General features: G+C 58.2%; 103 protein-coding genes, 1 tRNA gene and 1 pseudogene (1 of these 105 only partly in view). 37 read left to right on the top strand and 68 right to left on the bottom strand.

What is annotated here, in order from left to right; translation table 11 throughout:
* Window positions 1–81: 81 nt before the first annotated feature.
* Together G5221_RS06120 and G5221_RS06115 are read right to left on the bottom strand one after the other, a co-directional pair.
* Window positions 82–525 (bottom strand): hypothetical protein, encoded by a 444-nt coding sequence (locus G5221_RS06120; RefSeq protein WP_227341015.1) that lies wholly within the window; start codon window positions 523–525, stop codon window positions 82–84.
* Window positions 509–1,099 (bottom strand): class I SAM-dependent methyltransferase, encoded by a 591-nt coding sequence (locus G5221_RS06115; protein ID WP_227341016.1) that lies wholly within the window; start codon window positions 1,097–1,099, stop codon window positions 509–511. The genes G5221_RS06120 and G5221_RS06115 overlap by 17 nt, the downstream gene beginning before the upstream one ends.
* A gap of 361 nt (window positions 1,100–1,460) precedes the next feature.
* Here G5221_RS06115 and G5221_RS06110 point away from each other — a divergent pair, with 361 nt between their 5' ends.
* Complete coding sequence (locus tag G5221_RS06110; protein WP_421262966.1) at window positions 1,461–1,895, top strand: hypothetical protein; 435 nt, start codon at window positions 1,461–1,463, stop codon at window positions 1,893–1,895.
* Between the two features lie 481 nt (window positions 1,896–2,376).
* Complete coding sequence (gene fdhF, locus G5221_RS06105; RefSeq protein WP_421262965.1) at window positions 2,377–6,543, top strand: formate dehydrogenase subunit alpha; 4,167 nt, start codon at window positions 2,377–2,379, stop codon at window positions 6,541–6,543.
* 95 nt (window positions 6,544–6,638) lie between these two features.
* Here the strand turns inward: fdhF and G5221_RS06100 are convergent, their stop codons facing one another.
* The 3 genes from G5221_RS06100 to G5221_RS06090 all read right to left on the bottom strand — a co-directional run bounded on the left by G5221_RS06100 (window position 6,639) and on the right by G5221_RS06090 (window position 12,304).
* A complete protein-coding gene (locus G5221_RS06100) occupies window positions 6,639–7,496 on the bottom strand; it encodes an aldose 1-epimerase (RefSeq protein WP_227341019.1) in 858 nt (285 codons plus the stop codon).
* Entirely contained in the window at window positions 7,493–8,944 is a 1,452-nt protein-coding gene (locus tag G5221_RS06095) for a sugar porter family MFS transporter (RefSeq protein WP_421262964.1), read from the bottom strand. The genes G5221_RS06100 and G5221_RS06095 overlap by 4 nt, the downstream gene beginning before the upstream one ends.
* Before the next feature lie 81 nt (window positions 8,945–9,025).
* Window positions 9,026–12,304: a DUF5107 domain-containing protein gene (locus G5221_RS06090; RefSeq protein WP_227341021.1), complete on the bottom strand. Its 3,279-nt coding sequence runs from the start codon at window positions 12,302–12,304 to the stop codon at window positions 9,026–9,028.
* Window positions 12,305–12,423: 119 nt separating this feature from the next.
* Between G5221_RS06090 and G5221_RS06085 the strand changes: the two genes are divergently transcribed.
* Window positions 12,424–13,620, top strand: a complete 1,197-nt coding sequence (locus G5221_RS06085; protein ID WP_227341022.1) for an ROK family transcriptional regulator — start codon at window positions 12,424–12,426, stop codon at window positions 13,618–13,620.
* Window positions 13,621–13,660: 40 nt separating this feature from the next.
* Here the strand turns inward: G5221_RS06085 and G5221_RS06080 are convergent.
* Both G5221_RS06080 and G5221_RS06075 read right to left on the bottom strand, forming a co-directional pair.
* Window positions 13,661–13,736: transfer RNA gene (locus G5221_RS06080), tRNA-Thr, on the bottom strand.
* A gap of 89 nt (window positions 13,737–13,825) precedes the next feature.
* Window positions 13,826–14,566: a phosphatase gene (locus G5221_RS06075; protein ID WP_103422319.1), complete on the bottom strand. Its 741-nt coding sequence runs from the start codon at window positions 14,564–14,566 to the stop codon at window positions 13,826–13,828.
* A gap of 471 nt (window positions 14,567–15,037) precedes the next feature.
* On the opposite strand from G5221_RS06075, the gene G5221_RS06070 reads away from it, so the two are divergent.
* The 5 genes from G5221_RS06070 to ruvC all read left to right on the top strand — a co-directional run bounded on the left by G5221_RS06070 (window position 15,038) and on the right by ruvC (window position 23,010).
* The gene (locus G5221_RS06070) at window positions 15,038–15,691 is read left to right on the top strand and encodes a TetR/AcrR family transcriptional regulator (protein WP_005334507.1); all 654 of its coding nucleotides are present in this window, start codon (window positions 15,038–15,040) and stop codon (window positions 15,689–15,691) included.
* A gap of 48 nt (window positions 15,692–15,739) precedes the next feature.
* Complete coding sequence (locus G5221_RS06065) at window positions 15,740–18,079, top strand: acyl-CoA dehydrogenase (RefSeq protein ID WP_421262963.1); 2,340 nt, start codon at window positions 15,740–15,742, stop codon at window positions 18,077–18,079.
* Window positions 18,080–18,245: 166 nt separating this feature from the next.
* A complete protein-coding gene (locus G5221_RS06060) occupies window positions 18,246–21,308 on the top strand; it encodes an efflux RND transporter permease subunit (protein WP_421262962.1) in 3,063 nt (1,020 codons plus the stop codon).
* 15 nt (window positions 21,309–21,323) lie between these two features.
* On the top strand, window positions 21,324–22,373 hold the full coding sequence (locus G5221_RS06055; RefSeq protein ID WP_266134033.1) for an efflux RND transporter periplasmic adaptor subunit: 1,050 nt from the start codon (window positions 21,324–21,326) through the stop codon (window positions 22,371–22,373).
* Window positions 22,374–22,488: 115 nt separating this feature from the next.
* Window positions 22,489–23,010: a crossover junction endodeoxyribonuclease RuvC gene (gene ruvC, locus G5221_RS06050; RefSeq protein ID WP_005334512.1), complete on the top strand. Its 522-nt coding sequence runs from the start codon at window positions 22,489–22,491 to the stop codon at window positions 23,008–23,010.
* A 142-nt stretch (window positions 23,011–23,152) separates the two neighbouring features.
* Here the strand turns inward: ruvC and G5221_RS06045 are convergent, their stop codons facing one another.
* A complete protein-coding gene (locus tag G5221_RS06045) occupies window positions 23,153–24,343 on the bottom strand; it encodes a MalY/PatB family protein (protein ID WP_323910586.1) in 1,191 nt (396 codons plus the stop codon).
* Window positions 24,344–24,430: 87 nt separating this feature from the next.
* On the bottom strand, window positions 24,431–26,002 hold the full coding sequence (malX, locus tag G5221_RS06040; RefSeq protein ID WP_075114891.1) for a maltose/glucose-specific PTS transporter subunit IIBC: 1,572 nt from the start codon (window positions 26,000–26,002) through the stop codon (window positions 24,431–24,433).
* 281 nt (window positions 26,003–26,283) lie between these two features.
* Between malX and G5221_RS06035 the strand changes: the two genes are divergently transcribed.
* Entirely contained in the window at window positions 26,284–27,321 is a 1,038-nt protein-coding gene (locus tag G5221_RS06035) for a Mal regulon transcriptional regulator MalI (RefSeq protein ID WP_005344074.1), read from the top strand.
* Between the two features lie 166 nt (window positions 27,322–27,487).
* Here the strand turns inward: G5221_RS06035 and G5221_RS06030 are convergent, their stop codons facing one another.
* Window positions 27,488–27,829: a DUF805 domain-containing protein gene (locus tag G5221_RS06030; RefSeq protein ID WP_041234118.1), complete on the bottom strand. Its 342-nt coding sequence runs from the start codon at window positions 27,827–27,829 to the stop codon at window positions 27,488–27,490.
* Window positions 27,830–28,270: 441 nt separating this feature from the next.
* On the opposite strand from G5221_RS06030, the gene G5221_RS06025 reads away from it, so the two are divergent.
* From G5221_RS06025 to G5221_RS05930, 20 genes and pseudogenes are all read left to right on the top strand, one after another.
* Entirely contained in the window at window positions 28,271–28,663 is a 393-nt protein-coding gene (locus G5221_RS06025; protein ID WP_337072593.1) for a hypothetical protein, read from the top strand.
* 31 nt (window positions 28,664–28,694) lie between these two features.
* Window positions 28,695–29,222, top strand: a complete 528-nt coding sequence (locus G5221_RS06020) for a hypothetical protein (protein WP_005344063.1) — start codon at window positions 28,695–28,697, stop codon at window positions 29,220–29,222.
* Between the two features lie 354 nt (window positions 29,223–29,576).
* A complete protein-coding gene (locus tag G5221_RS06015; RefSeq protein WP_337072592.1) occupies window positions 29,577–29,789 on the top strand; it encodes a hypothetical protein in 213 nt (70 codons plus the stop codon).
* Between the two features lie 351 nt (window positions 29,790–30,140).
* Window positions 30,141–30,854, top strand: a complete 714-nt coding sequence (locus G5221_RS06010; protein ID WP_337072591.1) for a winged helix-turn-helix domain-containing protein — start codon at window positions 30,141–30,143, stop codon at window positions 30,852–30,854.
* Window positions 30,851–31,330, top strand: coding sequence for a hypothetical protein (locus G5221_RS06005; protein ID WP_076491456.1), 480 nt, complete (start codon window positions 30,851–30,853; stop codon window positions 31,328–31,330). Before G5221_RS06010 ends, G5221_RS06005 begins: the two co-directional genes overlap by 4 nt.
* A gap of 124 nt (window positions 31,331–31,454) precedes the next feature.
* Window positions 31,455–31,718: a hypothetical protein gene (locus G5221_RS06000; protein ID WP_216951772.1), complete on the top strand. Its 264-nt coding sequence runs from the start codon at window positions 31,455–31,457 to the stop codon at window positions 31,716–31,718.
* 65 nt (window positions 31,719–31,783) lie between these two features.
* Window positions 31,784–31,882 (top strand): annotated as a pseudogene (locus tag G5221_RS05995) (GNAT family N-acetyltransferase); the annotation flags it as partial.
* A 31-nt stretch (window positions 31,883–31,913) separates the two neighbouring features.
* The gene (locus G5221_RS05990; protein WP_319919186.1) at window positions 31,914–32,429 is read left to right on the top strand and encodes an AAA family ATPase; all 516 of its coding nucleotides are present in this window, start codon (window positions 31,914–31,916) and stop codon (window positions 32,427–32,429) included.
* A gap of 11 nt (window positions 32,430–32,440) precedes the next feature.
* The gene (locus G5221_RS05985) at window positions 32,441–33,217 is read left to right on the top strand and encodes a phosphotransferase family protein (protein WP_234922378.1); all 777 of its coding nucleotides are present in this window, start codon (window positions 32,441–32,443) and stop codon (window positions 33,215–33,217) included.
* Between the two features lie 535 nt (window positions 33,218–33,752).
* Window positions 33,753–35,660 carry a PTS fructose transporter subunit IIABC gene (locus tag G5221_RS05980; protein WP_227341056.1) on the top strand — a complete coding sequence of 636 codons (1,908 nt, stop codon included), beginning with the start codon at window positions 33,753–33,755 and terminating at the stop codon, window positions 35,658–35,660.
* 587 nt (window positions 35,661–36,247) lie between these two features.
* A complete protein-coding gene (gene uhpT, locus G5221_RS05975; RefSeq protein ID WP_005353611.1) occupies window positions 36,248–37,654 on the top strand; it encodes a hexose-6-phosphate:phosphate antiporter in 1,407 nt (468 codons plus the stop codon).
* Between the two features lie 219 nt (window positions 37,655–37,873).
* Window positions 37,874–38,179 (top strand): PTS fructose transporter subunit IIB, encoded by a 306-nt coding sequence (locus G5221_RS05970; protein ID WP_005334611.1) that lies wholly within the window; start codon window positions 37,874–37,876, stop codon window positions 38,177–38,179.
* Window positions 38,179–38,946 (top strand): PTS sugar transporter subunit IIA, encoded by a 768-nt coding sequence (locus G5221_RS05965; protein ID WP_227341057.1) that lies wholly within the window; start codon window positions 38,179–38,181, stop codon window positions 38,944–38,946. Before G5221_RS05970 ends, G5221_RS05965 begins: the two co-directional genes overlap by 1 nt.
* Window positions 38,947–39,050: 104 nt before the next feature.
* Window positions 39,051–39,959, top strand: a complete 909-nt coding sequence (locus G5221_RS05960) for a pseudouridine synthase (protein WP_421262961.1) — start codon at window positions 39,051–39,053, stop codon at window positions 39,957–39,959.
* Window positions 39,959–40,456 (top strand): NUDIX hydrolase, encoded by a 498-nt coding sequence (locus G5221_RS05955; protein ID WP_227343090.1) that lies wholly within the window; start codon window positions 39,959–39,961, stop codon window positions 40,454–40,456. Before G5221_RS05960 ends, G5221_RS05955 begins: the two co-directional genes overlap by 1 nt.
* Window positions 40,457–40,606: 150 nt before the next feature.
* Window positions 40,607–41,713: a tRNA 2-thiouridine(34) synthase MnmA gene (gene mnmA / locus G5221_RS05950; protein ID WP_005353619.1), complete on the top strand. Its 1,107-nt coding sequence runs from the start codon at window positions 40,607–40,609 to the stop codon at window positions 41,711–41,713.
* Window positions 41,714–41,736: 23 nt separating this feature from the next.
* Complete coding sequence (hflD, locus tag G5221_RS05945; RefSeq protein WP_227341060.1) at window positions 41,737–42,351, top strand: high frequency lysogenization protein HflD; 615 nt, start codon at window positions 41,737–41,739, stop codon at window positions 42,349–42,351.
* Between the two features lie 122 nt (window positions 42,352–42,473).
* Window positions 42,474–43,844 (top strand): adenylosuccinate lyase, encoded by a 1,371-nt coding sequence (gene purB / locus G5221_RS05940; RefSeq protein ID WP_227341061.1) that lies wholly within the window; start codon window positions 42,474–42,476, stop codon window positions 43,842–43,844.
* A 139-nt stretch (window positions 43,845–43,983) separates the two neighbouring features.
* Window positions 43,984–45,114 carry a cupin domain-containing protein gene (locus tag G5221_RS05935; RefSeq protein ID WP_227341062.1) on the top strand — a complete coding sequence of 377 codons (1,131 nt, stop codon included), beginning with the start codon at window positions 43,984–43,986 and terminating at the stop codon, window positions 45,112–45,114.
* Window positions 45,115–45,297: 183 nt separating this feature from the next.
* Window positions 45,298–45,711: a hypothetical protein gene (locus tag G5221_RS05930; RefSeq protein WP_227341063.1), complete on the top strand. Its 414-nt coding sequence runs from the start codon at window positions 45,298–45,300 to the stop codon at window positions 45,709–45,711.
* A 96-nt stretch (window positions 45,712–45,807) separates the two neighbouring features.
* Here the strand turns inward: G5221_RS05930 and G5221_RS05925 are convergent, their stop codons facing one another.
* The 8 genes from G5221_RS05925 to G5221_RS05890 all read right to left on the bottom strand — a co-directional run bounded on the left by G5221_RS05925 (window position 45,808) and on the right by G5221_RS05890 (window position 54,287).
* A complete protein-coding gene (locus G5221_RS05925) occupies window positions 45,808–46,347 on the bottom strand; it encodes a GNAT family N-acetyltransferase (protein WP_194496021.1) in 540 nt (179 codons plus the stop codon).
* Between the two features lie 6 nt (window positions 46,348–46,353).
* Complete coding sequence (locus tag G5221_RS05920; protein WP_421262960.1) at window positions 46,354–47,994, bottom strand: GNAT family N-acetyltransferase; 1,641 nt, start codon at window positions 47,992–47,994, stop codon at window positions 46,354–46,356.
* Entirely contained in the window at window positions 47,994–48,608 is a 615-nt protein-coding gene (locus G5221_RS05915) for a glutathione S-transferase family protein (protein WP_227341065.1), read from the bottom strand. The genes G5221_RS05920 and G5221_RS05915 overlap by 1 nt, the downstream gene beginning before the upstream one ends.
* Before the next feature lie 36 nt (window positions 48,609–48,644).
* Window positions 48,645–49,283 carry a pyridoxamine 5'-phosphate oxidase gene (gene pdxH, locus G5221_RS05910; protein WP_005353629.1) on the bottom strand — a complete coding sequence of 213 codons (639 nt, stop codon included), beginning with the start codon at window positions 49,281–49,283 and terminating at the stop codon, window positions 48,645–48,647.
* 140 nt (window positions 49,284–49,423) lie between these two features.
* The gene (locus G5221_RS05905; protein ID WP_421262959.1) at window positions 49,424–49,759 is read right to left on the bottom strand and encodes a hypothetical protein; all 336 of its coding nucleotides are present in this window, start codon (window positions 49,757–49,759) and stop codon (window positions 49,424–49,426) included.
* Entirely contained in the window at window positions 49,738–51,702 is a 1,965-nt protein-coding gene (locus tag G5221_RS05900) for a reprolysin-like metallopeptidase (RefSeq protein WP_421262958.1), read from the bottom strand. The genes G5221_RS05905 and G5221_RS05900 overlap by 22 nt, the downstream gene beginning before the upstream one ends.
* Window positions 51,703–51,954: 252 nt before the next feature.
* The gene (locus G5221_RS05895) at window positions 51,955–52,284 is read right to left on the bottom strand and encodes a hypothetical protein (RefSeq protein WP_227341068.1); all 330 of its coding nucleotides are present in this window, start codon (window positions 52,282–52,284) and stop codon (window positions 51,955–51,957) included.
* Window positions 52,281–54,287 carry a reprolysin-like metallopeptidase gene (locus G5221_RS05890; RefSeq protein WP_421206228.1) on the bottom strand — a complete coding sequence of 669 codons (2,007 nt, stop codon included), beginning with the start codon at window positions 54,285–54,287 and terminating at the stop codon, window positions 52,281–52,283. Before G5221_RS05890 ends, G5221_RS05895 begins: the two co-directional genes overlap by 4 nt.
* Before the next feature lie 222 nt (window positions 54,288–54,509).
* Between G5221_RS05890 and G5221_RS05885 the strand changes: the two genes are divergently transcribed.
* Window positions 54,510–55,721 carry an RsmB/NOP family class I SAM-dependent RNA methyltransferase gene (locus G5221_RS05885; protein ID WP_368195224.1) on the top strand — a complete coding sequence of 404 codons (1,212 nt, stop codon included), beginning with the start codon at window positions 54,510–54,512 and terminating at the stop codon, window positions 55,719–55,721.
* 106 nt (window positions 55,722–55,827) lie between these two features.
* Here the strand turns inward: G5221_RS05885 and G5221_RS05880 are convergent, their stop codons facing one another.
* The 6 genes from G5221_RS05880 to G5221_RS05855 form a co-directional block, all read right to left on the bottom strand.
* Window positions 55,828–56,217: a RidA family protein gene (locus G5221_RS05880; RefSeq protein WP_227341070.1), complete on the bottom strand. Its 390-nt coding sequence runs from the start codon at window positions 56,215–56,217 to the stop codon at window positions 55,828–55,830.
* A 69-nt stretch (window positions 56,218–56,286) separates the two neighbouring features.
* The gene (gene pflB / locus G5221_RS05875; protein WP_227341071.1) at window positions 56,287–58,581 is read right to left on the bottom strand and encodes a formate C-acetyltransferase; all 2,295 of its coding nucleotides are present in this window, start codon (window positions 58,579–58,581) and stop codon (window positions 56,287–56,289) included.
* A gap of 44 nt (window positions 58,582–58,625) precedes the next feature.
* Window positions 58,626–59,834 (bottom strand): propionate kinase, encoded by a 1,209-nt coding sequence (gene tdcD / locus G5221_RS05870; RefSeq protein WP_227341072.1) that lies wholly within the window; start codon window positions 59,832–59,834, stop codon window positions 58,626–58,628.
* Between the two features lie 201 nt (window positions 59,835–60,035).
* Window positions 60,036–61,367, bottom strand: coding sequence for a threonine/serine transporter TdcC (gene tdcC, locus G5221_RS05865; protein ID WP_227341073.1), 1,332 nt, complete (start codon window positions 61,365–61,367; stop codon window positions 60,036–60,038).
* Between the two features lie 11 nt (window positions 61,368–61,378).
* Window positions 61,379–62,383 carry a bifunctional threonine ammonia-lyase/L-serine ammonia-lyase TdcB gene (gene tdcB / locus G5221_RS05860; protein WP_227341074.1) on the bottom strand — a complete coding sequence of 335 codons (1,005 nt, stop codon included), beginning with the start codon at window positions 62,381–62,383 and terminating at the stop codon, window positions 61,379–61,381.
* A gap of 359 nt (window positions 62,384–62,742) precedes the next feature.
* A complete protein-coding gene (locus tag G5221_RS05855) occupies window positions 62,743–63,087 on the bottom strand; it encodes a Grx4 family monothiol glutaredoxin (RefSeq protein ID WP_005353650.1) in 345 nt (114 codons plus the stop codon).
* Between the two features lie 288 nt (window positions 63,088–63,375).
* Here G5221_RS05855 and sodB point away from each other — a divergent pair, with 288 nt between their 5' ends.
* Window positions 63,376–63,960 carry a superoxide dismutase [Fe] gene (gene sodB / locus G5221_RS05850; RefSeq protein ID WP_005334664.1) on the top strand — a complete coding sequence of 195 codons (585 nt, stop codon included), beginning with the start codon at window positions 63,376–63,378 and terminating at the stop codon, window positions 63,958–63,960.
* Window positions 63,961–64,072: 112 nt separating this feature from the next.
* Here the strand turns inward: sodB and G5221_RS05845 are convergent, their stop codons facing one another.
* The 41 genes from G5221_RS05845 to G5221_RS05645 all read right to left on the bottom strand — a co-directional run bounded on the left by G5221_RS05845 (window position 64,073) and on the right by G5221_RS05645 (window position 104,381).
* The gene (locus G5221_RS05845; RefSeq protein WP_021229893.1) at window positions 64,073–64,885 is read right to left on the bottom strand and encodes an MlaA family lipoprotein; all 813 of its coding nucleotides are present in this window, start codon (window positions 64,883–64,885) and stop codon (window positions 64,073–64,075) included.
* An 85-nt stretch (window positions 64,886–64,970) separates the two neighbouring features.
* Window positions 64,971–66,239 (bottom strand): c-type cytochrome biogenesis protein CcmI, encoded by a 1,269-nt coding sequence (ccmI, locus tag G5221_RS05840; protein WP_227341075.1) that lies wholly within the window; start codon window positions 66,237–66,239, stop codon window positions 64,971–64,973.
* Entirely contained in the window at window positions 66,236–66,715 is a 480-nt protein-coding gene (locus G5221_RS05835; RefSeq protein WP_227341076.1) for a cytochrome c-type biogenesis protein, read from the bottom strand. The genes ccmI and G5221_RS05835 overlap by 4 nt, the downstream gene beginning before the upstream one ends.
* Window positions 66,716–66,726: 11 nt before the next feature.
* A complete protein-coding gene (locus G5221_RS05830; RefSeq protein ID WP_227341077.1) occupies window positions 66,727–67,257 on the bottom strand; it encodes a DsbE family thiol:disulfide interchange protein in 531 nt (176 codons plus the stop codon).
* Window positions 67,254–69,209 carry a heme lyase CcmF/NrfE family subunit gene (locus tag G5221_RS05825; RefSeq protein WP_227341078.1) on the bottom strand — a complete coding sequence of 652 codons (1,956 nt, stop codon included), beginning with the start codon at window positions 69,207–69,209 and terminating at the stop codon, window positions 67,254–67,256. Before G5221_RS05825 ends, G5221_RS05830 begins: the two co-directional genes overlap by 4 nt.
* Entirely contained in the window at window positions 69,206–69,697 is a 492-nt protein-coding gene (ccmE, locus tag G5221_RS05820; RefSeq protein ID WP_005344003.1) for a cytochrome c maturation protein CcmE, read from the bottom strand. Before ccmE ends, G5221_RS05825 begins: the two co-directional genes overlap by 4 nt.
* A complete protein-coding gene (ccmD, locus tag G5221_RS05815; protein WP_216951795.1) occupies window positions 69,694–69,900 on the bottom strand; it encodes a heme exporter protein CcmD in 207 nt (68 codons plus the stop codon). The genes ccmE and ccmD overlap by 4 nt, the downstream gene beginning before the upstream one ends.
* 2 nt (window positions 69,901–69,902) lie before the next feature.
* Window positions 69,903–70,643 (bottom strand): heme ABC transporter permease, encoded by a 741-nt coding sequence (locus tag G5221_RS05810; RefSeq protein ID WP_216951796.1) that lies wholly within the window; start codon window positions 70,641–70,643, stop codon window positions 69,903–69,905.
* A gap of 171 nt (window positions 70,644–70,814) precedes the next feature.
* Window positions 70,815–71,483: a heme exporter protein CcmB gene (ccmB, locus tag G5221_RS05805; protein ID WP_216951797.1), complete on the bottom strand. Its 669-nt coding sequence runs from the start codon at window positions 71,481–71,483 to the stop codon at window positions 70,815–70,817.
* Between the two features lie 5 nt (window positions 71,484–71,488).
* Window positions 71,489–72,124, bottom strand: coding sequence for a cytochrome c biogenesis heme-transporting ATPase CcmA (gene ccmA / locus G5221_RS05800; protein ID WP_216951798.1), 636 nt, complete (start codon window positions 72,122–72,124; stop codon window positions 71,489–71,491).
* A 293-nt stretch (window positions 72,125–72,417) separates the two neighbouring features.
* The gene (locus G5221_RS05795) at window positions 72,418–72,795 is read right to left on the bottom strand and encodes a DUF2802 domain-containing protein (protein WP_168769852.1); all 378 of its coding nucleotides are present in this window, start codon (window positions 72,793–72,795) and stop codon (window positions 72,418–72,420) included.
* Between the two features lie 28 nt (window positions 72,796–72,823).
* The gene (locus G5221_RS05790) at window positions 72,824–73,312 is read right to left on the bottom strand and encodes a chemotaxis protein CheW (protein WP_005343991.1); all 489 of its coding nucleotides are present in this window, start codon (window positions 73,310–73,312) and stop codon (window positions 72,824–72,826) included.
* A 69-nt stretch (window positions 73,313–73,381) separates the two neighbouring features.
* Entirely contained in the window at window positions 73,382–74,254 is an 873-nt protein-coding gene (locus G5221_RS05785; RefSeq protein WP_421262957.1) for a chemotaxis protein CheW, read from the bottom strand.
* Window positions 74,251–75,045 (bottom strand): ParA family protein, encoded by a 795-nt coding sequence (locus G5221_RS05780; protein WP_005334696.1) that lies wholly within the window; start codon window positions 75,043–75,045, stop codon window positions 74,251–74,253. The genes G5221_RS05785 and G5221_RS05780 overlap by 4 nt, the downstream gene beginning before the upstream one ends.
* Before the next feature lie 4 nt (window positions 75,046–75,049).
* Complete coding sequence (locus G5221_RS05775; RefSeq protein ID WP_216951800.1) at window positions 75,050–75,970, bottom strand: flagellar motor protein MotB; 921 nt, start codon at window positions 75,968–75,970, stop codon at window positions 75,050–75,052.
* A gap of 2 nt (window positions 75,971–75,972) precedes the next feature.
* Entirely contained in the window at window positions 75,973–76,710 is a 738-nt protein-coding gene (locus G5221_RS05770) for a flagellar motor protein (RefSeq protein WP_227341082.1), read from the bottom strand.
* Window positions 76,711–76,712: 2 nt separating this feature from the next.
* The gene (locus tag G5221_RS05765; RefSeq protein ID WP_227341083.1) at window positions 76,713–77,828 is read right to left on the bottom strand and encodes a protein-glutamate methylesterase/protein-glutamine glutaminase; all 1,116 of its coding nucleotides are present in this window, start codon (window positions 77,826–77,828) and stop codon (window positions 76,713–76,715) included.
* 32 nt (window positions 77,829–77,860) lie between these two features.
* The gene (locus G5221_RS05760) at window positions 77,861–80,071 is read right to left on the bottom strand and encodes a chemotaxis protein CheA (protein ID WP_421262956.1); all 2,211 of its coding nucleotides are present in this window, start codon (window positions 80,069–80,071) and stop codon (window positions 77,861–77,863) included.
* Between the two features lie 11 nt (window positions 80,072–80,082).
* Window positions 80,083–80,823: a protein phosphatase CheZ gene (locus G5221_RS05755; RefSeq protein ID WP_216951803.1), complete on the bottom strand. Its 741-nt coding sequence runs from the start codon at window positions 80,821–80,823 to the stop codon at window positions 80,083–80,085.
* A 12-nt stretch (window positions 80,824–80,835) separates the two neighbouring features.
* Window positions 80,836–81,219 (bottom strand): chemotaxis response regulator CheY, encoded by a 384-nt coding sequence (cheY, locus tag G5221_RS05750; protein WP_041234108.1) that lies wholly within the window; start codon window positions 81,217–81,219, stop codon window positions 80,836–80,838.
* A 111-nt stretch (window positions 81,220–81,330) separates the two neighbouring features.
* Window positions 81,331–82,050 carry an RNA polymerase sigma factor FliA gene (locus tag G5221_RS05745; RefSeq protein ID WP_216951804.1) on the bottom strand — a complete coding sequence of 240 codons (720 nt, stop codon included), beginning with the start codon at window positions 82,048–82,050 and terminating at the stop codon, window positions 81,331–81,333.
* Window positions 82,043–82,885: a MinD/ParA family protein gene (locus tag G5221_RS05740; protein WP_408082997.1), complete on the bottom strand. Its 843-nt coding sequence runs from the start codon at window positions 82,883–82,885 to the stop codon at window positions 82,043–82,045. Before G5221_RS05740 ends, G5221_RS05745 begins: the two co-directional genes overlap by 8 nt.
* A 34-nt stretch (window positions 82,886–82,919) precedes the next feature.
* The gene (gene flhF, locus G5221_RS05735) at window positions 82,920–84,344 is read right to left on the bottom strand and encodes a flagellar biosynthesis protein FlhF (RefSeq protein WP_421262955.1); all 1,425 of its coding nucleotides are present in this window, start codon (window positions 84,342–84,344) and stop codon (window positions 82,920–82,922) included.
* A gap of 16 nt (window positions 84,345–84,360) precedes the next feature.
* Window positions 84,361–86,466: a flagellar biosynthesis protein FlhA gene (gene flhA, locus G5221_RS05730; RefSeq protein ID WP_216951806.1), complete on the bottom strand. Its 2,106-nt coding sequence runs from the start codon at window positions 86,464–86,466 to the stop codon at window positions 84,361–84,363.
* Between the two features lie 107 nt (window positions 86,467–86,573).
* On the bottom strand, window positions 86,574–87,704 hold the full coding sequence (flhB, locus tag G5221_RS05725; protein WP_421262954.1) for a flagellar biosynthesis protein FlhB: 1,131 nt from the start codon (window positions 87,702–87,704) through the stop codon (window positions 86,574–86,576).
* Entirely contained in the window at window positions 87,697–88,494 is a 798-nt protein-coding gene (fliR, locus tag G5221_RS05720) for a flagellar biosynthetic protein FliR (protein ID WP_216951808.1), read from the bottom strand. The genes flhB and fliR overlap by 8 nt, the downstream gene beginning before the upstream one ends.
* Window positions 88,491–88,760, bottom strand: a complete 270-nt coding sequence (fliQ, locus tag G5221_RS05715) for a flagellar biosynthesis protein FliQ (RefSeq protein ID WP_005334727.1) — start codon at window positions 88,758–88,760, stop codon at window positions 88,491–88,493. The genes fliR and fliQ overlap by 4 nt, the downstream gene beginning before the upstream one ends.
* 25 nt (window positions 88,761–88,785) lie before the next feature.
* Entirely contained in the window at window positions 88,786–89,559 is a 774-nt protein-coding gene (gene fliP, locus G5221_RS05710; protein ID WP_216951809.1) for a flagellar type III secretion system pore protein FliP, read from the bottom strand.
* Window positions 89,546–89,926: a flagellar biosynthetic protein FliO gene (gene fliO, locus G5221_RS05705; protein WP_216951810.1), complete on the bottom strand. Its 381-nt coding sequence runs from the start codon at window positions 89,924–89,926 to the stop codon at window positions 89,546–89,548. The genes fliP and fliO overlap by 14 nt, the downstream gene beginning before the upstream one ends.
* A complete protein-coding gene (gene fliN / locus G5221_RS05700) occupies window positions 89,923–90,315 on the bottom strand; it encodes a flagellar motor switch protein FliN (protein WP_005343964.1) in 393 nt (130 codons plus the stop codon). The genes fliO and fliN overlap by 4 nt, the downstream gene beginning before the upstream one ends.
* Before the next feature lie 49 nt (window positions 90,316–90,364).
* The gene (fliM, locus tag G5221_RS05695; protein WP_005343961.1) at window positions 90,365–91,435 is read right to left on the bottom strand and encodes a flagellar motor switch protein FliM; all 1,071 of its coding nucleotides are present in this window, start codon (window positions 91,433–91,435) and stop codon (window positions 90,365–90,367) included.
* Between the two features lie 7 nt (window positions 91,436–91,442).
* Window positions 91,443–91,958: a flagellar basal body-associated protein FliL gene (gene fliL / locus G5221_RS05690; RefSeq protein WP_227341088.1), complete on the bottom strand. Its 516-nt coding sequence runs from the start codon at window positions 91,956–91,958 to the stop codon at window positions 91,443–91,445.
* A gap of 57 nt (window positions 91,959–92,015) precedes the next feature.
* The gene (locus tag G5221_RS05685; protein ID WP_227341090.1) at window positions 92,016–93,950 is read right to left on the bottom strand and encodes a flagellar hook-length control protein FliK; all 1,935 of its coding nucleotides are present in this window, start codon (window positions 93,948–93,950) and stop codon (window positions 92,016–92,018) included.
* Window positions 93,951–94,017: 67 nt separating this feature from the next.
* A complete protein-coding gene (fliJ, locus tag G5221_RS05680) occupies window positions 94,018–94,458 on the bottom strand; it encodes a flagellar export protein FliJ (RefSeq protein WP_227341091.1) in 441 nt (146 codons plus the stop codon).
* Between the two features lie 27 nt (window positions 94,459–94,485).
* On the bottom strand, window positions 94,486–95,817 hold the full coding sequence (fliI, locus tag G5221_RS05675) for a flagellar protein export ATPase FliI (RefSeq protein ID WP_227341092.1): 1,332 nt from the start codon (window positions 95,815–95,817) through the stop codon (window positions 94,486–94,488).
* A gap of 52 nt (window positions 95,818–95,869) precedes the next feature.
* Complete coding sequence (gene fliH, locus G5221_RS05670; protein WP_216951815.1) at window positions 95,870–96,688, bottom strand: flagellar assembly protein FliH; 819 nt, start codon at window positions 96,686–96,688, stop codon at window positions 95,870–95,872.
* Between the two features lie 68 nt (window positions 96,689–96,756).
* On the bottom strand, window positions 96,757–97,818 hold the full coding sequence (gene fliG, locus G5221_RS05665; protein ID WP_216951816.1) for a flagellar motor switch protein FliG: 1,062 nt from the start codon (window positions 97,816–97,818) through the stop codon (window positions 96,757–96,759).
* Window positions 97,811–99,517 (bottom strand): flagellar basal-body MS-ring/collar protein FliF, encoded by a 1,707-nt coding sequence (gene fliF, locus G5221_RS05660; RefSeq protein ID WP_216979265.1) that lies wholly within the window; start codon window positions 99,515–99,517, stop codon window positions 97,811–97,813. Before fliF ends, fliG begins: the two co-directional genes overlap by 8 nt.
* Window positions 99,518–99,562: 45 nt before the next feature.
* Window positions 99,563–99,880 carry a flagellar hook-basal body complex protein FliE gene (gene fliE / locus G5221_RS05655; RefSeq protein ID WP_042011636.1) on the bottom strand — a complete coding sequence of 106 codons (318 nt, stop codon included), beginning with the start codon at window positions 99,878–99,880 and terminating at the stop codon, window positions 99,563–99,565.
* Window positions 99,881–100,227: 347 nt separating this feature from the next.
* Complete coding sequence (locus G5221_RS05650; protein WP_421262953.1) at window positions 100,228–103,332, bottom strand: efflux RND transporter permease subunit; 3,105 nt, start codon at window positions 103,330–103,332, stop codon at window positions 100,228–100,230.
* Window positions 103,332–104,381, bottom strand: a complete 1,050-nt coding sequence (locus tag G5221_RS05645) for an efflux RND transporter periplasmic adaptor subunit (RefSeq protein WP_216951819.1) — start codon at window positions 104,379–104,381, stop codon at window positions 103,332–103,334. Before G5221_RS05645 ends, G5221_RS05650 begins: the two co-directional genes overlap by 1 nt.
* Window positions 104,382–104,580: 199 nt before the next feature.
* Between G5221_RS05645 and G5221_RS05640 the strand changes: the two genes are divergently transcribed.
* Together G5221_RS05640 and G5221_RS05635 are read left to right on the top strand one after the other, a co-directional pair.
* On the top strand, window positions 104,581–106,119 hold the full coding sequence (locus G5221_RS05640; protein ID WP_421262952.1) for a sensor domain-containing diguanylate cyclase: 1,539 nt from the start codon (window positions 104,581–104,583) through the stop codon (window positions 106,117–106,119).
* 45 nt (window positions 106,120–106,164) lie between these two features.
* A complete protein-coding gene (locus G5221_RS05635; protein WP_005338362.1) occupies window positions 106,165–107,040 on the top strand; it encodes a patatin-like phospholipase family protein in 876 nt (291 codons plus the stop codon).
* A 71-nt stretch (window positions 107,041–107,111) separates the two neighbouring features.
* On the opposite strand, the gene G5221_RS05630 is transcribed toward G5221_RS05635, so the two are convergent.
* Both G5221_RS05630 and G5221_RS05625 read right to left on the bottom strand, forming a co-directional pair.
* Entirely contained in the window at window positions 107,112–108,452 is a 1,341-nt protein-coding gene (locus G5221_RS05630) for an APC family permease (RefSeq protein ID WP_005338365.1), read from the bottom strand.
* 198 nt (window positions 108,453–108,650) lie between these two features.
* A complete protein-coding gene (locus G5221_RS05625; protein ID WP_005338367.1) occupies window positions 108,651–108,917 on the bottom strand; it encodes a helix-turn-helix domain-containing protein in 267 nt (88 codons plus the stop codon).
* Window positions 108,918–109,175: 258 nt separating this feature from the next.
* Here G5221_RS05625 and G5221_RS05620 point away from each other — a divergent pair, with 258 nt between their 5' ends.
* The 4 genes from G5221_RS05620 (at window position 109,176) to G5221_RS05605 (ending at window position 113,676) form a co-directional block, all read left to right on the top strand.
* The gene (locus G5221_RS05620) at window positions 109,176–109,772 is read left to right on the top strand and encodes a hypothetical protein (RefSeq protein ID WP_181269067.1); all 597 of its coding nucleotides are present in this window, start codon (window positions 109,176–109,178) and stop codon (window positions 109,770–109,772) included.
* A 308-nt stretch (window positions 109,773–110,080) separates the two neighbouring features.
* Window positions 110,081–111,100 carry a porin OmpA gene (gene ompA / locus G5221_RS05615; RefSeq protein WP_013723997.1) on the top strand — a complete coding sequence of 340 codons (1,020 nt, stop codon included), beginning with the start codon at window positions 110,081–110,083 and terminating at the stop codon, window positions 111,098–111,100.
* A 307-nt stretch (window positions 111,101–111,407) separates the two neighbouring features.
* Window positions 111,408–112,409, top strand: a complete 1,002-nt coding sequence (ompA, locus tag G5221_RS05610; protein WP_113738922.1) for a porin OmpA — start codon at window positions 111,408–111,410, stop codon at window positions 112,407–112,409.
* Window positions 112,410–112,638: 229 nt separating this feature from the next.
* Window positions 112,639–113,676, top strand: a complete 1,038-nt coding sequence (locus tag G5221_RS05605; RefSeq protein WP_227341100.1) for an OmpA family protein — start codon at window positions 112,639–112,641, stop codon at window positions 113,674–113,676.
* A gap of 92 nt (window positions 113,677–113,768) precedes the next feature.
* Here the strand turns inward: G5221_RS05605 and G5221_RS05600 are convergent, their stop codons facing one another.
* A protein-coding gene (locus G5221_RS05600) for an NAD-dependent malic enzyme (RefSeq protein ID WP_421262951.1) crosses the window boundary here: on the bottom strand, window positions 113,769–115,343 show its 3' portion. It continues 120 nt past the right edge of the window; only the last 1,575 of its 1,695 coding nucleotides appear in the window; the start codon falls outside the window, past its right edge; it ends in the stop codon at window positions 113,769–113,771.

Raw genomic sequence — 115,343 nt, 5'->3', positions numbered from 1 at the left:
ATCGTAAAAGCGGTGGAGACAGTAGATAATGCCGGGGTTCAGGCAGATATGATCCGCGCCCCTTTGATGAGGATAGAGGTGTCACTCCTCTCGCCCACCCAATATCTGCAGACGCCACAAGGGCCCCTCAACAAGGATGCGCCGAACTCGGGCAAGAAGAGGCCGCCAGGCGTCGTGACGACGCAGTGCAGTTACCGAGCGGACCCCCTCTGCACGCAGCCGGGACAACTCCGTCAGCATGATGGCCTGACGACCGCTGCTCTGTTTGAGCAAGGTAGCCGTTTCTCCCGTCGCCGAGTAGGGCAGACGGTGCTGCCAATAAAGCTCCACAAACTTGGTGGCCAGTTCGTCCAGCGTAATAGTGCGCGCCGCGGTCAGATCATGGGTCTCGGTACTGCGTTCAATCGCGATATCTGCAATCCCGTGAAGCAAGGCGCACTTGTAAGTGGCCACAAAATCGCCTTCGGTAAAGATGCGTTGCAGATAGGCAATAAAAGCGAGTTGTTGCTCAGGAGAGGCGTGCATGTTCACCCCCAAGGCTCAGACTCTGCCAACTCAAGCCGCTACGCGCCAAGGCATCCTCCTGTGGTTCTGACACATGGAGCAGTGTCATCCCCTCCTCCAATGCAAGCCGCTCCACCTCATCGACAGCTACCGGATACATGGCTCGCTCCCGCATATCCTGCTCCGAGATAACCAAACGAAGACTCAATACCAGATAACCATCTGGTGAGAGCAGCTCATGAAGACGTGCCAGCGCCAAGGGACGAAACTCCGGGGGGAGATGCATCCAGACAGCACTGAGCAAAATCAGATCAAAAGTACCGGTCACGCGAGAGAGAGCCGGCATAGCGTCATTGACCCACGCAACTGCAGCCTCACAGGTATGACATTGACCTTGTAGAGCGAGTGCCTGACAGGGCTCGGCAGCGACCACAGTGTTGCCCTGATGGAGCCCCGCTAAAAACGCGGCATCCCGACCACTGCCAGCCCCCACATCAAACACCCTGCGCGGTGCAGCCAAAAGCCAAGGCTCCAGCAGAGTGAGCCAGTCGCAATGAACAGTGCGCGCAGATACCTGCTGGTAACGGGTCGCCAATTCGGTGGCGTGGCGCTGCTAGTAATCGAGGGACACTATGCGTTCCGATCGGAGAAGTAAGAGAAATAGTCCAACAAGATCAGTGGGTTGACCATGACAAGGACGACACTTTCCACACATGAACGATTAAGGGGGCAGAGGCATTTACAAAAACGGGATGCCAGCCAAAAGAAGCTCGGCCAGAGGGCTCTGAATGATGCCACCGCTCAACATTTCGGGTAATATTTGTCCAACTCACTGATCTCTTGGCACTTATTATCGCCATGAGAGGTCAACGCCAGATGGAGATGGCTATTAATGAACTCGACTGATGTCGTGGCCCTGTTTGGGGATGACTCGTGCTATCGAAAGGCTGATTCTCATGGCTCTCCACGATCAACGTAACCCCCATATTCCACTGATCGCCTCCCACTGCTACGTGCAGAGACCTAACGCAACCCGACCGGACAGACTACGCCGCTTCGCCATGATGGGTATGTCGCAACTGGTGTTGGGCTATGCCGGACGCAGTAGCGAGACTCATCGTATCCACCGCCTGCTCAGTCAGATAAAGGTTGGCGATGCCGTGCGTATCGCTCCCGATAAAAACAACAAGCTTCATGTGTATCACCAGAATCACGAAATAGCTCGCCTCTCCCTGCTCGGCGAAGAGACCTGGAAATTCGACATGAATAGCATCCGTGAAGCCCGAGTGATTGCTCTGGTGGAACGACGTAAAGAACAGGAGAAAGAAGAGTATCAACCCCAGATATGCATCGAGCGCTGGGAGATCCCAATCATTGAGTTGGAGTTGTAACATCAGGTCTCAGTACAGCAAAACGGTGACCAGCGGCAATTTTCATCAGATGGCCCATCCAGAGCCATATCTGTATTCATTTTTCCGATCGCAAGGTGCAGCCAGTTCGGCTATTTCCAATGTCGCTTGCCCTGCGCCACAAACCGAAACAAAAGTTGCATATTTTAGGATATCCCTCATCGTGCCATCATGAGTAATCTCCATATCACATACAGCTTACGGTTGCTTTAATGGCCATAAAAGTGCAGGAAATGCGATGTTTTAACTCAACATAGGTAGTCAAAGTCCAGAGCGTCCTCCACGGATATCACCACCATTGAAATCGTTTTCTTTTTAGGCAAAGAACCTGAGTTAAATCAAATAAAGTTGCATACTGTCTTTGGTATGGTGAGAAGATACCAAGCGATCCTCCCTGTCGCTTCCCCTGCTGGCTCCGCCAGATGCAGCATTTTCTGCGCCTTGAAAGCGAGTTTATGACGCCATGATCACCATCACCCTCGATGGGGCTCAGTTGACGGTTGACCCGACCAGAACCCTGCTCCAGATAGCCAAACAGCACCAGATCGACATCCCCTCCCTGTGCGGTGACAACACCAGCGGCCCCAAGACCCCCTGCGACCTCTGCGTGGTCGAGATTGCCGGTCTCGGCATCCGCCGCGCCTGCGAGACGCGCCCCGAGGCAGGGATGGTGATCACCAGCCAAAGCGATACCCTGCGCGCCCACCGCCAGCAGGCGCTCGGCCGCATCCTTTCGGATCACTACGCCGATTGCGAAGCCCCCTGCCAGCGCGCCTGTCCGGCCGGGGTGGACATTCAATCCTATCTGCACCACATCGCCATGGGGGATCACCAGGCGGCAATGGCAGTCATCAAGCAGACCCTGCCGATGCCCCTTTCCATCGGCCGGGTTTGCCCCGCTTTTTGTGAGGCACAGTGCCGCCGCGCGTTGGTGGATGAGCCACTGGCCATTCGCCATCTCAAGCGCCACGCCGCCGATCTCGATCTGGCCGAGATTGCCCCCTATCAACCAGCCAAGAAGCCCGCCAAGGGCAAGAGGGTGGCCATTATCGGCAGCGGCCCGGGCGGTCTCACCTGCGGTTATTATCTGGGTTACGAAGGGTTCGAGGTCGATCTGTTCGAGGCGATGCCCGAAGCGGGTGGCTGGCTGCGCTACGGTATCCCCGAATACCGGCTGCCCAAGGCGATCCTCGATCAGGAGATCGGCCTGATGTGCCAAAGTGGCATGCGGATCCACACCCAACAGCGACTGGGCAACCAGATCACCCTCTCGGCACTGTGCCGCGACTACGATGCGGTCTGTCTGGCCGTCGGCGCATCCAAGGCGGTGCCGATGGATTACCCGGGCAGCACCCTGGCCGGTTGCTATCTCGGGGTCGATTACCTCAAGGATCGGATGCTGGCCAAGCGGCTCACCACCGGCAAGAAGGTTGCGGTGATCGGCGGCGGCAACACGGCCATCGACTGCGCCCGTACGGCTGTCAGGCTGGGAGCAGAAACCACCCTTATCTATCGCCGCACCCGCGCCGAGATGCCCGCCGAAGCCTACGAGATCGACGAGGCGGAGCACGAAGGGGTGCGCTTCATGATGCTCACCAATCCGGTGGAGAATCTGGCCGATGAGGGTGGTCGCGTCTGTCAGGTGCGTCTCGAGAAGATGGCCCTCGGCGAGCCGGACGCCTCCGGTCGCCGCCGCCCCGAGCCCACCGGCGAATTCCTCATCGAAGAGTTCGATACCGTGATTGCGGCAGTGTCGCAGCAGCCGGATCTGAGCTTTATGGAAGGGGAGCCCCTCACCCTCCCCTTCACTCGCTGGCAGACGCTGGAGTCCCACCCCGAGACCATGCACAGCGGCCACGGCAACCTGTTCGCCATCGGCGATCTGCGCCGCGGGCCCGCCACCGCCATCGAGGCGGTCGCCGATGGCCGCAAGGCCGCGCTGGCCATCGATCAGTTCCTCCACGGTGACATGATCGACCCGGTGCGGCCCTTCAACGCCTGCAAGGCTCCCACACTCAAGCAGGTCGATCCCGCCCAGTTTGCTCACCTGAAAAAAGTCGCCCGCACCATCATGCCCCATCTGGCAGAGAAGGATCGCGAGGGCAGCTTTGCCGAGGTGGAGCGCGGCCTCAGTGACCAGCATGCCCGCAGCGAGGCCAGCCGCTGCCTCGAGTGTGGCTGTCAGGCCAACACCAAGTGTGCACTGCGCGACTACGCCACCGAATACAAGGTCGATCAGAGCGCTCTCGATACCAGTCAATGCCAGAAGTTTGCAGTGGATAACAGCAGCGAATTTATCGTCTTTGATGCCAACCGCTGCATCGGCTGCGGCCAGTGCGTGCAGACCTGTGGTGAGCAGGCGGTACAGGGTGTGCTGCGCTTTGCCAAGAACAGCGATGGTACCCTCTCGAACCGGCCGCAGTTCGACACGGGACTCTCGATGGGCGACTCCCACTGCGTGCAGTGCGGCGCCTGCGTACAGGTCTGCCCCACCGGCGCCCTGGTGGATGCCCGCGACAAATCACAGGGGCGCACCGAACTGCTCACGCCGGTCAATACCATCTGCACCTACTGCGGGGTCGGCTGCGGCGTCACCCTCTATGTCGATGAGGCGCGCAACCGCATCCGCTATGTGGAGGGAAATCGCAACTCGCCGGTCAACCAGGGGCTGCTCTGCGTCAAGGGACGCTTCGGCTTTGACTTTATCCAGAGCGAGGAGCGCCTCACCACACCGCTTGTCCGCAAGGATGGCAAGCTGGTGCCCGCCAGCTGGCAGGAGGCCATCGCTCTGGTGGCCGAGCGCTTCACAGCCCTGCGCAAACGCTATGGCAGCGATGCACTGGCGGGTTTTTCGTCGGCCAAAACCACCAACGAAGAGAACTACCTGTTCCAGAAGTTCATGCGCCGGGAGCTGGGCACCAACAACGTGGATCACTGCGCGCGGCTCTGCCACGCCTCCACCGTCACCGGGCTGGAGGCGTCACTCGGCAGCGGCGCCATGACCAACGACATCCCGAGCATTGATCACTCGGATCTCATCTTCATCATCGGCTCCGACACCTCGGCGGCCCACCCCATCATCGGCTCCCATATCAAGCGGGCAGTCACCACGGGCAAGGCGCGGCTAGTGGTGGCCGATCCCAAGCGGATCGAGATGGCGGACCATGCCAGCCTCTATCTGGCTCACCGACCCGGCACCGACGTGATGCTGCTCAACGGCCTGATGCAGCAGATCATCCAGCACGACTGGCACGACAAGGCCTATATCGCCGCACGAGTAGAAGGGTTCGAAGCGCTGCAAGCGGAGGTGCTCTCCCCCGCCTATGCACCGGACAAGGTCGCCCTCGTCACCGGCGTACCGGCCGAGCAGGTGATCGAGCTCGCGCGCCTTATCGGCACCGCCGAACGCACCGCCATCTACTACTCGATGGGGATCACCCAGCACACTACCGGCCACGACAACGTGCGGGCCATCGCCAACCTGCAACTGCTGTGCGGCAACATCGGCATCGAAGGGGGTGGCATCAACCCGCTGCGGGGCCAATCCAACGTGCAGGGCGCCTGTGACATGGGGGCGCTGCCCAACTGCCTGCCCGGCTATCAGAAGGTGGCCAGCCCCGAGGTGCATGCCCGCTTCGTGGCAGCCTGGCAGCAGCCAGACTTGCCGCGCACGCCCGGCCTTACCCTCACCGAGACCATCGATGCCGCCTGCGCGGGCAGCATCAAGGGGCTCTATGTGATGGGTGAAAACCCGGTGCTGAGCGATCCGGATCAGCATCACGTCATCGAGGGGCTCAAGCAGCTGGAGTTTCTGGTGGTGCAGGATATCTTCCTCTCGGAAACTGCCCAGCTAGCCGATGTGGTGCTCCCCTCCTGCTCCTTTGCCGAGAAGAGCGGCCACTTCACCAATACCGAGCGGCGGGTACAGCGCATCTCCCCCGCCCTCAAGGCGCCGGGGGAAGCACGGGAGGATTGGTGGATCATCCAGCAGATTGCCAATGCAATGGGCGGCGACTGGCGCTATCAACACCCGCAGGAGATCACCGCCGAGATCTGCCAAGTCACCCCGCAATACGCCGGCATCCAGTGGGACAAGGTGGGAGCACAAGGGCTACAGTGGCCCTGCAACGACGCGGCGCCCGAAGGCACTAGCCTGCTCCACGGCAAGCAGTTCACCCGTGGCAAGGGGGAGATGGTCGCGACCCCGTTCCGCTATGCCGCCGAACTGCCCGATGAGACCTATCCCATCGTGCTCACCACCGGCCGCCTGCTGGAGCAGTTCCACACCGGCACCATGACCCGCAAGACCAAGGGGCTCGACAAGCTGGCTGGGCCACGGGTGATGATGAGCGTGGTGGATGCGCAGCGGTTGGGGATCAATAACAGCGAACAGGTGAAAGTCACCAGCCGCCGCGGCCATATCGAACTGCCCGCCTTCGTCACCAAGCGGATGCAACCGGGTGTAGTCTTTATCCCGTTCCACTTCGCCGAAGCCCCGGCCAACCGGCTCACCATCAATGCCACCGACCCCCACGCCAAGATCCCCGAGTTCAAGGTAGCTGCGGTGCGCATCGACAAGCTGACCAGCCAACACACCTCGACACCACAGCCAGAGATGGAGATAGCCTGACCGGAGATCAGGTAACAGGCAGGATAATCCGCAATAAAAAGAGCCACCCGACGGGTGGCTCTTTGCGTTCACCAATACCACAAGCCAGATCATTATCAGCCCCCGGACGCCACTGTCAGGGTCATCCCGATACTCATGCGGTCACCTCTGGCGAGTAGCCGCAAACCGGGGTGACCGGCCAGGTGGTGGGCATTGGCGGCATGACTCTGGGGCTCCAGACAAACGAAGCCACTCCCCTCATCGGTCTGGTAGAGCATCAGGAAGGCACACTCGCTTGAAACCAGCAGCCGCTGCTGGCGGGCAGGATGGTCAAGCTCGGCCTGACCACGCCAGCCGCCGTAACAGTGGTTGAGCCACCCTTGCGGGCGCTGCCACTGGCGAAAATCGTGATGGGGCGCCAGCCTGCTCGACCAGTCGATCGGCAGATGATCTGCTCCCTCTTGCCAGACGCCGCTCGCCAGAAAACGGATGCGGGTCTGCTCGTCGCGCCAGAAGAAGGGGTGAAAACCCGCGCCGTAGAGACAGGGGCTCTCCCCGAGATGGGTCAGGCTGATCCGCGCCACCAGGCTCGCACCATGCAGCCGATAGTCTATCTCCGCAAGATAGTGAAAAGGGCCGCATTGGCTGGTCAACTGCAACGTCACCGAACTGGTAGAACCCGCCACCCACTGCCATGACTGCAACCAGCCATCGCCATGCAGGAAGAAGTCGGGATCGACGGGACTTTCTGGCAAGCGATGCTCCTCCCCCCACAACTCAAAACGGTTGCCTGCGACCCGGTTGGCCAGCGGCAACATGGGAAACAGCGCGCTCTGGCCGGGATGCCAGGGCTGCGCCGGGTCAGTGCCGCGCAACAGCGGGCGCCCCTGCTCATCCTCCAGACCCAGCAGGCAGGCCCCTTGTGCAGAGACCCGCATCCGAAGATGCGGGTTGCCCAATGTGTAAACCGTCATGCCGAGGCGCTCGCCTTGGTTGGCGTCAGTTCGACCTTGCCCTGGGCCAGTTGGGCTTCCAGTGCCTCCAGCGTCACCCCTTTGGTCTCAGGCACCTTGCGATAAATAAAGATGAGACCGGCAAAACAGATAAGGCCATAGAGCAGGAAGCTGCCCGCAGCCCCCAACCCGGCGTTGAGCAGCGGGAAGGTGTAGGTCAGCACGAAGCAGGCGATCCAGAGCGCCAGCGTACCGGCCGACATCGCCAGCCCACGCACCCGATTCGGGAAGATCTCCGAGAGCAGCACCCAGGTGACCGGCGCCAGCGTCAAGGCATAGATGGCGATGGCCGCCAATACCAGCAGCAACACTGGCAGCCCCAGTACGCCTGTGGCGTAGGCCGCCGCCATCATGCCGTAGATAATGGTCAGTCCCGCCGAGCCAATCAGCATCAGCTTGCGGCGGCCAATCTTGTCCACCATGGGCAGCGCGATCAGGGTAAACAGCAAGTTGATAAGACCGGTGGCGACGATGGACTTGAGGGTGCTGTTGATGTCAAACCCGGCGGAGGCAAAGATCTCCTGCGCATAGTTGAAGATCACGTTGATGCCGCACCACTGCTGGAAGACTGCCAGTACAATCCCGATGATGAGGATCGGCCGCACCGAGGGTTTGCCCAGCTCCGCCAGCGAGACCTTGTGGGTCTCGCCCACCAGAGTCTGGCGGATATCGGCCAGGGTCTGCTTGGCATAGGCATCCCCGCCAATCTTGCCGAGCATGCGGGAGGCTTTCTCATACTGACCATCTTTGGCCAACCAGCGCGGCGACTCCGGCACGAAGAACATCAACACCAGAAACGCCAACGCAGGTACCAGTTCGGCACCGAACATCCAGCGCCAGCCGGACTGACCATTCCAGGTCGCCAGAATATCGGCCTGAGTCGCATTGCTTGCCACCGGATCGGCGATCATCAGATTCACCAGCTGAGCCGCCAGCACACCGATGACTATGGTGAGCTGGTTGATGGCCACGAACTTGCCGCGCTTGTTGGCCGGGCTGATCTCGGCGATGTACATGGGCGAGAGCGCAGAGGCCAGGCCGATGCCGATCCCGCCGATGATGCGATAAACCACAAAGAGATCGAAGTTGCTCGCCACAGCCGTGCCCCACGCCGAGATGGTGAAGAGGATGGCGGCCAGGAGCAGCGGCTTCTTGCGACCAAAGCGGTCGGCTGACCAGCCGGAGATGGCGGCCCCCAGCACGCAGCCCACCAGCGCCGAGCTCATGGCCCAGCCGGACTGGGCCGGATCCGTGATGGCAAAATAGGCCTCATAGAAGGGCTTGGCCCCGCCAATCACGACCCAGTCATAACCAAACAGCAGGCCACCGCAGGCGGCCACCAAACAGATCATCCAGATGTAGCTCATATTGAGCCCATTCGTATCCAATTGATTTTTCGTGCGTTCCATGACTCATCCTTTCTATCTTGTCGATTGTAGGGTGCAGTGGCGCCCCTCACCGTGGCGGGGCGCCGGTTTTTGTTATGAGAGTTATGAGTGGAGTGACAGCTCGCGGCAGATCAGGGCAAAGAGGTGTCCCTTGTCGTGAGCCGGGTTAAGGGTGAGCAGCTCTCGCAAGGTCTGTTCACAACCATCCCGCTGACCCAGCCCCAACAGACCGAGTGCTCTGACCAGCAGACAGTGCTGGCGATGTTTGTGCTGCGGGTCGTCATCCAGCACGATGAGATCCGGCAGTGAGACGGCGAAGAAGTCCGCCTCGATCGACTCGCCCATCGCCTGCTCGGCCCAGCCGACCATTCCTTCAAAGAGACGCTGCGCCTCCGCAACCCGACCAAGACGTGCCAGCGCCATACCCTGATAGAAGAGATAATCCACCGGCTGATCGTTGTAGTAGCGGCTGGCCCCCAGCGACCCCTGACCCAGACAGGCCAGTTGCAGGCACTGGGCCGCCAGACTCTGGTTATCACAGGCCAGATGGCAGAGCGCCAACAGGTAATGGATATCGTTGTCGGTCTGCCCAACCAGACGTCCCTCTCCCAGATTGAGGGGGTAGTGCAACGCCTGTTGCAGCAACGGAATAGCCTGCTCGTGGCGTCCCTGAATCATCAACGCCAACGCCCGGCGTTGCTGATTGATGAGGTACTGACCGGTCACCTTACCCTCGCCCCCCTCCCAGGGGTGGAATTCGCGCAGCCGCAAGATCTCTGCCGCCGCCTCCAGCTGGCCGGTGATGTGATAGAGACTGAGCAGTTCAGCGGTCAGGTCGTCGCGCTTGAGGACCACCTCACGATGCGCCTCCAGCAGCGCCAACCGCTCGCTTGGCGCCATGGCGCAGCGCTTGTGCAGTTGATCCAGTTCAAACAGCAAACGGGCATCATCCGGCTTGAGGGAAAAGGCCCGGCTCAGACACTGCTCGGCCGCCACCGGATCGCCGCTCTTGTTGAAGTGATAGATGCCAAGGTTGCGCCATGCTGGGGCAAACCCGGGCGCCAGCTCGCACACCTGCTGCCACAGGGCAATGGCTTGCGGGTAGCTGCGCTTGCTGTAGTGGAAGCAGCCCAGCAGGTAGCTGGCAAACCAGCTGTGTGGCAGTTGCGCCAGCATGGCCACCTCGCCAAGGGTATTGGGGAAGCGCACCTTGCGGCTAAAGGCCTGCTCGGCTCGCGCCAGCAGGGCATCCTGCGCCTCACCTTCCGGCAACAATGCAGCCTGGAACAGCAGCGGCAGGGTCTCCTCCACCGGCAGTGTTGAGAGCAGTTGCTGCGCCAGCTCGGGACGTCCCAATGCCAGCAGATCGCTTGCCAGGAAGCAGAGATTCACTCCGCGCCCGTTGCACAGGGTGCGCAGCGCCTCGAGATCGGTCGGCTGCTCGCTTGCCAGCCAGCGCAGGAAGGCCAGCTGATAGTGAAGTGGATAACGAACGCGCTGCTCGTCGATATAGGCGATGGCCGCCTCCTGCTCACCAGACTCCAGCAGCGCCAACCCTTTGAGGGCGATAGCGCCGTAGTGGGTGCCGTTGACGGCGAGGCTGCGCTCGACAAATTGCAGCGCTTGCGCGGGATCCCGGCGCACCATGGCGATACGGGCCAGCCCGAAGAAGCCACTGTCGCGGCAGTTACCGCTCCAGGTCGCCTTGTAGAAGTCATCGAAGGCGGCATCGAACTGCTCCAAACGTTCCTCGATATGGCCACGCAGCAAGCTCGCCTTGCCACACTGGGGGTTCTTGTTGAGGCGATGGGCACGGACCAGCGCCTGATTGACGTAGGTCAGCGCCTGCTCATAGTTGGCGCGGTTGTACTCCAGCGTTGCCAGCGCCAGGTTGCAGCGATAGTCGCCGCCATCCAGCTCCAGTGCCCGCAGGTAGTAATCAAAGGGCGAACGGCTGGCGTGCAGATACTGCTCAAGATGCTGGCCGATGAAGTAGAGCTCGTCGACCGAGTCGAGATTGATGGCGGGCTCCGGCGCGGTGGCAGGATCAGGCAGGGCTTCGCCCGCGGGCTGATGCTCGAGATAGCTCAGGATCGGCTGGCCCTGCTCATCCAGCAGGCGTACCTGCAAACGTCCCTCGCTGGTGATGGCCTGCGGCTCAAGCCAGGCCTGACCCGGTTGCAGATCCAGCATCTGGGTGAACAGCACGCCACTCTCGTCACTTACCTCGAACTGGGCCCCGCAAAGCGGCGCCACCGCATAGACTCCGCAGACGAGGCCGTCATCGCTACGCTCCAGCTTGATGGCGGCGCGGGTGTTGGCGTTTTGCAGGGTACCGAGGGTGTTGTAGGGCAGGAAGTTCTGCACAAACACCTTCTCCTCCCCCGCATCCAGCCAGGTAAAGTCAGGCTGGTTGTCGGTATAGACCCCGGTCATCAGCTCGATGTAGGGGCCGCTGTCATCGGTCAGGTTGCGATCCCAGGCCAGACCGAAGTCACAGTTGCCCCAGCTCCACTGCTTCTTGCCCGGCGAAACGTGGTGATCCGCCACGTGTAACAGGCCGCCCTGTTCGTCATGGCAGTAGGCGCCGACGAAGTCATAGTCAGACTTGTCCGCCATATAGGAGGTGGGCACCGGAATATTGCGGTAACGGGAGATATCGACCCCGGCGGAGTAGTCCACCTTGTAGTAGGTGCCGCGGGCGATGGGGAAGGCGCTGACGTCGCGCTTGCCGTGATCGTAGACGGCGGTCACATCGGGCGGAAAGACGCTCTGGTGGGCATCGCCCCCTTTCACCGCCGGGTTGGACCACCAGAGGAAGTGGCGCGGCGTGTCGTTGCCGTTGAACACCTTGCCAGTGATCTCGATGAGCGCCTTGTCGGGATAGAGGGTAAAGCCCGCCATCACCTGCAGACCACGCATCGGCTCCACCTCGCCGAGCCAGACGGTCTTGGCGCCGCCCTCCCGTTCCGTAATGGTGAAGTCCACCGGCATGAAAGTGGTGGGTCTGTGGTGCTGCGGCCAGTTGAACTCGATACCGCCGGAAATCCAGGGTCCCACCAACCCCACCAGCGCCGGTTTGATCACCTCGTTGTAATAGACGAAGTCGCGATTCATCACCTTGTCGTAGGCACGGTGGATACGCCCCCCCAACTCCGGCAGCAGCATCACCTTGATAAAGTCGTTCTCCAGCCAGACCGCCTGATAGGACTTCATCTGCTTCTGGCCGGTGAGGGTGTCGATCACCCCATAGGGATAGACAGCCCCCGAGGAGCCCTGATAGACCCGCTTCTCGAGAAACATGGGGTTGGGATCTTCGGCGCCTACCTCGTAGGTCGGCAGTGAGATGGTCTCTACCCAGACCTTGACATCAGCTCTCATTAATCTCGCCTCACTCAACATTTGTTAGTAAAGTTTTCAGTAAGACCAGATTAGAATGGTTAAACCTGCATTAATTGCTGAAAGATCACGCAATATAGTAAACAGAGTTTAGTGAAGCGATGAGCATAGGGTTGAACAACCAGAAGGTCCGCCACCACAACAAGCAGGTGCTGCTTGCCCTGCTCTATCAGCTAAAAGAGGCGAGCAAGTCCACCCTGGCGCGCCACTGCGAACTCTCCATTCCTGCGGTCAGCAAGATCCTTGACGAGTTGGTGGCCGATGGCGCCATCAGCCACAGCGATCAGAACCTCTCCCAGCGCGGCATCAATGGCGGCAGCTACCGCATTGCCAGCGGCCAGGGGGCCATTCTTTGCCTCAATATCAGCCCCACCCATCTGGAGAGCATCCTGGTGGATAACCTGATCACCCCACTGGGTGAGTTCTGCGGCCAGAAGATTGCCCCGCAAACCCCCGATGAGCTGCTGCACCTGATTGAAGCGCACTACTACCAGCACAAGCGCCGCCACAAGGGACTGGCGATCCGGCTGGCCTTGGCGGTACACGGTCAGGTCAACCCGGCGACCGGGGTATCACAAACCATGCCGCAAGCACCCTGGCACGCACCGGTCGAGCTCAAGTACCTGCTGGAGGAGCGGCTGGGTTGCGAGGTGATGGTGGATAACGACTGCATCATGCTGGCGCTGGCTCAGAAGTGGCAGGACCGGGAAGGGAACGGGGATTTTTGCGTCATCAACGTCGATTACGGTATCGGCTCGGCCTTTATCATCAACGACCAGATCTACCGGGGCGCCCTGTTTGGCAGCGGCCAGATAGGGCACACCATCATCAATCCGGACGGCAGCGCCTGTGCCTGCGGCCGCTATGGTTGCCTGGAGACAGTCGCCTCGCTGTTTGCCATCAAGAAACGGGCCCGGGTCTTTCTCAAACAACAAGCCTGTGCCGACAACCCGGCGCAGACTGGTGTAGAGCTGGATACCGCCCAACTGCTCACGCTCTACCATCAGGGGGATGCCATGATCCGCGCTCTGGTGGACGAAGGGGCCCGCGCCATTGGCCTGAGCCTCTACAACTTCCTCAATATCCTCAACATCAACCGCATCTGGCTTTATGGCCGCAGCTGCCACTTCGGTGAAACCTGGCTGCAAACGATCGTCAGTCAGACCGGCGCCAACCCGTTCGACTGCAGCGATGCGGTCAACGCCACCCATATCCGTTTCGGCCAGCTCAGCCGCGCCCAGCAGGTGATGGGGATTGGCTATCTCTATGTGGAGCGAGCCTTGGCAAAAGCCATGTAAAAAAGGGCAGGTTTCACAAATGAAACCTGCCCTCACGATCTGGTGCCGATAAGGGGAATCGAACTCCTGACCTTCGCATTACGAATGCGCTGCTCTACCAACTGAGCTATACCGGCTTGTTGCTCTCCACATTCATAAAAAATGACCGGCAAGTCAATTGAGCCAGCTCGATTTTATGAGTTGGCTCATGGTGTTAGCGCCCGATTTACAGATCGACAAACTCGGGGATATGGGCACGGCCGCGGCTTTCGAGAAATTCGAGCAGGGCGCGGGGGGAGCGCACCAGGAGCCGCTCTTGCGGGAAGCCCGCTTCGGTTACCAGACGGTGGCAGTGGCCAAAATCGCCAAGAGTAAATGCCACGTGGGAATCGGAGCCGAAAGTGAGATAGGCCCCCAGATCTCGCGCGGCTTCGACTATGGCACGGCAGTTGCCTTCGCTCCCCGGACGGGAATGAATGAAGGAGGAGTTGTTGATCTCCAGCGCTACCCGATAGTCAGCTGCCGCCTTGACCACCGCCTGAATGTCGATGGGAAATGAAGGGTTGCCCGGGTGGCTGATCATGTCGACCCGACCGCTCTTGATGGCGTTGATCATCGCCTGGGTGTGGGTAGCCTGATCGCAGGGAGGGAATACCTGCTCATGAAAACCCGCCATGATCATGTCGAGGCGCGACTCATAGCGCTCGGGAAAATCGATCTCCCCCTCCAGGTTTTTGATGTTGGCCTCGATACCCCGCAGGATCCCTACCCCATCCACCACTCTTGGCAATATCGGCAAGTTGGCAAAGTGCCAGACATGAGGGGCATCGGCCATCTCGGGGCCATGATCCGTGGTGGCGAACAGCTTGATCCCCTTGGCCCTGGCTATCGGCAGATAGTCGTGGATGGTACTGTAGGCATGGGTGCTGGCAATGGTGTGAGTGTGGGTATCGACCGGGTACTTCATCTTCTCTCCCCTCATATTTTGAAGGGGCAGCATAACAAAGTAGGGGGAATTGGGCCACGCCAGTGCTTGCCACACTTTGTCACAAAATACCGCGAAGCTGACATAGTCTGAGGGGCTCTGGCTGGCATACTGCCTCCGTCGATACATGCCTGAACTCGCATCGACAGTTTGCCGTCAGGATGACGCGAACTCACTTTCCCCACCGTCGCGCCCTGCGGCGGTTTTTTTTTGCCTGCAAACCGCAAACCGGTAACAAACGCGCAAAAAAAAAAGCCCAACTAGCATGGAGCAGGTTGGGCGAGACTTAATGTTTAATTGCAGTGGCATAGATATAGAGTCCTGCTTTTTGACTAAGTTCCGCCCACTTTGCTTTTTTCATCGAAAAACATTCCGCTAACACCCATTCACATTCTCTTGACACTTCACGTTATGAAACGTACTTTTTAAACATTCGTTTAAGTGAGGTGTCCAGTGAGTAAAATCGATACCAAAAACCGTATTCTCGACGCCGCTGAAGTGCTGTTTGCCGAGCGGGGATTCGCCGATACCTCTTTGCGTCTGATCACCAGCGAGGCCGACGTTAATCTGGCGTCGGTGAACTATCACTTCGGCTCCAAGAAGGAGCTGATCCAGGCGGTGCTCGACCGCTATCTGAGCCTGTTTATGCCCGATCTTGATGCTCGCCTGCGGGTACTGATGGAGCAAGAGCAGCTGACCCTGCTGCAACTGTTTGAAAGTTTTGTAGAGCCACTGATGAAACTCTCGGCGGTGCGAGCCAACGGCCCGGCCATCTTTATGCAGCTGCTGGGGCGCGGCTATATCGACAGCCAGGGCCACCTGCGCCGCTTTATCACCGCCCACTATGGCCCCATTTTGCAGCGGATCACCCAGGCCATCTCCAAGGCCAATCCGGCCCTGTCGCCCGCGGATCTCTTCTGGCGCCTGCACTTCACCCTGGGCACCGTCGTATTCACCATGGCCTCTGCCGATGCCCTGCGCGACATCGCCCTGGCCGACTTTGGCCAGCAGCTCGATGTGGAAGGGCTGGTGCGCAACGTTATTCCTTATCTGGCGTCCGGAGTCGGGGCGCCCGTGGAGTCGACCAGGCTCTCCCTGGCCGTGTAACAACCAACTATAAATCAACGGAAACAGTGAAATAGAAGGAACTTCGGTATGATCACATTGCTTGTCCTGCTGGTGCTGGCGATAGCCGTTGTGCTCGGCGTACCCTCCATCCGTAAAAAGGTGGTAACCCGTCCGGTGTTCGGCATCTTCAAAAAGATACTGCCGCCCTTGTCAGCTACCGAGCGGGAGGCCATGGAAGCCGGCTCCGTCTGGTGGGATGGCGAGTTGTTTCGCGGCAACCCCGACTGGAAAAAACTGCACGGCTACGGCAAGGCCGAGCTGACCGCAGAGGAGCAGGCCTTTATCGACAATCAGGTCGAAACCCTGCTCGCCATGGTTGATGACTTCAAGATCGTCAACGAAACCAAAGACCTGCCGGAGCCGGTGTGGGACTATCTGAAGAAGGAAGGCTTCTTCTCCCTGATCATCCCGAAATCCTATGGCGGCCGCGAGTTCTCGGCGATTGCCAACTCCACCATCGTTACCCGCATCGCCACCAAGAGCCTGAGCGTGGCGGTTACCGTCATGGTGCCGAACTCCCTCGGCCCGGGCGAGCTGTTGATGCACTACGGCACCCAGGCCCAGAAAGATTTCTGGCTGCCGGGGCTGGCCAATGGCAAGGAAGTGCCCTGCTTCGCCCTGACCGGGCCGGAAGCGGGCTCCGATGCGGGCGCCATTCCTGACAAGGGGATCGTCTGCAAGGGGATGCACAAGGGTGAAGAGGTGCTGGGTATTCGCCTCAACTGGAACAAGCGCTACATCACCCTGGCGCCGCGCGCTACCGTGCTGGGGCTGGCGTTCAAACTCTATGACCCGGAAAAGCTGCTGGGTGACAAGGAAGAGCTCGGCATCACCTGCGCGCTTATCCCAACCAGCCACCCCGGTGTGCGCGTTGGCGATCGTCACTACCCCATGGGTCTGGCGTTCCTGAACGGCCCGACTTTCGGCAAGGATGTGTTCATTCCGCTCGACTGGATCATCGGCGGCCCGGATTACGCCGGTCGTGGCTGGCGCATGCTGGTGGAGTGCCTCTCCGCCGGTCGCGGCATCTCGCTGCCTGCCCTTGGCACCGCTTGCGGTCATATGGCGAGCCGCACCGTGGGTGCCTACTCCTATGTACGCAAGCAGTTCGGCATGTCCATCGGCAAGTTTGAAGGGGTGCAAGAGGCGCTGGCTCGCATCGGCGGCCTCACCTATCAGCTGGAAGGGGCCCGTCGCATGACCGCCGGTTCGCTGGACTTGGGTCAGGCACCGGCCATCGTCACCGCGATTTCCAAGTACCACATGACCGAAATGGCACGCCAGATCATGGATGACTCCATGGACATCCACGCCGGTCGCGCCATCCAGCTGGGCCCGAAAAACTACACCGGCTACGCCTACATGGGTATTCCGGTCGCCATCACGGTGGAAGGGGCCAACATCCTGACCCGCAACCTGATGATCTTCGGGCAAGGGGCTACCCGCTGCCACCCGTATGTCTTTGCCGAGCTGGAAGCGGCGGCCGATACCGACGTGGAACGCGGTCTTGAGAAGTTTGACGCCCTGCTGATGAAACACATCGCCTTTGGCGCCGGCAACTTCTTCGGTTCCCTGTTCCAGGGGCTGACTCTGGGCCAGTTCAACAGCGCACCGGTAGCTGGCGAAACCGCCCGCTACTACAAGCAACTCTCCCGCATGAGTAAAGGGCTGGCCCTGTGCGCCGACGTCTCCATGCTGATGCTGGGTGGCGATCTCAAGCGCAAGGAGATGATCTCCGCCCGTCTGGGTGACGTGCTGAGCCACCTCTATCTGGCCTCCGCCACCCTCAAGCATTACGAGGATCAGGGTCGCATGGTCTCCGATCTGCCGTTCGTGCAGTACGCGGTAGAGCGCAACCTCTACCTGATTGGCAAGGCGTTCGAGGGCTTCTTCCAGAACTTCCCGAACAAGGTGGTGGGTGCCGTACTCAAGCGCGTGGTGTTCCCGTTTGGCGTCGGTTACAAGATGCCGGCCGACGATCGCTGCCACGCCATTTGTCTGGCCATGATGAAGCCGGGCGAGTTCCGCGACCGTCTGACGGCGCTGTGCTACGTCGGCAAGGACGATGCGGATCCGGTCGGTCTGATGGAGCGCGCCTTCCAGGCCATGGTCTCCGTGCAGCCCTACGAGAAGAAGCTGGTGCAGGCCCAGAAAGAGGGCAAACTGCCCCGCAAACTGGCGCTGCCGGAGCTGGTTGCCGCCGCACTGGCCGGTTCCATCCTGAGCAAGGACGAAGCGGACAAGCTGCTGGCCGCCGATGCCCTGCGCTACGAAGCGATTCAGGTAGACAACTTCGCCCCGGGCGAGCTGGAAGGCTTCTCCCAGCAAGCAAACAAGCAGCCAAACCAGGTCGGGCACGCAGCCTGATCCCCTGGCAAACCAGTACCAAACCGGCCCTCGTGGCCGGTTTTTTGTTTGTTAACCATGCATTTACAAGCCGGGAGAATTCCAGTTAAATGCTTGAGTCCCTGTTGCAGGGGCTTTGGAAGCAAGGCCAGCGGAATGGCCGATAACAACAACTCAGGAAGAGTGAATGAACCTCGCCAAAACGGCGATCGAACGCCCCATCTGGGTGGCGGTCTCGATCGTGCTGATTTTCCTGCTGGGCCTGCTCAGCATCCGGGGACTGCCGATCCAGCTGTTCCCCGACATCGACCGTCCACACCTCAACATCTCAGTGAGCTGGCGTTCAGCCTCGCCCCAGGAGATGGAGTCGGAGATCACCGACCCCATCGAACAGGAGATGCAGGGGGTGCAAGGGCTCAAGAGCCTTGTCAGCAACAGCTATCCCGGCTTTACCGAAATCGACATGGAGTTTGCCCTCGGCACAGACATGCAACGGGCCCAACTCGACGTGATTTCGCGACTGAACCGGGTCTCGGGATTGCCGGACAAGATCGGCGGCCCCTACGTCAACAACTATAGCAGCAACGATACCCTCACCTTCTTCTTCATCCAGCAACTGCCCGGCGCCAAAGGGGTGATCGATGATCATCAGGCGTTGATCGAGGCGCGGGTCAAACCCGAGCTGGAACGCATCGAAGGGGTCTCGACGGTCGCAGTCGAGGGGATCAATGAGCGTCAGATCCAGATCCGCTTCGACCCCTATCGCGCCGCCGAGCTGGGGGTGGAGATCCCGGTGCTGGCCAGCCGCGCCACCACCGGCTGGGACGTGTCGGCCGGTACCCTCGACATCGGTCGCTGGGAGTACAAGCTGCGCTTCGCCGGTCGTTACGATGTCGAGACGCTGGGGGACAAGGTGGTGGACTGGCGCAATGGCCTGCCCATCTATCTGCGGGATGTGGCGGAGGTAAGGGTGGCCAGGGAAGAGAACCCGGTGCTGCGGATCCAGAACGGCAATACCGCCATCGCCGCCCAGATCTTCAAGGAGAGCGGCGCCAATGCCCTGGCCTCCCTTGAGGCGATCAAGGCCCGGGTGAACGAGCTCAACCGCGAGGTGCTGGAGCCGGTCGGGCTGCACATGGAGCAGTCATTCGATGCCTCCCTCTACATTAATCGCGCCGTCAGCATGGTCACTGCCAACCTGGGGCTCGGGGTGCTGCTCTCCTGCACCATCCTCTGGCTCTTCCTGCGCCAGCTCAAGGCGACCCTGATGATTGCCCTCGCCATCCCCATCAGCATCATGCTCACCTTCTGCCTGCTCAAGGTGATGGATCGCACCCTCAACATCATCTCGCTGGCAGGCATCGCCTTTGCCGTCGGCATGGTGCTCGACGCCGCCATCGTGGTGCTGGAGAGTATCTACCGGCGCCACGAGCGGGGGGATTTGAGCAAGGCGGAGGCGGCGCTCGAAGGTACCCGTCAGGTGTGGACGGCGCTGGTGGCATCCACCCTCACCACGGTCGCCATCTTCCTGCCGGTGCTGCTGCTCAACGATGTGGAGGGCCAACTGTTTGCCGATCTGGCGCTGACCATCGCCTGCGCCGTAACGGTCTCCATGCTGGTCGCCGTCATCGTGCTGCCTGCGGTGGCGGCGCGCTGGATGGGACATGAAACACTGACCGACCCCTATGCGTCGCTGTGGCAGCGCACCACCCGTCATGTGATCCGCTGGACCTCGACCTCACGCCAACGCTGGACGGTCATCACCCTGATGATGAGTCTGCCGGCACTGGCCACCTGGGCGCTGCTGCCCAAGATGGACTATCTGCCGGACGTGAAACGGGACGCGGTGGATGTCTGGATGAACTTCACCCCCGGGGTCAACCTCAAGGCCCAGCGCGAAGAGGTGATCGATACCCTGATCGCCCGCCTCGCCCCCTACATGAAGGGGGAGAAAGAGCCTGCCCTCAAGAACTACTACATCTTGCGCTACCCGGGGGGCGCCCAGATTGGCGTGCGCCCCAAAGACGAAAACCGCATCAAGGAGCTGGAGAGCCTGTTGATGAAACAGCTGCTGGTGGGTATTCCCGACACACGGGTGTTCGGCGGTCAGGGGTCGCTGTTTGGCGGCTTTGACAGCGAGAACGGCGTCTCCCTGCTGCTGCAGGGGGGTAACCTGCCCGAGCTCTATCAGGCGGCCCGTGCCAGCATGGGGATCCTCAGCAAGGACCTGCCGGGAGCACAGATCCGGCCCGAACCGAGTCTCGACTTCACCGCCCCCGAGCTCAAACTGGTGCCGCAAGATCGGCGCCTCGCCGAAGTGGGCTGGGATCGCACACCCCTGCCCACCATCATCCAGACCTTTGGCGACGGCTTGCGGGTCGGCGAGTATTTCGATGGCGAGGATCGGCTCGACATCATGCTGATGGGGCAGAGCTCCGCCAATCCGGACGAGCTGAAGGCAGTGCCGCTGGCCACCCCCTCCGGGCGCATCGTTCCCCTTGGCGAGCTGTTGCGGGTGGAGCACGACATGGGCCCGGCCAGCATCTTCCGGGCCGATGGGCGGCGCAGCATCAGCCTGCAGATAGCGCCCCCGGCGGGCATGACCATGGAGCAGGTGATCGACACCCTGAAAAACCGCAGTTTTGCCGCCATCCGTCCCCTGCTGCCCGCCGGTGGCGAGCTGCGCATTGCCGGCAATGCCGACAGCCTGCAACAGGCGCTCGACAATCTGGGGACCATCTTCCTGTTTGCCGTGGTGATCCTGCTGGTGCTGCTGTGGGGAGTGTTTGCCTCCCTCAAGGATGCCCTGCTGGTGCTGCTCACCCTGCCCCTTGCCTCAGTTGGCGGCGTGCTGGCACTGCAACTGAGCGGGCTGCTGGTGCCGCTGCCGATGGATCTGCTCACCATCATCGGCTTTGTCATCCTGCTGGGACTGGTGGTCAACAACGCCATCCTGCTGGTGCATCAGACCCGCACCGCCGAGCGGGACGGCATGAGCCGCCAGCTGGCGGTGGCCGATGCCCTGCAAAGCCGGATGCGTCCCATCGCCATGACCAGTCTCACCAGCATCTTCGGCATGCTGCCGCTGATGCTGAGCCCGAGCGAGGGGAGCGAAATTTACCGCGGGCTCGCCACCGTCATTGTCGGCGGCATGAGCTGCAGCACCCTGTTTACCCTGATCCTGTTGCCTGCCTTCCTGCGTCTCGGGGAGCAGGTGGCGATCCCACAACCCCTGCGCCAGCGGGCCTGAGCAAGGAGCTCATCGATGACACATATGATTACCCGAATGTTGGCTGGCGCTGTGCTGATAGCAGGCAGCACGCTACCGGTATTGGCCGATCAGGGCAAGATGGTGACCCTGGCGGATGTGACCCAAGGGGATGCGGCCGCCAATATCTGGGTCAGCGGCACGGTGGCGAGTCGCCAGCAAGCGGCGCTCAGCGCCGAAGTGAGCGGCCGGGTGGAGTGGATCGCCGAATTTGGCAGCCGGGTCAAAAAAGGGGACGAGCTGCTGCGCCTCGACAGCACGGCGCTGCGCCTCTCGCTGGAGCAGGCTCGCGCCGAGCAGGCGAAATGGCAGAGCAACCTGCGCTTCGCCCGCGCCGAATCCCAGCGGATCACCCGGCTGCACCAGCAAAAGAGCGCCTCCCAGAGCCAGTACGACAAGGCCAGTTACGATGTGGAGCAGGCCGCGCTGGCCGAGCGACTGGCCGCCATACAGGTAAACCAGATTGAAGAACAGCTGCGCCGCAGCCACATCTATGCCCCGTTCGACGGGGTGGTGAACAACCACTTCATCCAGCCCGGCGAGCATGTGGACGCGGGCGAGCAGGCGCTGGAGCTGGTCAACCCGGATCAGCCGGATATCCGCCTGCAGGCCCCCATTCTCTGGGCCCAGCAGCTGGCGCCGCAAACCCGGCTGCGGGTGGAGGGGGAGCAGTTGAGCGGTCACGGCGTCTATTACCAGCGGGCCGCCAGCGCCGATCCCAAATCGCGCCTCATCGAGCTGCGCCTCAAACCGGAAGCGGGCAACTTCATCATCGGTTCGCCGGTACGGGTTGCCCTGCCACTGGGGGATCAGCAGAGCATGCTGCTGCCCCGGGACGCTCTGGTGCTCGGCACCGATGGCAGCGTGGTCTATCAGGTGGCGAGAAGCGGCAAATCGCTCAAAGTGAATCGGGTGCCGGTCACCGTGCTGTTTGGCGACAGCCAGCAGGTGGCGGTGAGCGGCGCCCTCAAGCAGGGGGATCGGGTGGTGGTGCGCGGCGCGGGCAGCCTGCAGGATGGCGACACCATAGCGCTGTTCAAGGGCTAACCACGCTCGACGCAGGCTGGCCAATCTTTGCCCGCTTGACCCGGGACATACAGCCAAACGGGCCACAGTTTGCTATCTTGGCGGCCATCACTCGCGTTTAGAGCAATCAACACCCATGAGCATTATTTTGGGCATCGATCCGGGATCGCGGATCACCGGATACGGGGTTATCCGGGTCGTGGGCGGCAAGGCCGAATACCTGGGCTCTGGCTGCATCCGCACCGATTGCGGCGAGCTGCCGGAGCGCCTCAAGCAGGTCTATGACGGGGTATGCGAGATCATCACCCAGTTCAAACCCACCGAGTTTGCCATCGAGCGGGTCTTTATGGCCCGCAACGCCGACTCGGCCCTGAAACTGGGGCAGGCCCGGGGCAGCGCCATCGTCGCCGCGGTCAACGCCTATCTGCCGGTGAGCGAATACTCTGCTACCCAGATCAAGCAGGCAGTGGTGGGCACTGGCGGTGCCGCCAAGGAGCAGGTGCAGCATATGGTGACCCATCTGCTGAAACTCTCCGCCACCCCGCAGGCGGATGCGGCGGATGCCCTCGGCGTCGCGCTCTGCCACCTGCACACCCGCCAGAGCCTGATCAAGATGGCCGGCCGTGCCAGCAGCTCGGTACGTGGCCGCTATCGCTGAGCCCTTGTGTCGTCCACGACTCATCTCGGTATCGCAAAATAAAAAACCGCCCCGTAAATCCGGGGCGGTTTTTTATATTTCCCCACATAACGGGGCCATCACTGATGGCCCCGTTATGTTTCTCATGTTGAATGGATTTGCTCTACCCCACCTCCCCCAGCGCGCCGATCAGGGCGTCGAGCCCCTGGTCAACCTTCGAGCGCGGGCAGCCGACGTTGAGGCGGATATAGCCTGTGCCTTCGGGGCCGTAGGTGTCGCCGCGCATGATGGCGACCCGGTATTTCTCCACCAGCAAGGTTTGCAATTCATTCATCCGTTCGGTGGTGTCGATGCCAAGACCGTTCAAGTCAATCCAGGCGAGATAGGTTCCCTCGGGCACCCGATAGTCGATGGCGGGGAAGGCTGCGTTGAGGCGCGCCGCTACGTGGGCGAGATTGCCGTGCAGGTAGGATTTGAGCGCATCGAGCCAGGCAGCCCCGTCCCGATAGGCGCTGATATGGGCCAGCACCCCGAGAATGGGCGGCGATGATAGGCCATGGGCCGCCTTGAGCCGCTGCAGATAGGAGGCCCGCGCCGCGGCGTTGGCGATAAAGGCGTAGGCGCCGCCAAGGGCGGGAATATTGAAGGATTTGGAGCCCGAGCTCACCAGCGCCCAGTGATCGTCCGGTGCCACCTCGCTCCACGGCAGGTAGCGGGCAAAGCTCACATCCATATGGATGTCGTCCGAGATCACCTTGACCCCGTGGCGCTGACAGATGGCGGCCATCCGGCCCAGTTCATCCCGCGTCCAGACCCGGCCGGTGGGGTTGTGGGGGCTGCAGAGCAGCAAAATCCGGCAATCGGGACGAGCGGCTTGCTGCTCGAAGCAGGCCCAGTCGATCTGGTAGCTCCCCTCTGTTTTTTTGAGCGGACAGGGCAGCAGCACCCTGTCGTTGGCAGTCAGCATATTGCCGAAGGCGTCGTAGGCGGGGGTATGCACCAGCACCCCCTCACCCGGCGCCGACCAGAGGCTCACCAGCTGGGCAATCACATAGATGACCGAGGGGCCGTAGACCAGCGTCTCGGGGTCGAGGCTCGCCCCGTGGCGGTGGGCAAACCAGTCGCTCACCGCCCCTTTGAAGTCGTCGTGATTCCAGCGGCTGTAGCCAAATACCCCGTGCTCCAGGCGAGTTGCCAAGGTCTGGCGAATGCAGGGGGCGGTCTCGAAATCCATGTCGGAGATGGTAAAGGGGAGCAGATCGGCATGGCCAAAACGGTCGGCTACATAGTCCCACTGAGTGCAGTAGGTGCCGTGGCGGTCGACCACATGGTCGAAGTCATAAATATCGTGCATGAAGTTTCTCCCTCCATAAACAGGAGACATATTGAGAGAGGCAAACAAGGGGGGCTTGCGCCCCCCGTTCGGATCTTATTGGCCGGTTCAGGCCCCCATCAGACTCTGCAGCTGGTTTTTCACCAGATGCACCTGCGGGCCGATCACCACCTGCAGGTTGTGCTCGTCGAGCTTGATCACCCCGATGGCGCCGTTTGCCTTCAATACCTTGTCATCAACCCGGCTCATGTCTTGCACCGACATCCGCAGGCGGGTGATGCAGTTATCGAGCGCCAGAATGTTATCGGCACCGCCCAGGGCGTTGAGGATGATTTCACCGTTGTAACCGCTGTTGCCGGCCTTCTTGCCTGCGGGCTGGGCAGTCTCGCTGGTTTCAATCTCGCGGCCCGGGGTTTTCAGGTTAAAGCGCACGATGGCGAAGCGGAACACGCTGTAGTAGATGGCAAACCAGATGGCGGCCGCGACCGGCACCAGATACCACTTGGTGGCGGTGCCTTGCAGCACGCCGAACACCAGAAAATCGATCAGGTTGCCGTCGGTGTTGCCGATGGTGACGCCGAGCAGCCCCATGGTCATAAAGCCCAGACCGGTCAGGATAGCGTGAATGACGTAGAGCACCGGTGCCACGAACAGGAACAGGAACTCCAGCGGCTCTGTGATGCCGCCGATGACGCAGGCCACCACGCCGGAGACCAGCAGCGCCTTGATCTTGCCGCGATTTTCCGGGCGGGCGCAGTGATACATGGCGAGCGCCGCGCCCGGCAAGCCGCCGAGGAAGGCAGGCATCTTGCCCTGCGAGAGGAAGGAGGTGGCAGAGACAGAGAATCCACTGGTATCGGCGCAGGAGAGCTCGGCGTAGAAGATATTGAGGGCACCGCTCACCTCGTGACCACATACCAGCTGGGTGCCGCCCGCTTCGGTAAAGCGAATAAGCGCCACCAGAATGTGGTGCAGGCCGAGCGGCAGCAGCAGACGTTCACCGGTACCAAACAGGAAGGGGCCGAAGGGACCGGCGTGGGAGATGAGCGCCCCGATGCCATTGATGCCGGCAGCAAACCAGGGCCAGACGAACGGCACGACCAAGCCGACCACACCCAGCACCAGCGCGGTGATGATGGGCACGAAGCGGGCACCGCCGAAGAAGGCGAGCGCATCGGGCATCTTGTAGGTGTAGAAACGGGCGTGGAGCTTCGCGACGATCACCCCGACAATGATGGCCCCCAGAATCCCGGTGTCGATGGAGCTGATACCGAGGATCGATTTCACCCCGTAGGCCTTCTCCGCCGCCCCGTCACCGATGACGTTGGCCACGGTGAGGTAGAAGTTGATGGAGAGGTTGAGCGCCGCATAGCCGACGAAACCGGCAAAGGCCGCGACCCCCTTCTCTTCTCGCGCCAGCCCGAGCGGAATGGCCACCGCAAACATCACCGGCAGGTAGATAAAGGCCACCAGCCCCACCTTGGTCATCCAGAGGAACAGCAGTTGCAGCACGGTATTGTCGAGGAAGGGCATGCTCTGCTTGACCGCATCGCTGGTGAGCGAGCTGCCGACACCGAGCAGGATGCCCGAGAAGGCCAGCAGGGCGACCGGCAACATAAAGGTCTTGCCGAGGCTCTGCAGGAACTCCCATATGGTGGATTTGGCTTGAGGCTTGGCCATGAAACGGCTCCTTGTGAATAGACAGCAATATCTGCGGCTTTCCCCGTGGCTGCTCGTGGCAATTTCGACGCAGAGGCGCGGGTCAGCATCAGGTTTTGCTGGATGATAAAACGTTTTATCAATTTACAAGTGCCGACAGGATCACAGAATAAGGGGGCTGGCTGGCAGCAGGATCCAAATTTGTGAGCCGGATCGGCCAGATGGTGATGTAACGTTTCACTTGGGCATATGAGCAGGTATGCTTGAGCCTCGCTCTCAACTGTCCGTCATCCGTTCGCCCTATGTCGCCCAAATCCCTCTCTGCCAAAGCCACCAAGATCACCGATGTCGCCCAGCGGGCGGGAGTGTCGGTCACCACCGTCTCCATGGTGCTCAACGGCAAGGGGCGCATCTCGCCGGCCACCGCCGAGCGGGTGCAGCAGGCGATAAAAGAGCTCGACTATGTGCCCAACAGTGCCGCCGCCAACCTGCGCAGCCAGCAGTCCAATCTGGTGGGGCTGATCCTGCGCGACATCACCGACCCCTTCTATACCGAGGTGACCGCCGGGGTGAGCGAGGTGCTTGAGCAGCAGGGCTATCTGCTGTTTCTGACCCAGTGCGGCCACAGCCCGGAACGGCTGCAGCAGAGCATCCACTCCCTGTCACGGCAGGGGGTGGCGGGCATCATCTTCAATCCGGTGCGCGGCGCGGCGGCCAAAACCCTGGAGACCCTGCTCGATTCCGAGCTGCCGGTGGTGTGCGCCGCCCGCTCCTACTATCGGGATGACGTGGACTTTATCGGCCCCGACAATACCCACGCCGCCAAGCAGGCCACCACTTACCTGATCGAGCAGGGGCACCGCCATATCGCCTACGTCGGCGGGCGGGCCGACTCCCTCACCCGCGCCGAGCGGATCGGCGGCTACTGCGCCAGCCTGCTGCAATATGGCCTCCCCTTCAAACCGGAATGGGTACTGGAGTGCGAGCGCACCCAACGCAGCGCCGCCGACACCATCGCCCAGCTGCTGCACCAGCACCCCAAGGTGACCGCCGTGCTCTGCCACTACCCCGAGGTGGCGCTCGGCGCCATCTATGGCGTCGAGGCGAGCGGCCGCACCGTGGGCAAGGACAACTACATCGGCCAGCAGGTGGCCCTGCTCGGTTTTGACGATGTGGCGGAGGCAGAACTCACCTCCCCCGCCCTCACCTTCGTCAGCTCACCGGCCCGCGAAATCGGCCGTCAGGCGGCAAGGCGGCTGCTGACCCGGATGCAGCAGCCCGAGCTCGCCCCCAACCGCCATATCATCACCCCCAACTTGCAGAAGCGTGAGTCAGCCTGAGCGAGGAGGCTTGCAGAGTAGTAAAGGGGGCCTGAACCACAAGCTGGATGAGTAAAGCGGCCTTATCTGCCGATGCCCACCCCATCACTCATGGCATCCCCATATATGACAAAACACCGCCAATTGGCGGTGTTTTGTCATTGCTATAAAAAGCCGTGCCATCTATTTACAGCAACGCCTCACCATAGCGGTTGGCTTCATCAGAACCTTTTTGCAATTTAATCAGTAGCAATAGCACAAATCCGATAATGGGGACAGCACCGAGCAGCAAATACCAACCAGTACGATTGGTATCATGTATCCGACGCACCGCCAGCGCTGCACAAGGAATAATGGTCAGCAAGCCATACACGCCAAGCTCATAATTTATATGATCCGGGGAGTTGAATAACTGCGTTAAAATCACAGCAATCACGGTATGGAACAGCAAGAACATAAAGTATTCCTGACGTGATGCACGCCCGTGGAAATTAAAGTAGTTTTTGAATGCTTTAAAATAAAAGTTCATCACACACCTCGGCATAAGTACCTGAACAAAAATGTTGTTGTGCCAATTTTAATGCGCTATGTCGCAATTGGCCGGAGCAGTTCAACAATAACCAATAGCGTTAGCCGTACCAACACAATAAACATTATTAAAAGATATTAACGCGAAAATATAAAAAACGAGGATGGCGGAGCTTGTCCTGGCAGATGGCTCACTTGCTGCCTGCCTCCCCTTTCGCACTGGATGGGAGCCTCGCAGTTTGAGAGAGGTAGCTTGCTCACCGCATCAGCGAACGTGCTTGAAAATGGGCGTTTGGCCGCCCACATCACTCACTAACCTCATGATTTAATTTATTTTAATAGTTTTTAATAATTATTTTTAGTTGGCATCTCACTGGACTGGCCAGTTAGGCTTCAGGTCAGAAAGCAACGTTCCACATCACAAATGCCAAACAGGTGAGATATGAAAAAAAGTTTAGCCATCCTTGTTACCATGACCTTGCTGACCACAGGCTGCTCGAATATCAGTACCCGTGATGCCTTGATTGGTGCAACAGCATTGGGTGCAGCCGGTGCGATTGGCTATTATGCCGGGCATCATAAAAAGTCAGGAAAAGAGAGCGGCTCAGCACAATTCGAGCAGCAAGATTTGACCGGCATGCGTGAAAGCCAGGCCAGTGATCAATTGCAGCAACATGGATTTCATATGGTCGATGGCTGGCAAAATGATCACGGTAACCATGCCTCCTTTGCCATCTGGTATAACGACAACTCTCATCAATGTTTGCAGTTGAAAAGTGTTCATGGTGACGTAAAAAATGCCTCTGACACACGCAATGAAAATTGCCACGCCTAATTTAATTATCATGATTAACAGGAACATCCCCATGAAAATGAAATCTTCTAAATATATTGCTATCGCTGTTTTGCTGAGCACCTCTGGTTGTGCATTGCCGATAATGGCGGCCGACACGGCCGATCTTAATTATCAGGATATTGGTTGGGTCAAACAGGAACTGAGTGACCGCGGTTTTGTAAAAGGTTCTGCCCCCAGCAGTACCGTCGAATATTGGTGGAACCAACAAGATCAGCAGTGCATCCGCCTGGCCGTCAAACATGGCAAGGTCAATGACATCAGTGACGAGCAACGTGATGAGTGTGGCGCTGTCGTACAACGCTCTCACTCTTCAACCCCGAGTCATGACCACAAACAGCGACTTGCCGTCAACCAGATGCCCAACTACTGCCTGAATTTTGCTGCCGAAGATCTGGGAAGATACAAGGATGATGTCAGCACCCTGCCCGCCGAAAAAAGCCATGGCAAATACGTGGTGCCGGGGCAGAGTGACGAGATTTTCTTCGAGTGTACCTTTAGCAAAGATGGCTCATTCCTCGGCATGAACCTCAAACGCTAACCACCCTCTTCCTCTGCTCAGGGCGGGAGTCTGTTGTGACGGCTCCTGCCTTTACATTAATCAGGAGCCAACAATGCAAGTACAGCGCACTGACGTCTAGCAGTTTAGTTTCTGGATTTTCGACAACGAAAAAGTGGCGTCATTCTATCTATCAGGCTGGCTAGACACTAAAGGGCTTGCTTGACGGATGCCCGTGAACGCCTAGCTGCGTGCGAAAAAGAACTTGTTCACATTTCTATCCATTAAGTGAGAGACAACACCGTGAAAAACACTCGTAAAGCAGTAATCTGTTGTTCCTTGATTGCGCTTACCTTGACTGGGTGCAGCACCCCCTCCTCACGTTTCGCTGAGTGCATGTCAACCTACCACGACAGCAACGCCTGCATATCACTTGAGCAGGCAAACCAAGCACGCTGGCAAGCACTTATCGACAGCGGCAATCAGTTGTCGGCTACAGGCGCCGAGATGGGGCGCCAGCAACAACAGGTATTGCAGAACACCAGACCAAGACAAACCATCTGCCGCCAAGGCCCATTCAATAACACCATGAACTGCACCACCTATTAAGCCCCCGATAAGCCCCCGAATTGCTATATAAAGTGAGGCTAAACATCACCTTGAACATCAAGAAGGTGAGTGAGACTTTGATAATCAAGGAGTTGTTGTATTTAGGCCAGTTGGTGATGGGGTGGAGCAGCGTGCACATGATGCAGACTTGAAGGAGAATGGTGGTGATCAGCCCGCTGCGCCCTACGTTCTTCCCATTCAAGCTGCATCGATTTGAGCAGCAACGACACGATCAGCAACAACAGAAGCCTGTCAGGCACATATGTCCCTTGACAAAAAAGAGCCTCCCCCGTCAGAGTTCACTATCAAGTTGACCTTCAGCATCATGACTCTCGAGACGCTCACCACGCCATGCTTCCGGATCAGGATTCCCATTTGCACTCTTTCGGCCGATTCGTGCTGGACACCAAACAACTTACGTTGACCCGACGCCAGGATGGCGAGCCATCGGTCATGCGTGTCTCTGCCGCTGAAGCGCGTCTCCTGCATTATTTTCTCACGCATGCTGGCACCTTGCTCAGCAAAGAAACGCTGCTGCAAACCGGCTGGCTGGGTCGACCGGTCAGCGCCAGTTCACTGCCAGTCGCCATCGCCAACCTGCGCCGCTATCTCGATACCCCGGAACAAGAGGCGGTGATCAGAACCTTGCCGCGGCAAGGCTATCTGTTCATGCTTGCCCCCGGCGCTGTCGCTATGCAAGAGGCCGAGCTGGCCCAACCGCAAGCAGCCCGTGAAGAAGAGGCTGCTGCCACGCCTGTCATGTCAACCGCGGATGACCCAACCCATCCGGTATCTGCAACGACAAGCAAAGAGCCAAAGCCGCTCCCGCTGTCCAGCTGGCAGCAAAATCTGATGCTGATCATGATGGGGGGATTTGTGCTCCTGCTACTGCTGACAGGCATTTACTTGAGTACTACCTGGGTCACCGTCAAATGCGAACCGGCCGGAGAAGGGATCCTTTGCCATACCCAGAAGCCAGCCAGCCAACTGCCGACCCCAAAACAGGGGGAGATCTGGTTGATGGTGGGTGACGAGCAGGCAAAATTTCAGGAGAAACAGCGATGAAACGTAGTTTATTGACTCGGCTGCTCTATGTGTCGAGTTCGCTGGGGATGCTGCTGGTCTCGCTGATACTGCTAAATAGTCTGGGTTGTGACTATGAAATGCGTCTGTCATCCAAAGAGGCTGATTATTATGCCGTTTGCCGAGCTGGCAAATTTACCGTCATCGAACGTGAACACGGCTCCAAAGCGACCTGGATGGTCACGGCATATCAGGCTGTGCTGGGTAGCCAGCTCATTTTCTTCGTCACTGAACGTTCTCAGGTTGAAGCCCCCCAGACCAAATCACCTTTGAGTGACCTTAACAAGATGCATGGCAGCTTCACCATGCCCCTTAACTATGGCTGGAAGAAGCTGACCCCCGACCATATCGCCATTTTTCAACAGTCGCCTCACCCGGAAATACTGCAGGGCCATTTTGAGGGTTCACTGGATTTCTACCACAGGTTCTGGCCTTCGGTACCGGTGAAAGCACAGTAAATTCCCACTCCAGACCCAGCCCCCCAAGATAGAAGGTGAGCCTGATCACCTCTTTGCAGCGAGGGAATTGAGAGTCAAGTGGAGAGGCATATGATGGGAGCCCCTTCTCTTCACGAGCCCCTTTATGAGCAACCCGCACGACCAGAACCCACCGAGTGAAATCCATCGCTGTGACAAATGTGGCGAGCGTACCCGCCATATCGTGGTGCTGGTCGCCCGCGATCATAGCCAGGACATCATGCCCAAGGATCCGCGCAAAGCCTTCTGGCAAGCCTTTACTTCCAGCAGCATTACCAACTGGGCGTTTGGCGAAACGCTGGCTTACCAGGCCACCCATGTAAAGCACCTGATCTGCGAGCGCTGCGGCGAGAAGTTTCTGGAATATTGAGTGACCATCAGGCCCAGAGGACGGCGCACCACGGACCGTCAGAGCGGGATAAAAGAGAAATAAAGATGACGTTTGTCGAGACGAACCCCGACCAACTGCCGCTAGCGCTGCTGCTGGAGGCCGATCCCGCAGAGCTGCGCATTGCCCCCTACTTTCCAGCCTCCAGATATCTGTTCCAGAAAAGAGCACTCATAGATGAAACGTATTCTGATTATTGGCAACTCGGGATCGGGCAAGAGCTGGTTGGCAGCTCGATTGGCTGAGGGGTTAACTATCCGCGAGGTCAATCTGGACACCATTGTCTGGCAGCCGGGCGGCTTTAACCAAAAACGGCCCCAGCATGAGATTGATCATGCCATTCAAACACTTGCTCAAGAGCCATCATGGGTGGTCGAAGGGGTATTTGGTGCCCTGGCCGAGCAACTGCTTGATGCCGCTGATACCCTTCTCTTTCTGGATCTCGACTGGTCAGTATGCCGTGATTCACTGCTATCGCGTGGATCACAAAGTGCCAGGCAACGGGATGCAGTGGCAGCCGAAAAGAGCTTTCAACAACTGCTGGTGTGGGCATCGGAATATGGGCAGCGAGCCGGTAAAAGCTCCCGCCAATTCCATCGCGAGCTGTTTGATCGATTCCCAAACGACAAGCACCGTTTCACGACTCGGGCAGAAGTAAATAGCTATCTCACGCACCTGACAACTCATAGCTAACGGGGTAGAGGATGACGCAACAGGAGTTGGCGAAAATGGGGGGCGCTTCGGTCAATATCCAGCTGCTGGATGGCAAGCCCTGTATCAGAAAAAGCTGCGCATCGCCTGTCGAGCGCCATTTCTACCAACGCGCCGCACTGCATTTGAGCGGGCTCAACACTCCTTCCCTGCTCAAGGTCGAAGGGGAGACCCTGTTCCTTGAGCAGATCCCTCATCCGGTCACGCTCACGCAGCTGCACCACAACGAACAGACCTTTGCTCAGCTGGCCTGCCTGCATAACGCCAACTATCAGCCCGACTTTGCGGTGAAAACTCACGGCTGGTCGCTCGCCGACACCAACGAGGCGCTCTCTGTACTCTGCCTGCCGGAAGCGGTAAACGAGAAGATCCGCCATATCCAGCAAGTCGGCCACGAACTATTCGAGGAGTCATACCTGATTTCGGGAGATAGCAACGAGGGAAACTGGGGCACCCGCGACAATGGTGAGCTGGTGTTGTTTGACTGGGAGCGATTTGGTTATGGTAGTCCGGCCATCGATCTGGCCCCGCTGGTGCCGCGGATGGGTTCGCTGGCTGAATATGAAACCATCATTGAACGCTATCTGCGCCACAGTTCGCTGCTCTCTGGCGACCGGTTGCTCCGCCATCTCGTCATGGCCAAGTGCTGGCTGATTATTGAGGTCACCAATCTGCTGACCAGAAGAGAGAAGCCGCAGGCACAGCAATATCTGGAGTGGTATCGGCAACAAGTTCCCAACTGGCTGGGGTCGGTGGCGCATATGGTGTAATCCGCAGGTTCGAATAGCGCAGCGTATTCGAACGTTCGTGTTATCACCTCTCTCTTTTCGGCCATCCCTCTCTTGCCACCACACTTTCTTCCCAAACAACGCCCCTCTGCGCTCGCCCAGCCAATCCAATTGGCCTCCGCCATCAGGCGCATAAAAATCCTAATCCGCCCGACGAAATGGCGACTTTTTGTGAGAAGGGTCACATCTGATAACGCCTTAAAACCACATATAAATCCAGACCCTGCTGGTGATTAATTTATTGACATGACGCATTACAAACCTGATTTCGAGGCCAACCATAATCCATTTATCTGTTTTTAAAGAAAAAATCAGCAATGACCTGAAAATGGCGAGTCCCGCCTGAAAACGGGATCTTCATCACATCGCGTTTTACTGCGCACAAAAATCCAGTGATTAGCACATTTGTCCGATAGGGAGGGGACGAGCGAGCCACGATAATGAACAGGTCATTTTTATCCAGTACGTCGATACGTACTCACGCATAGCTTCCGTCACCGGAAGCGGGGAGAGCGCCATGATCACCACCTTGATCAATGAACATCTGATCAACCTCGATTTGAAAGCGACGCGTAAGGAAGAGGTCTTCACCGAGATGGCCCGCCTGCTGGCGTCGCAAGGCAAGGTCAGCAACGAGCTGGCCTTTATCAAGGATCTGTGGGCCCGCGAAGAGCTGGGTAATACCGGCTTTGAAGAGGGCGTGGCCCTGCCCCACGCCAAGAGTGCGGCGGTGTGCAATCCGGCGGTCGCCATCGGCATCAGCCGCAACGGCATCGAGTACGGCGCCGAAGATGGCAAGCCGTCCCACATTTTCTTTATGATCGCCTCCCCCGATGGCGGCGCCAACCACCATATCGAAGTGCTGGCCGAGCTCTCCGGCAAGCTGATCGAAGAGGGCTTTATCGCCAAACTGCTAGCGGCCAACACCCCGGCCGATGCGCTGGCGCTGCTGCTGACCAAGAAAGAGGAGCAGAGCGCGGCCCCGACCACCAGCAAGGGCTTTATCATCGGTGTCACAGGCTGCCCGGCTGGTATCGCCCACACCTATCTGGCGGCCGAGTCGCTGGAGCGCGCCGCCAAGGAGCTGGGTTATGAGGTGAAGGTGGAGACCAACGGCTCCATCGGCGTCAAGAACAGCCCGACCGCAGACGAGATTGCCCGCGCCACCGCCATCGTGGTGGCCTGTGACAAGCAGGTGGACATGGCCCGCTTCGCTGGCAAGCCGCTCATCAAGACCGGCGTGAAAGCCCCCATCAAGGATGGCAAGGGTCTGATCGAGCAAGCCCTGAAAGCCCCCGCCTATGTGGCTGGCAAAGAAGATAAAAAAGGTGAAGAGAAGAGCGCGGGTGGCAGTTCCGATCTCTATCGCTACCTGATGAACGGCGTATCGCACATGATCCCGTTCGTGGTGACCGGCGGTCTGTTGATTGCGCTGGCACTGGCCATCGGCGGCAACCCGACCCCGAGCGGCATGCAGATCCCGGAAGGGAGCATGTGGAACCAGATCCTCAACGTGGGCGTGGCCGCCTTCACCCTGATGATCCCCATTCTGGCGGGCTATATCGCCTACGCCATCGGTGATCGTCCGGCACTGGCACCGGGCTTTATCGGCGGCTGGATCGCCAACAACGGCAGCTTCTACGGCGCTGACGCCGGTACCGGCTTTATCGGTGCCATCATTGCAGGCCTGTTGGTCGGTTATCTGGTGCACTGGATTGCCACCCGTCAGTACCACAAGATGGTGCAACCGCTGGTGCCGATCCTGATCGCCCCCATCGTCGGGTCGCTCTTTATCGCTGCGGTCTTCATCTTCATCATCGGCGCCCCGATTGCCGACATGATGACTGGCCTGAACGCCATGCTGCTCTCCATGAGCGGTGGCAGTCTGGTGCTGCTGGGTATCGTGCTGGGTGGTATGGCCGGCTTTGATATGGGTGGCCCGGTCAACAAGGTGGCATTCCTGTTCTCGGTGGGCATGATTGCCTCCGGTCAGACCCAGTTTATGGGTGCCATGGCCTGCGCCATCCCGGCTGCCCCTCTTGGCATGTCGCTGGCGACCGTGCTCGGTCGCAAGCTCGGTATCTTCGATGCCTCTGAAATCGAAGCGGGCAAAGCCGCCGGTGCCATGGGTCTGGTGGGAATCTCCGAAGGGGCGATTCCGTTCGCCGCCCGTGACCCGCTGGCCGTTATCCCGGCCAACATTCTGGGCAGCATGACCGCCGCCGTGATGGCCTTCCTGTTCGGCATCACCAACAGCGTTGCCCACGGTGGCCCCATCGTGGCCCTGCTGGGTGCGGTCAACAAGCCGCTGCTGGCCCTGCTCTGCATGATCTGCGGTGCCATCGTCACCGGCGTGGTGGCGGTTGCCCTGAAAAAACTGCGGGTCAAAAAGAGTGATGAGGTAACTCTGGCCAAGGCGGCCTGAGTGCCCCCTCGCCATCGCGGCTCGTAAAACGTGACAAGAGGCCACCCCACGGGGTGGCCTCTTGTTTTTGGGATGGCTGGCGGGCCTTTCCCCAATATCGCCACCTGAGAATTGGTGGTCAATCAGCCCTCTCCCTTCACTTTTCCCTTAACTTCTCCCCTTACCTTTCCCTGGCTCCCTTCTGGCCAATCCATCCCACCTCCCCAGCCCAGACCAGCACTCGCACAGAGCGCCAAACTGGCTGAAATGGCAGCAATCCGGCATCAGCGGTGTGATGTTTCTCACGCTTTGTCCGCGAAAGCGCAAAAACTAGGAAAATTTCCTAGCCCCACTAGGGATGGCTCTCAAGCCATTTTTTGCCCCTCTTATTAGAGTCACCTCACCTGATGTCGTGACCCGCACCGCGACGGGCAATGTGCCCCGTCATCCCGTGCCGGGCCCGGGTTTATATGGATGGAGCGTCGAGCGCAGCAACGGCTGACAGCCCCGACGTTCCGTTCCCCCTTCCGTGGCGTGACCTCGAACAACCTATCTACAAATGAGGGGCGCGGCGGAAATACCGTCTATCTCGCAGAGGATGAACGAAGATGTTGAAATTGCTCCAACAGGTCCGGGTCCCCACCCTGGACCTGCCGGTCGAAGCCCGGCGCAAGCTCTGGTTCAAGCCGTTTATGCAATCTTATCTGGTTGTATTTATTGGCTATTTGACCATGTATCTGATCCGCAAGAACTTCAACATTGCGCAGAATGACATGATCCAGGAGTACGGTCTCTCCATGACCGAGCTTGGCATGATCGGCCTTGGCTTCTCCATCACCTACGGGGTGGGCAAGACCATCGTCTCCTACTATGCCGACGGCAAGAACACCAAGCAGTTCCTGCCGCTGATGCTGATCCTCTCCGCGCTGTGCATGCTGGGCTTCAGTGCCAGCATGGGCGGCACCGGTTTCAGCCTCTACTTCATGATCTTCTTCTATGCCCTGAGCGGTTTCTTCCAGAGCTGTGGTGGCTCGTGCAGCTACTCCACCATCACCAAGTGGACCCCTCGCAACAAGCGCGGCACCTATCTGGGCATGTGGAACCTCTCCCACAACGTGGGCGGTGCCGGTGCGGCCGGTGTGGCGCTGTTCGGTGCCAACTACCTGTTCGATGGCAACGTGCTCGGCATGTTTATCTTCCCCTCCATCATCGCGCTGATCGTCGGTTTTATCGGCCTGCGCTTTGGTAGCGATTCGCCGGAAGCCTATGGCCTGGGCAAGGTGGAAGAGCTGTTTGACGAAGTGGCGAGCGAAGAGGATATCGCTACCGAGGAGCAGCAGCTGACCAAGTGGCAGATCTTCGTGAAGTACGTGCTGCTCAACAAAGTGATCTGGCTGCTCTGCTTTGCCAACATCTTCCTCTACGTAGTGCGTATCGGTATCGACCAGTGGTCTACCGTCTATGCCCACCAGGAGCTGGGCTTCTCCAAAGACGTTGCCATTCAGGGCTTTACCTTCTTCGAAGTGGGCGCACTGGTCGGTACCCTGATGTGGGGTTACCTCTCCGATCTGGCCAATGGCCGTCGTGGTCTGGTTGCCTGTGTGGCACTGGCGCTGATCATCGCGACTCTGGGTCTCTACCAGCATGCGACTACCCAGTTCATGTTCCTGGGCTCCCTGTTCACCCTGGGCTTCCTGGTGTTTGGTCCGCAGTTGCTGATCGGCGTCGCCGCCGTGGGCTTCGTCCCCAAGCAGGGCATCAGCGTAGCCGATGGCGTCAAGGGCACCTTCGCTTACCTGATTGGTGACAGCTTCGCCAAGCTGGGTCTGGGCATGATCGCCGATGGCACCCCCATCTTCGGTCTGACCGGCTGGACCGGCACCTTCGCGGCGCTGGATATCGCAGCCGCCGCCTGTCTGGTGCTGATGGGTTGTGTCGCGGTCGCCGAAGAGCGCAAGATCCGCCGCATCAAGCGCGAACTGAAAGCCGCCGAGCTGGCTGCCCAGACCGCCTGATAGCCATAACAACAGACGCAGATTGTTCAGGGCCACCCACAGGGGTGGCCCTTGTTGTTTGGAGCAATCAGACACCCGACTGGCCCGGCATGAGCCTGCACTACCGTTCAAGGGACGGGCATATCCCCATCAAGATCCCACTTTTCATATGGACTTTTGGTAAAAGCCCCCCGCTGGCGCTATCTTGTTGCTCCCCCTTGTCAGCATCACAGAGAGCAGATGAAGATCGTCGCCGTCACCGCTTGCCCGACCGGTATTGCCCATACCTATATGGCTGCCGATGCCCTGCAAAAAGCCGCCACTGGGCTGGGACTCAAGATCAAGGTCGAAACTCAGGGCGCCATGGGCATGGAGAACATGCTGACCGCCCGCGATATTGCCAGCGCCGACCTGGTGCTGATTGCCTCCGATATCGAGATTGAGCAGAAAGAGCGCTTCCTCGGCTGCACCATCCATCAAGTGAGACTGGAAACCGTGCTGCTGGATGCCAACGCCGTACTCAAGGCCCTGCCGATCCCGGCCTGATGCTGACCCGCGAAATCACCTTCTACTGCCAGCAGGGGTTGAGCATCACCCAGGCCAAGCAGTTAAACCGGCTGGCGGGGATGTTCAAATCCACCATCCGCTGTGCCAACCTCACCCGGCGCCAGACCGTTGCCGCCAGCAACCAGCTCTCCCTGTTGACCCTCGCCACCCAGCCCGGCGATCTCTGCCAGTTGCAGATTGAAGGGTGCGATGCCGAGCTGGCCCACATGGCCTTTACCTGCTGGTGCGGGGAGCTGGGTCAACCACTGGTGCGCCCGCACACCGCCGCACTGGCGGAGTTGCGACTGGCCAACGCCCTGCCCGGCTACCAGTTTGCCCTGCGCCAGCTGGCCCACAGCCCCGAACCGCTGACCAAAGCCGAGGCCCTCGAGCATCTGATCGATCTGCTGCCCGCCGAGCTGATCACCGACCGCGCCACACTGACCGCTGCGGTAGAGCGGCGCGAGCAGGTCTCGGCCACCATCATCCGCCCCGGCCTTGCCATGCCTCATGTATTGAGCGAAGGGATCAGCCAGCCAGCGCTGACCCTGCTCAATTGCAAGGAGCCCATCGAGTGGGGCTCTCAAATCGGGCAGGTGCAGACCATTATTCTGCTGGCGGTGCCGGTCGGTAGCGGACGGGAGACCCTGCGCCCCCTCACCCGACTGGCGCAGGCGATGATCGACGATGTGGTCAACCACGCTCTGTTGCAGGCAGGCTCTGCCCCCGCCCGTCAGGCTATCGTCATCGAGAGCCTGCTGAGCTAGGCGAATTGGCTCTGGGCGCTGCTTGCTGTAACGCCAGCCATTCATCCTGCCCTCAGCACCCTGTGGTACACTCGCTGCCATCGTCTGTCTGAAGTGTGTATCCGATGAAATCTCCCCGCTCCCGTCTCTCTGTCAACCGTACGCCGCGTGATAACGCCCCGCGCACGGCGGCCAAACCAGCAGCCCCTCGCAAACCGGAGCTGGCACCCGAGGATCGCAAGCTGCTACTGCTGAACAAGCCCTATATGGTGCTCTGCCAGTTCACCGACGAGGCGGGCCGCGAGACCCTCAAGGATTACATCAAAGAGCCCGGCATCTACGCCGCAGGGCGGCTCGATCGCGACAGCGAGGGGCTGTTGCTGCTCACCAACGATGGCAAGCTGCAGGCGCGCCTCACCCAGCCGGGGGAAAAGACCCCCAAGACCTATTGGGTGCAGGTGGAAGGGATCCCGAGCGAGGAGAAACTGGCCGCCCTGCGCGCCGGCGTGGAGCTCAACGACGGCATGACCCTGCCCGCCGGTGCGCGCATTATGGATGAACCTGCGGTGTGGCCGCGCAATCCCCCCATTCGCAAGCGCAAGGAGATCCCCACCTGCTGGCTGGAGATCAAGATAGTGGAGGGGCGTAACCGGCAGGTGCGGCGGATGACCGCCCATATCGGCCACCCCACCCTGCGCCTTATTCGCTATGCCATCGGTGACTGGACGTTAGATGGATTGGCCCCCGGCGAGAGCCGAGCCCTGCCCGCCCCCGAGCTGGCGCCGAGCTCCAGCCGCAGCCCGCGTCCCTCCTCATCCCGTTCAGGCGCTCATACCGCCAAACCGGCCAAACCGGCAGGGGATGCGCCACGGCGGGCCAGCCAGCCGAGACGGGACGAGCGCCCCCGCAGCACTCACCCAACCGAGCGTTCAACTTCAAACTCGACCAGCGGCAAACCCCGCAGCAGCGGGCGAGGAACGGCACGCAGACCCGCCCGAGCGGGCAATCCCAATAGCAGCGACAAGGAGTCATGATGAGCAATCAGGCAGAGCAATCGGCCACCAGCCACGCCCGCATGGAGGCGCGCCTGACGGTCGCCGCCCTGGTGCAGTGGCAGGGGCGCTTTCTGGTGGTGGAAGAGGAGATAAAAGGCCAGCGCCGTTTCAACCAACCTGCCGGCCATGTGGAGCCGGGGGAAAACCTGCTTGAAGCGGCCTGTCGTGAGCTGAAAGAAGAGACGGGTCTGACCGCCACGCCGACCGCCTGGCTTGGTACCTATCTGTTCAAACCGGCCGACAGCGAGGCCACCTATGTGCGCACCGCCATCATCTTCGACCTTGAAAAAGCGCCGGGTCAGCACCATCCAGAGGATCCTGACGGCGATATCCTCGCCTGCCACTGGCTCACCCTGGAGGAGATCGCCGAGTGCAAACCGGCCCTGAGAAGCCCGCTGGTGTGGCAGTGCATCGAGGATTATCTGGCGGGAACACGCCTGCCGCTCTCGGCGCTCAAGGCCTTTATCCAGAGCTAGGGACAGAGCAGGCATCCGCTGGCAATCGCCACAAGAAAAACGATTTCCTGCCGCAAGGTTCCTGATGGGAACTGCGGCATGGATATGTGACCGGGGGCGCAAAACTCTGGTAGAATACGCCCCGTTTAAACGAACTGGTAACTTCGACTAATGACAGACAACAGCCAAATCAAGGTGATCGTCGGCATGTCCGGCGGCGTGGATTCTTCCGTCTCGGCCTACCTGCTCCAGCAGCAGGGCTATCAGGTCGAAGGCTTGTTCATGAAGAACTGGGAAGAAGACGACACGGACGAGTACTGCTCTGCCGCCCAGGATTTGGCTGATGCCAAGGCCGTCTGCGACAAGCTGGGGATGAAACTCCATACCATCAACTTCGCGGCCGAGTACTGGGACAATGTGTTCGAGCATTTCCTCGAAGAGTACAAGGCGGGCCGCACGCCGAACCCCGATATCCTGTGCAACAAGGAGATCAAGTTCAAGGCGTTCCTCGAATTTGCCGCCGAAGAGCTGGGTGCCACTTATATCGCCACCGGCCACTATGTGCGCCGTGACGACAGCACCGGCCGCCCGCGCCTGCTGCGCGGGCTCGATACCAACAAGGATCAGAGCTACTTCCTCTATACCCTGAGCGAGAAGCAAGTGGGTCAGAGCCTGTTCCCGGTTGGCGATCTGGAGAAGCCCGAGGTGCGCCGCATCGCCGAGCAGCTCGATCTCATCACCGCCAAGAAGAAAGACTCCACCGGCATCTGCTTTATCGGTGAGCGCAAGTTCAAGGACTTCCTGGCCAAGTTCCTGCCCGCCCAGCCCGGTAAAATCGAGACCGTGGATGGCAAGGTGATCGGCGAGCATCAGGGTCTGATGTATCACACCCTGGGCCAGCGCAAGGGGCTCGGCATCGGTGGTCGCAAAGATGCCACCGAAGAGGCCTGGTATGTGGTCGACAAAGAGGTCGAACGCAACGTGCTGGTGGTGGCGCAGGGCGAACATCCCCGCCTCTACTCCGATGGTTTGATTGCCAGCCAATTGCACTGGGTGGATCGCACCCCCATTCGCGAGCCGCGTCGCTGCACCGTCAAGACCCGCTACCGCCAGCAGGATATTCCCTGCCTGATCCAGCCCATCGACGACGAGACCATCCGGGTCATCTTCGACGAGAAACAGGCTGCGGTCACCCCGGGCCAATCCGCCGTCTTCTACGACGGGGAAGTGTGTCTGGGCGGCGGCATCATCGAACAGCGTTTCAGCCATCCGGTTTGAGCCAATAGCAAAAGGCAGCATACGTGAGCGATAAATTCCAAGACAGAACCATGGCCTTTGCCGGCATCTGCCAGGCGGCCGCGCTGGTCCAGAAGGTGGCCCGCGACGGCAGCTGTGACGAGGCCGCCCTGCGCGAGAGCCTCTCCAGCATTCTGGTGACCAATCCGAGCCACCCGCTCGAGGTGTTCAACAACACCCATCTGGCCATTCGCGACGGCTACCGTGCGCTGGTCGAGCAGCTGGGTGCCGACGGCAGCCAGAAGAATGCCGAGCTGACCCGCTATGTGGTGAGCCTGATTGCGCTGGAGCGCAAGCTGGCCAAGCGCAAGGACATTCTCAACATGCTGGGTGAGCGGATCAGCCAGATCGGTCGCCAGCAACAGCACTTCGATCTGCTCGACGAGCAGATCCTGGCCAACATGGCGAGCATCTACAGCGACCTTATCAGCCCCATCGGGCCGCGCATTCAGGTGGCAGGCACCCCGCTGTTCCTGCAGCAGCCGCTGGTGCAGCACAAGGTGCGCGCCCTGCTGCTGGCAGGCATCCGCGCCGTGGTGCTGTGGCGCCAGCTCGGTGGCAGCCGCACCCAGATCATCTTCACTCGCAAGAAGATGGTGGAACTGGCCAAGCGTTACTAATCATTGGCTTGCGCGCAGGCAGAGGGAGGACAAGGTGAACAGCCGCACATCAGCCTTGATACACCCCGACCGGCGCGCAAGTGAATACGGATCCCCCACACCAATCATCAGGAGTTCACCCCATGGAGCTGTCCGCGCTGACTGCTGTTTCCCCGATTGACGGTCGTTATGGCGACAAGGCCGATGCCCTGCGCCCTATCTTCTCCGAATTCGGCCTGCTGCGTTTTCGCGTTGAAGTCGAGGTTCGCTGGTTGCAGAAACTGGCCAGCCACGCCGGGATCCCGGAAGTCCCAGCCCTGAGTGCGGCCGCCAACGCCCTGCTCGACGGCATCGTCAGCAACTTCAACGAGAGTGACGCCGCCCGTATCAAACAGATCGAGCGCACCACCAACCATGATGTGAAAGCGGTGGAGTACTTCCTCAAAGAGAAAGTCGAAGTGAACCCGGAGCTGGCGGCTGTCAGCGAGTTCATCCACTTCGCCTGTACCTCGGAAGACATCAACAACAACTCCCACGGTCTGATGCTGAAAACTGCCCGCGAAGAGGTCATCAAGCCTTATTGCGAAAAGCTGATCAACGAGCTCAAGCGTCTGGCCCACGAGTACCGTGACATGCCGCTGCTCTCCCGTACCCACGGTCAGCCGGCCACCCCGAGCACCATGGGCAAGGAGATGGCCAACGTCGCCTACCGTCTGGAGCGTCAGTTCAAGCAGATCATGGCGGTGGAGATCCTCGGCAAGATCAACGGCGCAGTCGGTAACTACAACGCCCACCTCAGCGCCTACCCGGATGTGGACTGGCACCAGTTCTCCGAGGAGTTTGTTACCTCCTTGGGCCTGACCTGGAACCCCTACACCACCCAGATCGAGCCACACGACTATATCGCCGAGCTGTTCGACGCCATGGCCCGCTTCAACACCATCCTGATCGACTTCGACCGCGATGTGTGGGGTTACATCTCCCTGGGTCACTTCAAGCAGCGCACCATCGCGGGGGAAATCGGCTCCTCCACCATGCCGCACAAGGTCAACCCCATCGACTTCGAGAACTCCGAAGGCAATCTGGGTCTGGCCAACGCCGTGTTCCAGCATCTGGCGAGCAAGCTGCCTATCTCCCGCTGGCAGCGTGATCTGACCGACTCTACCGTGCTGCGCAACCTGGGTGTGGCAGTGGGTTACTCCCTGATTGCCTATCAGGCGACCCTGAAGGGTATCTCCAAGCTGGAAGCCAACGACGCCGCCATGGCCGCCGATCTGGATGCCAACTGGGAAGTGCTGGCCGAGCCGATCCAGACCGTGATGCGCCGCTACGGTATCGAGAAGCCCTACGAGAAGCTCAAGGAGCTGACCCGTGGTCGCCGCGTCGATGCCGAAGGGATGCGTACTTTTATCGACACCCTTGAGTTGCCGGAAGCGGTCAAGGTCGAGCTGAAGAAGCTGACCCCGGCCAACTATATCGGTGACGCCCAGCGTCTGGTTGATCTGCTGAAGTAAGCCAACCGGTTGTGACGAAGGGGCCCTGTGCACGATATGCCACAGGGCCCCTGTTATTTTCCCTGCCACGGCAGGATCCCGAGTGGCTTTTCCCAAGCCCGCCTTGGGCAAAACCTCTTTGCGAGACACGAGAAACAGCATGTACGAACTCAATCTGGATATCGCTCACTTCCTTGAGCACTACTGGCAGAAGCGCCCGCTCCTTATCAAGGGGGGCTTCAAGGACTTTCAGGATCCCATCAGCCCGGACGAGCTGGCGGGTCTGGCCATGGAAGATGTGGTAGAGTCCCGCCTCGTCACCCGTTTCGACGGCAAGTGGGATGCGGCCCACGGTCCCTTCGAATCCTATGACCATCTGGGCGAAGAGAACTGGACCATTCTGGTACAGGCTTGCAACCACTGGGCTCCCGAGGTGAACGAGCTGGCCGTGCCGTTCCAGTTCATTCCGGGCTGGCGCTTTGACGATGTGATGGTGAGCTTCTCCACCCCCCATGCGGGTGTCGGCCCCCACATCGACAACTACGACGTGTTCATCACCCAGGGTCTGGGCAAACGCCACTGGCGGGTTGGCGATGCCAAGCCGCTCAACGAGTTTGCAGCCCACGCCGCCCTGCTGCACTGCGAGCCGTTCGAGGCGATCATCGACGTCATCATGGAGCCGGGCGACATCCTCTACATTCCGCCCGGATTCCCCCACGAAGGCTACGCCATCGAGCCCTCCATGAACTTCTCGGTGGGTTTCCGCGCGCCGGATGCCAAGGCGCTTATCTCCTCCTTTGCCGATCACCTGATCGACAACGAGGTGCGTACCGAGCGTTACGGCGATGCCGACCTCAAGCCCCGCGCCCGTCACGGCGAGATCCAGCCCCACGAGCTGCACCGTCTGCGCGAGCTGATGCAACAGGCCCTCGATGACGAGACCCTGTTCAAGGAGTGGTTCGGCACCATGATCTCCGAGGCCAAGCACGATCTGGACGTCAATCCGGTCGAGCCGGACTATAGCGCCGAGGAGGTTGCCGACCTGCTGACCCAGGGCGAGCCAGCCATCAAGGTACCAGGCCTGCGCACCGTCTGGTTTAGCGGCGAGAGCCAGCAATGCTTCATCGACGGCGAAGCCTGGACGCTGCAGAGCGAAGACGCGGCAGCCATTTCGCTCTTGTGTGACAAAGACATCATCACTCAAGCCGACATGGTGGAGCTGGCCGATCAGGCCGGTTTCCTGCAACTGCTGACCCGTCTGGTCAACCGTGGTTACTGGTTCTTCAACTGATCCAGCAGTTAGCGAAGGATAAAAAGGCGCCTTATGGCGCCTTTTTTGTCACTCAGAGGCGGTTCAATTAACCATCGATGCGCGAAGCTGAACCCACTCTTGATGAACCGACAAGTGGTGATTTATTGAGCTAACATAGATGGGTATCATGCGTCCATCCCTGTTCACAAGAGAAGCGCCACCATGCAAATCACCTCCCGGCCCATGCCGCTGCCCGATTACGGCAAATACCCCTCCTCTCCCGCTGTCACACCCGAGCAGGTCAGTCAGGCCCGTAACGAAGCACTGACCAAGAAGGATGAATTGCAGGCACAGAGCGAAGAGAAAGCAACGGCTCGCAGAACCCTGGCGGTCTCTTATACGGCTAACCAGCAAGATAAAGCCGTGGTGGAGCGCTACCTGGAGGCCAGCGGTCAGGAGAGCGACAGCAAATCGGGCCCGAACACGGCTGATATGTATCAGGCAGCGAATCGCTACCAGCGCCAGCAGAATCTCAGCGACTACATGCAATTCCAGCAGAGCCCGCTCGCCCAGCAGATGGGTGACATGGTGGGTGAAGATAATCGCAAGGGTACCCAGCTCGATATTATTGCCTGAGCCAATTTGCTCGAATAAGCCCGGCAGGGACCAATACAAGATGAAAAAGCCCTCGATGAGGGCTTTTTCGCTATGGCTTGTCGCTGCGACGTCTCGCTATAAATGGGACACTTCTGCCTGCGCGTCCGGCAGCTCGTCGGGGAGTTCATCAAACAGGGGGTGATAGAGCACCTCACCCTGCACACCCGCAAAACCGCGCTCCTGCAGCTCCATCGCCATAAAGCAGTCGGCAGGCACCTCATAGATGCAGTGCAGGCCAAACTCGCTAGCCGGGCGGAAACCGAAACGGCTGTAATAGGCCGGATCCCCGAGTACCACCACCCCTTTCCAGTCCATCTCAAGCGCCGTATCAAGCCCTTCACGGATGAGATCAGAGCCAATCCCCTGACCTTGCCAGTCGGGATGAACCGCGACCGGCGCCAGACCGAGCCAGGGCCCTTCCATGCCGTTAATGGTGATCGGGCTTAGCATCAGGTGCCCCATGAACTCGTACTCTTCCTCTTCGACCATGGTCACTACGGCAGCACCACATTCGCGCAGGCGGTTGACCAGTTCGGCCTCATCGGCACGACCGAAGGCAGCACTCAGCAGCTCATAAACCGGCAGCATGTCACCGGGGCGCTCGGTTCTCAACATCAGGTATTACTCCTCGTACAGCAGAGCGGGCATTATTCCACACAACGGCTGGTCATTCTGAGTACCTTTGTCCAAAAATGGGAGGGTGCACTCAGGAAAACGAGCGGCAAACTGCTGCTGCAAGGCTGTTAGCGTAGCCGGGGTGGCCCTGTTCATCGCCTCGCGGTAGGCCAGCCAGAGGGCGGGAGCCTCCCGCGCCAACCGCTCAAAGGTCAGTTCGGGCGTTTGATGCCAACAGCCATCCAGCTCGTCGACCAGCTCCGGCAGCTCCACCAGCAGCCGTAACTGCTGATAGCGTATCTGCGAAGAGTCACCGTTGCCGCCCAGCGCCTGCGCCATCAATTGGTTGAACCAGTGGAGCCGTGATACGCGCTCCTCGCGGCTAAGCAGCTCGGGCCCCTGACGCTGCAGCGCGACCAGTTGCAGCAGCCACGCCAGCCCCCGTTCATCCCTGTCTTTCAGCAAGACGCCGCCAAGATGGGACAACTGCTCCGGTTCGGCCTGCTCCAGCAGATCGACGGGGTAACAGTGCAGCGCCAGCAACCTCTCAAGATGCGGCGGGCAACGCAGAAAATAGGGCTTCTCCCCCTCGCCCCTCTCATCCACAAAGAGCGAGATGGCCAGCTTGCCGTTGGCACTCTGCCGATTGGTCGTGGCAGGATCCCACAGGATCACCACGGCGATCCGCTCATCTGCCAGCCAGCGGGCAATTTCCTCGGGCAAGGGGCTGGGCAAGGAGGGTGCGCGATCCAGTCGCCAGTAGCTCACCTCGCACGGCTGGCGACCACTGATATGGCGCCGCCCGCGATAGTGCATGCCCACTTTAGCCATCACCCGGCCGGAGGCTAAATTGTCTGGCATATGGCGAGCCGTCAGCGCAGGCAGTTGCAGTTGGGCAAAGGCGAACCCCTTGACCAAGCCTGCGGCCCGAGTCGCCAGACCGCGATTTTGCCAGGGCACGCCCACCCACCAGGCCAGCTCGCCATTCCAGTGCAGGGAGATCACCCCAAGCAACGCCGCACCTTGCTCCTCTGGCAAGGTGATGGCCCAGCTCCAGCCAAGACCAAGCGCCGCCTTGCGCCAGCTGAGCGCCAGCCAGTCGCGGGCCCCCTCCGGCGGATAGGGATGAGGAATATTAAGGGTGTAGCGGGCCAGCGCCTCGTCGTTGCAGTAGCGTACTATCTCGCGATCATCGGCGGCCTGCAGCGGTCGCAGCGCGACGCCTGATAGCGAATGCCCCTCAGCCAGGGTCGGCACCGTCACGCGGCGCACCAGCAGGCGATTGAGCACGGCGCCCAAATCGGCCTCGGGGGTGAGCGGCAGATCGGCCCCCACAGGGCCAAGGGTGAGCAGTCCCTGCTCCCTGGCGAGGGTCAATAGGGAAGTAGAGGCGCTGATCAGGATCTGGCGGCTGGGATCAACATGAAAATCCACCAGCAGATCCCCATCGAGCCAGGCAGCCAGCAGGGCTCCCGGGCAGAACACCCCGTCTGGAGGGCTGCTCGCCCAGGGTGCATCGGTTTGATCGAGGGCGGCCGCCGCCTCTTTGCCCAGCAGCAGCTGCCAGCGATGACCCTGCTGCTGCCAGTACTGCAACAGCGCAGTCCACTGCGGTTGCCACAGACTGGCCTCGATCAGCAATTCCATCAGCTGGCCTGACAGGCCGCTGGCAGCGTCAGATGGCGGGGATGGGCTTGGATACGGGCGATCCAGCTACGGATAGCGGGCCACCCCTGCAGGGAGAAGATCCCCTCCTCTGCCACATGGGTGTAGGCATAAAGGGCGATATCGGCGATGGTCGGCGCATCACAGCACAGGTAGGGGCTCTGTTTCAGCTGCTGCTCCATTACCGCCAGCGCCTTCTCGCCACCGGCTTTCAGACCGTCGAGCCTCGCCTCCTGCGACTCGGGTCGGCCGAGATAGTGAACGATAAAGCGGGCCACCGCGATGTAGGGCTCATGGCTGTACTGCTCAAAGAACATCCATTTGAGCACCTCGGCCTGCTGGCGCGGATCGGTTGGCCACAAAGACGAGCCCTGCGCCAGATAGAAGAGGATGGCATTGGATTCCGCCAGCGTATCGCCCTGGCCAATCTCCAGCACCGGGATCTTGCCGTTGGGGTTCTTGGCCAGAAATGCGGGGGTACGGGTATCCCCCGTCTGAATATCCACCTCAACCCACTCAAGGGGCAGCTTCAGCCAGCGGGCCAGCAGCCACACCTTGTAACAGTTGCCGGAACGCAGATCACCATACAGACGCATACACACTCCTTGTGAAAACAGAATTGAACAGCGCGCTCAGGGTGCCAGACGCTCGATATGCCAGCCATCCCCGTCGCGGGTGTAGTAGAAGCGGTCGTGCAGCCGGTGCTCGCCCCCCTGCCAGAACTCCACCGTCTCGATCACCACCCGGAATCCGCCCCAGAAGCTCGGCAGCGGCACTTCGCCATTGGCAAACTTCTGCTTGAGCTCAAGGAACTTGGCCTCCAGCACGCCGCGGGCCGATATGCGGGTCGACTGCTTGGAGACCCAGGCAGCGATCTGGCTATCCTTGGGACGGCTGTGGAAATACTTCATCACCTCGAAGGTGCTCATCTTCTCCACCCGACCGGTCACATGAACCTGTCTGTCCAGCGTGTGCCAGGGGAAGAGCAGGCTGATTCGAGGATTGCCTTCCAGCTGCTGCGCCTTACGGCTACCCATGTTGGTGTAAAAGACCATCCCCTGGGCGTCGTAGTGCTTGAGCAGCACGGTACGCTGCCAGGGCTGACCATCGGCATCCACCGTCGCTACCACCATGGCGGTGGGATCGGTCAGTTTGGCCTCACAGGCCTGCGCCAACCACTTCTCGAACAGCGCCAGCGGCTCGGCCGGCAGATCGGCCCGGTGCAGCCCGCCACGGGAGTATTCACGGCGCAGATCAGCAACATCCATCATCTTGATTTTCCTTCAAATAAATAATGGTTCCACGACCATCAAGAGAGTGACGCAGGCATTGTGCTCCGCTCATCTGTCAGTGACAAGCCATAACACAGCGGGGAGGCAACTGCCTCCCCGCTGTGTTTACCTGCAAACTATTACCTCTGAATCGCCTCCGGCATGCACCTTTCCAGCATCTGTCGGTTATATCGGGTGGCATAGTCAATCCGCTGCTCAAACTCCGCCTCCTTGCCCATCTCAATCACATCACCGAACCCTTTCAGATAACGGACTCCGCACCGAGTTCTCGCTTCTGCTTGCAATGACTCCACAACCCCCGGGGCCATACCACCGCGCCCGCCACGCACGATGAGCCGATAATCCTGAGTAGCAAGACTTTCATCTATTGCCTCGGTCAGTGATGCGGCCACAACAGGCGCTGCGCAGATATATAGAAACAGCAAACTGACGGCTAACCGTAATACCTGCGCCATCCGGCTGCCCCTCCCATCAGGAGGATCACGATAAGATTCACTGCACCACCACCACCGCCGCCACCCGCATTGTTGTCGGTAATGACAGTTGCACTTTCCGTAGTGGCAGACGCATTACCTCTTATCCCATTGATAGAGAAAAAAATATTATTGCTGCATGCCAGCTTCAGCCTGGCCGTGCTGGTCAACGGTGCAGGCAACACCACACTGGCCGACCCGTTATTGGCAAGCCCGCTTGCCAGCGTAGTCCAAGTAGAACCACCATTCTGTGTCAGTGCCAAATCCACTCTGGGACAATTGATAGGAGGCTGATCGGTCCCGGCAACATTCCATGTCACTAGCTGAGTGCTACCCGCCACCATGGCGCCGATCTGCGGAGCTGTGATGGCAAATGCCGCGCCGGTATTGATCACCTGAACCACCATTTCATCACTGCTCACCGCCCCCTGACCATCACGTACGGTAAGGCGGAACTGGAGATTGCGATTGGTCGCAGGCCACGCCTCTCCTTTGGCCAAAACACCCGATATCAGAGAGCTCATGGCGGGCAATGTTCTGCGGGGATCCGATGTCGGTGAAACAAAGCGAAACAGCGGGCGGGTTCCATCATCCACCATGGTTGCCACGCTGTAGGATGCATTGCCAAGATCAACCTGCTCCCAGGTGTAACTGAGGGGATGACCATCCAGATCCAGCGCACTACCGACAAGAGTGAAAGGCGTATTGGCGGGGATCACCCTATCGCCCCCCGCATCCACAACTGGCGCGTTATTGGCAAGCGCCAGGTCGGTGCCGCAGGAGGGCAGAGAGGCCATCAGAGCCCGCATCTGCTCGATCGACTTGCTGTGAAAAAAAGGTGTGCTGTTAACTTGCAGATTCTCCTCACCACAGATCCCGGCATAGGCCATGATGGTCGAGCCACTGCCCGGTTCCCAGGCTGAGCTAGCCTTGCGACCTGTTGCACAACTGTCGGCCATGCCATTGAAGGAGTGCTCGGCCCCCAGCTGGTGCCCCAATTCGTGAGCCACATAATCAATAAAAAATGCATCACCGATAGGCTGTGAGCCTCCGGTCATGCCCCGTGAACGGCCAAATGGGTTACATATGGATCTCATGGTCACCACTCCGCCGCCTGATGTCGCCAGCAGATGGCCCAAATCAAAGGATGGATTCAACAGCAAATCCTGTTGGACCTGATTGATGGCAATATCCTGGGTCGAGTTGGTGAAAGGATCCGTCGCCGGATCAGTGAAAATCACCTTGTCTGTATCGGCTGCAAGCTGAAACTCGGCCCCCACATCACGGCGATAGACTTCATTGACCCGATTAAGCAGTGTTGCAATGGCCGAGAGTGCTGCAACCTTGGTACCACCGTGATACTGGGTATATTCCCCGGTTGCCGAGATGGCGATGGTGTAGCGCTTGCGCAAATTGCCATCGACCAGCACAGCTCGCTCACGCTCGATACCATGAGGATCAATCACCTGATCCACATCCTGTCGCCGCCAGGCATCTTGCTGTTCATAAACGGCATAAGAGAAACCGTCCTGAAGCGGATCGACATAAAAGGTACGCCCCTGATGGGTAAACATACCGTGAAAACCATGTGTGGTGACATCAAATCGGCCTGTATCCGCCGCCCGCTCGATAGCCTTCCCACTGTAAGTATTGATAGATGGATAACGCTGGGCCAAAGGCTCCGGGAGCAAGGCATTGGGATGAACATCAAACTGCACCGTAGTGCCATCCGGCAGTGGCAAAGTCAACACACTGGCGAGATGCCCGGGTTCAAAAGGCTTGTCAGGAACCACCACTCTGACCTTGTCAGCTCGCACATCATAGATCCCTCCCCTTTCCAAGTTTTCATCCATGAAGGTCCACTGTGGTTCTGCTGCAACCTGAACAGACAAACTGGTGATAATCACCGCAATGCCATGCTTCATAGAGCCTCCTTGCCCTACCTTGGTGACAACAAGTATGGTGCAGCGTCAATTGACGATCTGCGTGACAGACAGAAAAGAAAATTCGCACAAAACTTCTGTCACGCTGAGACATCGTGCTACACCCACGCTCCCCATCTCAGGCGATACAGACTGACCCCATTCAACAACGGAAAAAAGTGAAGGCGCCATTGGCGCCTTCACGGATAGATAGGAGGCTGAATATCCCCCCATTTGGATTGGTTCGTTGGCGTATTACTGCTTATCCGCGCCCGATGCTATCGGGCAATGAATCACCATGCGCCGGTTAAACTCGCTGGCGTAGGCACTCAGTTTGGCATGCGTTTCGTGCTGGCCGGGCCTTATCACATCGCCCAATCCATCCAGATAACGCTTGCCACAGCGCGCCTTGGCCTCTGCCTGCTGCTCGGCTGCAATACCAGGGGCGAACTCTCCCCGCCCCGCGATCACGATGAGGCGGTAATCCTGCCTGGCAAGGTTTGCACTCAGCTCCTGCTCCAGGGTGCTGGCATCGACCCGACAACCGCCGAGCATGGCAAGCAGCAACAGGGGGATTCCCCTCATGTGCGCCTCCGTTGCCAGCCAAGCAGCGCCAGTGCTAGCGTCCACAATCCGAGCACCCCGCCACCACCACCGCCACCTGAATTAGAGCCACCTTGCACCAGAGGCAATTTGAGGGGACTGATGGCAAAGAAGATGTTGTCGCTGCAAGCCACTTTCAGCCTGACACTGCTGGTGAGGTTGCCCGGCAGGGTCACTGTGGCAGAGCCGCTGTTGGGCTGGCTGGAGACGAGGAGTGCCCAGCTAGCACCCTCGTCCTGGGTTACAGATATATCCACCTTGCTGCAACTGATGGGTGGCAACGTGGTGCCAGCCACGTCCCATGTCAGTGACTGACTCCCCCCGGGCGTGAGGGTGACCCCGGAAATTGGGCTGGTGATGCGAAATGCTGTGCCGGTATTGACCACCTGCACCTTCATGTCATCGCTGGCAACGCCACCCTGACCATCTCGCACCGTCAGTCTGAAATTGAGATCCCGGTTGGTGGTCGGCCAGGCCTCTCCTTTGGCAAGCGTGCCGGAGAGCAGGGATGGCAAACTCGGCAGGATCCGCTCCGGCGATGCCGTGGGAGAGACAAAACGAAACAGCGGCCGGGAGCCATCGTCAACCATGGTAGCGACGCTGCTCGATTCGGTGCCTTTGTCGATCTGCTCCCAGTTGAAGAGCAGAGGGTTACCATCCAGATCCGCCCCCGCCCCCTTCAGGGCAAAGGGCGTATTGGCCGGGATCACATAATCGTTGCCGGCCGCAACCTGCGGAGCATTATTGCTCAACTCGAGCGTGGTTCCGCAGGTCGATACGCTCGCCATATGAGCTCGCATCTGCTCGATGGACTTGCTATGGAAATAGGGATCGCTGTGTGGCTGGATATTCTCCTCACCGCAGATGCCGGCATAGGCCATGATGGAGCTGCCACTGCCCGGCTCCCAAGCTTGCTCCTCAGCACGGTTACCCGCACCACAATTGCCGGTCGTGCCGTTGAAGGTATGCTCGGCACCAAACTGGTGGCCAATTTCATGGGCCACATAGTCTATAAAGAAAGCATCGCCGACTGGTTCTTTTGAACCCGTCATGCCAGATGACTTGGCGCCATAGGCGTAATAGGGTGGCAGGGTATCAACACATAACACCCCCAAACTCGCCAAACCACCGCCTCCAGTATTGAGGACATGGCCGATATCAAATGCCCCCACATCCCCGGCAGCAAACGCCTGAGCCTGCACATCTACGTTCAGATCAGCATCCGCATTGGTGTTATCAAAGGGATCACCGGCCGGATCGGTAAAGACCAGGTTGTCATTGCCACTGGCCAATACAAACTCTGCCCCCACATCCTGTTGATAGACCTGATTCACCCGGTTGAGCAGGGTTGTGATGGCCGCCATGGTCAGTACCCTGGAGCCTCCGTGGTATCGGGTATATTCCCCCGTCGCCGAAATGGCGATGGTGTAGCGCTTACGCACATTACCATCCACCTGCACCCTTTGCTGCAACGCCCTGTCGGCATCATGGCCAAGCACCTTGTCCGCCTCATCCTCCAGGCGACTATGGGCATCCTGCTGGTAATAGACGGCATACCCTTCGGCATTGCGCAGCGGATCGACAAACACAATCTTGCCCTGATGGCTGAACATGGCATGGAAACCCTGTGGCCCCAGATCGAAGCGCCCCGTCTCTATCGGATGCGCCGGGTTGTACCCCTTGAAGGTGCGGATCTGCGGATACTTGGCGGCAAGATCTGCAGGCAGCAAGTCGTAGGCTTCCAGAGCAAAGGTGACCTCCCCCCCATCGGGCAGCGGCAGGGTCAGCTCACTCACCCCGGCTTGCAGTCCGGCAAAATAGTCGAGCGGCACCTTGGCCACTCGAAACTGATTGGCCCGCACCTCATAACCTTGCTCCGCAGTCGCTCTGGCGGCTACCGTGCTCCACTCGCTGGCCATCAGGCTGGTTGAGCCCAGCATGCTGGCAACCAGCAAGGCCACCCTAGAGTATTTCGTCACATGCATTGTTTTTAGTCCTTGTATTAATGCAATCGCCTGAATTGCGGCCTGTACTTTATTTTTATTCGGCCACATCAATACAAAGCTGAAGCAACCCTTTCCACCATTCCCGAGTGGGAGTGTTGCGCCAACCCCGTCTAACCCCTATCATTGCGCGGATTTGTCAATTTTAGAACTGCTCCTCTTCACAAAGGTGCGGTTCATCTTTATCTGGCCAAGGTTAATCTCATGCTCAAATCCCCACTGTTGCCCCGTTTCGGGGATCTGGTCGTTGCCATTGTTGACGATGTGCTCGGTCAGGGTCTTACCCTCGACCGCGCCTATGCCCGTCACTTCTCCGGCATCGAACTCAAACCGCAAGAACAGGCAAGGATTGCCCTGGTCACCGGCGACCTGCTGCGCCGTCTCAGCCTCTATTGTTTCCTCACCGGTATTCAGGTGCGTCAGGCCGAAAAGAATGTCTGGCCACTGCTGCACAGCTGGCACGCCTTCCACAAAATTGCCCAGCCCAATCACCCGACCCTGGATCGCTTCAATGAAGAAGCATTCCGCCGCCGTCTGACCGAGGCGAAGAAGAACCCGGTATTGATGGATGGTTGCCCGAGCTGGCTGGAGAAACTGGGTAGCGAGCAGCTGGGTGAAGCCTGGCCTGCCGAGCGTGCCGCCCTGGCCTGGATGCCCAAGCGCTACCTGCGGGTCAACACCCTCAAGTGCACCCGTGATGAACTGCAAGCCATGCTGGCCAAAGAGCAGGTCACCACCATTCCGGTTGAAGGTGTGGAGACTGCCCTGCAGGTCACCTCTGACGCCGCCCTGTTCCGTACCAAGGCCTTTGCCGATGGTTGCTTCGAACAGCAGGACGCTGGCTCCCAGCTGGTTGCTGCCGCTTTGGAAGTTGCCCCAGGCATGCGGGTGATCGACGCCTGCGCCGGTGCCGGTGGCAAGACCCTGCATATCGCCGCCATGATGCAGGGTAAAGGCCGTCTGCTGGCAATGGATGTGGAAGAGTGGAAGCTGGAGAACCTCAAGCAGCGCGCCCGTCGCGCCGGTGCCCACAACGTGGAGACCCGGGTCATCACCAGCAGCAAGACCGTCAAGCGCCTCAAAGAGAGCGCCGATCGCCTGCTGCTTGACGTGCCCTGTTCCGGTCTTGGCGTACTCAAGCGCAATCCGGATGCCAAGTGGCGTGATACCGCCGAGCGTCTGCCGGTGCTGGTCGCGCTGCAAGAAGAGATCCTGCAGCGTTACAGCCAGATGGTGAAAGTCGGCGGCCTGCTGGTCTATGCAACCTGCTCCATCCTGCCCGAGGAGAACCGCCAGCAGGTGGACAAGTTCCTCGCCGCCAACGAAAACTTCCGTCTGCGTGACGATCACACCGTGAGCCCGTCCGAGACCGGCTTCGACGGCTTCTACATGGCTCGTATCGAACGGATCGCCTGATCCAGAATGACCTGCTCCTTGCGCCCTTATCGCGCACGGCGGGTTCGATGAAAAAAGAGCGGCAGGCCTCGAGCTGCCGCTCTTTTTATTGATAAGGATCGCCGCGTCAGGACTCCAGCGCAGCAATCGCCTCTATCTCGATCTTCACATCCTTCGGTAACCGAGCCACTTCTACGCAGGAGCGAGCCGGATACATGGCATCGTGCTCGGTGAAGAAGTCGTTGTAGACCCGGTTGACCGCAGCAAAGTCGTTCAGATCCGAGACAAACACCGTGGTCTTGAAGATGTTTCGCACCTCGCCGCCTGCCGCCTCGACAATCGCCTGTACGTTTTGCAGGGAGCGCAGGGTCTGCGCTTCGATCCCCTCCGCAACGTCGCCGCTCACCGGGTCCAGCGGGATCTGACCGGAGGTGTAGAGGATGTTGCCAATCCGGGTGGCCTGCACATAGGGGCCGATGGCGCCCGGCGCCGCTTTGGTAGTGATAACCTGTCGCATCTGTTACTTCCTCGTGCTGACAAACAAAAAGTAGGCCCGGAGCAAGCCTGCTCACCCCGGGCATGAGAGTTACATCATGTTGGTGAAAGTTCTGGAGATGACGTCCTGCTGCTGCTCGCGGGTCAAGGCGTTGAAGCGCACCGCATAGCCGGAGACCCGGATGGTCAGGCTGGGGTACTTGTCCGGATTGTCGATGGCATCCAGCAGCATCTCGCGGTTCATCACGTTGACGTTGAGGTGCTGCCCCCCTTCCACATCCCGCTCGTGATGGAAGTAGCCATCCATCAGCCCCACCAGATTGTTCTCGCGATTGGCGGGTTCCTTGCCGAGCGCCCCCGGCACGATGGAGAAGGTGTAGGAGATCCCGTCCTTGGCGTATTTGAACGGCAGCTTGGCCACCGAGGCGAGCGAAGCGACCGCCCCCTTGCGATCCCGACCGTGCATCGGGTTGGCCCCCGGGGCAAACGGGGCACCGGCGCGGCGGCCATCCGGGGTGTTGCCGGTCTTCTGGCCATAGACCACGTTGGAGGTGATGGTCAGGATCGACTGGGTCGGTACCGCATTGCGGTAGGTCGGCAGCGCCTGGATCTTCTTCATGAAGCGCTCGACCAGATCGCAGGCAATGGAGTCGGCCCGCTCGTCGTTGTTGCCGTACTGGGGATACTCCCCCTCAATCACGAAATCGACCGCCAGCCCGTCAGCATCGCGCACCGGCTTGACCCGGGCGTACTTGATGGCCGCCAGCGAATCGACCGCCACCGACAGACCGGCAATGCCGCAGGCCATGGTGCGATAGACGTCGCGATCGTGCAGCGCCATCAGCGAGGCCTCATAGCTGTACTTGTCGTGCATGTAGTGGATCAGGTTCAACGCGCTGATGTACTGCACCGCCAGCCAATCCATAAAGCTGTCGAGGCTGGCCATGACGGTCTCGTAATCCAGCACCTCGTCCATGATGGGCGCCACTTTCGGACCAACCTGGATCTTCAGCTTCTCGTCCACGCCGCCGTTGATGCAATAGAGCAGGGTCTTGGCCAGGTTGGCGCGTGCACCGAAGAACTGCATCTGCTTGCCGATCACCATGGGGCTCACGCAGCAGGCGATGGCGTAGTCATCGCTCTCGAAGTCGGTGCGCATCAGGTCATCGTTCTCATACTGCAGGGATGAGGTATCGATGGAGACGCGGGCGGCATAGGTCTTGAAGGCCCGCGGCAATCCTTCCGCCCAGAGGATGGTGAGGTTGGGCTCGGGCGCCGGCCCCATGGTCTTGAGGGTGTGGAGGTAGCGGAAGGAGTTCCTGGTCACCAGGGTGCGACCATCCAGCCCCATGCCGCCGATCACCTCGGTGGCCCAGATGGGATCGCCGGAGAAGAGGGAGTCAAACTCGGGAGTACGCAGGAAGCGCACCATGCGGATCTTCATGATGAAGTGATCGACCAGCTCCTGGGCATCCTGCTCGTTGATAAGCCCCGCCTTCAGATCCCGCTCGATATAGATGTCGAGGAAGGTAGCGGTACGACCGAGGGACATGGCCCCACCATTTTGCGACTTCACCGCCGCCAGATAAGCAAAGTAGAGCCACTGCACCGCCTGCTGGGCAGTGCGTGCCGGCCCGGAGATGTCAAAGCCATAGCTGGCCGCCATCTGCTTGATCTGCACCAGTGCCCGCTTGTGCTCGGCCAGCTCCTCGCGCTGGCGGATCACCTGCTCCAGCTGCTCTCCCCGCTCGAGAGCCGGTTGCAGATCGGCAAACTGCAGCTCCCGTTCACGGATTAGATAATCTATGCCATAGAGCGCCACCCGACGATAATCTCCGATAATGCGACCACGGCCGTAACCATCCGGCAAACCGGTCAATACCCCTGATTTTCGGCAGCGCAACATCTCGGGAGAGTAGACGTCGAACACCCCCTGATTGTGGGTTTTACGCAATTCGCTGAAGGTATATTCAAAATCGGGATCCATCTCCCGGCCATACGCTTCAAACGAGCTGCGGATCATATTTACGCCGCCAAACGGGTGCAGAGCTCTTTTAAGGGGCTTGTCGGTTTGCAGGCCAACGATTTTTTCCAGCCCCTGCTCGATATAACCCGGCCCATGGGCGGTGATTGTGGTGGCAATATTGGTATCAAAATCGACCGGTGCGTGGGTGGCATTCTCAATGCAGATCCCCTCCATCACCTTGTTCCACAAAGTGGTGGTCGCTTCTGTGGCATCCGCTAAAAACTGCTCGTCACCTTCATAGGGGGTGTAGTTCTGCTGGATAAAATCACGGACGTTGATCTCGTGCTTCCAGTTTTCACCGGCAAACCCTTGCCATGCCTGACGGAATTTATCCTGATCCAATTGCATATCAACTTTCATCAAATAAACCTCATTCACTACTCATGACACTACAGTGGAAGATGTCAGACGCACTCGGCCTGACGAACCAGCTGCCCCAGACGAATGGCATCCAGTGCGATCATTTTCTCTTCATTGGTGGGAATAACCGCCGCCAGCACCATGGACTCTGCCGCCGAAATCACCCGGCAACCCTCGCTATTGGGACGCTGGTTAAACGGCTCGCTGATCGCTACGCCAAATACCTGAAGCCGCTCGCATACCAGCTTTCTTATAAATGCCGAGTTCTCGCCAATACCGCCGCTGAAAATAACGGCATCCAGCCGGCGCAATGAGGTTGCATGGCCGCCGATATGGCGGGCAATACGATGGACAAAAGCGTGAATGGCCAATTTTGCCCCGGGATGTCCTCCGTGATAGGCCGCTTCCAATACCCGCATATCGGAGGAGAGCCCCGAAATACCCAGCAGGCCGGACTGCTTGTTCAATACCCGCTCGATATCCTCGATGGATTGTCCGGTCTTGCTGGCGATATAGGCCAGCGCGCCAAAATCGATATCGCCGCTGCGGCTGCCCATGATCAGCCCCTCCAGCGGCGTCATCCCCATCGAGGTATCGACGCTCTTGCCATCCTGTACTGCGCAAACAGAGGCGCCATTACCCAGATGAGCAATGACCAGACAGGCATCGTGGCCATTCAACCCAAGGAAGGAGACCGCCTGCTCGGCGACATAGCGATGGGAGGTGCCATGGAAGCCATAGCGGCGCACGCCATAATCCTGCAGATATTGGTAAGGCAGCCCATAGATATAGGCTTCCGGCTTCAGGGTCTGGTGAAAACCGGTATCAAATACCGCAATTTGGGGTTGTGTGGGAAATAGCTGACGAGCCGCCATCACACCACTCAAATTGGCGTGATTGTGCAGGGGAGCCAAGGGTGACACCTGCTTTATTTTGGCCAATACATGTTCATCAATGATCACGGCTTCGCTAAATTCACTGCCACCATGAGCAATTCGATGACCCACCAGTGCAATGGCATCCAGCAGATCCCGTTTTTTCAATTCCGCCGCGATGGCAGCCAATGCACAGGTGTGGTTATTTTCAGCTAATGACATTGCGGGCTCTTTACCCACTTGCAATTGGGGATGGGCCGTCTCAATACCATCCGCCATACCGGATATCACCACCTCGCAGGTTTTACTATCCAGTACCGAGAATTTGACCGACGAAGAGCCGCAATTGATAACCAGAACCAACGAATCAAACTTCATTACATCGCCTCGATATTTATGCTGTCGAGTCACTGCTGTCAGAACATATTTACCACTGTGTTTAGTGGCCAAATAACGGATAGCCTTGCCCTCGGCCCAAATAATTGGGCCAACCAAGAACCGGTTATTGCGCGCTTCTGACTACGCCATGCAGACCCCGCCAAGGGGATCTGAATGGCTGATGACTTGCAGAAAAGGTTTTCAGAACAGCTTGGAAACAATATTCAGGATGGTCAGCACACCTATGATGGTGACAAACAGGTTGCTGGCCTGACCTTTATATTTTGCCAGTGCCGGTGTCTTGTTGACGGCATACATCGGCAGCAGACAGAGCAGGGAAGCGATGATCGGCGCCCCCATTGCCTCAATCAGGTCGAGGATGTTGGGGTTCACATAAGCGACCAGCCAGGTGGAGCCCATGATGAACAACATACTGACCATATTGAGTTTTTTACTGGAAACCTTGCTCTTGTCGCCCTGGTAGCCAAAGCGGAGGATAAGGCCGTTCAACCCTTCCAGCGTCCCCAGATAGTGGCCGAAGAAGGATTTGAAGATAGCAACCAGCGCGATAATGGACGCCGCATACTCCAGAGTGGTGGCAAACGCAGACTTGCTGCCCGTCATCGAGGAGAAGTGGTTGGCCAGATAGGAGAGCACCGGAATATTCTGGGCCTTGGCTTCCGCCATATTTTGCGGCGACAGGGTAAACAGGCAGCTGAAGGCAAAGAACATCACCACGGCCACCATCAGCATGCTGGCACCGGAGATAATCTTCGAGCAGCGCTTCTCGGTAAAATCACGACCGAACTCCTGCTCATACTCTTCCCGCTTGGAGACGATGAAAGAGGAGACAATCGGCGAGAAGTTGAAGGAGAAAACCATGATGGAGATCCCCAGCCAGACGGTGACCAGAATACCATCGTGACCGAACATGGATATCTCGCTAAGGTTGACCTGATCAAAGACGGCACTATTCCAGTACGGAACGAGGGAGAGAGAGATGACCACCAGGCTGGCGATGAAAGGAAATACCAGATAGCTCATTACGCGAACCATCAGATCCTTACCAAAATAGATCACAAATGCCATCAATAGCAGCAGCCCAAGGGCGACAACACCCCGATTAAGCGGCGCCATTTGCAGTTGATGCTCCCAGAATGCCATAAAGGTATTGGTGATCGTCACACCATATATCCACAGCAGTGGGCAGATGGCAAAGAAATAGAGGAAGGTAATCACTACCCCACCCATTTTGCCAAAATGTTCTTCAACGGTCTCGGTAATATTTGCCGATGGATTGCTGCCAGAAAGACATAATCTGGCCAACGCCCTGTGGCAATAAAATGCAATAGGGTAAGCCAGCACCAACATGATTAATATAGGTATCAGGCCACCATATCCGGCCCGAATAGGGAAAAATAGAACACCTGCACCGATCGCTGTACCAAACAGACCTAATCCCCATGTGGTATCCGATTTACGCCATGCACGTGTATTCTCTTTACTGCCGGTGATAACACTGTCTAATATCATGACTGCATTCCTTACAGGCTAAATTGACGAATATTGTTCTGTTCGATAATTTCGGTGATCCGGGTCAGGTCAATATTGCCACCAGAAATAATGCTGACGGTTTTTTTGCCTTCGACATAATGTTTGAGTTTGCCGCTCAGCAGCGCTGCCGAGGCCAGAGCTCCCGCCCCTTCGGTAATCACCTTGTTGCGCTGAATAAGGTCAACCATGCTGTGACGAATATCATCCTCGGTGACCAGTACAATATCATCCACCAATTGTTTGACGATTTCGAAGGTCAGGGTGCCGGGTCTTGCCACGTCACAGCCATCGGCCAGCGTACTGCTGGTTCTGTGATTGGTAATGGTGCCTGCGTAGTATGAAGCCGCCATGCCGTGGACATTCTCCGACTGCACGCCAATCACCCGGATAGTCGGGTTGATGGATTTGATGGCCATGGCGACACCGGCAATCAGACCACCACCGCCAATCGGCACTATGATGTTATCGACATCATACAAATCTTCGATAATTTCCAGGCCGATGGTTCCCTGGCCGGCAATCACTTTTGCATCGTCAAAGGGGGGGATAAATACGCGGCCTTCCATCTCCACGATTTCGCTGACTTTGGCAATGGTGTCATTGAAACTATTGCCATGCAGAATAACTTCTGCCGAATAATCGCTGGTTGCAGCAATTTTTGATTTGGGTGCGCAGCAAGGCATGACCACCTTGGCATCAATTCCCAGCATGGCACTGGACAAAGATACCCCCTGCGCGTGATTACCGGCAGAGCAGGCGACAACACCTTTTTGACGATCCTCCAGACTTAATGAACTGAGTTTGTTGAAGGCACCGCGAATTTTAAAAGAGCCTGTACGTTGCATGTTTTCAAGCTTGAGGTAAACCTCGCCATGGCAACGTTCGCTGATGTAGTTAGAGGGTAATTGCGCGGTCTTGTATATATGGTTGGTCAGTCTTTTTTGGGCTTCGGTAATATCATGAAGACCAATGGGCAGATTGCTATACATCTTCATCGCAAATCTCTTTTTATTTATTAATTTGTAGGGTTTTATTTCACTGGGCGAAGCGATACTAGGTTCTATCACTTGCAATTAATGTGAGCATAAACACAAAAAAATCTACAAAGAGACTGCATTACGGTGAAATTATCAAAAAATGTGATGGCAGCAACACTTGAATCCAAAATGATTAAAAAAAGTAATCGCAGATTGGGAAATCAATATGGTTAACAACTCCAAAACAAAGCGGCAAAGATTAGATTTTTCAGGGCGAACGCGTTGCTTTTTGCAACCGACAATCAGTTGCTTGCCTGCCAGAACCGGGATAATAAAAAAGGAGCCGATGTGGCTCCCTATCGACAACACAGGACCGATTACTCGGCTGCTGCATCATCTTTCTTGTACTTGGCAGCAGTCTCTTTGATCAGAGCCTGCAACTCGCCAGCCTGGAACATCTCGATCATGATGTCACAGCCACCGATCAGCTCACCTTCAACCCACAGTTGCGGGAAGGTCGGCCAGTTGGCGAATTTTGGCAATTCGGCGCGGATATCCGGATTCTGCAGGATATCAACGTAGGCAAACGGCTCGCCGCAGGACATCAGAGCCTGGGAGGCCTGGGCAGAGAAGCCACAGCTGGGTAGCTTGGGGGAGCCCTTCATGTAGATGATGATGGGGTTGTCAGCCAGCTGCTGCTTAATCTTTTCAATAGTTTCCATAGGTGCCTCACTAGAGCGATTTCGGCGGCCATTCTACTGCAATCTTGCCCGAGCACAAACTGACAAAGGGGTGACCCGGCTCGAATTGTGCAAAGAACCCACACAGGATTGATCGCGATCATGGCGCCAATCAAGAGTTGTTAGGCCATCTTTGATACTGCTACAATCCCTTGGCTTTGGGCTACCCAGCCCCATCATTTTAAAAACAACTCTTTTCACATATAGAAAAGAGTACGCAATGTCTTGCAACCGTCGCCTTCGCACGGTCCAGCCAATGGAGAGTAGAAAATGGCATTCGAACTTCCCGCTCTGCCCTATGCAATCAACGCTCTGGAACCGCACATCTCCCAGGAAACTCTGGAATATCACCACGGCAAGCACCACAACACCTACGTGGTCAACCTGAACAATCTGGTGCCGGGTACCGAGTTTGAAGGCAAGTCTCTGGAAGAGATCATCAAGACCTCCAACGGCGGCATCTTCAACAACGCCGCCCAGATCTGGAACCACACCTTCTACTGGCACTGCCTCTCCCCGAATGGCGGTGGCGAGCCGACTGGCGCCCTGGCTGATGCTATCAACAAGGCATTCGGCTCCTTCGCCGAGTTCAAAGATGCCTTCACCAAATCAGCCATCGGCAACTTCGGTTCCAGCTGGACTTGGCTGGTGAAAAAAGCTGACGGCTCTCTGGCTATCGTCAACACCTCCAACGCTGGCTGCCCGCTGACTGAAGCCGGTACCACCCCGCTGCTGACCGTTGACCTGTGGGAGCACGCCTACTACATCGACTTCCGCAACCTGCGTCCGAAGTACATGGAAACCTTCTGGGCTCTGGTTAACTGGGAATTCGTGGCCAAGAACTTGGCTGCCTAATCAGCCTCGCTTGCCAAAACGCCCCGCACTGCGGGGCGTTTTTTTATATCTAGATGGCTGCGTAAATGAAAGAGGCGCCCGCAGGCGCCTTTTACATATCGAGATAGCCAGTTTACTGGTCCAGCTCGTCCATGTATTCATCCAGATTGGCATCGTCGGCCTGCTCTTGCTGAGACGCTTTCAGCTCGGTCTGCTTGCCCGTCACCTTGCCCTGGTTATATTGCAGGTAGAAGTCCTTGGTTAGCGCATAGGGGTCGAGGGAGTTGTCGATGATCCGCTCCTGATCGATCAGCTTGGCGCGATTGCCCAAGCCATCCAGAACCCAATGAGTAACCCTTAACGGGATAGTCAGCAAGGCATAGGGGAAGTAGATGGTGTCAATGGTGTCACCAACCAGCTCCCGAGTGGTGGTCGGACCGTAAACAGGCACCATGATGTAGGCACCATTACCGATATCGGCCCTGCCCAGCACTGTGTCCATCTCCAGCTTGTTGCGCTCGAGGCCGGCATGTTTGGCCACATCGAAGATACCCAACAGACCGACGGTGGTGTTGAGGGTAAAGCGCCCCAGGTTGGTCCCTGCCCCCTTCAAATCACCGGTGATCAGATGGTTCACCATGCTGCTTGGCTCATCAAAGTTGGCAACAAAATTGGCAATGCCATCCTTCACCCCCACCGGAATATAGCGAGCGTAAGCATGTACCACAGGACGTGCTACATAGGGCTCCAGCACATCATAGTTGACCGCCCACATGGCCCGGTTGGCCCCCTGGAAGGGATCGCGCGGATCGGCCGCCGTACTGGTTGCGCCCGGATTATTCATGCCGGGATTGAGATCCAGACTCTCTGGGCCAGGCTTGGGTGGACCACCGGCACAGCCAGCCAGCAAGAGGGCTGCCAGTATGGCCCCTGAACGAAGATACATATGATTGTCCTGACGTTTTATTTTGATTTATCAGAAGTATAGATAACCCGGCCCCTATCCAGGAGCCGGGTTATCCAAAGGCATATTAGAGGGCGTGATCGATGCGGATGTCAATCGGAGCAGCAGGGATCTCGGCCGTCTTGACCGGCACGGATACCCCTTCGAAGGCTCCTTCCTTGTTCATCACATTGCCACCACGCGAGAGACGCGCCTTGAACTGCAGTTCTGGATACGCTTCCAGCTTGCTGCCCTCCATCATGGCGTCACCATCCCCCAGTGAAAGGGTGACAGGCAGGGTTGGCCCAGCGATACGTTTCACCGCGATGGGCATGGGTGGTCCGTTGGGCACCACGGCAAAGACGAAGAGGTGAGCATCTTCCGGCATCTGGATGCCCGCAGCCAGCGTGATGTGGATGGGGAACTCTCCCTCATTAACGTCAGACTGCTTTACCTGCTCTGTTCCCGTTTTGGCTGTGCCTGAATTCGTCACCTCTATGCCACGCTGCTTGAGCTGCGTGCGGGCATACTCCATGGAGCGCTCGACCATCACATAACGGGGAGAGCCTTTTTCCATCAAGGGCAACATCGCCTGCCAGCGAGACAGCGCGGTCTGGAAGTCCTCTTTCTGCAGCGCCATAAAGGCATAGACGGAGCGCGCCTCGATATTATCAGGCTCCTGCGCGATGGCTGCACGCAGCAGTGCATCGGCCTGCACCTCCTCCCCCGTCATCATCAGCGCTTGGGCATAGGGCACCGCCACCAGCGATTTCTGGGGGGCAAGCGTATAGGCCCGCTCCAGCGCCTCGCTGGCCATCTCGGGATCATTGCCATCCAGCGCCAAACGTCCGAGCAGCAACCAGCCGCGGTAGTCGTTCGGTTCATCCTTTAGGCGGGTACGCAGTGCCAGCGTGAAGTCCAGCAGATCCTGCTCGGTTACCTGGGCATCACGCTCCACAAGAATCCGGTTGCTGAGCTCACCAAGACGGTTGCTGGCATCCTGCCAGCGGCTCACCTCCTGCCATGAACCCAGCTTGTAGTAGATACCCAGGCTCACCACCACCAGCACCAGCACACCTGGGATCCAGCTCAGACTCTTGCCACTGCGGGCTGTCTGCTCCACATCGGGAATATCATCCAAGAGGCTGCGCTGCAACTCGACCAGCGATTCGGGCTCCTCGGCAAGCACACCCTGCTCTCGCTCCTCGCCAATCTCTAGCAAGCGCTGACGATAGAGCTGTTTGTTGAGCGCCGAGCGACTGATGCTCTGGTTTCCCTCACTGCGCCACAACGGTAACACCAGAGCCAGACTCACCAGCACCAGCAGGGCCGCAATCACAATCCAAAAGGCGGTCATTGTTTCTCTTCCTCTTTGAGCAGCTCGGCCAGGCGACGCTGCTCTTCATCGCTCAGGGTGCTTTCCACAGGCTCTGACGTTGCCGCAGAGCGTCGGCTACGTATCACCACCACGCCGATGCCGATAACGATCACTAACAGCGGGCCAAGCCAGAGGATCAGGGTCGATGCCATCAGGGGCGGGTTATAGAGGATAAAGTTGCCATAGCGGGCAACCATATAGTCCACGATCTCCTCTTTATCCTTACCCTCGCGCACCATCTGGTAGGTCTTGTCGCGCAAGTCCTTGGCCAGCCCCGCATTGGAATCGGCGATATCCTGGTTCTGGCACTTGGGGCAGCGCAGCTCCTTGGTCAGTTCGCGAAAGACCTGCTCCTGATTGTCGTTGTCGAAGGTGTAGACATCGATAGCAGCCATGACCGGCGTTTGTACCACCCATCCCAGCAACAGCAGCAGGGAAGCAATAAATACTCTCATCAGCACGCCCCTCACTTCATGGCATCAAAGATGGGTTTGAGGGTCGACACCCAGTTCTCGGGATTGATATCCCCCACGTGGCGATAACGGATGATCCCCTTGCTGTCGATAAAGAAGGTCTCCGGCGCGCCATATACCCCAAGATCCAGTCCCAGCATGCCGTCCGGATCATAGAGATTGACCAGATAGGGGTTGCCCAGCTCCGCCAGCCATTTGATCGCCTTGTCGCGCTCATCCTTGTAGTTCATGCCGATGATGGGAATGCCCTGCCCTGCCAACTGTTTGAGGTAGGTGTGCTCGCCGTAGCAGGTCGGGCACCAGGTGGCCCAGACGTTGAGCAGCATGGGGCGACCGGTCAGGATACTGCGATCGTGCTGTTTGTTCAGATCGTAAATGTCCTGCAGGGTAAACACCGGTACCTCCTTGCCCACCATCACAGATTCGAGCTTGGTGGGATCGGAGTAGAGCCCCTTGAACAGGAACACAGCCCCCAGCAAAAAAACGATAAAGGGAATTAAAAACAACCAGACCTTTTTGTTCATGCCTTGGCTTCCTCCTCACGACGGCCGAAACGGTAACGCTTGTCGAGCATCGCCAGCACGCCACCGATAGCCATAAAGACGCCGCCGAACCAGATCCAGCGCACGAACGGCTTGTAGTAGATCCGCACCGCCCAGGCTCCGTTGTCGAGCTGTTCCCCCAGCGCCGCATATAGATCGCGGGTGATACCGGCATCGATGGCCGCTTCGGTCATCGGCATCCGGCTCACCTTGTACATCCGCTTCTCGGGCTTGAGCAGGGCGACCTGCTTGCCATTTTTGTGCACTTCCAGCACGCCCTTGAAGCCATCGTAGTTGGGGCCGTTCTTCTCTTTGATCCCGGCAAAAACGAACTCGTAATCGGCAAAGTGCACCCGATCACCCGCCTGCATCCGCAGATCCTTCTCGATGCTGTAGTTCTGGGTGCAGGCGATACCTATGATGCTGACTGCCAGCCCCACATGGCCAAGGATCATAGCCCAGTGACTGTTGCCAAGCTTGCGCACACCGACCGCAAAGCTGTGCTTGTGGGTCGCGCGCACCCAGGTCTCCTGCAGGCTGGTAACGATGACCCAGGCCCCCAGACCAATCCCCACCGCAGCCCACGGCTTGAAGGTTTCGGCAAAGATCAGCGGCAACAGCAGGGCTGCTGCCAGGCTCAGCACCAGCGCAAGAATCACCTTGCCCTTGAGCTCGCCAAGCTCCTGGCGGCGCCAGCGAAACAGCGGACCAACCCCCAGCAGCAGGGCAAACGGAATGATCAGCCAACTGTAGATATGGTTGAAGAAGGGAGTACCGATAGAGATGCTCCCCAGCCCCAGCTCCTTGTGCACCAGCGGCAGCAAGGTGCCGAGCAGCACAGTCAGCAGGCCAGCCACCAGCATGATGTTGTTACAAAGCAGCAGGGTTTCGCGACTCCACAGCTCATGCTTGCCGTGGCTTTTCACCTGCGAACCTTTAAAGGCAAACAGCAGCAAGGATGAACCGATCACCGCCAGCAGGAAGCCGAGAATAAACAGGCCGCGGGTCGGGTCGGAGGCAAACGCATGCACCGACACCAGCACGCCGGAGCGCACCAGGAAGGTACCGAGCAGGCTCAGCGAGAAGGCCGAAAGGGCCAGCAGCACGGTCCACGCCTTGAAGGTGGCGCGCTTCTCGCTCACCGCCAGCGAATGCAGCAGAGCGGTACCCGCCAACCAGGGCATGAAGGAGGCATTTTCTACCGGATCCCAGAACCACCAGCCGCCCCAACCGAGCTCGTAGTAGGCCCACCAGGAGCCCAGCACTATGCCGAGGGTCAGGAATACCCAGGCCGCCATGGTCCAGGGGCGCGACCAGCGGGCCCAGGTTGCATCAAGACGACCGGTCATCAATGAGGCTATGGCGAAGGCAAATGCCACCGAGAATCCTACATAACCCATGTAGAGCATCGGCGGATGGAAGATCAGACCCGGATCCTGCAGCAGCGGATTGAGGTCACGGCCATCGACCGGAAAATAGGGCAAGGTGCGGGTGAAGGGATCAGAGGTGAACAGCACGAACGCGGTGAAACCGACCGAGATCAGCCCCAACACGCCGAGCACCCGCGCCACCGCATCGAGCGGCAGACGGCGGCTGAACATGGCTACCGCCGCAGTCCAGCCACCTAGGGTCAGTACCCACAGCAGCAGGGAACCTTCGTGGGCCCCCCACACCGCCGAGATACGATAGGCGAGCGGCAGCAAGCTGTTGGAGTTAGTGGCCACATACTGCACGGTAAAGTCGTTATCGATAAAGGCCCAGGTCAGGCAGAGAAACGACAGCAGCAGCAACAAAAACTGGGCATAGGCGAGCGGACGAGCCGCCGACATCATGCCAAGACGCCCCCGACTTGCGCCAAGCAGCGGATAGCTACCCAGCAACAGGGAGGTGGCAAAGGCCAGGATCAGCGCAAACTGTCCTAATTCCGGGATCATGGCTTATTCCCCTTCAACTGCGCATCGGTGTATTCAGGTTTGAAGTGCATGCCACTGGTGGCATCGGCCACTTCTGGCGGCATGTAGTTTTCATCGTGTTTGGCCAGTACCTCGAACGCTTCGACCGTGGTGGCATCCTTGAGAGTTCCTTGCGCCACAATCCCCTGCCCCTCGCGGAACAGATCCGGCAGGATGCCATCAAATTGCACCATCACCTGATGACCACCATTGTCGATCAGGTTGAAGCTAACCTTGAGGCTGTTCGGATCGCGCTTGACAGTGCCGGGGACCACCAGACCACCAATGCGCAGGCGCTGCCCCTCTTCCGGTTTGATCTTGTCCGGCCCCTTCCCTTCCACCAGCTCGCTCGGGGTATAGAAGAGGTCGATATTCTGACTGAGGGCGTAAAGCACCAGGCCGCTCACGGTGGCGAGGCCCAGGGTGATGGCCAGAATGATGGTGAGGCGTTTTTTGCGTCTCGGGTTCATAGGGTGTTCTCCATCTGCCGGGCCGCCTTGCGACGGCTCTCGCGTGCCTGCTTGCTGCGTAACTCATTAAACAGACGACGGGTTTTCATGCGGGTAGAAATGATGATACCGACCAGACAGAGCAGGGTCAGACCGAAGGAGAGCCAGACGTAGAAGGCGTAACCGCCCATCGCCAAAAAGTCACTGAATGAGGCAAAGTGCATGCTTACTTCTCCTGTTCGGCAATCTCTTGAACCCAGGGACGATGCCACTCCCGCATCAAGAGCTCGTTTCGAAAACGCATCAGGGTAAGGGCCCCGAGAAAGGCAACAAACGCCAAGATCATGATGAGCAGTGGCCAAAGCATCTCGGGAGAGATGGAGGGTTTGTCAAACTTGGTGATAGTGGCCCCCTGGTGCAAGGTGTTCCACCACTCCACCGAGTAGTGAATGATGGGGAGGTTGATCACCCCCACCAGTGCCAGAATGCCGGCAGCACGGCCAGCAACCACCTTGTCACTGAAGGCGTTGTAGAGGGCAATCACGCCGAGATAGAGAAACAGCAGGATCAGCTCAGAGGTGAGCCGTGCATCCCACACCCACCAGGTTCCCCACATGGGCTTGCCCCAGGCGGCACCGGTAAACAGTGCAATAAAAGTGAACACAGCGCCGACAGGTGCGATAGCCGCCACCGTCATGTCCGCCATCCGCAGTTGCCATACCAGCCCGATAAAGGCGGCAACTGCCATGGTGGAGTAGGCCCCCATCGAAAGAATGGCGGAAGGAACATGGATATAGATGATCCGGAAGGAGTCACCCTGCTGATAATCGGCGGGTGCAAAAGCCAGTCCCCAGACAGTGCCGATGATGAACGATAGCAGACTTATCACAGCAAACCAGGGCAACAGGGTCCCAGCCAGCCGATAGGCCCGTTCGGGTTTAGCGTAAGGGTGCAACCATTTCCACATAACTCACAAACCTTTTTGTTATTAATTGTTTGGCGAGGCCTAACATACTGACCTCGGGATAACATCAAATACCTCGAAAGCAATAAGCGGCAATCCGCTTGATCCATCGCAACTTTATTTCTGGAAAAGAATGCCCCATGCGAAACCATGTTGCGTTCTACCAATAGATCATCAGTTAAGACTGACCCTCAATGCGGCCGAAACGGCCAACGGCGTCAGCGTCAGGGCACCAACCAGCATGGCGGCCAGAATGGCAAGCTGTCCGCCATAGGGCAAGCCCATCCCCGCCGCATCAATTGCAGAGGTGGCAAAAATCAGTACCGGAATATAGAGCGGCAGGATAAGCAGACTGAGCAGCACTCCGCCCTTGCGCAACCCGACCGTCAGGGCAACCCCGACTGCACCGAGCAGGCTCAGCACCGGTGTGCCGAGTGCCAGAGTGGCGACTACCGCCAGATAACTGTTCATATCCAGCGATAGCAAAATTGCCAGCAAGGGCGAAATCAGCAGCAGCGGCAATCCAGTCAGTAACCAGTGAGCAATCACTTTGGCCAGCGCCAGCAACCCGAGTGAATGGGGCATCAACATGATCTGCTCCAACGAACCGTCGCCAAAGTCGTCGCGAAACAGTCGCTCCAGCGACAGCATGGCCGCCAGCAAGGCTGCCACCCAGATGATGCCGGGAGCAATGCGAGCCAACAACTTGGGCTCAGGGCCGATACCGAGTGGGAACAGGGTGATGACAATAAGGAAAAACCAGAGCGGGTTAAGAATATCTGCACGCTGGCGCAGGGCCATCAATAACTCGCGGTGGATCAAATACATGACGGCACGCAACATCGAAACTACTCCTGCAGCAAGGGCGTAAGCGAGAGTGTTTTCAGTCGACCCTGCATCAGCGTCATATCCTGATGAGTGGTGAGGATCACCATCCCCCCCCGCTCGGCATGAGCCAGAAACAACCTCTCCAGCACCTTGACCCCCTGCTTATCAATGGCGGTAAAAGGCTCATCCAGGATCCAGAGAGCCGGTTTGTCACTGAGCCAGAGCCTGGCCAGAGCCACCCGACGCTGTTGACCTGCCGAGAGCTGTCCGGTCGGGTTCTCTTCAAAACCGGCCAACCCAACCTGGGCAAGCACCTGCCACAAATCCACTGTCTGCCGGGATACATGATGCAGCTTCTGATAAAAGGCGAGATTTTCGAGCGGAGTCAAGGCAGCTTTGACCCCGGGCTGATGACCGAGATAGAGCAGATTGGCATGGTACTCATCACGGCAATGGCGAATATTTTCACCATTCCAGCACACTTCACCGGAAAACGGCTGAGACAGGCCAGTCAGCAGACGCAGCAGGCTGGTCTTGCCAACCCCGTTGGGACCTTCAATTTGCACCAGATCACCGGGAACTACCGCAAAGGAGAGATGTTCAAACAGAGTGCGATCTTCACGCACGCAGCTCAGATTGTTAACTTGAAGCAGCATGGAGATTTTTTCAGAGAAAATGAAGCGGCTTGCATCTTAACACAGTATTGGAATACGTCTTTTCCAAGATGCCCTTCATCCACTGTTTTTGTGGAGAAGATCGCGCACAAGGAAAAATAGGCGTGGAAAATGATGACAATCAAAGGCATCCAAATAGATCAAACTGGAAACCTCATAACAAACCAGTATTAGCAAATAACTATTCTTCTCGATCACTGTACATGGCGCTCCATGAAAGAGCGCCATACATGCAACAGAAAAAATTCAGGAAGGCAAGTTGCCTTCCTGAATCATCAAGAGCGGCCTTTTCGCAACGATATCAAGAGCTCGGCTTCTGCCTTTGGCAACTCGCACTCACTCATGACCTCATCAAGGTCGGCGCCCAGTTCGACCATCTTGGCCGCTCGACTGTAAAGCCGTCGCTCGGGATCCTGCATGGTCAATTCTTGCTGGCGTTCATTGACCTGCTGCATCGCCCCTTCTACCGACTGTAACCGCTGTCCCATGCCGATGGCGCCGGTATGAAGCTCCATCATCTGCTTGCGCAAGCTTTCCAACTGACCTTGCAGCGTTGCCACACTAGCCTCGGACTCCTGCTTGCTACGCTTGCTCTTGAACCAGATATAAGAGGCAAACGCCAAGGCAATCAGGGACAACCCCAAGGCAACCATCTCGATTATCAAAACATCACCTTACTTATCAGAGGGAACCGATATCTTCCCACTCTTCATCGGAGAGCAGCTTGTTCAAGTCAACCAGGATCAGCAGTTGCCCATCACGGTTGCTGACCCCCTGAATGAACTTGGCGCTCTCTTCGGTACCTACAGCTGGAGCAGCATCGATTTCGGAAGATTTCAGATATACCACTTCTGCCACGCTGTCGACCATGATGCCAATCACCTGCTTCTCGGCTTCGATGATCACAATCCGGGAATTTTCGCTCACATCGCCGGAAGGCAGACCGAAACGGGAACGGGTATCGATGACAGTCACCACATTGCCACGCAGGTTGATGATCCCCAGTACGTACTCAGGCGCACCCGGCACCGGTGCAATTTCGGTGTAGCGCAACACCTCCTGAACCTGCATCACATTGATGCCGTAGGTTTCGTTTTCCAGCTGGAAGGTTACCCATTGCAGCACTTCATCTTCGGCCAGATTCTGTGCGATATTGCGCTTTTCTGTCATGTTTTTATTCCTTTTATGAAAACGTCTACTGCTAAAACTAGCAATAAAACAGCTCGATTGCAGAAGTTATCAGCGACCTTCTATGTTAACCCCACGCTCCAGCAACAAGAGCAGTTCACGAACGTGTAACAGGGCACACATTTTTTCTTTGACCATGCCCGCCAACCAAGGGCGCTTGCCCTCCTGATGGCGCCATTTAACCTGGTCACGGTGTAACAATTCAGTCCCTTTGAGATGGTGGCAGGCTAATCCCCACGGCGATTCACCAAGCATAATCAGATACTTGTAATCATCCATCTCGAGATGCTGACCCGGCATGACCCACTGGGCGGTATCGACCACATTCATCTTCTGCTCGCGAGAGGTCATGATCCCCTTGTACCAGCCCGGCTGGCCAAACAGGGAGGTGATCTCGCCCAACTGGTGAATACCACCAAGCTCGGTCAACGGCACCGCAAACGTCACGCCCGCGACTTCAAAAAAGAGGGCCTGAAACTCTTTACCGGTATCGATATTCTCCCAAGTGACAGGTTCAGTGGCTTCTACCGGAGCAACCTCCAGCGCAGTTTTAGTCAAGATGGTGGTGTTGGGCTCTGCAACTTCGGGCAGCAGCACCTCCTCAGGCCATTCAGGCTCTACCGGCAACAATGACTCCTCGGCCACAATCTCCAATGGGGCCGTCAGTGTCACCTCCTGGGTGAAGGCATCATTTTCAAACTGAACTTGTCCCACCTGAGCCAACAGTTCGCCAAGCTGGGCAAGGCGTGGATCACTTTCCAAATAAGGTGCAGCAACCACCTCGGGGACGCTGTGGGGCTGACGTTGCAACTGTAAAACAGGGGCGGATTGAACCTCTTCCACCTCATCCAGCACCAGCGGCTCATCGAGCAGCAGGGAGTGGAAATAGTCATCCATCGCCCGTACTTGAATGGTATCTCTCATGCCGTCACCTCATGAACCCGTTGCCGCTCAAGGGCATCAAGATGGTTGAGCAGCGTCTCATAGGCATAGGTTCCACGACTCCCGGGAGAATAGATAGACGGGGGGATATGCAGCAAGCTGGCATCCCGAAACTTGGTATCAATAGGGATCACCGCATTCCACACTGAATCTCCATATTGATCCTTGATCGACTTCAAGGTCATCAGAGAGGCACGGGTGCGCTTGTCGAACATAGTCGGGATCACGGTATAACGGAATTTGTCACGCTTGGAACGCTGCATGATCTCGAATGTCTTCATCATCCGCTCCAATCCTTTGAGAGCGAGAAACTCGGTCTGAACCGGCACAAGAATACGATCGCAGGCAGCCAGCGCATTGACCATCATCACCCCAAGCACAGGCGGGCAGTCGATCAGCACATAATCATATTGATCCTGAATGCGCAGCAGCGCCCGCTTCAGCACCAGCCCCATTCCCTCACGATTTCCCATTACCCGATCAAGAGTCGCCAGGGTAATAGATGCGGGTAGTAAATTGATATTCTCGAACTTGGTCTTGAGCGTCAGTTTATTGACAAGCTCGGCTGTCGGTTTGACAGCTTGAAACAACTCATAGAGGGTTCCATCCAGACGATCTGAATCAAAATCAAGATATGCAGTCAGCGAGGCGTGAGGATCGGTGTCAATCAACAGCACTCGCTGACCACGCTGGGCCAGGATCCCGGCAAGCGAGACCACTGTGGTGGTTTTACCCACACCACCTTTCTGGTTGGCAACCGTCCAAACAATCACTGTATCAATCCTGCCTTGTTGTTATACGTATGCCGCCACCGGGCAAAGAGATAACCTTTATCTCTCCAGCATCCACCGCCTGCTGCACCACAGGAACCGGTTCGGCAACCACCGGGGGCTTTACCGCCACAGGAGCTGGCGGCACCCAGGCGAATTTGGAAATTGCGACCACAACCTTGCGATTTTGCAGCCGGCCTTGCTCAGTGCTGTTATCGGCAAAAGGGGAAAACTCGCCATATGCCTCAAAGGCCAGACGCTGGGGTGCGATGCCATCAGCAATCAAGCCATTGAGCACCGCTTCGGCCCTCGCAGCAGAAAGCGCCCAATTAGAACGATAAATTTCATTATTTATCTGTTGGTTATCTGTATATCCTCGGACCCTTATATAGTTATCGACCGGTTTGAGAATACTTGAAAGAGTATTGATTACCGGTGCAGCATTCGGTCCCATAAAGGCGCTGCCACTGCCAAACAGCAGACCTGAACTGAGTTCCACAGTCAGCCAGTTCTCGTCTTGCGTCATTTTGACTATCCCGGCATCCACCAGTGACCCCATGCTCTCTTGCAACTGCATATCAAGTTTGGCAAGTGTCGTGCCATCTTGCAGCACAGGGACACCAGAAATGGGGGCAAGTGAAGGAGAGGGGGACGTTGCGCTTTCCAGCAACGAGGGGGAGGCAGAAACAGCATTCTCCAACAGTGAATTGCCCTGCCCCTCCAGCAGACCATCACTGCGAGACTGCATGACACTGAACGCCTGACTCATGCCATCTATCACCGCACGATATTTGTCCTTGTTCACCAGCGCAACAGAGTAGAGCACCACAAACAGAGCAAATATCAGCGTCATGTAATCGGCATAGGAGACCAGCCAACGGTCAAGGTGTTCACGCCCCTGCAAGTGCAAACGATAGCGCTTGCGCATGGCTACTCTCCTTTCAAATAGGCCCTGAGCCGACGTTCAACCTGTAAACCATTCTCACCATGGGCAATGGCTAACAGCCCTTCCAGGGTCATCTCCTGAAACAGTGCATAGTGATAGTGAAACGCTCGCAACCGGTTGGCTATCGGTAGATAGATCAGGTTGGCAAACCCGACACCATAGATGGTTGCCACAAATGCCACTGCGATGCCAGCCCCCAGAGCAGATGGCTCTTCAAGATGAAACATGGCCTGGATAAGGCCCAAGACAGCGCCGATAATCCCGATTGTCGGACTATATCCCCCCATGGCTTCGAACACCCGGGCCGCATGTTCATTACGCTCCTGCTCGATATCGATATCGGCTTCGAGCAACATGCGAATATCCTCCGTGGAGACACCATCGACAATCATGTTCAACCCTTGGCGGGTAAAATGGTCCTCCTCCTGCTCAGCCTGATTTTCGAGGGCCAGCAGCCCCTGCTGGCGTGCAAAGGCAGCCCAGGATTGTAGCCGTTCAGCCTGGGCAGAGAGATCCTGCCGTGGCGGATTGAAAATCCATAGACACTGGCGCAATGCCAGCAAAACAAACTTGGCAGGGGTCTGCAATGTAACGGCACCAACTGTACCGCCAAGAACAATGAGAAAAGCAGGCCCGTCCAACAACGTCAACAGGGAGCCACCATGCCACAGCTGGGCAATAGCAATAGCCCCCAGTGCGAGGAGCAGACCGAGCAAGCCCATGATTAGCGCCCCAACTCAACCAGAATACGCTGGGCCACCTTGTCCAGAGGAAGTGATTCACTGGCAATACCTGCCTTTGCAACCGCTTGAGGCATGCCATATACCACGCAGGAAGCCTCATCCTGAGCCCAGATTGTAGAGCCCTGCTCTTTCAGCAGTCTGGCACCATCACGGCCATCAGCCCCCATACCGGTTAGCACAATCGCCAATACCTTGTCGGCATAGGTCTTGGCAGCAGAGGCAAAGGTAATGTCCACGCAAGGCTTGTAATTTACCTTGTCGTTGCCATCAACGATGCGAATACGGGCGCCTGCACCACGACCCTCCAACAGCATCTGCTTGCCACCGGGGGCCAGGTAGGCATGGCCCGGTTTGAGGACGTCTCCATCCTCGGCCTCCTTGACACCTATCTGGCATAACCCGTTTAGACGGGCAGCAAAAGCTGCGGTGAAGGTGGCAGGCATATGCTGGATAAGCAATATTGGGTGAGGAAAATCCCCTGGCAACTTGGTCAGCACATTTTGCAAGGCTACCGGGCCGCCGGTAGAAGTCCCGATCGCCACCAATTGATAACTCTTGCCACTTCGCTTGAATGAGGCACTTGGCACAGTGCGTTGCAGGTCAGGCTGACGCTCTGAAGATCTGGGCGCAGTGCTACCCAGCGGAGCACGAGCAACCGGTTCAGGTGCTTTGGGGCGAGCAGCGGATGTCATCAGGAAGCGCTTGCGGGAGATCTCTTTCACCCGTTGTTGCAACAGTCTGACCGCTTCGTCCTTGTCTCTGGCAATGTCTTCAAATTTTTTGGGCAAGAAGTCAAGAGCACCGGCGTCCAGTGCATCCAGCGTTGCCTTGGCGCCTTCATGAGTCAGGGAGGAGAACATCAGAATGGGAGTTGGACACTTGGCCATGATCTCCCGCACTGCACTGATGCCATCCATCACGGGCATCTCGATGTCCATGGTGATCACATCAGGGCGCAGCGACATGGCCTTGTCTACGGCTTCACGCCCATTCTGAGCAGTATCTATCACCGTCAGCATGGGATCCTGATTGATTATCTCGCTCACCCGGCGGCGAAAGAAGCTCGAATCGTCGACAACTAATACCTTGACTGCCATTGTTATTTTTCTAACTCCTTGGGCCTGAGCGATTAATGTCTACGCGCATATGCTTTGAGCAGACTCGGTACATCCAGAATAAGGGCAATACCGCCATCGCTGGTAATGGTTGCACCAGCCATCCCCGGGGTGCCTTGCAGCAGATTATCGAGCGGCTTGATCACCACCTCTTCTTGACCAATCAAGCTGTCGACCACAAACCCGATTTGCTGAGTGCCAATCTGCACGATCACCACATGCCCGGTATCCTGACGTGAGCGCTTGTTGGTACCACGGATCAACCACTTGTGTAGATAAAAGAGGGGAATCGCCTTATCACGCACAATGATGGTGAGCTGACCATCGACCATATTGGCCTTTTTCAGATCCAGATGGAAAATCTCGTTCACACAACCAAGGGGAAGAGCGAAGGTCTGCTCACCCACTTCAACCATCAGGGTCGGCAGAATGGCTAGCGTCAACGGAACCTTGATTTCGAGACGGGTGCCTTTCCCCCAGGTAGAATCGATGTGCACTGACCCATTGAGGCTGACAATACTGGTTTTAACCACGTCCATTCCGACACCACGGCCAGAGATATCGGAGATCTCGGACTTGGTCGAAAATCCGGGGGCAAAGATCAGGTTATAGGCATCGTTATCACTCATGCGCGCGGCAGTATCTGCATCCAGCACACCGCGGCTGATGGCAATAGACTTGAGTTTTTCCGGGTCCATCCCGGCGCCATCATCCTCAATGCAAAGCAGGATATGATCGCCTTGCTGGGAGGCGCTAAGGGTGATCGTCCCTTGCCGCGGCTTGCCCGCTTTCTCCCGCACATCCGGCATTTCGACCCCGTGATCGCAGGAGTTGCGAACAAGGTGAACAAGAGGATCGGCGAGCGCCTCCACCAGGTTTTTGTCGAGGTCGGTCTCTTCCCCAACCATCACCAGCTCAATCTCTTTTTTGAGGGTTCTGGCCAGATCACGTACCACGCGCGGGAAACGACCAAATACCTTCTTGATTGGCTGCATGCGGGTTTTCATCACCGCACCTTGCAGGTCAGCCGTTACCACATCCAGATTGGCAACCGCCTTTGACATCTCTTCATCATTACTGGCAATACCCAGACTCACCAGCCGGTTACGAACCAGTACCAACTCACCTACCATGTTCATGATGACATCGAGAGTCTTGGTATCCACCCGCACCGTCGTATCGCTTTGCACGGCACTGTTTTCGGCAGGAGCTGGCGTAGCCTTGGCGGCAGGAGCTGATGCCTTGGCTGCTTCGGCAGGTTTTGCGGGGGCAGCCTGTGCAGGTTTGGCTACAGGCGTTGTCGGTTTGGGCGCAGTCACCGCGGCAGGTGCGGCAGGTGCGGCAGGTGCGGCAGGTGCGGCAGGTGCGGCAGGTGCGGCAGGTGCCATACTACTCTGAGGACCTTGGCCACGACCATGCAATTCATCAAGCAGACGCTCAAACTCATCATCATCGATAAGCTCGTCCACCTCTTTTTGCACCGATTTCAGAGGATTCACCTCTGGCGCCCCCATGTGCTGTCCCTGGCCATGGAGCTGGTCCAGCAAGGCCTCAAACTCATCATCGGTGATATCGCCAGATTCGCCAGCAACAGTCGCTCCTGGCGCACTCTTGGCTGGTGTGCCCCCTACGCCATGCAGCTCATCCAGCAGACGCTCGAATTCATCAGCTGAAATCTCGTCTATGGATCCGCCCCCGTTAACAGGAGCAGGATCGCTGGCCTGGTTTATCGGTTCAACAACCTCGGGGTCGGAGAGAACATCAACAACAGGAGTGACAGCCTCCTGCTCCATGGCAATAGCGCCACTTGTCGCGGTTCGGAGTTGCTCTTCTCCTTCAGGCTTGCACAACTCGTGGAGGTCATGGAGCAGATCATCAGACGCAGGACTTGGCGCTTCACGGTTTTGTACTTGGGCGAACATGACGTTTATGGCGTCCAGCGCTTGCAGGATCACGTCCATCAGTTCGGCAGTCACGGTTCGCTTGCCATTACGCAAGATATCAAATACGTTTTCAGCGCCGTGGCATACGTCAACCAACTCCCCCAAAGACAGGAAACCGGCACCGCCTTTTACGGTATGGAAACCGCGAAAGATGGCATTTAACAGATTCTTGTCATCAGGCCGCTTTTCCAAGTCGACCAGTTGCTCAGACAACTGTTCCAATATTTCGGATGCTTCGACCAGAAAGTCTTGCAGTATGTCTTCATCAACTTCGAAGGCCATGCGTCACTCCATTAGAATCCCAAGCTAGACAGCAGATCGTCCACATCATCCTGACCATTGACTACATCGGCACGCGCCTCTGGATTCATGATTGGGCCTTCGGCTTCAATCCCGTTCACAGGGAGAGTACGAGTTGAATGCTCAGCTGCAGCCTCACCAAACATAGTCAGCATTTCTATTAATTTTGTTTCAACTTCCTGAACCAGTTTTATGACCTTGCGGATCATCTGGCCTGTCAAATCCTGAAAGTCTTGTGCCATCAGAATTTCTGTCAGCAGTTGTCGTAACTTATCGGCATCTGACTCAGAAGCCTTAATGAAATCATCAAGTTGATGGCATAAGGACTTAAACTGCCCCACGCTCATATCCCTGGACATCAGTGCATTCCAGTTGGGCATCACCAGCTGGATATTATCATTCAGGCGATCCGCTATTGGCAGACTGGCCTCTACCGCATCCATGGTGCGATTGGCAGCCTTGTCGGTCATATCTATGACGTAATTGAGGCGCTCCCTCGCATCGGGAATGTCATGGGTGGCCAAATCGGGAATTCGGGGGTCGAGACGAAATTCTTGAAGTGAGTTATGCAGTTGTCGGGTCAGCTGACCAACTTTTTCAAATAGATCGGCTGCGTTGGGGGCACATACATTGGCAAGCAGTTCATCGGCCAGCTCGAATTCACCTTGCTCCAGATGAGCAACAAGCATCCTTGCCTGGTCGAGCGAAATCATTGCTTTCGTTTTGGCCATCATCCCTGCTGCTCCTTAGCCAAGGCGTTCAAAAATTTTGTCGAGTTTTTCTTTGAGCGTTGCTGCAGTGAAAGGCTTGACGATATAACCGTTAACGCCGGCTTGCGCGGCTTCGATGATCTGCTCGCGTTTGGCTTCTGCCGTCACCATCAGTACCGGCAGATGCTTGAGCTTTTCATCGACACGAATGGCTTTCAGCAGGTCGATACCTTGCATGCCTGGCATGTTCCAGTCGGTAACCACAAACTGGAAATCACCATTTTTCAGCATCGGCAATGCTGTGTTGCCGTCATCCGCTTCATGGGTATTGTTGAACCCAAGGTCGCGAAGCAAGTTCTTGATAATCCGGCGCATCGTTGAAAAATCGTCAACAATGAGGATTTTCATGTTCTTGTCCAAAATTCCCTCCTCAATAGCCACCTCAGTGGCTCACTTACATGATGCTAAAAACGGGTTGTGTCATGCGGATTATGCCTTAGAGTTTCATCTCAGTGTAGCCAGTACAAACACTTATAGATGCCAATCTCTCAAACGAGCGCGTAGTCTGTGCATTGCCTGACTATGTATCTGACTCACGCGCGACTCACTCACATTCAAAACCTCGCCAATTTCACGTAAATTCAGCTCTTCATCGTAGTAAAGAGAGAGAACCAGGGCTTCTCTCTCCGGTAAGCGACCAATTTGCTCCGACAGTTGAATTTGAAATCGTTCTGTGGCCAGTTCATCAAACCCCGAGCCTGACGGAGCTTCATCAGGGTTACCGATCACATCCTCACTGACCCCCAGATCCTCGATACCGATGATCTTGCCACAGGAGACATCCTGCAGCATGACATGATAATCAGCGAGAGAGACCCCCATTTGCGCTGCGACTTCCGCGTCGCGAGCATCCCGTCCATTGGCTTGCTCCACATTTTCGATCGCTTCGGCAATCGCTCTGCTGTTTCGATGCACGGAACGGGGCACCCAATCACCACGCCGGATCTCATCCAGCATGGCACCACGGATACGAATCCCAGCATAGGTCTCGAAACTGGCTCCCTTGCTACCATCAAAGTTCCGTGACGCTTCGAGCAGCCCAATCATACCTGCCTGTATCAGGTCATCCAGCAAGACACTGCTTGGCAGGCGAGCCAGCAAATGCTGGGCAATCCGCTTGACCAGTGGAGCATGGCGCTCTACCAGCAGATAGGAATCCTGATGACGCAAGTACGCTTGGGCTTTATTCACGGGAACCTTCCTGTGTGGTGGCCTGAGTCTGCAACAGATTCTCCAGGAAAAACTCCAGATGACCGCCAGGCTGGTTTGGTACCGGCCAGCTAGCTGCTTTGTTGGCCAATGCGCGGAAAGCCAAAGCCGCCGGCGACTTGGGAAACGCCTCGACAATCAGTTTCTGCTTGCGCACGGCTGCACGCAGATTGGTGTCATAAGGCACGCAGGCAACCAGTTCCAGTGACGTATCGAGGAAACGATCGGTTACCCGGGTCAGCTTGGCGAAAAGCTCCTGCCCTTCACGCAGGCTGCGCACCATATTTGCCACTACCTTGAAGCGAAATACACCGTGCTCTTTGGAGAGGATCTTGATGAGGGCATAGGCATCGGTAATGGAAGTCGGCTCGTCACACACAACCACCATGATGTCCTGCGCAGCACGGGTGAAACTCAACACCATGTCCGAGATCCCCGCCGCCGTATCCACCATCAGAATATCGACCTGGGTCTTCATCTCGCTGAAGGCGCGGATCAGTCCGGCATGTTGTACCGGTGAAAGCTCGACCATGGACTGGGTCCCCGAGGTTGCAGGCACAATCATCATGCCATACGGTCCCTCAACGATAATGTCGTCGATAGTGCACTCACCTGCCAGCACGTGAGAGAGATTGCGATGAACCCGCAGCCCCAGCATGACGTCGACGTTGGCCAGACCAAGGTCAGCATCCAGCACCATTACCCGTTTGCCTTGGGCCGCCATGGCTCCCGCCACGTTCAGGGTCACGTTGGTCTTGCCCACGCCACCTTTACCACCGGAAACGGCGATCACTTTTACTCGATTGTTTTGACGCATTTTGCGCAGACCACTCGCCTGATCCATATACATGTTACTCATAAAACTCCGAATCTTCGGCCTCGCCAAAGCCTGTGCCCCAGAAATAGGGCTCTTCTGTTTCTCGCTCCAGCGAGCCCATGGCCGCGCCGACAAGCTGCGCCGCATTGGCAACCTGAATATCTTCCGGAACCCGCTGCCCATCCGTGATGTAACTGATAGGCAAGGCATTCTGGATACACACGTTAATTACTTCGCCCAGATTCAGACTCTCATCCAACTTTGTAAGTATGCAGCCGCTCAAGGGAATGCGCCGGAAATGGTCAACCGCTTCCTGCATTACCCGACGCTGGGAGGTTGCCGACATCACCAGATAGCTGCGGATCCTCACCTTGGCATTCTTGACCAGGGTATCGAGCTGCTCGGTCAGCCGGATATCCCGCTGCCCCACGCCTGCCGTATCGATCAATACCAGCCGACGGTGGCGGAACTGATAGAGGGCATTGGCCAGCTCTTCGGCATCACGCACCTGCCGCACCGGACAGCCCATGATCCGGCCATAAGTCTGTAATTGCTCATGAGCACCGATCCGGTAGTTGTCAGTGGTGATAAGGGCCACCTTCTCGGCACCATACTTCATGGCAAAACGGGCGGCTAATTTGGCGATGGTGGTGGTCTTGCCCACCCCGGTCGGCCCCAGCAGGGCAACGGCGCCCCCCTGACGTAAAATCTCGTCCTCGCTGATCTTGAGCTGAGCCGTCAACACTTCCGCCAACTGGGCCATCGCCTGATGGATGGGCATGTCTTCAGGGATCAGCCCCGCCAGTTGATCGGCAAACGCATCGTCAAAGCCCATCTTTTTGAGCTCCTTGATCAGCAGAGCCCGCATCGGCTCACGTCGCTCAACTTCCTGCCACATCAGACCGGAGATCTGGTGCTCCAGCAATTTGCGGATACTGGCCATCTCCTTGCGCATCCCCTCCATCTCCTGATCCCGCTGAGCAGGTTGAGAAGAACGCTGGGCGGAGGCAACCCGGGCTTTGGGCTTGACAGGTTCCGGGGCGGCGCCCCATTGCCCCTGCTCGGCCAATGTTCTGGGCGCTGCATTGGCAGCGGCCAGACCGGCCGATTGGGTATTGCCCATTGGCGCCCCATTGCCCGACTTGAGCTTCTGCTGGCGCGCCAGCAAGGCGGCCAGGGTATCGGCATAATGTTCGTTCTGTTCCTGAACCTTTGTGGGCTCGGGGCGGGTCATCTGCCGAGCAGCAGACGAAATATTGACACTCTCATCGTTCAGCTGACGGCGAACCGGCGCATCTTTGGGCCCCGGAACCTGGGATTGATAATCGACTGCGGCGACTATCTCTACCCCTCCGGTGACCTTCTTGTTGGACATGATGACAGCGTCAGGCCCGAGCGTCTCCTTGACCTCGGCCAGAGCCGTTCGCATATCCTTGGCAAAAAACCGCTTAATCTTCACCCGTCGTCTCCGCTAACTAGTTCTGCCCTACCGCACTGACGATGCGGATCTGCTTGTCGTCGGGCACTTCCTGATAAGACAGAACGCGCAATCCAGGAATGGCATTCTTGACAAATTTTGCCAGGGTATTGCGCAAGATCCCCGATGTCAGAAGCACGGCCGGTTGGCCTTCCAATTCTTGTCGTTGAGTGGCTTCCACCAGCGAGCGCTGCATTCGCTCCGCCAGACCCGGCTCAATACCGGCACCATCACCTCCACCCGCCTGCAGGGATTGATGCAATATACGTTCCAATTCAGGTGCCAATGTTATCACCGGTAGCTCTGGGTCTGGGCCGGCAATCTCCTGCACAATCAGACGACGCAGGGCAATCCGGCAAGCCGCGGTGAGCACTTCCGGATCCGGACTGCGCGGCGCGTATTCAACCAGGGTCTGCAGGATAGTGCGCATATCGCGGATTGGCACCCCTTCATTGAGCAAATTCTGCAATACCTTCACAAGGTTACCCATGCTGATCACTTCCGGCACCAGCCCTTCGACCAACTTGCTCTGGTGTTTGCCAATCATGTCGAGCAGTTGTTGTACCTCGTCATGGCCGAGCAACAGTGAGGCATGGTTGGTCAAGATCTGACTCAAATGGGTGGCAACTACGGTCGCAGTATCCACCACTGTATACCCCAGGGTCTGCGCCTGTGACACCTGCTCCTTGGCTACCCACACTGCTTCAAGTCCAAACGCGGGATCCCGGGTAGCAATCCCCTGAATTTGGCCGAATACCTGCCCCGGGTTGATGGCCATCTCTTTATCATGGTAGACGCTGGCCTCGCCGGTACTGACTCCCATCAAGGTGATGCGATATTGATTTGGTGCCAGATCCAGGTTGTCGCGGATGTGGACGGCAGGCACCAGAAAGCCCAGTTCTTGCGAGAGTTTCTTGCGCACCCCTTTGATCCGGTTGAGCAGTTCGCCCCCCTGATTGCGATCCACCAGCGGGATTAGCTGGTAACCCACTTCCAGCCCGATGATGTCTACCGGCATCACATCGTCCCAGCTCAACTCTTTCTGTTCATGCGATGGCTGGTCAGTACTGGTCGGCATCAACTCGCCGCTGGCTGCTTTGGCTACCGCCAGCTTCTCGCGGCGCAGCAGCCACCAGGCTCCAGCGGCAGCGATCGCCCCCAGACTCAGGAAGGCGAAGTGCGGCATCCCCGGCACCAGTCCCATCATCAGCAGGATACCGGCAGAGATGATCAAGGCCTTGGGATTGTCGAACAGTTGGCCCAATACCGCCGTGCCCATATCCTGATCGGTATTCTGACGGGTCACTATGATGGCGGCGGCGATAGAGAGCAACAGGGAGGGGATCTGCGCCACCAGACCGTCACCTATCGCCAGCAGGGTATAGATCTCGGCAGACTCCCTGAAGGTAAGATGATGCTGCATCATCCCGATGATAAAGCCGCCGATGATGTTGATGAAGAGGATCATGATGCCCGCAATGGCATCCCCTTTGACGAACTTGGAAGCACCATCCATAGAGCCATAGAAGTCCGCTTCCTGGGTCACATCCTGGCGACGCTTCTTCGCCTCTTCCTGGTTGATGAGGCCGGCATTCAAATCGGCATCGATGGCCATCTGTTTGCCCGGCATCGCATCCAGAGTAAAACGGGCGCTCACTTCCGCGATCCGCCCGGCCCCCTTGGTGATAACCACAAAGTTGATGATCATCAGGATAGTAAAGACGATGATGCCGACTGCATAGTTACCGCCGATCACCACATTACCGAATGCCTCGATCACATGGCCTGCCGCTGCACTGCCATTGTGACCTTCCAGCAACACCACCCGGGTCGAGGCCACGTTCAATGCCAGCCGCAGCAAGGTGGCCAGCAGCAATACGGTCGGGAAAGCAGCAAATTCGAGGGGACGCCGGGTATAGACGGATACCAGCAGCACCACGATAGAGAGCGCAATGTTGAAGGAGAAGAGCACATCCAGCATCAGTGGCGGGATGGGCAACACCACCATGCCGAGCGCGGCCAATACCAGCAGAGGGGTACCAAGGCCTTTGCTCAATACTCCCCGAGACTGTTTTAACTGGCCCAATACTGCCTTGAATTCCATCGCTCTTCTCAATGTCAACCTGCTGGTGCCAGATTAAAGCAAACATTAAGCCAATAATACAACACATTGAAATACAATGAATTTATTTTGACAACGTCAGAACTTTGTCATTTGCGATATTCGGTCGGAATGGGCAGATCTTTAGCCAGCGGCTGAGGACGGCGCCCCTGGCCACGGCGGAATTTCTTGAGCTGGAAGACATAGGCCAGAACCTGGGCAACCGCCGCAAACAACCCTTCCGGGATCTCGTGGCCCAACTCGGTAGAGTGGTAGATAGCCCGGGTCAAGGCCGGTGACGGCATGATGGGTATCTCGTATTCTCTAGCTATCTCCCTGATCTTCATTGCAATTTCATCAGTTCCCTTGGCCAAGACCTTGGGCGCGGCACCGGGTTTGCCCGCATCATACTTGAGCGCTACCGAGTAGTGAGTCGGGTTGGTGATCACCACATCAGCCTTGGGTACATCCCCCATCATCCGGCGCATCGCCATCTGCATCTGCAACTGGCGGATCTTGCCCTTTACCTCGGGTTTACCCTCGCTATCCTTGAACTCGTCCTTCACCTCCTGCTTGGTCATCTTGAGCTGACGCATATGGTTCCATTTTTGGAACGGCACATCGATGGCCACAATAGGCAACAGGGCACAGCAAAGAATGATCAGCATCCACAAAAAAAGGTCGAGGGCATCTATAATCCCGCCGGGGAATCCCTCCATGGAGAGGTTGAGCAGATGATCAAACTGGCTGGAGAGCATCCACCAGGCAAACAGGGTGATGAACACCACCTTGGCGATGGACTTGACAAGCTCAATCAGTGACTGCACCCCAAACATCCGCTTGAACCCGCTGATGGGGCTCATCTTGCTGAATTTCGGCATCATTGCTTCAGTGGAGAAGTTCATCCCCCCCATCAGGATATTGCCGATAAAAGCTGCAATAGCGACCAGAGCGAATAGCAATCCGAGCGGAAACACCAGTTCCCCCAGCAGCGCCGGCACCATGGCAACCATGGCATTGGGATCGAAAGCCTGCTCTCTGTTCAGCGTGAAGCCCATGGTCACCACCTTGAGCATGGCGCTCGCCAGGTAACCCTTGATAAACAGCAGGCCAAATACGGCTGACAACAGCACACTGGCTGTTCCCAGCTCCTTTGAACGTGCAATCTGCCCTTTTTCACGGGCCTGTTGCAGTCGTTTGCCCGTGGGTTGTTCGGTACGTTCCTGGTCGGTATCAGCCATTGACACCTCCGAAACATTGGGTGTCAATCAGCTCGCAACTGACCTCCTGCACCCGCTCCCACAAGGTGTCGAAATGGCCGAGGAACCCGCCGATCGTAAGCCAGAGGATAAGCAAACCCGACATCATGCTGACGGCAAAACCGATACTGAAAATATTGAGCTGGGGGGCTGCCCGGGTCATCACGCCAAAAGCGAAGTTGATAAGCAACAGCGCCACGATGGCAGAGAGGGCCATCACCAGCGAGGCCTGATACATGACCCCCAGGAACGCGCTCAGGGTTTGCATAGAAGAGAGTGACAGACCGCTATCGGAGATGGGTAGCGTCTCAAAACTGAGGATAACCAGGCGTAGCATCACCAGATGACCATCAAGCGCCAGAAATACCAGAGTCGCCAGCATCAGATAAAACTGACCGACCACAGGGGCCGACTGGCCATTCATCGGATCCACCAGGGTGGCAAAACCCAGACTGGTTTGCATGGCTATCACCTGCCCCGCCATCACGAAGCTTTCCATCAGAAACTGGGTCATCAACCCCAGCGCAATACCGATCAGCAGCTGCTGGCCCAAGACCAGAAAACTGCCGGCAGAGAAGAGCTCCACTGGGGGCATGGGAGGGAGCAGAGGAGCAACCAGAAACGTCACGGCTACCGCCAGCCCCAACCTGATCCGAGCGGCGACCAGCCGGCTGCCAAATACCGCCATCACCATGAAAAGGCTGCTTATTCTAGCCAGTGGCCAGAGAATGGACGACAACCACTCCATGATCAGAGCGGTGGTATAGGTCACCCCACCACCTCGGGAATTTGATTGACCATCAGGATGAAGAAGTCCATCAGACTCTGCATTCCCCAGTGAGCACCAATCCCTAGGGCCAAAAGGGTCACGATGAGACGGGGCAGAAAGCTCAAGGTCTGTTCGTTGATGGAGGTGGCGGCCTGAAAGATGGCTACCACCAACCCGATAGCAAGGCTGGGCAGGATCACGGCGCTGACCATGATATTGACCAGCCAGAGCGCCTCACGAAATACATCGACAAAGGTTTCTGGACTCATGTTCGGGCTCCTTGCATGGGACCGGTTAACCGGCACCCAGTCCGAAACTGTTGGCCAGCGAACCCAGGATCAGGTTCCAGCCATCCACCATCACAAACAGCATCAGTTTGAAAGGCAACGAGACGATCATCGGCGAGAGCATCATCATCCCCATCGCCATCAAGATACTGGCGACCACCAGATCGATGACCAGAAACGGCAAGAACAGCATAAAGCCAATCTGGAAGGCTGTTTTCAGTTCGCTGGTGACAAAGGCCGGGATCAGCACCCGCAGCGGCACATCGGCAGGCTTCTCCACCTGCACGTTGGCGATCTCCATAAAAGTATTGAGATCCTTGATCCGGGTCTGGGCCAGCATGAACTGGTGGATGGGCAATTCAGCCCGTTCCAGCGCCTCCTTGGCCTCAATGGTTTCGGCCAGATAGGGCTGCAGTGCCTCGTCATTTATGCGATCCAGCACAGGCGACATGATGAAGAACGACATGAACAGGGCGATGCCGATCAACACCTGGTTGGAGGGGCTCTGTTGCAGACCGATCGCCTGACGCAAGATACCCAACACTATGATGATACGGGTAAACGAGGTCATCATGATGACCATTGCCGGCAGGAATGAAAGTGCCGTCATCAACGCCAGCACCTGCAGGGTCAGGCTGTACTCCTGAGAGCCATCCCCCATGGTCTTGACGGTCACTGCCGACATGCCGTCCTGCGCCAACGCAGGCCAGGCGCAAAACAGCGAAATCAACAGGCTGGCCAGCAATCCGCTTTGCCACAACAAGCCGTTAGTTTTTTTCATGTTTGCCCATCAACTTACCCAGCTGCTGGGAAAATGCCTGCGGCTGCTGTTCGTCCAGCGGCTCCTCCAGCCGATAGAGAAAGTTGACCTGCTGCGGCGTTACGCCGACCAGCAGCTGCTGCTCACCCACCTTGACCACCAGCAACTTCTCCTTGTAGCCCACAGGCAGCGTAGCAATCACTCTCATCTGCCCGCCCCCCATGGCGGTGGCAATTTTGCTCTTCTTGAGCAAGAAACCCAGCACCAGAATAAGCCCGATCACCATCAGGCTGGAGAGCAGCCAGGAACTCAGGCTGGGAGGGTTGGCGGCCCCCCCCACCTCGGCAAACACCGGCAATGGCAGCCACAACAGCAGCAGACGCATCATTTGAGTTTCTTAATCCGTTCAATCTGGCTGATGACGTCGGTCAGGCGAATACCGAACTTGTCGTTCACCACCACCACCTCGCCGTGAGCGATCAGGGTACCGTTAACCAGCACGTCGAGGGGCTCGCCCGCCACCCTATCCAGCTCCACGACCGAGCCCTGGTTGAGCTGCAGCAGGTTACGAATGCTAATCTGGCTGCGACCGACCTCCATCGAGATGGTGACCGGAATATCCAGAATGGTGTCAAGCTTGCGCCGCTCCTCGGCACTGATAGGGGCATCGTCCTTGAGCTCTTCCAGCGGGGCCGGTTTGGCTTCCGCCGTCACCTGCTCCTCCAGTGCTGCCGCCCAGGCATCAGCCATCAGATCCTCTTCCTCTGTTCCGCTCATCTTGTTTCCTTATACCACTTCGTGACGATCAATAACTGCAAACCGTCGATTAACGCTGTTGTTCTTCGATGCTGCGCTCAAGCTCTTCAAGCTCGGCCTCACCATCGATACGTACACCACCCCGGGTCACCAGATGCATCTCGGTCTTGACCCCTTCCGGGCGCTTGAGCTTGTCGGTGATCTTGAGTGCCACATTCTCCTTGGTCCGCCCCATCTTGGCATGGAAGGTGGGCAAATCTTCCACGTAGACCAGCAAATGTTCGGGCATGTCGACCGGAATAATATCTCCCGGCTGCAGCTCCATCAGTTCACGCAGAGTGAGTTCGGTCTCCAGCAGTTTGGCCCTCAACTCGACCTTTACATCCATGATCTCGTCACGAAGTGCCTTGCTCCAGCGCACGTCTGTGTCACCCTTGTCACTCTGCACACCGGCATCGAGCAGTTCACGGATCGGCTCCAGCATGGAGTAGGGCATGGCCACGTGGAAATCGCCGCCGCCACCATCGAGTTCGATGTGAAACGAGCTCACCACAATCACTTCGGTCGGGCTGACGATGTTGGCCATCGCCGGGTTCACTTCAGAGTCGAGATACTCGAACCCTACGTCCATCACTGGCGCCCAGGCATCCTTGTAATCCTCAAACACCAGTTTGAGCAGCATCTGGATGATCCGTCGCTCGGTCGGCGTGAACTCGCGCCCCTCAATCTTGGCGTGGTAGCGCCCGTCACCACCGAAGAAGTTCTCCACCAGAATGAAAACCAGTCGTGCCTCCATGGTGATGAGTGCGGTTCCTTTCAATGGCCGGAAACGCACCATATTGAGGCTGGTCGGCACGAACAGGGTGTGAACATACTCACCAAACTTCAGCATCTGCACCCCGTTGATGGAGACCTCGGCGGTACGACGCATCATGTTGAACAGGCTGATCCGCATGTGGCGAGCAAAACGTTCGTTCACCAGCTCCAGGGTCGGCATCCGGCCACGGACGATGCGGTCCTGGGAGGAGAAGTCAAACTGGGCAACGCCGGGGTCTCCGGCGCCGCCTATCTCTTCCTCTTCGACATCATCGACACCGTGCAAGAGGGCATCAATTTCGTCCTGACTTAACAGATCGCTCACGCTTCACCTACTGCATTACAAAGCCGGTAAACAGCACTTGTTCGATAACGGGGGAAGAGACCAGGTCCTTAAGCACCCGACGGCACTCTTCCAGTGAATCCTTGCGCAGCTTCTCCTTGCCTTCAAAGGTCATCAGCTGTTCGGCACTGGCTGCACTGAACACCCGCAGCAAGGTGCCTTCAATCAGGGGTATATTCTGTTTGGCCAGCGTCTCGTCGGCGGTGCCGCGCACCATCAGCTGGATCTTGATCTGCACCAGTCGATCCCGCTGGGCTCCCGCGACGTTGAAGACAAAGGGACGCGGCATCCCGACATAAAGGGATGGCTGGGGTGCTTCCACCTTGGGTTTGGCCTCAGCACCCTCCGCCGCTTCGGCAGGGGGGGTATCCGAGCCGGACAGCATAAGCCAGGCGCCAGCTCCACCACCGCCCAGCAAAATGACCGCCAGGGCAATGATAATAATCAGCTTCTTTTTCTTGCCCGCAGCCGGGTCTTTTAGCGTCAATTCGTTATCGTCAGCCATCCCTTGTCCACCCTAGTCTCAAACTTGTTCGATATCATAAACTTACTCGGGATTGCATCAAGCATAGAAATCTATTCCTGAACCGTTTGTCGATTCCACCGACAAATTGGGGTTGGTCGTAGTGACCTCCCCGTCAAGATGGCTATGACCGGAGTGTCCCTCTCCTGATTGTCCCTGCCCGGCAAACGCCGACTGACCCTGCTGTTGTTGCTGCGGTGACTGTTGTGACTGCTGCTGCACCTGGGTCTGGCCAAGCTGGATCCCCTGCCCCGCCAGCATTTCACGCAGACGGGGCATCGCCTGCTCCAGCATCTCACGGGTCTGTCCGTGCTGGACTACAAAATGGACGCTCGCCTGGCTGGATGCGTCGATCTGGATCTTGATCTTCATCTTGCCAAGGCCGATGGGGTCTAGCTGAAGCTCGGCCTGCTGCAGCTTGTCGGCCAGCATCAGGTTTACCTTCTGGTGCAATTCGGCGGGTGCTTCCTGACTAGACAGTTTCAAATGGGGTAAATTCTGCGGTTCACGGCGCAACGTGCCCTCAGCGGCGGGCGCCCGGCTGTCGGCCACCTGGGGCTGAGGCTGGCTGTTCTGGCCATGCTGTACAGTCTGGCTCTGGCTGCTCTCGCTGCTCGATGTCGTAGCGACAAGACTCTTCTCAGACTCACCGGCCTTCGGTTTTACCTCAAGCGAAACCGCTTTGCGCACCTCGTCGGTGCCCGTCACTTCCATCTGCCTTATCCCGGCTGAAATGCTCGACAGCGGTGCTTGCGGCCCCTGAGATTCGGCCTGCGCCAACACCTGCTGCGGCGCCACCATCACGGGTGCGGCAGCGCTATCGGTCTGAGTCGTCACATTTGGCGTCACGCTGCTCTGGGCTGTGGCACTTTGCACTGTCGTCACTTGCGCCGCACCTGGATTGGAGGATGTGGTTGTCGCTGCCTGCTGTCCCCCCTCGGCGCTACTCTTATCAGCTCCCTTGCCAGCCCCATTAGCGATGCTCTCTACGGCAGTAGAAGTGGTTGAGCTACCCGCATCTGGTTGTTTGCCCCCCTCACCGAATGCCTTGAGCACCGCCCCCTGAATCGCGGCTTGAGCAGCTTGTCCCTTGCCGGTCACGACGCTGCTGGCAGCGGGGTCGGATTTGCTGTCATCTCCCTCTTTCACTGCGGGTGACTCACCACTATTTGCCGCATTGGCGGACGCCTCAACCGGCAACACCCTGGCCAGTTGGGCCATCCGCTCAGCCCCCGTAAGGGGCTTGGTGAGCTTGTCATCTGCCCCGAGAGTTTCACCCTTGGCAGAGACTTTCTCCCCGGGCTGACCATCTTGGGTGGCGGCGGCATCCTTCCCCTCAGAAGTGTTGGGAGCGGAGGACAGTACGGCGGTCGAGGCGTCGCCCTGCTCAATCACTCCTCCTGCAGAGAGTGAAACCGGAGTTTCAAGGGAAGATTTACCAGTCGTAGCCAGAAGCGACTGCGCCCCGGACAGATCGGCAAGTTGGCGTACAGTCCTGACAGTTGCAGGGGACTGCTCGCTTTCATCAAGCGCAATCCCCTCCAGCGCACCCTCTTGCGGCAACGGATTGCCGTCTGCCGCAGTGGCGCTCTGTTGGGCCGCCACCGCCAGCTGGGGAGTCACTAGCGAGGTATCGAGCTTGAGGGAGTCTTGCAGACGGAGCAGAAAGTCGGTGGCAGGGACCTCCTCCGCCTTGTTGACGGCGCCAGGCTCCTGCTCCTTGCTGGCCTCCTCTTTGGGAGAGGCGCCCTCGGTCGCCAAAGATTTGGCTGATCGGACATTTTTATCGCCCTGAGTAGCCTCGGCGGCGCCCTGTTCGCTGTTCCGGGCCTTGGCAATCAGAGTGGCGAAATCACCCTTGCTGTCGCGCCCCCCCAGATCGATGCCATTGCTCTCGACTGAGCTGCTCAGAGGCGCTTTGTCCAACCCGTTGGCCGCAGCCGAAGGCGTTTGTGTCAACACTGTCTGCATCATGATGGCATCCCTGAATTCTAGCGGCCCCCTACGAGATGGCCGCCGACAATGTCCAGATCAAAGCAAGTTACAGGCCAGATTGATGAAAACGCCGCAACATGGCGTACTCATCCAGCATCTTCTGCTCCTGACGCAGAGCTTTCTGCTGCTCGCGGCTCGCCTGCTTCTCCAGCAACAGATCTACCGCCTTGCGTCGCTGCTGGGCAGCCAGCCACTCTCCACGACGTTGCTCCAGCGCCTGACGCACCTGCAGCACCCCTTCGTATTGCTGGGTCGCCGCCTGCTCAAGCTTGTTGATAAAGGCGTGATACTGGCTGTTTTGCTGGGGCGAAATCCCTTGTAAACCGCGATCGGTCCACTGCTGGTGGTAGATCTGGCGGTACTGGTTGAGGGCATTTTGCTGATCCATAAACAGCTTGAGATCCTGCTGCGCCTTCACCAGCGCCAGCGCACACTGCTGCTCTGCCTCAGCCAGCCGCTCTGCCAACAATAGCAACCCTTTACTCATAGTCGCCCCCTCTCTTCCCAACCGTCATCAACGCATCAAGGGCATCGCCACCATCTGCAAGGCTTGCAGGCCATCATCGTAGTGAATGACCTCGCGCATCCCCTGCTGCAAGAACTGATCCAGGTAGGGTTTTTGAATGATGGCGCGGTCGATGCGGGGGTCGGAACCCTGACTGTAGGCACCGATGGTGATGAGATCCCGGTTCTGCTGATAGAGGGAGTAAAACTGCTTGAGGGTGCGCGCCAACTCCATGTGCTCAGGTGAAGTGACCATGGGCATGACCCGGCTGATGGATTTCTCGATGTCAATGGCCGGATAGTGGCCTGCATCGGCCAGATCGCGCGACAGAACTATGTGGCCATCGAGGATCGCCCGCGCCGCATCGGCAATGGGATCTTGCAGGTCATCCCCCTCGGTCAGTACGGTGAAGAAGGCGGTGATGGAGCCCTGGCCGTCGCTGCCGTTACCAGCCCGCTCTACCAGCGCCGGTAATTTGGCAAATACCGACGGTGGATAGCCCTTGGTCGCTGGCGGCTCGCCCACCGCCAGTGCGATTTCCCGCTGAGCCTGGGCGTAACGGGTCAGCGAATCCATCAAGAGCAGCACATTGAGCCCCTGATCGCGAAAATACTCGGCAATGGCCAGCGCCGTTTCACACCCCTTGAGCCGCATCAGCGGCGAAGCATCGGCGGGAGCCGCTACCACCACGGAGCGGGCACGCCCCTCCTCCCCCAGAATGTCCTCGATAAACTCTTTCACCTCCCGGCCCCGTTCACCGATGAGGCCGACCACCACCACATCCGCCACCGAGCCGCGAGTCATCATGCCAAGCAGCACCGATTTGCCGACACCGGAACCGGCAAACAGCCCCATCCGCTGGCCCTGACCGACCGTCAGCACGGCGTTGATGGCGCGCACCCCGACATCCATCGGTTGATGGATCGGGCGACGAGAGAGCGGGTTGATGCGGTGCTGGGCAAACTGCACCGTCCGGGACGAGATAATGGGGCCGAGGCCATCAAGCGGCTGGCCGATGCCGTCGATGACCCGACCAAGCAGGTTCATGCCAACAGGAATACCGTGCTCTTCGGTGATGGGCACCACACGGGCACCAGGGATCACCCCCTTGAGCTGTTCACTCGGCATAAGATAGAGGCGATCGCCCGAGAACCCCACCACTTCGGCCTCCAGCGTCCCATCCAGGGTATCGATGCGACACAAGGCTCCGATGGCGGCACGGCAGCCGATGGCTTCGAGGGTCAGCCCCACCACCCGGGTCAATTTGCCGGCAACCGGCGGTTTGGGGGCGCTGTCGCGTACCTTGTACCCTTGCAACCGGTTCAGTAGCGAGCCGCTCATCTGGCCTCCTGGAAGCTAAAAAGTGCAGCCGGACGGTAACGTCCGGCATCGGTTATGGGCGTGGATCCTGCGAGGCCGGTTTCTGCGACGCATTGTCCCGCAAGAAGTTGCGCAGCAGCTGATCGATGCGCCCGGAGAGGGTCAGATCGATGCTGGAGAGCTCGGTGACCAGTTGCAGATCGCCGGGGGAGAGGGTGGGATCGCTCTGCAGTCGCCAGTGCCGCTTGGCGCACTCGTCGGCGCCAAATGCCTGCTCGATTCGCGTGATGTCATCGGGATGCAGCATCAGAGTCACCCCCTGCTCGGCGGCAGGCAGCAACGCCAGCCCCTCCTTGAGCGCCTCCAGCAGGATGCGGGGCGAGGTCTCTGCTTCATGGCGAATGAGCGCGCGGGCCAGTTGCATCACCAGCGAGACCAGTTGCTGCTCTACCGCCAGATCCAGCGCGCTCAGGGGATTGGCAAGGCGTGCGGCGAGACCCTGCCAGTGGGCGATCTCCTGCTCCACCAGATCGCGCCCCATGGCCAGCCCCTCCTCGCGCCCCTGTTCGAGACCTGCAGCATGGCCCTGTTGCAATCCTTCCAGCTTGCCCTCTTCGAGCCCCTTGGCAAAACCGGCCTCGCGCCCTTCGGTCAGTCCCTCTTCCCAGGCGGCCTGACGGATCGCTTCGAGCTCTTCGGCGGTGATGCTGGGGGTCGGCTCCTGCTCGGGTTCCGGCTCCACCACCTCCTCTTCCTGCTGATACCAGTCAGGTGCAAGACCGAGCGCATTGGTCTCGGCCTCAGCCACCACGTCCATTTCGGGCCAGCCCCAGGCCTCTACCCGGGTCTCTTCCCCTTCAGGCCGCACATAACCACGCAGCTTGTTGTTCATCTATTCGCGCCGCTCCTTGCCAAGACAACATACTGGGCGGCAGACAGGTTACATGAGTTGGCCATGGTTTAGAGGAACTCCTCGCCACCGCCGGAACCCAGCATGATCTCGCCGGCATCCGCCAGACGGCGGGCGATGGAGAGGATCTCCTTCTGGGCAGCCTCCACCTCGGAGACCCGGATCGGCCCCATGGCCTCCAGATCGTCTGCCAGCATTTCTGCCGCCCGTTTCGACATGTTCTTGAAGATCTTCTCGCGCATCTGATCGTCGGACCCCTTGAGGGCGCGCTGCAACAGATCCCCAGGCACTTCCCGCAGCAGAGTCTGGATACCGCGATCGTCCACATCGATGAGGTTTTCGAACACGAACATCAAATCCTGGATCTGCTGGCTCATCTCTTCGTCCGACTCGCGGATGGAGTCCATCAACTGGCCTTCGATATTGGTATCCAGATAGTTCATGATGTTGGCGGCTGCCTTCAGGCCGCCCATCTTGGCTGCCTGGGCACCGGCCGCACCGGCGAACTGTTTCTCCATGATGTCGTTCAACTCTTGCAGTGCCGCCGGTTGTACCTCTTCGAGGTTGGCGATACGCATCACCAGATCGAGGCGCACCTGCTCCGGGAACTGGCTCAGGATCTCGGCGGACTGCTCCGGCTCCAGATAGGAGAGCACTATGGTCTGGATCTGCGGGTGTTCGTTCTGGATGATGCTGGCCACCTGACGGGCATCCATCCACTTGAGCGAATCGAGGCCACGGGCGCCGGAACCGAGAATGATCTGGTCCACCAGGTTGCTCGCCTTGTCCTCGCCAAGGGCCGCCACCAACGCCTTGCGCACAAAGTCTTCACTACCGATACCTATGTTGGTGTACTTCTGGATATCGTCGATGAATTGACGGTGCACCGCCGCCACCCGATCGTGACTGAAATCGGACATGGAGGCCATCGACATACCGAGCCGCTGCACCTGCTTGGGTTCGAGATGGCGGAAGATCTGGGCGGCATCCTCTTCGTTGAGGCTCAACATCAATACAGCCGCCATCTCCATACCGGACATCTGATCCAGCAACTGGCGCTGGCTGTCGGTAATGTCGTTGCCGGTCACCTGGCTTTTAGTTTCTTCAGGCATCTTTGGTTACCCACTCTTTAATGACCTGAGCGGCCAGATCCGGTTCGTTCGCCACCAGCGCACGCACCGCCTTGAGCAAATCTTCATCACGGTGCAGATCCGGCAGTTTCAGCTGACCATCGCGCACCCCGAATACCTGCTCTCCCTCAACCTGGGCTGCCAGCAAGCTGAGCTCGTCGTCACCCCCCAATACGGTGTGGTTGTCAAAGTCCACTTCCCCTTCCGGCTTGGCATCCGGATAGAGCAGCCGCTTGAGCATGGGGCGAACCACGGTGACGATCAAGACAATAATCACCAGTACCGAAGCGGCAATCCGTACCGCACGCCAGAACCAGGGCTGATCGTAGAGCGGCACCTCGGCCACGGTATCAAGCTCGGGACGATTGAACGGAATGGCGACCACCTCGAGGGTATCACCACGGGTCACATCAAAGCCAAGGCCACCGCTCAGCAAACGGCGCAGGGTATCGAGTTCCGCCTGACTGCGCGCTTCGCGGGTCACAGCCCCGTCGGCACCGGGCACCGCCTTGTAATCCACCGCGACCGAGACGGTCATGCGGCGAATGCCCCCCATCTGGCGCCGGGTATGGCTGACGGTGGTATCCAGTTCGAAGTTGCGGGTCGCCTCTTTGCGAGAACGCCCCGAGGCAGCAACGCTGGCCCCATCACCGCCAGTGGCCTGTTCAGGAATATTGGACGCGGCAGGGGGCTGGTTGCTGAGAGCCCCCGGCACACCGCCATTGCTGCCGCCGGAGCTGTTCTCTTCCAACGTCATCTCGGAGCGCACTGCAGGCAGATCCGGGTTGTAGGTTTTGCGGGTCTGCTCCTGCTGGGAGAAGTCGAGGGAGAGATCCACTTCCGCCGTATAATTGTCGGCGCCAAGCACCGGGATCAGAATGGCGTCAATTTTTTGCTTGTACTCCAGCTCCTGCTTCTGCTGCATCGCAAATTCCTTGCGCGTCTGGGCAGAGACGGGATCCTGGGAGCCGGAATTAAGCAGGCGGCCATTCTGGTCGGTGACGGTGACACGAGTCGGCTCCAGGCCATGTACCGCAGAGGCCACCATATCGACGATGGAGTCCACCTCCCCCTGCCCCAGTGCCGCCCCTTTCAGGTTGAGTACCACGGTAGCACTGGGCTTGCGCTCGTTGCGGGCAAAGACGTTATCTTTGGGGATGGCCAGCAGCACCTGGGCCTTGGCCACATTCTGGAACTGTTCAATGGCGCTCGCCAACTGGCGCTCGCGACTCAACTTGAGGCGCTCGGCCTCCATCCTCTGGCTGACACCGAAACTGGAGTCCTTGAGCAGAATATCCTCTCCACCATTGGCTACATCGGCCGCATTGGTGAGACCGGCCCGGGTCAGTGCCAACCGGATACTGGCAAAGTTCTCGGCACTGACCAGCACGCTCTTGCCATCGACCTCATAGGGGATCTTCTGCTGATCGAGAAAGTCGAGGGTCTTGACCAGCTCCTGAGTGGTATAGGTGCCAAGAGGGCGCATATCCGGCTCCTTGCCCCACAGCAGGATGAAGACGGCGATGGCCAGGCAGATGGCAAGCCCCAGGATCAGAGTGATCTGGCGCAGTACATCGGTATTGGACAAGAATCCCAGTGCCGAGCTCTTCTGCTCGTTGGCATCGAGGGCGGCGGTGCCCTCATCGTTTATCAGCAGATCGCCATTTTGGTCAGTAGCCACGATTTATGTCCTTATTGCTGACATGTCATGATGCACGGTCATCGCTCAGACCGGCATATTCATGATGGTTTTGTAGGCATCAACCATCTTGTTGCGCACTTGCACCGTCGCCTCAAAGGCGATGGAGGATTTTTGGCCCGCGATCATCACCTCGGCCAGATCCACCGACTTGTCGCCCATATCGAAACGGGTGCGCAGATCATTGGCTGCGCCCTGCAACTCGTTGACGTTACCGAGCGCCTGCTGCAACAGCAGGCCAAAATCGGAGGTCACCTGACGGCCAGGCTGTGACAGCGGGGTTGCACCGGCCTCTACCTTGAGAGCCTGCATCTCTTGCATCAGGCTGCTTGCACTAATTTCCATTTTCTGTCCCCAGACAAATCATTGACGCTGACGGACCAAAAGCAATAAAAGTGCCAATTAGGTAAAAACGATCTCAAGCCGCAGAAATGGAGGGGAAAAAGAGATGATGAGGGGGATCGGGGAATAGGCCGCTTCACGCACGGCACGGCTCCGTAACCGGCCACACCGTAGAACCGTGATGTTTGTCGAGCCACTTGACCAGTGGTTTGTTGTGAAGATTAACCACTCGACGGGCTATCAGTCCGGGGGGATGGCGCGTGCAGAGCCGGCTATCGGGCTCTGCACGCTTGCGGGTGCGGACTGATACGCTCCGCGGCCCCAGTCAAAGCTGGCATCGGACACTGCCGTTATGGCTCAGAAGTGTCCCCCCTGGCGGCCAGCGCCTCATCTACCTGCTGATCCCGCTGCCCGGTCATGCTGGCGTGACGGGCGATCAGGTGGTAGGTGGCGGGCACCACCAGCAGGGTAACCAGGGTCGCCAGGGAGAGACCGAAGAAGACCACGGTCCCCACCGCCATCCGGCTCTCGTAGCCAGCCCCCATGGAGAGCATCAGCGGCACAGCGCCGATGATGGCGGTGAGCGAGGTCATCAGGATCGGCCGCAGACGGCGCACCGAACCCGCGATGATCGCCTCTTCGAATCCTTCACCGCGCTGACGCAACTGGTTGATGAACTCGACGATGAGAATACCGTTCTTGGTCACCATGCCGATCAGCATGATCATCCCGATCTGGCTGTAGATGCTCATCTCCTGCCCCGTCAACCAGAGGCCAAGTAGACCGCCGAAGATGCCGAGCGGCACCGTCATCATCACCACGGTCGGGGTGAGGGTGCTCTCGAACTGGGCCACCAGCACCAGATAGACCACCAGCAGGGCGAGGCCGAAGACCATCGCCATCTCCCCCTGATTGTCGCGGTAATCCTTGGAGTCACCGGCGTAATCGACCGTCATGCCGCTCGGCAGATGCTCGTTGGCCCAGCCATCGAGGAAGTCGAGCGCCTCGCCCAGAGTGTGATCCGGTGCCACATCGGCGGTCAGGGTCACCGCCTTCTGGCGTTGATAGTGGTTGAGGCGGTTGGCGGTCGCCACCTGCTTGACGGTCGCCAGCGTCGAAAGGCTCACCATCTCGCCATTGGCCGCCTTCAGGTAGATGCGGCCGAGATCCGAGATGCCGTTGAACTCCTTCTGGTTGGCGCGCAGGTAGACGTCGTACTCCTCGCCCCTGTCCACATAGGTGGTCTTGCTCACCCCGCCCAGCATCGCCTGCAGAGTGCTGGCAACGGTGGAGACCGGTATGCCGAGCTGGCTGGCGCTGTCACGTGAGACGGTCACCTGCAGCTCCGGCGTTTTCTCGGCGTAGTCGAGATCCGGGCTTATCATCAGGCCGCTCGCCTGCGCCGCTTTTTGCAGCGCCAGCCCCTGCTGGTAGAGCTCGGCATAGTCGTTGCCCTGCAGCACGAACTGCACCGCAGCGGTAGAGCCGCCACGAAAGCCTGGCTGGAAGGTGCGGATCATCACGTCGGGAATAACCGACAGCTTGGCGCCGAGCGAGCGGGAGAACTGAGTGGCGGTGATGTCGCGCTCGGCCCAGTCGGTGAGCTGGATAATCACCATACCGGTCTGATCACCGCCGCGGCCAAAGGCGGGGGTACTGAAGCTCATCGCCTTGACCACCCCCTGGCCCAGCATCGGCATGATGGTCGATTCTACCTGCTGCATGTTGCGCTTCATCCGCTCGATGCTGGTCCCCTCCGCCCCCTTGACGAAGACGAAGACCACACCGCGATCCTCGGTCGGGGTGAGACTGCTAGGCAGCTGGGTAAAGAGGGCACCGATACCGGCCAGACAGAGCAGCAGCGCCAGCGGCATCCAGCGGGAGCGACGAAGCAGCCCCTGCAGCAGGTGACGATAGTGCCCCTCCATCCGGCCCAAAGCGCGATCGAGGGCCGCCGTCAGCCGGTTCGGCTTGTCGAGCGGGCGCATCAGCCAGGAGCCCATGGCTGGCGTGAGGGTCAGCGCCACCAGCGAGGAGCAGAGCACCGCCAACGAAAGCAACATCGCAAACTCGGTAAAGAGCCTGCCCACCATACCATCCATAAAAGCGATGGGAATAAAGACCATTACCAGCACGGCGGTGGTAGCGATGACCGCAAAGCCCACCTCGCGGGTGCCGTGCCAAGCCGCCAGCAGGGGGGGCTCACCCCGCTGCAGATGGTGGTGAATGTTCTCCACCACCACGATGGCATCATCCACCACCAGACCGATGGCGAGAATAAGCGCCAGCAGGGTGATGAGGTTGATGGAAAAACCGAGATACCAGGCGCCGATAAAGGCGGAGATGAGCGACACCGGGACCGTGATGGCCGGAATGAGTGTGGTGCGCCCCTGCCCGAGGAACAGATAGAGCACTGCCACCACCAGCACGGCACAGATGGCCAGTGTTTCATATACCTCGTCGATGGCCTGCTTGATAAAGATGGTGGAGTCGTAGTCAACCTCAAGGGTGGCCCCCTCCGGCAGGAAGCGCTGCATCTCCACCAGCTTCTTCTCCACCCCCTGTGCCACCGCCAGCGGGTTGGCGGTGGACTGGGCGACGATGCCGATACCCAGACTCTCCTTACCATTGCGCTGGTAGGCACTGTCTTCGTTCTTGGCTCCCACCTCCACATCGGCAATATCGGCCAGATAGACACTCTGACCGTTGGTCGCGGTACGGACCTGCAACTGCTGGAAATCTTCGGCGGTGTGGTAGAGCCGGGCAATCTGCACCGACATGGTCATGGAGTTGTTGCGGATCTCGCCACCCGGCAGCTCGATGTTCTCGCGCTTGAGGGCATCCTGCACATCCGCCACCGTCACGCCGCGGGCCGCCATATCGGCCGGCCTCAACCGCACATACATCACCTGCGTCAGATCGCCGGAGAGCGCCACTTCACTCACCCCGTCCACCAGGCTCAAGGGGTCGACCAGCACCCGGGTGGCGTAGTCGGTCATGGCGGTACGATCCATCTGGCTGCTGCTGAAGTTGAGCCAGACCGCCACATCACCGCTGCCGCTATCCTTGGTCACCAGCGGTTCGTCGGCATCCTCCGGCAGCTTGCTCTTGGCGCGAGTCAGGGCGTCGCGCACATCGGAGACCCCCTCCACCATGTTCCAGCCAAGCTTGAACTCCACCGTGATCATCGAGCGCCCCTTGCGGGTCACCGAGTTGATATTCTTGATACCGCTGATGCCGGAGAGCTGATCCTCGATGGGCTTGGTGACCTGACTCTCCATCACTGCGGGAGCCGCGCCCTCATAGGTGGTGGTGATGGAGACCGACGGGATCTGCACGTCCGGCATCTCCCGCACCGTCAATTTGCTAAAAGCGACCAGACCGAACACGCTGAGCAGGGCACTGAGCACCACCGCCACCAGCGGTCGGCGTACTGAGATATCGGAGAGCCACATCAGCCATTTACCTCCGCCAGATCGTGCACCTTGGCACCATCACGCAAGTTGACCAGCCCCTCGACCACGATGCGATCGCCGACTTTCAGCCCCTCGGTAACCCAGACAGTCTCACCCTCGGTCTCGCCGAGCACCACTGGCACCCGCTTGACCCGGCCATCGGCCTCAAGGCGATAGACGAAACGCTGCTCGCCGGCGTACTCCACCGACTGGGCAGGGATCAGAGTGAGCTGGCGGGAAGGGAGCAAGAGCTCCACGTTGAGCAGCATGCCCGGGCGCAACTGGCCGTTATTATTGGGTAACTCGACCCTCGCCTTGATGTTCTGGGTCTCGTTGGAGATACGGCTATCGAGGGTGGTGAGGGTGCCGTTAAAGCGCTGATCCGGCCAGGCTGCGCTGGTCGCTGTCACCGCCATGCCGGGGCGCAGCAGGGAAAGGTAGCGCTCCGGCACTGCCAGATCGAGGCGCAGGGTGTCGATATCGTCGAGGTGCAACAGGGTATCGCCGCTATTGACCAGGGCCCCTTCGCTCAAATCAATCAGGCTCACGGTACCGGCAAAGGGAGCGGTGAGAGTGCGCTGGGAGAGTTCGTAACGGGCGGCATCGACCCGCGCCTGCACCTGATCAACGGTGGCCTCCTGCCCCTCCAACACCGACTGGGTGACGGCTCCACGGGCGACCAGCTTGCGCATCTCGGTCAGCTTGCGATTCTCGTCGCGCAGACTGGCACTCTGCTCGGCCAGCTCCGCCTGTTGCTTGCCCGCATCCAGCGCGACCAGCGTATCGCCCTTGTTGACCTGCTGACCCGACTGCACCGCAATCTTGACCAGGCGCCCGGTCACCTCGGGAGTGATCACCACCGAGTGGTTGGCCGCCAGTTTACCTACCAGCTTGAGAGTCGGCTCGGCCAGACTCTGCTTGACGGTCTGGGTACGAATATTTATCTCGCGGGAAGGGGCTTTGGCTGCTGGTTGCAAGTGGCCAACCGCCCACCAGATGGCCGCTACCAGAGAGAGCAGGCCGAGGCCAATCCAGATACGCATTTTCATCAAACAATCCATGAAGTGTTAAGAAGGGGAAATCTGAGTGGGGGCCATTTTAGCCCCAGACTATGCCGTGACTATGTATAAATGTGACAAAACGTAACAGGTGCATGGTGAACTCACCCGGTTTCAGGTAGTTCAGTTTGTTTTCACACCACATCGCATACACTAACGACAATTTCCTTCGCAACCCGACTGACTGCCTATGCCCAACATGTCTGGCCACCGTTTTCTCACACGCCTGACCTGGCTCCTGTTCGCCGTGGTCATCCTGCTGATTGGTTTGACTTTGTGGCAAAGCCTGAAACAGATTGAACGCCTCTATCAAAGCGATACCCTCAACAGTGCCATCTACCTGCGGGATCGGTTCAAACGGACCGAAGTATTTCTGGAGGCGATGCGCGGGCAGGCTGAGGAGCGACTGCGCAGCGACCCCCAGTCGGTGCTCACCCGCCAGCTCTATCGCCATATCGAGGCGCTGCCAGAGGGGCTGGCTCTCGACAAGCTCCCCGGTGATTTGCCGGCCGGACTGGCAGGCAACCTCACCGGTGATGGCCCGCTGCCGCCCCCCGGCAGCGAGCGTGAGGCACGCATTCATCTGGCCCTGAGCCTCTCCCCCTTGCTTGCCACCGCCAGCCAGCGCCTTGGCAACGAGATCGCCTGGGTCTACTTCACCGGTGTGGACAACTTTATCTATCTCTACCCTTGGCAACCCTCCAGCCGGTTTCGCTTTTATCCCACCATCTACCAGAAGAGCTTCTGGCAAGATGCGCTGCACAGCACCAATCCGGACAAGAAGACCGTTCTCTCGCGCCCCTATGAGGACTTTATCGGGCGCGGCCCCATGGTCACCATGTCCCAGCCCCTCTACAAAGAGGGAACTCTGGTGGGAATGATCAACATGGATGTGCTGCTCGCCCGCCTGCAGCAGCAGCTCGATCAGATGACCCCGGCGCTGGGGGAATATCTGCTGCTCAATCAGTACCACCAGGTGCTGGCCAGCAGCGCGCGCCAACCCGTGGCGCCGCAAAACACCGAACCGACCGGCGAATATCAATGGCGGCAAGGCACATTGCAGCTGACCATGGCGATACCTGATACCCCGTTGCGGCTGGTGCACAGCGTGACCCTGCTACCGCTGGTGTGGGCCATGCTCTGCCAGTCCGCGCCGACCCTGCTCGCTATTCTCTTTATGCTGCTGGCCGCCCTCTCCAACCTGAGATCCCACCGCCTCAACCAGCGGCTCAATTACCTCTCCTGCCACGATGCCCTCACCGGCGCCTTCAACCGCCACTATCTGGTGCTGCTGGAGCAGGCGGGAGAGCTGTCCCGGTTGCAAGCGGGGATCCTGATGTTCGATGCGGATCACTTCAAACGGGTCAATGACAACTTCGGCCATGCCGTCGGCGATATCGTGCTGATCCGGCTGGTGCAGATCTGCCAGCAGCAGCTTAGACCCACTGATCGCCTGATCCGCTGGGGGGGCGAAGAGTTTCTGCTGCTGATTGGCCGCGCTGAGGCAACGCAGCTCGGCGAGCTGGCGGAGCGGCTGAGAAAGGCGGTGGCGGATCACGACTGGGCCGCCATCGAACCCGGGCTGGAGGTCACCATCAGCCTCGGCTATCTGCCCCACCAGGAGAACCTTCCCCTGCACGAAGCGGTGCGCCGCGCCGATGTGGCGCTCTATCAGGCCAAGGCCAACGGCCGCAACCGCAGCGAAAGATGGCAGGGTGACGCCTCCTGACTCTCGGAGTAAGCTGAGCCCTCAACCCCTTTTTGGAGGACTGTCGTGCCACGTAAACCCCGCGTAGGGCTCGCTCTCGGGAGCGGCGCCGCCAGAGGATGGGCCCATATCGGCGTCATCCGCGCCCTTGAACGTCTCGGCATCAAACCGGATTTGATCGCTGGCTGCTCCATCGGCAGCTTTGTCGGTGCCGCCTATGCCGCCGGAGAACTGGATCGGCTGGAAACCTGGGTGCGCGGCTTTACCCGCCTGCAGGTGGTCAGCCTGCTCGACCCGGCCCTCTCCGGCGGGCTGTTTCGCGGCGAAAAGGTGTTTGGTCTTGCCGCCAGCCATCTGGGGGATCCCGATCTCGAGAATCTGCCCATCCCCTTCGCCTGCATCGCCACCGAGCTCGATACCGGCCGCGAGATCTGGCTGCAACAGGGCCCGCTGCGCCAGTCGGTGCGCGCCTCCTGCGGCATGCCGGGGATCCTCACCCCGACCCGGATCAACGACCGCTGGCTGGTCGATGGCGCCGTGGTCAATCCGGTGCCCATCTCGCTGGCCCGCGCCATGGGGGCCGAGGTGGTGATTGCTGTCAACCTCAACACCGATATGCACCAACCCTGGACCGACGAGCCGGATCAACCCGGCAGCGGCGGCCTGCTCAGCCAGTGGCTCAATCGCGGTGAATCCGCGCCAGCCACCCCGGGTCTGTGGAGTGTGATGAGTGGCTCCATCAACATCATGCAGGAGCGGATCACCCGCGCCCGGATGGCCGGTGACCCGCCGGAGATCCAGCTCTGCCCGCGCCTTGGCAGCTTCTCCATCATGGATTTTCATCGCGCCAGCGATGCCATCAACGAGGGGGAAGCCTGTGTCGAGCGCAACCTCGATCAGCTCAAGGATGAACTGGGCCGCCTCGGGTTGCTGGGCAGTTAGTTGTCGACATGCCGTGGTTTACACATGAAAAAAGCGCCATTCGGCGCTTTTTTTTCGACTCACTGACCCGGTCACTCCTTACGGTAGAAGAGCAACCCGAGCAGAATCACCCCCACAGAGACCAGCAGATAAAGTCCCAGACTGGGGTTGGTGATACCGCCATACAGAATGATGAGCGCGCCCAGGGTGGCACAAGTCGGGATCACAAACCGCTTTATCCAGCCCAACTCGGTAAAGGTGCGCATGTACCAGACATAGAGGAACAGATAGAGGCCATAAATCAGCACGATCGGCATCTCGTCCAGGGCGATGTAACGACCGAATGTCTCGTTGATGCTGCAGTACCACAGCACTGAGTAGATCACCGACAACAGCGCTGCCGCGAGGGCCGAGTTGATTGGCATGTGGTGATGCGGTTCAATACGGCTCATCCACTTGGGGGCTGGCCCCTGATTGCGGATCGCCAGCGAGTAGGGAATGCGCATGGTCGCCAACACCAGACCATTGAGGGTTCCGAGGCAGGAGATAATCACAAACACGGTCAAAATGGTCGAGGCAGTCCCGCCAAACAGGCTGGTTGTCGCGAGATTTACCGCGTTATCCCCTTGCGCCACTATCTCGTCCGTCGGCAAGACGCTGGCGATTCCCAGAAAATAGGTGACATAGACCACAAAGACTATCAGGGTGCCAATCACCAGCGCTCTGGGCAGATTCTTCTTGGAATCGCGAATTTCGCTGTTGATGGTCACGGCGGCAATCCACCCCTCATAAGCGAAGGCGGTGGCAACCACGGCCGTGGCCAGAGTACCTCCGGTGCTTCCTATCCCATCCATTGCCTGCACAAAGTTGGTCACGGTGACACCATTGAGCAAGCCTGAAATGGTGCCCACAATGGCAACCAGGATCAGCGGGATCAACTTGATCAGGGTAGAGCCCACTTGCAGCTTGCCCGCCAGGACCGGGGTATAGAAGTTGATCAGATAGGTGACCGTCATATAGACAGCCGCCAGTATCCAGGTCGCACCAGAGTTGGTCGGATTATCACTGCCGAGCAAGATCATGGTGTACAGAGCGGCGACCCAGGCAAGGATGGCGGAAAGAGGGGCGTAATAGAGTACGCCTTTGAACCACCCCACCAGATAACCAAACATTTTGCCGTATGCCGCTTCGGCATAATCGACGATACCGTTGGACTTTTCGATCCGCTGGGCAAACTCGGCAAACACCAGCGCGCCGAAGATCATCGAAAATGCCCCCAGCGCCCATGCCAGCAGCGCAATGGCCAGATTACCGCCAGTCAGACGCAGTACATCATCGGCCTTGAAGAAGACACCAGAGCCGATAACCACGCCGACCACCATCGCAATGGCAGTCATCAGGCCATAGCGTTTATCCAACTCATTACTGCTCATACCCATACTCCATACGATTGCTCATATCATCCTGAATGTAATAGTGTTCAGGTGGCCAGATACCACCAGGGGCCCACTTTTCGGGGCCGCTTATTCTCGTTGGCCTGCATGGATAATTCAAAGCGTGTTAGATCAAAATATCGATCGGCAACCCAAAAAAATACCGCCCGAAGGCGGCATTTCTATTCACATCGATGATCACGCCTTGGCGAGGTCATCCGGGCCAATCTGGCCGATTTCGGCGACTTTCTTGTCTGCCAGCAGCCAGAGGGTGAACTTGTGCAGATCCGGGTGGTGCGCCAGGGCAACCAGGAAGGCGCCCCCAACTTCACGGTAACCCAGCTCGTAGTTTTTCAGCGTGGTGGGAGGAACACCCAGCAAATCTGCAAACTTCGGACGGCTCAAACCGACCGCTTCACGGATCTGACGGATCTTCTTGCCAACAGTGACGATATTTGAATTCATAATGTTCCATACTCCGTTTGGCGGATTTACTCCGCCTTTTATTTTTCGCGACGACTCGTAGTCAAGTGTATCAGTTTTGTTCGGACTCGTTATGGTCGAGCCTCTATCTTATGAGCGCCTTTCGGCGACAACCCTTGCCTTCAAGGGGGGATGGTAATCGCTCAGCCGCCTCAGGTAAACAGTCTCGAAAAGAAACCTTTATTGTGGCCCCCCCAATAACTCGTATAATCCGCCGGATACCCATTAAGAGGAATAAGTATGGCGTTTCCCGGCATTATCTCTCGCCTGCAGCCCGTATCCAGCACAGAAGAACTGGCACAACAGCGCCTGCAAGGTGAACAATATCGCGCCGAAGCATTCTGGCTTCCAGCCTTGATGTCAAGCCATGCCAGCGAGCTGCTGGCCGCCCTGCCGGAGAGCTGCAGCCTGTTTCTTGAACAGGCATGCCCGGACCTGACCTTGCGCAGCCACGACGGCACCCTGCATAACAATGAGCAGCTCGTCACGGTAAATGGTCAGGCAATTGCGCTGGCAACCACCCCGGGTGATGGTGGTCTGGTGCCCGAATCGGGCATGTGCGAGATGGCCGACTGGCTGGAGGCGGGACATCGCCACTTCATCTGTTCAGCTGCAGTTCAGCCTGTGGCTCGCGCCATCCTCAACATCTGGCCCCTTGACCCCTATCTGGCCCGACATTTCTTGATGACATTTACCCCCCTGCTGCAGAGCGCAACCCAGGCAGATTACCTTGCGGTCTTTGCCGCCAGAGCGAATCCAGCCAACCCGCATAGCGACTGGGTTCAGGCCTATATGAAGCTGGAGAAGAAACTGCACAGGGCCTATCTGGATCACTAATTAATCTGGATAAACAGCCAGTTAAGGGCACGACACAATTTGCCACAAGGCTCATTTGTGAGCTTGATCATGTTTTAAAATCGGCATAGAGTGCGCCTCGTCATCGGAATGACATCAGTTGCCTGGCAGTGGTTTCTCACGCATTGCGTGCCATGCCAGCGCACTCGACACACCAGGAGAGTGTGCAACCCGGTTATACCGGGTCATCTGCCAGACTCGACGCCAGCCGTACGGCGGAGCCTGCAGCTTACATAAATTACAAAGTGTGAAGCACGTGAATAACGTGCGATCTCAACGAGGATTTTTTTATGATGAAAATGGCTCCTTCCATGATCGCCATCGCCATGGCTGCTCTGGGTGCTACCGCTGCTCACGCCGCTGACGACATCTACTTCGGTGCCGGTGTCGGTGCTACTCACTTCAACGGCCTGAACAAGCTGGAAAGCACCAATGTAGGCCAGGAAGACGCGGCTGCTGCCAACGCCTTCATGGGTTACAACTTCACCGAAAACTTCGGTACCGAACTGGGCTACCAGTACACCGGTCGTGGCAACACCGACGGCAACCGTTACGAGAGCCAGGGAGCCACCCTGTCCGGTATCGCCCGTATGCCGGTTGGCAACGACTTCTCCCTGTTCGCTGAAGGCGGCGCCTACTGGGGTCACACCGATGGTCTGGGCACCAGCGACACTAAAGTTTCCCCGCTGGCCGGTGCTGGTGTGACTTACAAGGTAAATGACGCGCTGGATCTGCAAGCTCGCTACCGCTACATGTGGGACGTGGCTGACCTGCACGCCAACGGTGAGCGTTACAAAGCCAACCAGAGCATCGCTACTCTGGAAGCGGTATACCACCCGTTCCGTACTTCCTACGTAGCTCCGGTAGCTGCTCCGGTTGTTGAAGAAGCGCCGGCTCCTGCTCCGCAAGTTGTAGAGAAGAACTTCGCCCTGAACTCAGACGTGCTGTTTGCCTTCGGCAAAGACACCCTGAAGCCGGAAGGCGTTGCAGCCCTGAACGGTCTGTATCAGCAAATCGTTGAGTTCCAGCCGAAAGATGGCAACGCTGTTGTTGTTGGTTACACCGACCGTATCGGTTCCGATGCTTACAACCAGAAGCTGTCTGAAGCCCGTGCCCGCACCGTTGCCAACTTCCTGGTAAGCAAAGGTATGGCTGCCAGCAAAGTTGCCATTGAAGGTCGTGGCGAAGCCAACCCGGTTACCGGCACCAAGTGCAACGGCGTAACTGCTAAAGCTCAACTGATCTCCTGCCTGGCTCCGGATCGTCGCGTAGAAGTTCGCGTATCTGGCGTACAAGAAGTTCAGCAATAATCTGACCTCGTTCAGATAGTGCGAAAAAAAGGGATGCTGCGGCATCCCTTTTTGTTTGTCTCGTTCTCGCTTGCATCCCTCATTCCCGCCTCCCTGCCCTTGCCTGCCCCGTCTCGAAAGCATAAAGTAGTTGCGCCTGTAAGGTATTGGATAAGCACTAAAAAGCGCTTCTTGTCCGGTCTGTTGTCCATGACGCCAATGCATCATGAGAGTCCAAAGCCTTCGCTATCCACTTTGCTGGCGATTTTTCGCAGCAATAAAAACAAGTGCATTGCCCGACATGGGCTAACACAACGAGGATAAACCGATGAAACTCAAAATGGCTCCTACCCTGATTGCACTGGCGCTCGCCGCCGCAGGCACCACAGCTCAGGCTGCCGATGACTGGTACACCGGTGTTGGTGCAGGTTGGGCATATGCTCACAACCTTGACGATGTACAAGGTCTGGATACAGACAAAGACGCCACCGCGCTGAGCCTGTTCGGCGGTTACAACTTCAACGACTACTACGCAGCTGAACTGGGCTACCTCTACGCCGGTAAAGCGGGCGTTGACGGTGCCGATTTCAAAACCCAGGGTGCCACCCTCTCCGGTATCGCCCGCCTGCCGCTGGGCGATATCTTCTCGGTGTTTGCTGAAGGCGGTGCCTACTTCAATCACGTCAACGGCAATGGCAACAGCGACAACGGCACTGCGCCGCTGGCGGGTCTAGGCCTGACTGCCAAGCTCTCCGACCTTATCGATGTGCAGGCACGCTACCGCTATCTGTGGAATCTGGGTGACGAGCAGAAAACCTGGGAGAGCGACATGAGCGTCGCGACCCTGGAGCTGGTGATGCACCCGAACCGTACCTCTTATGTTGCCCCGGTTGCCGCCCCTGCGCCTGAGCCGGTTCCCGAGCCGGTACTGGTCGACAAGAACTTCGCCCTGAGCTCTGACGTGCTGTTTGCCTTTGGCAAATCCACCCTCAAGCCAGAAGGTGTCGCCGCGCTGAACACCCTGTATCAGCAGATCGTTGATGTTCAGCCGAAAGATGGCAGCGCCGTAGTCGTCGGTTACACCGACCGTATCGGCTCTGACGCCTACAACCTGAAACTCTCCGAAGCGCGTGCCCGTACCGTAGCCGACTTCTTGGTTGGTAAAGGTCTGCCGGCTGGCAAAGTTGCCATCGAAGGTCGCGGTGAAGCCAATCCGGTCACCGGTACCCAGTGCAACAGCGTCAAGGGCAAGGCTCAGCTGATCTCCTGCCTGGCGCCGGATCGCCGCGTTGAAGTGCGCGTCACCGGTGTGCAACAAGTCACACAATAATCCTGATCACCTGGATAAGCAGGAGGCCATATGGCCTCCTTTTTATTGTCTTCCATGCCGCCCACCTCAGGCTATCTTTCCTCTTCCCGCATGGTTTCAGTGACATAGGTTCACTTATTGCCGCAATCCACACCTCTTGAGTGGTTAAAAACAACCCGTCACCTATACATAAGTGTGGGGTTTGACCAACAAGCAGCCCCACTAAACCACACATCGACGAGGATACGCGATGAACATAAGATTAAAACCTGTGTGGATTGCACTGGCATTGGCGAGCACAGGCGCACAAGCGGTACCGGTCCATGACTGGTATGCCGGGATAGGCGGTGGCTGGGCGATAGCCCACGATCTGAATGATTTCAGCCAGGATGTCAGCAAGGATGCGACTGCGCTCTCCCTGTTTGGCGGCTACAACTTCACGGAGAACCTGGGCGCCGAAATTGGTTACCTCTCCACCGGTGACTGGGATATCAGCGGCCATGACTTCAACAGCAAGGGAGCTACCCTGTCTGTGATTGGTCGTTTGCCGCTCAGCGAGATGTTCTCGGTGTTTGCCGAGGGTGGTGGCTATATCTATCACGTTGAATCGATCAATGGCGGGGACGACAACCTGGCACCGCTGGCAGGCCTGGGAGTGACGGCCCGGCTCCATGACTGGGTCGATCTCCAGGCCAGGTATCGTTATCTGGTCAGGGTAGGCGATGATCCTGACAATGACAAGGCAAACAGCGGCACCCAGCGCTGGGTCAGCGACATCAGCACAGCAACCCTGGAAGTAGTGATCCATCCCAATCGCAGCCAGCCGACAGAGCAGGCTCCCACGCCCGCACCGGTCGTGGTCCCCCCGCCACCGGCCGAACCGGAGATGGTAGATCAGACCTTCAACCTCAGTTCCGATGTGTTGTTCGCCTTTGGCAAAGCGGACCTCAAACCGGAGGGGATGAGCGCGCTGGACGCTCTCTACCAGCAGATCGTCGATGTACAACCCAAGGATGGCAGTGCCGTCGTGATGGGATATACCGACCGTATCGGCTCGGATGCCAGCAATCAGAGGTTGTCAGAAGCTCGGGCCCAAACCGTTGCCGACTTTCTGATCAACAAAGGGCTACCTGCCGACAAGGTAAGCATTCAGGGCAATGGCGAGAGCAATCCGGTCACCGGCAACCAGTGTGACGACATCAAAGCCAGAACCGCCCTCATAGACTGCCTTGGGCCGGATCGCCGGGTCGAGGTGCGCGTCACCGGCGTACAGGGCGCCAGCGAGTAGTTGATCTTGAGGCGATAACCATGTCAGACGTGCAGTAAAAAGGGATGCTTTCGCATCCCTTTTGCTTTGCCGTGGCATTCCCTTCTCCCCAATCAGAAGGAGGTGCGGCGGTAGCGGCGATACTCCGGATGCCAGAAGTTGGCTTCGATGGCCTGATCGATCACCTCGTCCGGGGTCTGCACCGCCTTGCCCTGCAGCATGGCGGTCTTGGCCACCATCTTGGCGATGTAGCGGGAGACCTGATGGATATCCGCCAGGTCCGGCAGCAGGGAGCCATCCTCCCCTTTCACCAGCGGCGAGCACTCCGCCAGCGCGCGGCTGGCCGACATCAACATGGCGTCAGTCACCCGGGTGGCGCCGGAGGCGATGACGCCAAGGCCGATCCCCGGGAAGATGAAGGAGTTGTTACACTGGGCGATGACGTAGCGCTTGCCCTTGTACTCCACCGGTGCAAACGGACTGCCGGTTGCCACCAGCGCCTGACCGTCGGTCCAGCGGATGAGGTCTGCCGGCGTCGCCTCGACCCGGGAGGTGGGGTTGGAGAGCGGGAAGATGATGGGACGGGCACAGTGCTTGTGCATGGTCTTGACCACCTCTTCGGTAAACAGCCCAGGCTGGCCGGATACCCCGATCAGGATGTCCGGGCGACCGTGCTCCATCACCTCCAGCAGGGAGATATTGTCCCCCACTGGCCAGTCTTTGATCCGCTCCACCGGCTGGGAGAGACGGCGCTGGAAGTCGAGCTGGTTGGGGATCTTGTCGGTGATAAGACCAAAGCGGTCCACCATAAAGACCCGGCTGCGGGCCTGCGCATCGGTCAGCCCTTCGGCCTTCATCTGCGCCACGATCTGCTCGGCGATACCGCAACCGGCGCTGCCCGCCCCGAGGAAGGCAACACGCTTCTCGGAGAGCTTGGCGCCGGAGGCCTTGCAGGCGGCGATCAGGCTGCCCAGCGTCACAGCCGCGGTACCCTGAATATCGTCGTTGAAGCAGCAGAGCTCGTTCTTGTAGCGGTTGAGCAGCGGCATGGCGTTGTTCTGGGCGAAATCCTCGAACTGCAGCAGAATATCGGGCCAGCGGCGCTTGACCGCCTGAATGAAGGCATCGACAAACTCGGCGTACTCATCTCCAGAGATACGCGGATTGCGCCACCCCATATAGAAGGGGTCATTGAGCAGTTGCTGGTTGTTGGTGCCCACATCCAGCACCACCGGCAGGCAGTAGGCAGGCGAGATGCCGCCACAGGCGGTGTAAAGCGACAGCTTGCCGATGGGAATGCCCATGCCGCCGATCCCCTGATCACCCAGACCCAGGATCCGCTCGCCATCGGTCACCACGATCACCTTGACGTTCTGCTTGGTGGCGTTTTGCAGCATGTCATCGATCCTGTCCTTGTCCGGATAGGAGATAAACAGGCCACGGGCGCGGCGATAGATGTTGGAAAACTCCTCGCACGCCTTGCCCACCGTCGGGGTGTAGATGATGGGCAGCATCTCGGTCAGGTGGTTGTGCAGCAGACGGTAGAAGAGCGTCTCGTTGGTATCCTGGATGTTGCGCAGATAGATGTGCTTATCCATGTCGTTGCCAAACGCCATAAACTGGCGATAGGCGCGCTCGGCCTGCTCTTCGATGGTCTCGATATTCTGGGGCAACAGACCTTCGAGGTT

It is taken from the genome of Aeromonas sp. 602200 (genome assembly GCF_049173895.1).
GTDB lineage: Bacteria > Pseudomonadota > Gammaproteobacteria > Enterobacterales > Aeromonadaceae > Aeromonas > Aeromonas veronii_A.
The sequence above is the reverse complement of the archived record's forward strand: the minus strand, read 5'-3'. Positions and strand labels throughout refer to the sequence as shown.

What these genes read in the sequence shown, in the direction of transcription:
- G5221_RS06120 (WP_227341015.1), bottom strand. Translation starts at nt 525, where the DNA reads ATGCACGCCTCTCCTGAGCAACAACTCGCTTTTATTGCCTATCTGCAA.
- G5221_RS06110 (WP_421262966.1), top strand. Translation starts at nt 1,461, where the DNA reads ATGGCTCTCCACGATCAACGTAACCCCCATATTCCACTGATCGCCTCC.
- fdhF (WP_421262965.1), top strand. Translation starts at nt 2,377, where the DNA reads ATGATCACCATCACCCTCGATGGGGCTCAGTTGACGGTTGACCCGACC.
- G5221_RS06100 (WP_227341019.1), bottom strand. Translation starts at nt 7,496, where the DNA reads ATGACGGTTTACACATTGGGCAACCCGCATCTTCGGATGCGGGTCTCT.
- G5221_RS06095 (WP_421262964.1), bottom strand. Translation starts at nt 8,944, where the DNA reads ATGGAACGCACGAAAAATCAATTGGATACGAATGGGCTCAATATGAGC.
- G5221_RS06090 (WP_227341021.1), bottom strand. Translation starts at nt 12,304, where the DNA reads ATGAGAGCTGATGTCAAGGTCTGGGTAGAGACCATCTCACTGCCGACC.
- G5221_RS06085 (WP_227341022.1), top strand. Translation starts at nt 12,424, where the DNA reads ATGAGCATAGGGTTGAACAACCAGAAGGTCCGCCACCACAACAAGCAG.
- G5221_RS06075 (WP_103422319.1), bottom strand. Translation starts at nt 14,566, where the DNA reads ATGAAGTACCCGGTCGATACCCACACTCACACCATTGCCAGCACCCAT.
- G5221_RS06065 (WP_421262963.1), top strand. Translation starts at nt 15,740, where the DNA reads ATGATCACATTGCTTGTCCTGCTGGTGCTGGCGATAGCCGTTGTGCTC.
- G5221_RS06060 (WP_421262962.1), top strand. Translation starts at nt 18,246, where the DNA reads ATGAACCTCGCCAAAACGGCGATCGAACGCCCCATCTGGGTGGCGGTC.
- G5221_RS06055 (WP_266134033.1), top strand. Translation starts at nt 21,324, where the DNA reads ATGACACATATGATTACCCGAATGTTGGCTGGCGCTGTGCTGATAGCA.
- ruvC (WP_005334512.1), top strand. Translation starts at nt 22,489, where the DNA reads ATGAGCATTATTTTGGGCATCGATCCGGGATCGCGGATCACCGGATAC.
- G5221_RS06045 (WP_323910586.1), bottom strand. Translation starts at nt 24,343, where the DNA reads ATGCACGATATTTATGACTTCGACCATGTGGTCGACCGCCACGGCACC.
- malX (WP_075114891.1), bottom strand. Translation starts at nt 26,002, where the DNA reads ATGGCCAAGCCTCAAGCCAAATCCACCATATGGGAGTTCCTGCAGAGC.
- G5221_RS06035 (WP_005344074.1), top strand. Translation starts at nt 26,284, where the DNA reads ATGTCGCCCAAATCCCTCTCTGCCAAAGCCACCAAGATCACCGATGTC.
- G5221_RS06030 (WP_041234118.1), bottom strand. Translation starts at nt 27,829, where the DNA reads ATGAACTTTTATTTTAAAGCATTCAAAAACTACTTTAATTTCCACGGG.
- G5221_RS06025 (WP_337072593.1), top strand. Translation starts at nt 28,271, where the DNA reads ATGAAAAAAAGTTTAGCCATCCTTGTTACCATGACCTTGCTGACCACA.
- G5221_RS06020 (WP_005344063.1), top strand. Translation starts at nt 28,695, where the DNA reads ATGAAAATGAAATCTTCTAAATATATTGCTATCGCTGTTTTGCTGAGC.
- G5221_RS06015 (WP_337072592.1), top strand. Translation starts at nt 29,577, where the DNA reads ATGTCAACCTACCACGACAGCAACGCCTGCATATCACTTGAGCAGGCA.
- G5221_RS06010 (WP_337072591.1), top strand. Translation starts at nt 30,141, where the DNA reads ATGCTTCCGGATCAGGATTCCCATTTGCACTCTTTCGGCCGATTCGTG.
- G5221_RS06005 (WP_076491456.1), top strand. Translation starts at nt 30,851, where the DNA reads ATGAAACGTAGTTTATTGACTCGGCTGCTCTATGTGTCGAGTTCGCTG.
- G5221_RS06000 (WP_216951772.1), top strand. Translation starts at nt 31,455, where the DNA reads ATGAGCAACCCGCACGACCAGAACCCACCGAGTGAAATCCATCGCTGT.
- G5221_RS05990 (WP_319919186.1), top strand. Translation starts at nt 31,914, where the DNA reads ATGAAACGTATTCTGATTATTGGCAACTCGGGATCGGGCAAGAGCTGG.
- G5221_RS05985 (WP_234922378.1), top strand. Translation starts at nt 32,441, where the DNA reads ATGACGCAACAGGAGTTGGCGAAAATGGGGGGCGCTTCGGTCAATATC.
- G5221_RS05980 (WP_227341056.1), top strand. Translation starts at nt 33,753, where the DNA reads ATGATCACCACCTTGATCAATGAACATCTGATCAACCTCGATTTGAAA.
- uhpT (WP_005353611.1), top strand. Translation starts at nt 36,248, where the DNA reads ATGTTGAAATTGCTCCAACAGGTCCGGGTCCCCACCCTGGACCTGCCG.
- G5221_RS05970 (WP_005334611.1), top strand. Translation starts at nt 37,874, where the DNA reads ATGAAGATCGTCGCCGTCACCGCTTGCCCGACCGGTATTGCCCATACC.
- G5221_RS05965 (WP_227341057.1), top strand. Translation starts at nt 38,179, where the DNA reads ATGCTGACCCGCGAAATCACCTTCTACTGCCAGCAGGGGTTGAGCATC.
- G5221_RS05960 (WP_421262961.1), top strand. Translation starts at nt 39,051, where the DNA reads ATGAAATCTCCCCGCTCCCGTCTCTCTGTCAACCGTACGCCGCGTGAT.
- G5221_RS05955 (WP_227343090.1), top strand. Translation starts at nt 39,959, where the DNA reads ATGAGCAATCAGGCAGAGCAATCGGCCACCAGCCACGCCCGCATGGAG.
- mnmA (WP_005353619.1), top strand. Translation starts at nt 40,607, where the DNA reads ATGACAGACAACAGCCAAATCAAGGTGATCGTCGGCATGTCCGGCGGC.
- purB (WP_227341061.1), top strand. Translation starts at nt 42,474, where the DNA reads ATGGAGCTGTCCGCGCTGACTGCTGTTTCCCCGATTGACGGTCGTTAT.
- G5221_RS05935 (WP_227341062.1), top strand. Translation starts at nt 43,984, where the DNA reads ATGTACGAACTCAATCTGGATATCGCTCACTTCCTTGAGCACTACTGG.
- G5221_RS05930 (WP_227341063.1), top strand. Translation starts at nt 45,298, where the DNA reads ATGCAAATCACCTCCCGGCCCATGCCGCTGCCCGATTACGGCAAATAC.
- G5221_RS05925 (WP_194496021.1), bottom strand. Translation starts at nt 46,347, where the DNA reads ATGTTGAGAACCGAGCGCCCCGGTGACATGCTGCCGGTTTATGAGCTG.
- G5221_RS05920 (WP_421262960.1), bottom strand. Translation starts at nt 47,994, where the DNA reads ATGGAATTGCTGATCGAGGCCAGTCTGTGGCAACCGCAGTGGACTGCG.
- G5221_RS05915 (WP_227341065.1), bottom strand. Translation starts at nt 48,608, where the DNA reads ATGCGTCTGTATGGTGATCTGCGTTCCGGCAACTGTTACAAGGTGTGG.
- pdxH (WP_005353629.1), bottom strand. Translation starts at nt 49,283, where the DNA reads ATGATGGATGTTGCTGATCTGCGCCGTGAATACTCCCGTGGCGGGCTG.
- G5221_RS05905 (WP_421262959.1), bottom strand. Translation starts at nt 49,759, where the DNA reads ATGGCGCAGGTATTACGGTTAGCCGTCAGTTTGCTGTTTCTATATATC.
- G5221_RS05900 (WP_421262958.1), bottom strand. Translation starts at nt 51,702, where the DNA reads ATGAAGCATGGCATTGCGGTGATTATCACCAGTTTGTCTGTTCAGGTT.
- G5221_RS05895 (WP_227341068.1), bottom strand. Translation starts at nt 52,284, where the DNA reads ATGAGGGGAATCCCCCTGTTGCTGCTTGCCATGCTCGGCGGTTGTCGG.
- G5221_RS05890 (WP_421206228.1), bottom strand. Translation starts at nt 54,287, where the DNA reads ATGCATGTGACGAAATACTCTAGGGTGGCCTTGCTGGTTGCCAGCATG.
- G5221_RS05885 (WP_368195224.1), top strand. Translation starts at nt 54,510, where the DNA reads ATGCTCAAATCCCCACTGTTGCCCCGTTTCGGGGATCTGGTCGTTGCC.
- G5221_RS05880 (WP_227341070.1), bottom strand. Translation starts at nt 56,217, where the DNA reads ATGCGACAGGTTATCACTACCAAAGCGGCGCCGGGCGCCATCGGCCCC.
- pflB (WP_227341071.1), bottom strand. Translation starts at nt 58,581, where the DNA reads ATGAAAGTTGATATGCAATTGGATCAGGATAAATTCCGTCAGGCATGG.
- tdcD (WP_227341072.1), bottom strand. Translation starts at nt 59,834, where the DNA reads ATGAAGTTTGATTCGTTGGTTCTGGTTATCAATTGCGGCTCTTCGTCG.
- tdcC (WP_227341073.1), bottom strand. Translation starts at nt 61,367, where the DNA reads ATGATATTAGACAGTGTTATCACCGGCAGTAAAGAGAATACACGTGCA.
- tdcB (WP_227341074.1), bottom strand. Translation starts at nt 62,383, where the DNA reads ATGAAGATGTATAGCAATCTGCCCATTGGTCTTCATGATATTACCGAA.
- G5221_RS05855 (WP_005353650.1), bottom strand. Translation starts at nt 63,087, where the DNA reads ATGGAAACTATTGAAAAGATTAAGCAGCAGCTGGCTGACAACCCCATC.
- sodB (WP_005334664.1), top strand. Translation starts at nt 63,376, where the DNA reads ATGGCATTCGAACTTCCCGCTCTGCCCTATGCAATCAACGCTCTGGAA.
- G5221_RS05845 (WP_021229893.1), bottom strand. Translation starts at nt 64,885, where the DNA reads ATGTATCTTCGTTCAGGGGCCATACTGGCAGCCCTCTTGCTGGCTGGC.
- ccmI (WP_227341075.1), bottom strand. Translation starts at nt 66,239, where the DNA reads ATGACCGCCTTTTGGATTGTGATTGCGGCCCTGCTGGTGCTGGTGAGT.
- G5221_RS05835 (WP_227341076.1), bottom strand. Translation starts at nt 66,715, where the DNA reads ATGAGAGTATTTATTGCTTCCCTGCTGCTGTTGCTGGGATGGGTGGTA.
- G5221_RS05830 (WP_227341077.1), bottom strand. Translation starts at nt 67,257, where the DNA reads ATGAACAAAAAGGTCTGGTTGTTTTTAATTCCCTTTATCGTTTTTTTG.
- G5221_RS05825 (WP_227341078.1), bottom strand. Translation starts at nt 69,209, where the DNA reads ATGATCCCGGAATTAGGACAGTTTGCGCTGATCCTGGCCTTTGCCACC.
- ccmE (WP_005344003.1), bottom strand. Translation starts at nt 69,697, where the DNA reads ATGAACCCGAGACGCAAAAAACGCCTCACCATCATTCTGGCCATCACC.
- ccmD (WP_216951795.1), bottom strand. Translation starts at nt 69,900, where the DNA reads ATGCACTTTGCCTCATTCAGTGACTTTTTGGCGATGGGCGGTTACGCC.
- G5221_RS05810 (WP_216951796.1), bottom strand. Translation starts at nt 70,643, where the DNA reads ATGTGGAAATGGTTGCACCCTTACGCTAAACCCGAACGGGCCTATCGG.
- ccmB (WP_216951797.1), bottom strand. Translation starts at nt 71,483, where the DNA reads ATGTTGCGTGCCGTCATGTATTTGATCCACCGCGAGTTATTGATGGCC.
- ccmA (WP_216951798.1), bottom strand. Translation starts at nt 72,124, where the DNA reads ATGCTGCTTCAAGTTAACAATCTGAGCTGCGTGCGTGAAGATCGCACT.
- G5221_RS05795 (WP_168769852.1), bottom strand. Translation starts at nt 72,795, where the DNA reads ATGGTTGCCTTGGGGTTGTCCCTGATTGCCTTGGCGTTTGCCTCTTAT.
- G5221_RS05790 (WP_005343991.1), bottom strand. Translation starts at nt 73,312, where the DNA reads ATGACAGAAAAGCGCAATATCGCACAGAATCTGGCCGAAGATGAAGTG.
- G5221_RS05785 (WP_421262957.1), bottom strand. Translation starts at nt 74,254, where the DNA reads ATGAGAGATACCATTCAAGTACGGGCGATGGATGACTATTTCCACTCC.
- G5221_RS05775 (WP_216951800.1), bottom strand. Translation starts at nt 75,970, where the DNA reads ATGCGCAAGCGCTATCGTTTGCACTTGCAGGGGCGTGAACACCTTGAC.
- G5221_RS05770 (WP_227341082.1), bottom strand. Translation starts at nt 76,710, where the DNA reads ATGGGCTTGCTCGGTCTGCTCCTCGCACTGGGGGCTATTGCTATTGCC.
- G5221_RS05765 (WP_227341083.1), bottom strand. Translation starts at nt 77,828, where the DNA reads ATGGCAGTCAAGGTATTAGTTGTCGACGATTCGAGCTTCTTTCGCCGC.
- G5221_RS05760 (WP_421262956.1), bottom strand. Translation starts at nt 80,071, where the DNA reads ATGGCCTTCGAAGTTGATGAAGACATACTGCAAGACTTTCTGGTCGAA.
- G5221_RS05755 (WP_216951803.1), bottom strand. Translation starts at nt 80,823, where the DNA reads ATGATGGCCAAAACGAAAGCAATGATTTCGCTCGACCAGGCAAGGATG.
- G5221_RS05740 (WP_408082997.1), bottom strand. Translation starts at nt 82,885, where the DNA reads ATGCGTCAAAACAATCGAGTAAAAGTGATCGCCGTTTCCGGTGGTAAA.
- flhA (WP_216951806.1), bottom strand. Translation starts at nt 86,466, where the DNA reads ATGGAATTCAAGGCAGTATTGGGCCAGTTAAAACAGTCTCGGGGAGTA.
- flhB (WP_421262954.1), bottom strand. Translation starts at nt 87,704, where the DNA reads ATGGCTGATACCGACCAGGAACGTACCGAACAACCCACGGGCAAACGA.
- fliQ (WP_005334727.1), bottom strand. Translation starts at nt 88,760, where the DNA reads ATGAGTCCAGAAACCTTTGTCGATGTATTTCGTGAGGCGCTCTGGCTG.
- fliP (WP_216951809.1), bottom strand. Translation starts at nt 89,559, where the DNA reads ATGAAAAAAACTAACGGCTTGTTGTGGCAAAGCGGATTGCTGGCCAGC.
- fliO (WP_216951810.1), bottom strand. Translation starts at nt 89,926, where the DNA reads ATGATGCGTCTGCTGCTGTTGTGGCTGCCATTGCCGGTGTTTGCCGAG.
- fliN (WP_005343964.1), bottom strand. Translation starts at nt 90,315, where the DNA reads ATGAGCGGAACAGAGGAAGAGGATCTGATGGCTGATGCCTGGGCGGCA.
- fliL (WP_227341088.1), bottom strand. Translation starts at nt 91,958, where the DNA reads ATGGCTGACGATAACGAATTGACGCTAAAAGACCCGGCTGCGGGCAAG.
- G5221_RS05685 (WP_227341090.1), bottom strand. Translation starts at nt 93,950, where the DNA reads ATGATGCAGACAGTGTTGACACAAACGCCTTCGGCTGCGGCCAACGGG.
- fliJ (WP_227341091.1), bottom strand. Translation starts at nt 94,458, where the DNA reads ATGAGTAAAGGGTTGCTATTGTTGGCAGAGCGGCTGGCTGAGGCAGAG.
- fliI (WP_227341092.1), bottom strand. Translation starts at nt 95,817, where the DNA reads ATGAGCGGCTCGCTACTGAACCGGTTGCAAGGGTACAAGGTACGCGAC.
- fliH (WP_216951815.1), bottom strand. Translation starts at nt 96,688, where the DNA reads ATGAACAACAAGCTGCGTGGTTATGTGCGGCCTGAAGGGGAAGAGACC.
- fliG (WP_216951816.1), bottom strand. Translation starts at nt 97,818, where the DNA reads ATGCCTGAAGAAACTAAAAGCCAGGTGACCGGCAACGACATTACCGAC.
- fliE (WP_042011636.1), bottom strand. Translation starts at nt 99,880, where the DNA reads ATGGAAATTAGTGCAAGCAGCCTGATGCAAGAGATGCAGGCTCTCAAG.
- G5221_RS05650 (WP_421262953.1), bottom strand. Translation starts at nt 103,332, where the DNA reads ATGTGGCTCTCCGATATCTCAGTACGCCGACCGCTGGTGGCGGTGGTG.
- G5221_RS05645 (WP_216951819.1), bottom strand. Translation starts at nt 104,381, where the DNA reads ATGAAAATGCGTATCTGGATTGGCCTCGGCCTGCTCTCTCTGGTAGCG.
- G5221_RS05640 (WP_421262952.1), top strand. Translation starts at nt 104,581, where the DNA reads ATGCCCAACATGTCTGGCCACCGTTTTCTCACACGCCTGACCTGGCTC.
- G5221_RS05630 (WP_005338365.1), bottom strand. Translation starts at nt 108,452, where the DNA reads ATGAGCAGTAATGAGTTGGATAAACGCTATGGCCTGATGACTGCCATT.
- G5221_RS05625 (WP_005338367.1), bottom strand. Translation starts at nt 108,917, where the DNA reads ATGAATTCAAATATCGTCACTGTTGGCAAGAAGATCCGTCAGATCCGT.
- G5221_RS05620 (WP_181269067.1), top strand. Translation starts at nt 109,176, where the DNA reads ATGGCGTTTCCCGGCATTATCTCTCGCCTGCAGCCCGTATCCAGCACA.
- ompA (WP_013723997.1), top strand. Translation starts at nt 110,081, where the DNA reads ATGATGAAAATGGCTCCTTCCATGATCGCCATCGCCATGGCTGCTCTG.
- ompA (WP_113738922.1), top strand. Translation starts at nt 111,408, where the DNA reads ATGAAACTCAAAATGGCTCCTACCCTGATTGCACTGGCGCTCGCCGCC.
- G5221_RS05605 (WP_227341100.1), top strand. Translation starts at nt 112,639, where the DNA reads ATGAACATAAGATTAAAACCTGTGTGGATTGCACTGGCATTGGCGAGC.